General features: G+C 54.7%; 65 protein-coding genes and 1 riboswitch (1 of these 66 running past the window's edge). Of the genes, 38 read left to right on the forward strand and 27 right to left on the reverse strand.

The window, feature by feature from the left end; all coding sequences use genetic code 11:
* From JIN85_RS05600 to JIN85_RS05615, 4 genes are all read left to right on the forward strand, one after another.
* On the forward strand, positions 1 to 2,874 hold the 3' portion of the coding sequence (locus JIN85_RS05600; RefSeq protein ID WP_200268471.1) for an ankyrin repeat domain-containing protein. Its footprint begins 225 nt before the window's first position; only the last 2,874 of its 3,099 coding nucleotides appear in the window; its start codon lies off the left edge, out of view; it ends in the stop codon at positions 2,872 to 2,874.
* A gap of 17 nt (positions 2,875 to 2,891) precedes the next feature.
* A complete protein-coding gene (locus JIN85_RS05605) occupies positions 2,892 to 4,481 on the forward strand; it encodes a sensor histidine kinase (protein WP_200268473.1) in 1,590 nt (529 codons plus the stop codon).
* A complete protein-coding gene (locus tag JIN85_RS05610) occupies positions 4,478 to 5,155 on the forward strand; it encodes a response regulator transcription factor (RefSeq protein ID WP_234047256.1) in 678 nt (225 codons plus the stop codon). Before JIN85_RS05605 ends, JIN85_RS05610 begins: the two co-directional genes overlap by 4 nt.
* 188 nt (positions 5,156 to 5,343) lie before the next feature.
* A complete protein-coding gene (locus JIN85_RS05615; RefSeq protein WP_200268475.1) occupies positions 5,344 to 6,534 on the forward strand; it encodes a hypothetical protein in 1,191 nt (396 codons plus the stop codon).
* An 18-nt stretch (positions 6,535 to 6,552) separates the two neighbouring features.
* Here the strand turns inward: JIN85_RS05615 and JIN85_RS05620 are convergent, their stop codons facing one another.
* The 4 genes from JIN85_RS05620 to JIN85_RS05635 all read right to left on the reverse strand — a co-directional run bounded on the left by JIN85_RS05620 (position 6,553) and on the right by JIN85_RS05635 (position 10,443).
* On the reverse strand, positions 6,553 to 7,944 hold the full coding sequence (locus tag JIN85_RS05620) for an alkaline phosphatase (RefSeq protein WP_200268477.1): 1,392 nt from the start codon (positions 7,942 to 7,944) through the stop codon (positions 6,553 to 6,555).
* A gap of 138 nt (positions 7,945 to 8,082) precedes the next feature.
* Positions 8,083 to 8,679: a redoxin domain-containing protein gene (locus JIN85_RS05625; RefSeq protein WP_200268479.1), complete on the reverse strand. Its 597-nt coding sequence runs from the start codon at positions 8,677 to 8,679 to the stop codon at positions 8,083 to 8,085.
* An 84-nt stretch (positions 8,680 to 8,763) separates the two neighbouring features.
* Positions 8,764 to 9,564 carry a protein-disulfide reductase DsbD domain-containing protein gene (locus JIN85_RS05630; RefSeq protein ID WP_200268481.1) on the reverse strand — a complete coding sequence of 267 codons (801 nt, stop codon included), beginning with the start codon at positions 9,562 to 9,564 and terminating at the stop codon, positions 8,764 to 8,766.
* A 93-nt stretch (positions 9,565 to 9,657) separates the two neighbouring features.
* A complete protein-coding gene (locus tag JIN85_RS05635) occupies positions 9,658 to 10,443 on the reverse strand; it encodes a DUF1287 domain-containing protein (RefSeq protein ID WP_200268483.1) in 786 nt (261 codons plus the stop codon).
* 113 nt (positions 10,444 to 10,556) lie between these two features.
* Between JIN85_RS05635 and JIN85_RS05640 the strand changes: the two genes are divergently transcribed.
* Positions 10,557 to 11,177: a DOMON domain-containing protein gene (locus JIN85_RS05640; RefSeq protein ID WP_200268485.1), complete on the forward strand. Its 621-nt coding sequence runs from the start codon at positions 10,557 to 10,559 to the stop codon at positions 11,175 to 11,177.
* Between the two features lie 6 nt (positions 11,178 to 11,183).
* Here the strand turns inward: JIN85_RS05640 and JIN85_RS21900 are convergent, their stop codons facing one another.
* Together JIN85_RS21900 and rsgA are read right to left on the reverse strand one after the other, a co-directional pair.
* Entirely contained in the window at positions 11,184 to 13,559 is a 2,376-nt protein-coding gene (locus tag JIN85_RS21900; RefSeq protein ID WP_200268488.1) for a mechanosensitive ion channel domain-containing protein, read from the reverse strand.
* Between the two features lie 27 nt (positions 13,560 to 13,586).
* Positions 13,587 to 14,714, reverse strand: coding sequence for a ribosome small subunit-dependent GTPase A (gene rsgA, locus JIN85_RS05650; protein ID WP_325108439.1), 1,128 nt, complete (start codon positions 14,712 to 14,714; stop codon positions 13,587 to 13,589).
* A 135-nt stretch (positions 14,715 to 14,849) separates the two neighbouring features.
* Between rsgA and JIN85_RS05655 the strand changes: the two genes are divergently transcribed.
* Together JIN85_RS05655 and JIN85_RS05660 are read left to right on the forward strand one after the other, a co-directional pair.
* The gene (locus tag JIN85_RS05655; RefSeq protein WP_200268490.1) at positions 14,850 to 15,347 is read left to right on the forward strand and encodes a Fur family transcriptional regulator; all 498 of its coding nucleotides are present in this window, start codon (positions 14,850 to 14,852) and stop codon (positions 15,345 to 15,347) included.
* Between the two features lie 548 nt (positions 15,348 to 15,895).
* Complete coding sequence (locus JIN85_RS05660) at positions 15,896 to 18,163, forward strand: SulP family inorganic anion transporter (RefSeq protein WP_200268492.1); 2,268 nt, start codon at positions 15,896 to 15,898, stop codon at positions 18,161 to 18,163.
* 117 nt (positions 18,164 to 18,280) lie between these two features.
* Here the strand turns inward: JIN85_RS05660 and mutS are convergent, their stop codons facing one another.
* Positions 18,281 to 20,764 carry a DNA mismatch repair protein MutS gene (gene mutS, locus JIN85_RS05665; RefSeq protein WP_234047257.1) on the reverse strand — a complete coding sequence of 828 codons (2,484 nt, stop codon included), beginning with the start codon at positions 20,762 to 20,764 and terminating at the stop codon, positions 18,281 to 18,283.
* Between the two features lie 339 nt (positions 20,765 to 21,103).
* Here mutS and JIN85_RS05670 point away from each other — a divergent pair, with 339 nt between their 5' ends.
* Both JIN85_RS05670 and JIN85_RS05675 read left to right on the forward strand, forming a co-directional pair.
* Entirely contained in the window at positions 21,104 to 23,152 is a 2,049-nt protein-coding gene (locus JIN85_RS05670; protein WP_200268494.1) for an autotransporter-associated beta strand repeat-containing protein, read from the forward strand.
* Between the two features lie 31 nt (positions 23,153 to 23,183).
* On the forward strand, positions 23,184 to 24,284 hold the full coding sequence (locus tag JIN85_RS05675; protein WP_200268496.1) for a glycoside hydrolase family 43 protein: 1,101 nt from the start codon (positions 23,184 to 23,186) through the stop codon (positions 24,282 to 24,284).
* Positions 24,285 to 24,350: 66 nt separating this feature from the next.
* Here the strand turns inward: JIN85_RS05675 and JIN85_RS05680 are convergent, their stop codons facing one another.
* The 6 genes from JIN85_RS05680 to JIN85_RS05705 form a co-directional block, all read right to left on the reverse strand.
* On the reverse strand, positions 24,351 to 25,916 hold the full coding sequence (locus JIN85_RS05680; protein WP_200268498.1) for a glycine--tRNA ligase: 1,566 nt from the start codon (positions 25,914 to 25,916) through the stop codon (positions 24,351 to 24,353).
* 235 nt (positions 25,917 to 26,151) lie between these two features.
* A complete protein-coding gene (locus tag JIN85_RS05685; protein WP_200268500.1) occupies positions 26,152 to 27,678 on the reverse strand; it encodes a PhoH family protein in 1,527 nt (508 codons plus the stop codon).
* Between the two features lie 283 nt (positions 27,679 to 27,961).
* Positions 27,962 to 29,074: an AMP-binding protein gene (locus JIN85_RS05690; RefSeq protein WP_200268502.1), complete on the reverse strand. Its 1,113-nt coding sequence runs from the start codon at positions 29,072 to 29,074 to the stop codon at positions 27,962 to 27,964.
* A complete protein-coding gene (locus JIN85_RS05695; RefSeq protein ID WP_200268504.1) occupies positions 29,056 to 30,027 on the reverse strand; it encodes an enolase C-terminal domain-like protein in 972 nt (323 codons plus the stop codon). Before JIN85_RS05695 ends, JIN85_RS05690 begins: the two co-directional genes overlap by 19 nt.
* Positions 30,028 to 30,066: 39 nt before the next feature.
* Positions 30,067 to 31,113, reverse strand: a complete 1,047-nt coding sequence (gene ribD / locus JIN85_RS05700) for a bifunctional diaminohydroxyphosphoribosylaminopyrimidine deaminase/5-amino-6-(5-phosphoribosylamino)uracil reductase RibD (RefSeq protein WP_200268506.1) — start codon at positions 31,111 to 31,113, stop codon at positions 30,067 to 30,069.
* 57 nt (positions 31,114 to 31,170) lie between these two features.
* Positions 31,171 to 32,649, reverse strand: a complete 1,479-nt coding sequence (locus tag JIN85_RS05705; RefSeq protein WP_200268508.1) for a rhamnulokinase — start codon at positions 32,647 to 32,649, stop codon at positions 31,171 to 31,173.
* A 110-nt stretch (positions 32,650 to 32,759) separates the two neighbouring features.
* Between JIN85_RS05705 and JIN85_RS05710 the strand changes: the two genes are divergently transcribed.
* Positions 32,760 to 33,182 carry a hypothetical protein gene (locus tag JIN85_RS05710; RefSeq protein WP_200268510.1) on the forward strand — a complete coding sequence of 141 codons (423 nt, stop codon included), beginning with the start codon at positions 32,760 to 32,762 and terminating at the stop codon, positions 33,180 to 33,182.
* Between the two features lie 4 nt (positions 33,183 to 33,186).
* Here the strand turns inward: JIN85_RS05710 and JIN85_RS05715 are convergent, their stop codons facing one another.
* Positions 33,187 to 33,951 carry a DeoR/GlpR family DNA-binding transcription regulator gene (locus JIN85_RS05715; RefSeq protein ID WP_200268512.1) on the reverse strand — a complete coding sequence of 255 codons (765 nt, stop codon included), beginning with the start codon at positions 33,949 to 33,951 and terminating at the stop codon, positions 33,187 to 33,189.
* Between the two features lie 244 nt (positions 33,952 to 34,195).
* On the opposite strand from JIN85_RS05715, the gene mqo reads away from it, so the two are divergent.
* The 3 genes from mqo to JIN85_RS05730 all read left to right on the forward strand — a co-directional run bounded on the left by mqo (position 34,196) and on the right by JIN85_RS05730 (position 38,218).
* Positions 34,196 to 35,644 (forward strand): malate dehydrogenase (quinone), encoded by a 1,449-nt coding sequence (gene mqo / locus JIN85_RS05720; protein WP_200268609.1) that lies wholly within the window; start codon positions 34,196 to 34,198, stop codon positions 35,642 to 35,644.
* A gap of 376 nt (positions 35,645 to 36,020) precedes the next feature.
* Complete coding sequence (locus JIN85_RS05725) at positions 36,021 to 37,160, forward strand: PcfJ domain-containing protein (RefSeq protein ID WP_200268514.1); 1,140 nt, start codon at positions 36,021 to 36,023, stop codon at positions 37,158 to 37,160.
* 44 nt (positions 37,161 to 37,204) lie between these two features.
* Positions 37,205 to 38,218 carry a glycoside hydrolase family 43 protein gene (locus JIN85_RS05730; RefSeq protein WP_200268516.1) on the forward strand — a complete coding sequence of 338 codons (1,014 nt, stop codon included), beginning with the start codon at positions 37,205 to 37,207 and terminating at the stop codon, positions 38,216 to 38,218.
* A gap of 4 nt (positions 38,219 to 38,222) precedes the next feature.
* On the opposite strand, the gene JIN85_RS05735 is transcribed toward JIN85_RS05730, so the two are convergent.
* A complete protein-coding gene (locus JIN85_RS05735; protein ID WP_200268517.1) occupies positions 38,223 to 38,627 on the reverse strand; it encodes a hypothetical protein in 405 nt (134 codons plus the stop codon).
* A gap of 120 nt (positions 38,628 to 38,747) precedes the next feature.
* Positions 38,748 to 40,319, reverse strand: coding sequence for a SulP family inorganic anion transporter (locus tag JIN85_RS05740; protein ID WP_200268519.1), 1,572 nt, complete (start codon positions 40,317 to 40,319; stop codon positions 38,748 to 38,750).
* A 296-nt stretch (positions 40,320 to 40,615) separates the two neighbouring features.
* Here JIN85_RS05740 and JIN85_RS05745 point away from each other — a divergent pair, with 296 nt between their 5' ends.
* From JIN85_RS05745 to JIN85_RS05755, 3 genes are all read left to right on the forward strand, one after another.
* A complete protein-coding gene (locus tag JIN85_RS05745; RefSeq protein WP_200268521.1) occupies positions 40,616 to 42,634 on the forward strand; it encodes a hypothetical protein in 2,019 nt (672 codons plus the stop codon).
* Positions 42,635 to 42,725: 91 nt separating this feature from the next.
* On the forward strand, positions 42,726 to 44,009 hold the full coding sequence (locus JIN85_RS05750; protein ID WP_200268523.1) for an MFS transporter: 1,284 nt from the start codon (positions 42,726 to 42,728) through the stop codon (positions 44,007 to 44,009).
* 182 nt (positions 44,010 to 44,191) lie between these two features.
* The gene (locus JIN85_RS05755; RefSeq protein ID WP_200268524.1) at positions 44,192 to 44,797 is read left to right on the forward strand and encodes a hypothetical protein; all 606 of its coding nucleotides are present in this window, start codon (positions 44,192 to 44,194) and stop codon (positions 44,795 to 44,797) included.
* A 123-nt stretch (positions 44,798 to 44,920) separates the two neighbouring features.
* Here the strand turns inward: JIN85_RS05755 and JIN85_RS05760 are convergent, their stop codons facing one another.
* Together JIN85_RS05760 and lepA are read right to left on the reverse strand one after the other, a co-directional pair.
* Entirely contained in the window at positions 44,921 to 45,532 is a 612-nt protein-coding gene (locus JIN85_RS05760) for a 3-keto-disaccharide hydrolase (protein WP_200268525.1), read from the reverse strand.
* 55 nt (positions 45,533 to 45,587) lie between these two features.
* Positions 45,588 to 47,387: a translation elongation factor 4 gene (gene lepA, locus JIN85_RS05765; RefSeq protein WP_200268610.1), complete on the reverse strand. Its 1,800-nt coding sequence runs from the start codon at positions 47,385 to 47,387 to the stop codon at positions 45,588 to 45,590.
* A 173-nt stretch (positions 47,388 to 47,560) separates the two neighbouring features.
* Between lepA and JIN85_RS21635 the strand changes: the two genes are divergently transcribed.
* From JIN85_RS21635 to JIN85_RS21905, 11 genes are all read left to right on the forward strand, one after another.
* A complete protein-coding gene (locus tag JIN85_RS21635) occupies positions 47,561 to 48,511 on the forward strand; it encodes a glycosyltransferase family 9 protein (protein ID WP_200268526.1) in 951 nt (316 codons plus the stop codon).
* A 190-nt stretch (positions 48,512 to 48,701) separates the two neighbouring features.
* The gene (locus JIN85_RS05775; RefSeq protein WP_200268528.1) at positions 48,702 to 51,164 is read left to right on the forward strand and encodes an MFS transporter; all 2,463 of its coding nucleotides are present in this window, start codon (positions 48,702 to 48,704) and stop codon (positions 51,162 to 51,164) included.
* Between the two features lie 89 nt (positions 51,165 to 51,253).
* Positions 51,254 to 51,964 (forward strand): YebC/PmpR family DNA-binding transcriptional regulator, encoded by a 711-nt coding sequence (locus JIN85_RS05780; RefSeq protein WP_200268530.1) that lies wholly within the window; start codon positions 51,254 to 51,256, stop codon positions 51,962 to 51,964.
* 94 nt (positions 51,965 to 52,058) lie between these two features.
* Positions 52,059 to 52,796: a zinc metallopeptidase gene (locus JIN85_RS05785; RefSeq protein ID WP_200268532.1), complete on the forward strand. Its 738-nt coding sequence runs from the start codon at positions 52,059 to 52,061 to the stop codon at positions 52,794 to 52,796.
* A gap of 240 nt (positions 52,797 to 53,036) precedes the next feature.
* Positions 53,037 to 54,542, forward strand: a complete 1,506-nt coding sequence (locus JIN85_RS05790; protein ID WP_200268534.1) for a cellulose synthase family protein — start codon at positions 53,037 to 53,039, stop codon at positions 54,540 to 54,542.
* Between the two features lie 16 nt (positions 54,543 to 54,558).
* Complete coding sequence (locus JIN85_RS05795; RefSeq protein WP_234047258.1) at positions 54,559 to 55,188, forward strand: L,D-transpeptidase; 630 nt, start codon at positions 54,559 to 54,561, stop codon at positions 55,186 to 55,188.
* 88 nt (positions 55,189 to 55,276) lie between these two features.
* On the forward strand, positions 55,277 to 55,540 hold the full coding sequence (rpsT, locus tag JIN85_RS05800) for a 30S ribosomal protein S20 (protein ID WP_200268536.1): 264 nt from the start codon (positions 55,277 to 55,279) through the stop codon (positions 55,538 to 55,540).
* Between the two features lie 70 nt (positions 55,541 to 55,610).
* The gene (locus JIN85_RS05805; RefSeq protein ID WP_200268538.1) at positions 55,611 to 55,844 is read left to right on the forward strand and encodes a hypothetical protein; all 234 of its coding nucleotides are present in this window, start codon (positions 55,611 to 55,613) and stop codon (positions 55,842 to 55,844) included.
* A 3-nt stretch (positions 55,845 to 55,847) separates the two neighbouring features.
* The gene (locus JIN85_RS05810; RefSeq protein WP_200268540.1) at positions 55,848 to 56,408 is read left to right on the forward strand and encodes a DUF1802 family protein; all 561 of its coding nucleotides are present in this window, start codon (positions 55,848 to 55,850) and stop codon (positions 56,406 to 56,408) included.
* A 43-nt stretch (positions 56,409 to 56,451) separates the two neighbouring features.
* Positions 56,452 to 57,564 (forward strand): AAA family ATPase, encoded by a 1,113-nt coding sequence (locus JIN85_RS05815; protein ID WP_200268542.1) that lies wholly within the window; start codon positions 56,452 to 56,454, stop codon positions 57,562 to 57,564.
* Positions 57,565 to 57,618: 54 nt separating this feature from the next.
* Positions 57,619 to 58,224, forward strand: a complete 606-nt coding sequence (locus tag JIN85_RS21905) for a trimeric intracellular cation channel family protein (protein WP_200268544.1) — start codon at positions 57,619 to 57,621, stop codon at positions 58,222 to 58,224.
* Positions 58,225 to 58,296: 72 nt separating this feature from the next.
* Here JIN85_RS21905 and JIN85_RS05825 read toward each other — a convergent pair whose 3' ends face one another.
* Positions 58,297 to 60,021 (reverse strand): DUF885 family protein, encoded by a 1,725-nt coding sequence (locus JIN85_RS05825; protein WP_200268546.1) that lies wholly within the window; start codon positions 60,019 to 60,021, stop codon positions 58,297 to 58,299.
* A 294-nt stretch (positions 60,022 to 60,315) separates the two neighbouring features.
* Between JIN85_RS05825 and JIN85_RS05830 the strand changes: the two genes are divergently transcribed.
* On the forward strand, positions 60,316 to 60,570 hold the full coding sequence (locus JIN85_RS05830) for a type II toxin-antitoxin system Phd/YefM family antitoxin (RefSeq protein WP_200268548.1): 255 nt from the start codon (positions 60,316 to 60,318) through the stop codon (positions 60,568 to 60,570).
* A gap of 3 nt (positions 60,571 to 60,573) precedes the next feature.
* On the forward strand, positions 60,574 to 60,984 hold the full coding sequence (locus tag JIN85_RS05835) for a type II toxin-antitoxin system VapC family toxin (RefSeq protein ID WP_200268550.1): 411 nt from the start codon (positions 60,574 to 60,576) through the stop codon (positions 60,982 to 60,984).
* A 2-nt stretch (positions 60,985 to 60,986) separates the two neighbouring features.
* Here JIN85_RS05835 and JIN85_RS05840 read toward each other — a convergent pair whose 3' ends face one another.
* On the reverse strand, positions 60,987 to 63,665 hold the full coding sequence (locus JIN85_RS05840) for a PVC-type heme-binding CxxCH protein (protein WP_200268552.1): 2,679 nt from the start codon (positions 63,663 to 63,665) through the stop codon (positions 60,987 to 60,989).
* Between the two features lie 102 nt (positions 63,666 to 63,767).
* On the opposite strand from JIN85_RS05840, the gene asnS reads away from it, so the two are divergent.
* The 5 genes from asnS to JIN85_RS05865 all read left to right on the forward strand — a co-directional run bounded on the left by asnS (position 63,768) and on the right by JIN85_RS05865 (position 68,995).
* Positions 63,768 to 65,129, forward strand: a complete 1,362-nt coding sequence (asnS, locus tag JIN85_RS05845; protein ID WP_200268554.1) for an asparagine--tRNA ligase — start codon at positions 63,768 to 63,770, stop codon at positions 65,127 to 65,129.
* 17 nt (positions 65,130 to 65,146) lie between these two features.
* Positions 65,147 to 65,479 (forward strand): hypothetical protein, encoded by a 333-nt coding sequence (locus JIN85_RS05850; protein WP_200268557.1) that lies wholly within the window; start codon positions 65,147 to 65,149, stop codon positions 65,477 to 65,479.
* A gap of 144 nt (positions 65,480 to 65,623) precedes the next feature.
* On the forward strand, positions 65,624 to 66,790 hold the full coding sequence (locus tag JIN85_RS05855) for a hypothetical protein (RefSeq protein WP_200268559.1): 1,167 nt from the start codon (positions 65,624 to 65,626) through the stop codon (positions 66,788 to 66,790).
* A 127-nt stretch (positions 66,791 to 66,917) separates the two neighbouring features.
* The gene (locus JIN85_RS05860) at positions 66,918 to 67,661 is read left to right on the forward strand and encodes an RNA polymerase sigma factor (protein WP_200268561.1); all 744 of its coding nucleotides are present in this window, start codon (positions 66,918 to 66,920) and stop codon (positions 67,659 to 67,661) included.
* A complete protein-coding gene (locus JIN85_RS05865; RefSeq protein ID WP_200268563.1) occupies positions 67,658 to 68,995 on the forward strand; it encodes a serine/threonine-protein kinase in 1,338 nt (445 codons plus the stop codon). Before JIN85_RS05860 ends, JIN85_RS05865 begins: the two co-directional genes overlap by 4 nt.
* Positions 68,996 to 68,997: 2 nt before the next feature.
* Here the strand turns inward: JIN85_RS05865 and JIN85_RS05870 are convergent, their stop codons facing one another.
* Entirely contained in the window at positions 68,998 to 69,303 is a 306-nt protein-coding gene (locus tag JIN85_RS05870; RefSeq protein WP_200268565.1) for a hypothetical protein, read from the reverse strand.
* A gap of 230 nt (positions 69,304 to 69,533) precedes the next feature.
* Between JIN85_RS05870 and JIN85_RS05875 the strand changes: the two genes are divergently transcribed.
* The gene (locus JIN85_RS05875) at positions 69,534 to 71,570 is read left to right on the forward strand and encodes a M13 family metallopeptidase (RefSeq protein WP_200268566.1); all 2,037 of its coding nucleotides are present in this window, start codon (positions 69,534 to 69,536) and stop codon (positions 71,568 to 71,570) included.
* Positions 71,571 to 71,630: 60 nt separating this feature from the next.
* Here JIN85_RS05875 and JIN85_RS05880 read toward each other — a convergent pair whose 3' ends face one another.
* Complete coding sequence (locus JIN85_RS05880) at positions 71,631 to 72,743, reverse strand: L-dopachrome tautomerase-related protein (RefSeq protein ID WP_200268568.1); 1,113 nt, start codon at positions 72,741 to 72,743, stop codon at positions 71,631 to 71,633.
* Between the two features lie 185 nt (positions 72,744 to 72,928).
* Here JIN85_RS05880 and JIN85_RS05885 point away from each other — a divergent pair, with 185 nt between their 5' ends.
* A complete protein-coding gene (locus tag JIN85_RS05885) occupies positions 72,929 to 74,266 on the forward strand; it encodes a CPBP family intramembrane glutamic endopeptidase (RefSeq protein WP_200268570.1) in 1,338 nt (445 codons plus the stop codon).
* 84 nt (positions 74,267 to 74,350) lie between these two features.
* Positions 74,351 to 76,243 carry an alpha/beta hydrolase fold domain-containing protein gene (locus JIN85_RS05890; RefSeq protein WP_200268572.1) on the forward strand — a complete coding sequence of 631 codons (1,893 nt, stop codon included), beginning with the start codon at positions 74,351 to 74,353 and terminating at the stop codon, positions 76,241 to 76,243.
* Positions 76,244 to 76,255: 12 nt separating this feature from the next.
* Here JIN85_RS05890 and JIN85_RS05895 read toward each other — a convergent pair whose 3' ends face one another.
* The 3 genes from JIN85_RS05895 to JIN85_RS05905 all read right to left on the reverse strand — a co-directional run bounded on the left by JIN85_RS05895 (position 76,256) and on the right by JIN85_RS05905 (position 78,706).
* Positions 76,256 to 76,906 carry a DUF4230 domain-containing protein gene (locus JIN85_RS05895; RefSeq protein ID WP_200268574.1) on the reverse strand — a complete coding sequence of 217 codons (651 nt, stop codon included), beginning with the start codon at positions 76,904 to 76,906 and terminating at the stop codon, positions 76,256 to 76,258.
* A 244-nt stretch (positions 76,907 to 77,150) separates the two neighbouring features.
* Positions 77,151 to 77,717, reverse strand: coding sequence for a ribonuclease H-like domain-containing protein (locus JIN85_RS05900; protein ID WP_200268576.1), 567 nt, complete (start codon positions 77,715 to 77,717; stop codon positions 77,151 to 77,153).
* 50 nt (positions 77,718 to 77,767) lie between these two features.
* The gene (locus tag JIN85_RS05905) at positions 77,768 to 78,706 is read right to left on the reverse strand and encodes a hypothetical protein (protein ID WP_200268578.1); all 939 of its coding nucleotides are present in this window, start codon (positions 78,704 to 78,706) and stop codon (positions 77,768 to 77,770) included.
* A 171-nt stretch (positions 78,707 to 78,877) separates the two neighbouring features.
* A riboswitch (cobalamin riboswitch) is annotated at positions 78,878 to 78,995 on the reverse strand.
* Between the two features lie 124 nt (positions 78,996 to 79,119).
* Here JIN85_RS05905 and JIN85_RS05910 point away from each other — a divergent pair.
* Positions 79,120 to 79,497, forward strand: a complete 378-nt coding sequence (locus JIN85_RS05910; protein ID WP_200268580.1) for an RNA-binding S4 domain-containing protein — start codon at positions 79,120 to 79,122, stop codon at positions 79,495 to 79,497.
* A 9-nt stretch (positions 79,498 to 79,506) separates the two neighbouring features.
* Here the strand turns inward: JIN85_RS05910 and JIN85_RS05915 are convergent, their stop codons facing one another.
* Positions 79,507 to 80,595, reverse strand: coding sequence for an efflux RND transporter periplasmic adaptor subunit (locus JIN85_RS05915; protein ID WP_200268582.1), 1,089 nt, complete (start codon positions 80,593 to 80,595; stop codon positions 79,507 to 79,509).
* Positions 80,585 to 83,764, reverse strand: a complete 3,180-nt coding sequence (locus tag JIN85_RS05920; protein WP_200268584.1) for an efflux RND transporter permease subunit — start codon at positions 83,762 to 83,764, stop codon at positions 80,585 to 80,587. The genes JIN85_RS05915 and JIN85_RS05920 overlap by 11 nt, the downstream gene beginning before the upstream one ends.
* Positions 83,765 to 84,073 lie beyond the last annotated feature (309 nt).

Below are 84,073 nucleotides of genomic sequence, written 5' to 3' on the forward strand. Positions count from 1 at the left end.
CGCAAGCAGGATCGCAAGGACGAGGCGATGGCGCTCTATCAGAAGTTGCTGAGGGAATTTCCGGGGGCGGAAATGGAAAGCAAGCTGGCCCGTGAAAATCTGCTCGCCTTGGGTGGAAAGTTGCCGGAGATCACCGCGCCCGGTGCTGATGAAGAATTGCAGGAACTTGCCCGGCTCGAAGCTCTCAAGAAAACCGCACCGGATATCCTGTTGGATCCTGAAACTTTGAATACAGCGGCAGCGAATAATTGGTTGCGGGTAGTGAATTATCTCATCAAGGAAGGAAATCGTCCAGAGGCTGGGAACGCGTTGGTCTCTGCAGTTCAGAAGGGATATCTCGAAATCGTAAAGCGGCTACTGTCAGATGATCCAAAGTATCCGGAAGAAACTCGCGCAATGGCGATGCAGTCGGCAATCGCTGATGATCGTTCTGCCGTTTTTCGGGAATTGTTAGACCACGGCTTTGGCTCAGTCAGTTTGTCGATGGATAATTATAAAACACCAGTGCTGACGTATGCACTACTGAATGGAAAAAAGCAGGTTGCGGAGTTCTTGATCGAATCAGGGGTGGATTTGAACGAACAATGCATAAAACTAAATAGGGAAAACGACTCACGAATAACTGGTGGGCCTCTTCATCAAATGATTTCAAATGGCAAGTTTTCAGACGCAATCTGGTTACTGGAAAAAGGAGCGGATCCCAATCTGCAAGATTCTGAATATGGCCAGACTCCGCTACAGCTGGCCGCGAGGTCAAAAATGGCCGGAGCCGTCGATGTAATGGCTCGCTTGATCGGAGCTGGCGCGGATGTGAATTACGTGAGCGAGATCGTAGATGCAAAATCTGACGAACCGAATAAGTCTCCACTGGTGATGGCGATTCATTCCAAATATGATGTGGTTCGGAAAGTCCGTCTTCTCATCGATAAAGGTGCGGATCTGAATCATCAGCAGGAAGCAATCGAAGCTGCGGTGCAATGGCTGGATGATGAAAGGGTAATTCTTGAGCTCCTTGGCATTTTCGACGGCTTGAAATTTCGCAACGTCCTTAGTCAAGCGGTCACGGATGGTCATGCTGAAGTGATCAAAATTTTACTGAAGCGCAATGCAAACGAGCCTGGGGCAGTTGGCTTTCAGCAGGGCCTGCTTAGTGGTGCATGCCAAACATCGAACGTATCTTCCGTTCGCGCGCTACTCGAGTCTGGAGTCAATCCTAACGGGTCCAACTATCTTCAGCGCTTGGTGGAAGATAGTTATAGTAGAAACTCCAATTCGGCCAAAGCGTTTGAGTGCGTCAGGATTCTTGCCGAATATGGTGCCGAACCATCGGATGAATGGATCAACAAGGGGTTTGAGGCGCCGAGTGTTTCGGTAGATGGATTGAAGTTGAGGTCGTTCTTGTTAGATCAATTCGTGATCCCCAGATCGACATCATCGAATGAGATACGTCTTGTCGTCGAAACGATGGAAAAATTGGAAATTATTAATTTGGGGGAGCAAAATTTTCAAGGCTCTCAAGTCAACCTAATGAGATGGTTGGTGAGGCATCCGAATCATCAGTATCTCTATCATGGCGGCAACGATTTTGCGGGGCCAACCTGGGAAATCTGGAGTCGTGATGATCAGGGGAGTTTGAGCAAGCGGGGGTTGGATCTAACGAAGCTGGATAAGGATTTGAATCTAAGAACTGGTGAAGTGCTCGTCGCTCGATCTTTCACTTCTGAACCGACAACTCGAAGTTATGACCACAAATATTTACCCATTGATCAATCCATCCTGCAAAACTTTGAAAGTCAAATTCAGTTTCCGATCACGGTGGAGATGAATGGTGATTCAAAGCAAATGGTCGTCAGTGGAACCCGGATCGTCTTTGATCCGACCAAAAATGAACTGCCCCTTATGCCGGTTGGAAAATTGATGGATTTGCTGATTCAACCTGCCGGATTAAATCCATCAGGCGGCAGCAATGTAACGATTTCGAGAAACGGTGTGCCGGATGTTCAACTGAGTTACCCATCTGAAGCGGCATCCGGATTCAATCTTGAGCCGGGTGATCGGGTGAAGCTTGAACGCTCGGCTGAAAATCTCGAGGCGTTCAAAAAAGTGATCGACATGAGTTTGACGTTGGAGGTCGAAGGTTATCCGTATCGACGAGAATTCGAGGTCAGCCCGAGTTCCAAATCGCCGACCTTGATCCAGGCACTGATCGACACCCAAGTGCCGAATTCCCTCGGTTGGCTTGAGTTGAAATCGATCAAGGAGCTGACGGTCGAGAATCGAGCTCTTCTCCGATCCAAACTCACCGGTTCGACATTGTTGCCGCATCCGGATTTATCGAACATTCGGATATTGCGGAAAAAAGAAGACGGTAGCCGGGAGACACTTCACATCGATCTCACCCAGGCAGTCGCGGCTTCAGGTGACGGCACATCGAGCGACGAAGCGCGCAAGTTTGACGTGCCGCTTTTACCAACCGATACGATCGTGCTGCAGCTGAAGAAAGATGATTTGGACAAACCGTGGACTGGTTTTTCAAAGGAAGAAGAGCGATTTTTCGCACAAGCCCTTGCTGGGTCGGTGAAAGTTACTCGTCCCAGTGGTGTGATGGACACCGTCGTGCTTGATTACCATCAGCCCAGATATGTCGAATCGGAGGGCGAAATGCTGCCGCTTCCTCCAGAGCAAGGGACGGCTTCGATGCGCGCCTCATTGTTGATTGATGAAGGGGTTATGGAGTTGATCATCAGCGGTCAAAGGTCGAAACCCAATGATACACATCTAACGAGCGGAGACGAAGTGAACACTGTGGATTCCTATCATGGGGACCGACGCCAACCTCGTCCTCGTCCAGTTCTTCCTCCCCCCTCCAACTGATCTTGGTAAAAATGTTCATGCTCTCCAGCCGTTCATCGACATTCCTGTCTGCGGTCGTGCTGATTCCGCTGCTGGTGCTTGGCGTGTTGGCATGGCTGGGGACGCGGGCGCAGGTGCGTGCAGCGTGGTCGGCGGCGCGGGACGAGGCGAAACTTTCTGGTGCGGTGGTGGCGAATCTGATCAACCGAGAACTGGCGACAAGTGTTGAAGAGGTGCCGTTGTTCCCGGATCCGCCGGTTCCTGGGACGGGAACCGAAGTGGATAGCGATGACCTGGATGAGTTGCGAAGATTGCGCGACGATTCAGATGCCGGGATTTCGCCATCCGGTTTGCCGCGTCGGGTGCTGGCCGCGTTTCGGGTGTTCGAGATGACGCAAAGCGATGCGGATCGAGATCGCTTGCTGATCGTCGCCACCCAAGAGTCGCCATCGATTTTGACGCCGGTGGTTTTGGAGAAAACAGCGGCCTCGCAGGAACTGCAGCAACGATGGCAGCAAGGCGAGCACGCTCGTGCCGTGTTTCATCGACATCCGGAATTGCCTGCCGAGGGCGCATGGATTTTCGATCAGGGAGAGATATGGTGGTTAAGGAAAAGCGACGATGGGCTGAGCATGATCCATCCCGCACGCATTCAGCAGATCATCCGCGAAGCAAAGCGACGTTTGCCGACATGGGCAGAGTTGCGGATTCCTGGTGTTGCGAAGAGCGGTAAGGGTGAAGTGATGGAGCGTGCGGCGTTGGATTTTCCGGGCGAACGAGTGATGGAAATTGTCGCAGTTCGGCCGGAACTTTTTCAGGCAGCTGCACGCGAGCAGGCGCGGTGGACGATGGGGTTGTTAGGTTTTGCCGTGCTGATTTCAGCCGGTGGATTGTGGCTGATCCAGCGGACGATGGAACGCGAGCGTCGCTTGAACGCGATGAAAAGCGATTTCGTAGCGAGCGTTTCGCATGAGCTGCGGGCGCCGGTTGCCTCGATCCGGCTGATGGCGGATACATTGAAAGCGGGAAAAATCGAGTCACAGACGGTGCGGGAATTCCATGAGTTGATCTCGCGCGAAGGTGCCCGGCTTTCGGCATTGATCGAAAACGTGTTGGATTTCGCACGGATCGAACAGGGTCGCAAAGAGTGGGATTTCGAGCCGACGGATCTGGTCGGTTTGGTCGATGAAACGGTGGATTTGATGGTGCCTTTGGGAGAGGAAAAGCAGGTGAGTTTGGTATTTCAAAAACCTGCCAAAGCGTTGATGGCGCATGTCGATTCCGGGGCGATTCGCCAGGTGTTGGTGAATTTGTTAGACAATGCGATTAAGTTTTCACCGCAGGCGGGCGAGGTGCGAGTTTCGTTGGATCAAATGGATAGCGAATGGCGCATCGCGGTGGCGGATGATGGGCCGGGAATTGCGGCGGCGGATCATGCCCGGATTTTCGAACGCTTTCAGAGGCTGGGGGGCGAGCTGCGGAGGGAAACCCAGGGCACAGGCATCGGTCTGAGTTTGGTAAAAGCAATCGTCGAGGCGCACGGCGGTCGGGTGTCGCTGCGGAGCGAGCCGGGCAGGGGAAGCACGTTCACGTTGGACGTGCCTAGAGAAATGTTTTCAAAATCATGAGACTGTTGGTCATCGAGGACGAATTGCCGATGCGGACCGCGCTGGTTCGCACGTTGGAGGCGGAGGGGTATCGGGTGCGCGATGCTGCGGACGGGATCGCCGGGCTGGAGCTCGCCTGCACGGAGAGCTTTGATCTGATTTTGTTAGATGTGATGATGCCCGGCCTCGATGGCTTCGCTGTTTGCAAGGCGATGCGCGATCGCGGGCGCGAGATGCCGGTGTTGATGCTCACGGCAAAGGGGCTGATCGATGATCGGGTGGCGGGTCTTGATAGCGGAGCGGACGACTATTTAATGAAGCCGTTCAGCTTACGCGAGCTGCTGGCCCGGGTGCGGGCTTTGCTGCGGCGCGGCGAAAAAGAGAAGCAGGTGCCGGATTTGCTCTGGCTCGGGGCTGCGGAAATCGATTTCCACCGGGGCGTTGTCCAGCGGGCTGGGAACGAGGTGTCGCTCTCGGAAAAGGAAATCGGCATGCTGCGGCTGCTCGTGGCACATGCGGGAAAACCGGTGGCACGGGAGAAATTTCTCGATGTCGTTTGGGGCTACAACGCGTTTCCAAGCACTCGGACGATCGATAATTTCGTAGCGGCATTGCGCGCGAAACTGGAGGCCGATCCGTCTGCACCCCAGCATTTGCTGACGGTTCGCGGCGTGGGATACCGCTTGGATGTGTAGGCGATGGCGGCGTTTCAGGCATAGCCGAATAAAATGGATTTTGCTGTCTGATGGCAAAATCAAGAGGGCGGCTCAGACTGCTGTATGCGGGGGGAATCGATCTGGATGAATCCATCTCAGTTTCACGGGATGGATCGAATCACCTAATCGGGTTGACTAAGGGCCGTGACTTGCGGAGGTTGCTGGCGATGAAAATCACAATTCTGGCGTTGTGTGGCTTGTTGGCGGGAATGGCGCATGGGCGTGAGTGGATGAGCAGTGACCGGAAATTCATCGAGGCCGAATACGTGAAATTGGACGGTGATGTGGTGGTCCTGAAGATGGGCAAAAAGGAAGTGCGGCTGCCGATGGAGCGACTTTCAGAGGTCGATCAGCAATGGGTGCTGGAGCAGGATGGAAATCAAAATGCGAAGCCAAAGATCAAGAAGCAGGTGCAAGCCAGTTTGCCGACCACAGCGGACTTTGATGCACCGGTGCCACGCCAGGTTGGCCCGCCGGCGGATGTAACGATCGAGACAGTCAAGGAAGATGCCGATGCAAACGAGTATGTCTATGAGTCGAACCGGTTCGAGTTCCACTGCAACCGCAGGCTGACGTCCCGTTTGATTGAAGGATTTGCGAAGCTTTATGAAGCCACCTACGACGCAGTGCAGGCGATGCCTTGGGGGGCGACCCTGGACCCGCGGAATCCGAGTGGCAAATTTGTCGTGAAACTGTTTACGGAAGAAGCGGATTTCCTGGCAGCGGGAGGCATTAAAGGTTCGGCGGGAACCGCCACTGGGGCAGTTTCACTGGCGCAGCTTCGCTTTCTCGGCGTCAAGGACACCGGCAGCCGGCTGATTTTGGAAGACATCAGTGACAACGCAACAGTGGTCCACGAACTCACCCACTCGCTGAGAAATGAAGCGGATCATGGGCTGCCAACCTGGGCGGTGGAGGGATTTGCCGAATACATTGCTTCGGCGCCCTACCAACGCAGCGGTCGGTTTGATTTCGATCACCGTCTGAAGGTGGCGGCTCAGTATTCCAACGGCAAAAACGGAGCCAGTGGAGGGGTCTTCAAGCTGCCGATGCGATTGGAAAAATTTTTGGGAGCTAGCCGATCCGAATTTTACAAAGACGAAAACGGAGGACTGGGCAAAGGGGCAGGGATCAATTACGCGATGAGCGTCCTGCTAATGACTTATTTTTGGCACGCGGACAAAGGAAAGGATCAGTTTCCATCGGTCGGAGGACCGGTTCGTGCTTGGCTGCAGGCGATTAAAAACGGAAAATCCGAAAGAGAGGCCCGCCCGCTTTTGTTGGACGGACGGACCTACGAAGAAGTCGAGAAATCCTTTGTTGAGGCTTATCGCGGCGACATCAAACTGGAGTTCTGATGCTGCAGCGGGAGGGGCTCACGCCAGCTCCATGGCTTTGAGGAGGAAGTGGTGAACCTCGAAGTTGTGAATGAAGGCCGGGAAATGATGGCTTCCCGGGCCATACGCGCAGAATTCGATCATGTCGCCGGTGTGATCGCCGCTGGTCCATTGAATCCCGTGGTGTGCTCCAAATAGCGGGGCGACATCACCACTTTTCAGCCCTTGCGCGCGCTTGATTTCGTCCTTGGTCAAATCCAGGCCAGTCTCTTTCAACAGGAAATCGTGCAAGGGCGGCCCGCTCAGGCCCGCGCCCTTGCCGCGCATCCACTCCAGCGAGTGCTTGAATTGCTCGACCCGTTCAAAGCAGGCGGTAGTGCCACTGTAAATGCCGGGTGCCATTTTCTGATCCGGACTGGAATTCATTCCGTTGAGCTGGATTCCGCCCGTTCCGTGGTCAGTGGTGATGATGAGCAGGGTGTCGTCGTGCTTCGAAACATAGTCGAGCATCGCTCCGATGGCATGGTCGAAGTCGATCTGTTCGTGAATGCTGCCGACGGCATCGTTACCGTGGCCGCAATGATCGATTCGGGCACCTTCGACCATCAGGAACCAGCGGTCTTTTGAAATCGCATCCAGCTTTTTCACTGCAAACTCGGCCATTTCCTTCAGCGTCGGGCGTTTTTGGGTTTCGGTTTCGCTGGCTTCGCGATCGATCGCATAAGGCATGTATCCATCGGCAAAGGTGCCGAGCACCGGTGCCTTCGATGATGCATTGGCCTGCATCAGATCGTCCCGGTACTTGAATTGCTCGTAGCCGGCGGCCGCGTATTTTGCGCGCAGATCGTCGGGGAAAAATTTGCGGCCACCGCCGAGCAATACCGCCACTTCGCGATCGAGATATTGGCGGGCGATTTCCGCTTCGTTGCTGCGGTCGGCTACGTTCGCGGCGAAGCCCGCTGGCGTGGCGTGGGTGATGGTGGCGGTGCTGACAAGCCCGGTCGGGATGTTCTTTTCCTTAAAAATCGCCTGCAGAGGCTTGTTGAGATTGCCCTCAGGAGAGACGTTGATTGAGCCGTTGTTGACCCGGACACCGCCGCCCCATGCGCTGGCAGCGGCAGCGGAATCTGTCACCAGGCTGTTTGCCGAAAAAGTTTCCACCAGACCACGAACGACTGGCAGATCACGATACATGCTCATCCAATGGGTCCGGCTGTCCTTGAAATGGGAAAGGTAGTGCTGCGCCAGTGAGAGCGCGCCGTGATTCATGCCGTCGCTGACCATGAAAATCACTTTTTTCGGAGCGCCGACGTTATCGACAGAGCGACGTGTCTCCTGGGCGTGGAGCGCGGACTCGGCTCCGAACAATGCGGTCGTAAGAGAAGCCGCCTTCAGGAAATTGCGGCGCGAGGTGGTGGTGGATTGGTTCATGGCTTTCTAGTGAACGGGACCTTGCTTCACGAGATTTCTCGATCTGGTTGTCCCAATCAAGGGTCTAAACGAATGGTTACAAAAAACCCTTTCGCCCGCAGGGAGAGAAAGGGGTGGAACCTTCGGGAGCGAAAGCCTTCAATATTTCACGCCGCAGCCGTAGGGCTTGTTTGTGGCATTTTCGACGCTTTTGCCGCTGAGCACGGCATCCATGGCATTCGCGAACCATTTGTCTGCCTTGTCGATGTCCTCGGTGTCCGTGGTCGGCATGGAATCGACCGCGCCGTTGTAAACCAATGTGCCTTCCTTATTGATGATGAACAAGTGAGGTGTTGTTTTGGCGTTGTAGGCTTTGCCGACTTCACCGGATTCATCGACGATCAATTGACTGGATTTCAGGCCCTTGTCGGTCGCGACTTCGCTGAACTTTGAACCTTCCAAATAGCCGCCGTTGCCTTTGGCCGCAGAATTGATGGTCATCCATACCACATCCTTGCCGGTGTAGGTGGATTGCAGCTTCTGCATGTTGCCGCTGTCATAGTGCTTCTTCACAAACGGGCAGTCAGGATTGAACCATTCGAGAACGACGATTTTTCCTTTGCAGTCAGCGAGGGAAACTTCCTCACCTTTGGCATTTTTGGCGGTGAAAGCGGGGGCTGGTTTGCCGACTTCAGCGGCATGAAGGGTAGAGAGAGCGAGAGCTCCAAGCAGGCTTGCGAGTTTCAGTAGTTTCATGGATTTGTGATTCGGGATGAAAGAGCACATGAAGTGCAAGGGAACGGAGGGATGTCCGGGAAAATTATTCCAATTATTTGAAAACTAGTTGGCGGACCAGGAGACTTCGATCGGTTTCGGGGTGCCTTTGCCCGCGAGAACCAGGGTCAGTTCCTTCACCGGACCGTCCAAATAGTCGCTTTTGGTCGCGGTCGCCGCCCATTCAGCACCGTCTTTTTCAAAACGGATCGGATTTTGATCCTTCACGGTGGAGGCGGACGCCGGAAATACCTCGCAGGCACTTGGGTCGATCTTGGAATCTGCAGGAATTTTGAGGGTCAGCTTCAGCGCTGAATCCACTTCGGACACGCTCAAGGTAACGCCATCCATGGTTTTGGGGACCTCGGCGATGGCTTTGGAAATGATCTCGGCACTGTCACTCGGGCTTGGCGTTCCGGGAGCGAGCTTGAGAGTGAGTTCCGCATCGCCGGGGACGCAGGCGTTGTCATTGCAGGTGAGCCAGGAAATTTTTAAGCCGACCTGTGATGGGTTGCTCGCGGAATCCGGTGGGGTGAGCGTGATCGGGAAGGTGGCCTCGTTGATGTAGCCGAATCCGGCCAAGCCGCCGGTGTTGAAAGAAATCGGGACCGGATAAGAAACATCGCTCGCTTTCCAGCCGTCTGGGAGGTCCCATTTCAGGGAGAGCTTCATGCCTGCTTCGCCGGGATTGAGCCAGTAGCTGTGCCAGCCCGGCTCCATGCGGAGCTGCACTGCGGTTTGGATCGGCTTGCCAGGCTCGAAGGTTTCGGACTCCGTCAGCCAGCTGGCTGCGGCGTGACCGGAGTGCACCTCTTGGGCAAACAAACTGCCGGAGGCAGCTAGGAATAGGGCGGTCTTGAAAAGCATGGAGGTATACCATGCTTTGATTTCTTATCGACGCAAGTGGAAGATCTCACAAGCGTTTGAAGAGGGGTGAAGCTGGCGCAGCGGGCTGCGCGCTTATTTGGCATTCGCCTGCACCGTTGCCGCGGGGTAGCGGTAGTGGCCGGTGATTTGGTAATCGAACAGAACGTTCTCCCACTTCACGCCGGAATCGAGATGATGAACGATCCAAGGATGATTGCCGCGATCCAACGGTGATGGAACGACGATGCCAATGTGCGCGTCTCCATTTGGAAGTGTCCAAGTGACGATGTCTCCTGGATGGTAATCTTTTGCCTCCCGGCTTGGGCGGTTGTTCTCGTCAAGAATTTCATCGCCGTTGCGGCTGAAGAACCGCTGCAGGTTGGCAGCGCGGCGGTGGTCGATATTGGTATCGGGCCCGGTTGCTTGCCAGAGCTGTGGATAAAGACGGAAATTTTCCTCCATGTCATCATGCACCAGCTGTTGCAGGTCGATGCCGATCTGGCGGTAGCAGCGAATGATCACATCCTCCGCCTTGCCACGATTCAGCGGGATGTCGCCATTTGGATAATCAATGGTTCGGTAGGTATCGTCGTAAGTGACCGGGGCACTGCTGTAAGCGACGAGAGCGGCTGCGGCCAGCCGATCTCCCATGTTGTGTGAACTTTCCAAATTGGAAATCACCATGTTCGCCTCTTCGGCGGAAGTACCGGCCTGAGCGGCTTTCAAAAATGGAATGAACGGCCTGCCAATCATGAAGCCTATGCCAGCCGCAATTACCAGAATCACCCAACCGCCAAAAAAATTCGGACGCTTTGGTTTTTCCGGGCGAGGACCAATGTATTCGATGGTGTCGTAGAAGGCGGAGCGTTGGCGAGCCATGGTTATGTGAAAAAAAAGTCTTTCAAGGCGAGACAAGCAGACAGAACGCCGAAGAGCGATGAATTTTATCGGTCATCTCACGATTTTTCGCGTAGGTCGGTTCTGGACATCTGATGGAACGTCGGACAAACGGAGGAATGACGATTTTTGAAAGCCCGACACCCCTGCAATGGGGGGCGCTTGATGTGCCGTTGTTCGGCTTGGCGAAGGATTGGAACGGAAAAACGCTGGATGCTCCGGCGGCTTTTTCCCTGGCGAAAGATGCCGAACGGCTGTGGTTCGTCGCCAGCCACCAGAGGGCGGCGATGATTCATCCGAAAGCTCGCCCGGGCCGATTCTGCACGGAACTGTGGAAGTATGATGTCGCCGAATTGTGGTTGGGTCACCCGGGGAGTGGGCGGTATTTCGAGTTCAATCTGGCACCAAACGGGGCGTGGTGGACTTGTGAATTCACCGCGCCGCGCGTGCGAGAAGAGGAAGTGGAAATCGCCATGCCGGAGGTTGCGACCTTTTCGGAACTCGCGGCAGACGGCTCGTGGGTAGCGGCGATGGCAGTGCCATTGAGCTTGCTCCAAGCCCGACTCGATTTCGGCCCGGACACAGTGGCCAACGTATCGTTCGTGCTGGAGTCTCCCAATCAACGGCTGCTGACGGCGACGGATCTCGGCGGCGGCGAACCCGATTTCCATCGACCAGATCGCTTCGGCAAAGTGGCTTTCACGCCGATCGTTTGAGGACGCTCAGGGCAGATTGGCCTTGGGCGGCGGCTCCTGTTTCGGGGGTTGCGCCTTGGCCCACTCGAATTGCAACGGTTCTGCCGCGCTGAGGTGAAGGTCGCGTTGCGGAAACGGAATGCTGATCCCCAAATCTGAGAAGCGCTTCCAGATCATGAAACGCAAGTCGCTCGCGACAATGTTGAGATCGGTTTTGTCGTTGAACTCAATCCAGTAGTAGACCGTGAAGATCAGCGCGCTGTCGGCAAAATCATCGAAAATGACTTGAGGAGGAGGATCTTTTAGAACCAGGCCATGGCGATCGAAGCATTCCTTCAGGGTTTCGCTGACCACCTGCGGTGCGGATTCATAAGAGACGCCGATTTTCATCACCCGCCGCGACAAGCGATTGGAAAGCGTGAGGTTGGAAATTTGGTTTTCCAGGAAGAGCGAGTTCGGCACGATGGTCTCGACACCATCCGCGCTGCGAAGGACGGAGGATCGTGTGTTTACCTCAAGAATTTTCCCGGTGATAGAATTGACGCTGACGATGTCATCGACGCGGATTTTTCTCTCAAACAGCACGATGATGCCGCTGATGAAATTTTTAATCAGAGTCTGGGTGCCGAAACCCAAACCGATGGCAAGTGCACCGCCGAAGAACGCAAACACGGTGAGCGGGATGCGCAGCAGGTGCAAAGTCGTCAGGGCCAATACCGCGCCCACCAAAATCATCAGCCAGTTGCGCAACGTGTTGGCCTGCGCTTCAGCAATGCGGCCTCGACCGACCATGACGCGCTGCAATCTGCGGCTGAAGCGGGAGGAAAGCATGTAGGCGATGATGAAGAAAATCGCCGCGCTCAGGATCAAACCGAGTTCGATGCCTTGAGAGGTGGTGGTTTTCAAGCCATCCGGCCCGATTTCGGTGGTCGGAATCTCAAACAGCTTATGGGTCCAGACTCTACGAACTGCCCGGGTGAATTTTTCCCAGCTGAAAGAAATCCACGAAGTCCAGGTCGTGGGGCGCGCCGCGTCTTCGAAATCGTCGATCCAGCGACTCAGGTTTTTGCGGTAGTATGAGGTGGTCTGGATCAAGCGCTGGAGTAGCAGCTGCTTTTCGAAAAGTGTCTCGCGCGTGGCCGTCGCCAGCTTTTGACGCTCGCTGCCGGAGTTTTCCTTGGCACTGATGGAATCTTGATTGGCCAAGTCCGCGTTGACGGCGGAAAGGTCGTTGGTCGATACCATTTCCCAAGCGCTGAGTCGATCGCGTGCGTTGCGGAGGTCCTGGAGAATGGCTTCACGCTTGGTTTTGTTCTGCTCTTCCAGGTAGGCCTTCCGCTTGACGTAAATCTCCGGCATGAACGACTCCACGCTGGCCAGAGACTCCAGATTGTCCGCGATGAATTGCAGGGCATCGGTCCGGGTTTCAGCGGAACTCACCTTGGCTTGGGCGAGGTCCAGATCTTCCTGGGCCGCAGGTGGATCGTTTTTGGCTTTGAGAAGATCGAGCGCGCTCTGAGCTTTCGCGCGTTCCGCGGTAACGGATTTGATGCGAGGGCGGATGGCGGCCGCTTCTTTTTTCAGTGCTTCGGCGCGCTCCTGGGCGGATGAGCGAAGTTTCTCAATGTCTTCATCACTGAGAGTTGCCTTCTTTTTGGCCGCTGTTGCTTGGCGATCCAGCAATCCGGTTTCGGATTTGGCGGTCTCAACCTGCACTTCAAGCAGCTCGATATTGACCCGCAAAGATTCGGTTCTGACAGCGATGAGCTTGGTGGATTCCGCGGCAAACTCCAATCGCCAGGCATTCGCTGCATTGTCCGGATTGGCGGCGTTTTCCTTGACCAGTTTCTGCGTCTGGTCCTGCAGATCGGAGCTTTCTTTTTGCAGTGATTCCAGACTGCGCTGAAGCAGGGAAATGGAGGATTGGTAAGTGGATGCTTTTTTTGCGGACCCATCCCGGCGATTGATCAGATCGTCCACCATGAGCCAGGAATAAGGCGGTGGGTCGGTGAAGCCGGACCAGCTGGATGCGGCTTCGCGAGCGGTCTCAAGCGCCTTTTTCTCGTTCGGGATCGCATCGAAATACGTCAACGCACGGCTCACACCGCGGATGATCTGGTCCAGCGTTTGGCGCCGCGCCGCCAAGTCATCGGCGCTGATTCCCGCAGGCAAAGTCGGCGCCCCCTCGGAGTCGTCGAGTTTGGCCAGCTCACTGCGCGCGTCCGCCTGGATGCTTTTGAGTTTGTCGGCTCGCTGGGTGAGGGTCAGAGGCTTTGCCGAGGCGGCTGACTCTGATTTCGGCAAAAGGTTGGATAATTGTGCCGTTGCACGAGGCAGCAGAATCCCCAGCAGGGCCATGAACCAGACCAGCCGGAACGCCCGTTCACCAAGACGTGTGATCACTTTGTTTTTCAAAACCACCTGCACGCTTCAGATCTCGCCTCGCTCGTCCTTCTCAAGTTGGATGCGATCGGCAAGGTTTCTTGCCTTCACGCGATGATTGCGCTTTGCCCAGCGCTCTACCGCCATTTGCCGTTTTTCCGCACGCTTCAGCAACGCACTGATCTCGTTTTCCAAGTTGAGAAAGTTTTCGTATCTGCCCATGTCGAGTTTCCCACTATCCACCGCTGCACGGATCGCGCAACCCGCATCATTCCGGTGGCGGCAATCGCGAAACTTGCATTCGGCGGCGAGCGCTTCGACATCGGCAAAACTGTCCCGCAGGGTGGTTTCGTCAGTCCACATCTGAATTTCCCGCATCCCCGGGTTATCGATCAACATGCCGCCGTTATCGAGTGGGACCAGCTCGCGTGAGGTGGTGGTGTGACGCCCTTTTCCGGTGACCTCGTTCACCTCGCTGGTCCACTGCCATTCGTCACCATACAGCTGGTTGACCAAGGTGGATTTACCAACGCCGGACGAGCCAACAATGCACATGGTGACTCCGCGTTTGAGGTATTTTTTCAGAACCTTCAAGCCATCGCCTTTGATGGCACTCGTGATGTGCACGTCGGCTTCGCTCCACAGAGCGGCAATCTCCGCCGCTGCGTTTTTACAAACCTCAGTGGGAAACGCATCCGACTTGTTGACCAGAACGACGGCCTTCGCGCCGCTCCTCCCGATTAGCATGAAATACCGCTCCATCCGGCGGATGTTGAAATCCGATCCGGGATCGGTCACCACGGCAACAATATCGACATTCGCGCCGATGACTTGCTCTTCCGAGCTTTTACCCGGCATTTTGCGTGAAAAACAAGTGCGCCGGGGCAGCGTCGCGCGGATCACATTGTCTTCATTTTCACCGCCGACCTCGACGGCGACCCAGTCTCCCACCGCTGGCAAATCCGCATCGCGTGTCGCGGCGTGCCAGACACGCCCGCACAGGATGACATCAATCTCCTCGCCGTCTCCCAGAAATGCCCCGAAATTGATCGGAGACTCGCGAATCAAGCGCGCGGGTTCCCAGCCTTTCGCCCGGTAGGGAGCGAAGGCCTTTTCCAAATCGTCGTTCCAGCCGAGGTCCTTCAAGGTCATCCGCCCTGACGCTAGCGCATCCACAGCCGGTGTCGATTCCCGGGTTTTGCAGTCGTTGCAAAAAATGGCTCACGCTTCCTTCAGAACAACTTGCGGAATTCTCGACTGCCCGATGTTTGATCTTTCCGCTTCCGATAAAGACGGCGTAGAATTTTTTTCGTGGACCCCGAAATTCAGCAAAGACTCGACGATTTTATCCGCCGCAAAGGCCTGCGGAGAACTTCCCAGCGAGACAGCATCGTGCGCTCGGTCTTCTCGAAAGACGAGCACTTCACGGCTGAGGAGATTTTTGAGCGCGTCCGCAAAACCGATGCTGATACGTCGCGCGCGACGGTGTATCGGACCCTCGGTTTGCTGGTTGAAGCCGATTTGCTGCGTGAAATCGACCTCGGGGATAACCAAACCACCTACGACCCGAATTTCCACGGCAAGCCTACGCACAATCACCTCGTTTGCATCGATTGCGGAAAAGTTCTCGAGTTCGAGGATGTGCACCTGGACGTGCTCAACGAATGCGTGACCCGGAGACTCGGCTTCAAGCCGATCCGTCAATCGATCAAAATCGAGGCAAATTGTGAGCAATTGCGGACCAAGGGACGTTGCCCTTCTCTGATTGCTACCCGTCTCAGTGGCAAGCGACTGCGCAAAAAGCGCTAGCATTTTTCCGTGGCCTCATCAGCGCTCGCGATTTCAGTTTAAAAAACTTCGTTTTTTCTGAAAGTTTTCGATGCGAATTCTGGTTTTAGGCTGAGATTGCACGTGCCCCGGCGGGCGCGTTCCGTTTCGGCCGGGTAGGGTTGAATGATTCGGTTTCCGAACCACACAATGCCTACCTTGCCGGAATGGAACTTGCCTGCTGATGATCATGATGAAGGTGCAATGAATCCCTTTTTTTGATTCAAGTTCATCCAATGATGGTGCGATCATGATTCGGTCGATCCGGTGGTTCATCCGGCACGGTTTGATTTCAGTTGTTAGAAATTGTTAGATTTGCCGCTCTGTTGATTTCCAGGTGGGTCCCCTAGTGTGATTTGGAGTGATATTTTTTAAATCAGGTAAGTGGTTTAAAAGTAAGGCTATAGCATTGGGTGGGAAAATTTGTGGTGTGAACTTTGGAATAATTCCCCTTTGAGCGATTCCTAGGAGGCGATTCATCTCAATCAACTTTCCCTACACGAATCTAACGATCCCCCAGAGCAGACTTTATGCACGACACGCCTTTTCGTACTACGATTGCCCGAGATGCACTTGCCGGTTTGGTTGTATCCCTGGTTGCCTTGCCACTATGTTTGGGGATTGCCCAGGCATCCGGTGTTCCTCCCATGTCAGGACTAATCGCCGGTGTGATTGGCGGCATTGTCGTGGGTTTTCTCAGCGGATCCCATATCAGTGTTTCCGGTCCATCAGCGGGCTATACCGCGATTGTTCTCGCACAGATTGCAGCGGTCGGCGGCAATCTTCAGGCATTGTTCCTCATGGTTTTTTTAAGTGGTTTGATCCAGCTTGGATTCAGTGCGCTGAAAGCTGGGTTTTTCTCCAACTACATTCCTAACAATGTCATCAAAGGTCTTCTGGCGGCGATTGGATTGATTCTGATTCTTAAGCAAATCCCGCATTTGATAGGTTATGATTTCGAGCCTGAGGGTGCGATGTCATTTAAGGAAAATGCAGGTGCGAATACCTTCACTTCGTTGCTGAACATGAACCTCAATTGGGGCGCTTGTATCATCGGCCTGGTTTGTCTTGCTTTCCTTTTCCTATGGGACTTGTCGCCGCTTAAAAAACTCCTGGTTCCGTCTGCATTGTTGGCGGTTCTGCTCGCCATTGGCATCAATGCGATTTTCCTCGCGACCGGATCATCACTTGCCGTGGATTCGAATCATTTGATCAATCTTCCGCTGATTCGGGAAATGGAGAATCCGCTGCATGTTCTCATGTTTCCGGATTTTAGCTATCTAACCAATCCGGTGATTTACACCGGAGCGCTCGCCATCGCGATTGTTACTTCCCTGGAGGCATTGTTAAGCATTGAAGCCGCTGATAAAATTGATCCCTATCAGCGTGCGACTCCACCGAACCGCGAGCTGTTCGCCCAGGGTGTCGGTAACTCGCTGTGCGGATTGTTAGGAGCGATTCCAGTGACCTCGGTGGTCGTCCGCAGTTCGGTCAATGCGAGCTCGGGTTCCCGGACACGCGCTGCCACGGTGATCCATGGTGTGATCCTTCTTGCCGCGATCATTGCGATTCCTTCGCTGCTGAACATGATACCACTTGCAGTGCTTGCTGCGATTCTCATCTCGACTGGCTTCAAATTGGCAAGCCCCGCCTTGTTCAAGCGCATGTATCGCGAAGGATGGAAACAGTTCCTGCCATTTGTAGCGACAGTTTCGGCAATCATTCTAACAGATTTGCTCACTGGTATCATCATCGGTCTGGTCGTCAGCACCGCATTCATCCTTCGCAGCAATCTTCGCAAAGGGGTCCGGATCATTCGTGAAAAGCATGTCGCTGGTGATCTCGTCCGCATTCAACTCGCAAGCCAAGTTAGCTTCCTGAATCGCGCAGCACTTACCACGACACTGGAAGAACTTCCATCGGGCAGCCAGGTGGTGATCGATGCCAGAACCACAGATTATATTGATCCAGACATCCATGCCTTGATTCTAAAATTCCGGAATGAACAAGCCCCTGCCCGGGAAATCGGAGTGAGCCTGGTTGGCTTCATGCCACACTACAAGTGGGACGACGAAGTGCAATATGTTGACGTCAGCACCAAGGAAGCACAGACGAAACTGACACCTCAGGATGTGCTCCAGTTGTTAAAGGAAGGAAACCGCAGATTTGTGAACGGAGACCGGCTTTATCGTGATTTGGCTCGTCAGGTAAATGTTACCGCTGGCGGCCAGCATCCCATGGCGGTGGTTCTCGGTTGCATGGATTCACGTGCCTCTACGGAGTTGTTATTTGATCTCGGTTTGGGTGATATTTTCACGGTGCGTCAGGCTGGTGCCATTGGCGGGCGGAAAGCACTTGGAAGCATCGAGTATGGCTGCAAGGCAGCGGGATCGAAACTGATTGTTGTGCTTGGTCACACAGGTTGCGGAGCGGTGACTGCGGCATGCCAAGTCGGGCATCAAAAAGCGGACCCGGTAGCCGCCACAGGCCTTAATAACATTGGCTATGTGACGGAGGTGATCCACGAAGCTTACGAAGAAGAAATCAAATGCTGTGGCGAACCTAAAGAAGTCTCGGCTGATTTCGTCGACCGTGTTGCCCGGCGCAACGTGCTCCGGACCATGAAATACATTCGTGAAAATAGCGATGTCTTACGCGAGATGATCGAGACCAATCAGATCGCGGTCGTCGGTGCGATGTATGACATCCGGTCCGGTCAGGTGGACTTTTTTGAAGCCGACCCGGCATCAGCGCTCAAAGGCCTGCCGACCGAAGAGCCGATTGCCATCCCGGCCTGATCCCTTTGTTTGGAAGTCGATAAGCTCGTCTCCTTCTCATTCGAGGGAGGCGGGCTTTGATGTTCTTAGACGAATGCTTTGAAAACGAAATCCGCGAGGATGGCTTCGTGGGAATCGTTAGAAATCCGCAAACAGGTCCATCTGCGGTGAGTTTGCCTTTGGCAGCTGGTGATCCTGAACGGTGTCTTTGGCCTTCGGGCCTCGGGTTTTGGCTTCAGGCTTCACCGAGTGGAGCTCAAGGTGCGAAAGGATGGCCTTTGCACGTTCGACCACGGGTTTTGGCAGACCCGCAAGACGGGCAACCTGGATGCCATAGGATTTGTCTGCGGCGCCAGGCAGGATCTTGTGCAGGAAAATGATCTCATCATTCCATTCTCGCACCGCAACGTTGTAGTTGGCTACGGCAACCTTCGTATTCGCAAGGTCGGTCAGCTCGTGATAATGGGTGGCGAACAAAGTGCGGCAACCGATGACATCGTGCAAATGTTCGGCGACGGACCAGGCAATCGATAAGCCATCAAAGGTCGCGGTGCCACGGCCGATTTCATCCAGAATGACCAGTGATCGATCGGTCGCGTGATTGAGAATCAGCGCGGTTTCGCTCATTTCGACCATGAAAGTGGATTGGCCGCGCGAGAGATCATCCGAGGCGCCGACACGGCAGAAAATCCGATCCACTAGACCGATCGTAGCTTCTTCCGCAGGGACAAATGCGCCGATCTGCGCCATCACGGCAATGAGGGCAATCTGGCGGATGTAGGTGGATTTTCCCGCCATGTTGGGACCTGTTAGAATCTGCAGCCGTGCATCCTCGGGATCGAGTTCTGTATCGTTCGGAACAAACTTGGTATCGGTCAGGGTTTGTTCCAACACCGGATGGCGGCCATCTTTGATGAAGAAGTCCTTGCCTTCGTGCAAATTCGGTCGGCAGTGTCGGTGGAGTTGTGCCGTTTCCGCCAATGCGCACAGCACGTCAATTTCTGCGACTGCTGCTGCGGTTTCCTGCAAACGTGAAAGGTGTGTGACCACCTGCGACCGGAGTTGGAGGAATAATTCATTCTCCAATTGCTTTGAACGTTCTTCCGAGCCCAGCACCTTGTTCTCCATTTCCTTCAGGCCGGGCGTGATGTAGCGCTCGGCGTTGGCCATGGTTTGCTTCCGGGTGTAGTCGTCTGGAACTTTGGAAAGATTGGAAGTGGTAACCTCGATGAAGTAGCCGAAGACGTTGTTGAATTTGATCTTCAGCGAATCAATTCCAGTGCGCTGCCGCTCATCTTCCTGCAATCGGGCGATCCAGTCTTTTCCGCCACGTGCTGCGGATCGGAGTTCATCCAATTCCTGGGACCAGCCGTCGCGGATGATCCCGCCATCCCGCAGATTGGCCGGAGGCTCATCGGCGAGTGCAGCGGCAAGTAAATCGGTTAGATCCGTAAAATCATGGAGTGCGTTTACCAATGCGGAGTCTTCGGAAATGAGTGAGCTCAGGTCATCCTTGAGCTCAGGGATATGGGTGAGGGAAATCCCCAATGACTGAAGATCACGAGCATTGCCGGAGCCTTGGGAAAGCCGGGAAGTGGTGCGCTCAATGTCACGGATGCCTTTCAGCGAGTCACGGCATTTGGAAAGCAGGAACGGCTCTGCTAGAAAAGCGGCGATGATATCCTGGCGAGCTGTTAGAGTGGAGAGATCACGCAACGGATGGAGAATCCAGTCGCGCAGAAGTCGGGCTCCCATCGGCGTGGCGGTTCGGTCGAGCACGCCTAACAATGTGTGCGCCTTGCCTGAGCGTGAGTCGACCAGATCGAGATTGCGTTGGGACGAGGCGTCGATCAGGACGTGGCTTTCGCTTTCGCGGACGCGCGGTGGGCGAAGATGTCCGCAAGGACGCCGCAGTTGGTGCAGCAGGTAATGCAGGATCGCCCCGGCGCATCCGCTTGCCGCGTGGAGTTCGGAGCAGCCGAAGCCATCGAGTGAATGAACGTTGAAATGATCCTTCAGGAGTTGCGTGGCATGCTCCGGGAGGAACGAGTAACCATCGTAGACCATGCAATTCACCAACGCACCGAATTCGTCCGTTTGGTGATCCGGGATCAGGAGTTCGGAGGGCGAAAGGCGAGCGATTTCATCGGTCAGCTGACCGTCATCGGCGAATTCGGCGATGGTGAATTCACCAGTGGTGTGATCGACGCAGGCCAAGCCGAGCTTTTTACCATGACGGAACACGGCAGCCAGGTAGTTGGGGCGTTGGTCGTCCAGCAAGGTGAGATCATCAATGGAGCCGGCGGTTAGAATCCGGGCAATTTCGCGTTCGACGAGTTTTCCCGGTTTCGGCTCTGAGGTCTGTTCGGCTATCGCGACTCGTTTGCCGGCTTTCAACAGGCGGGCAATGTAGCCCTGGGCTGCATGGTATGGGACCCCGCACATTGGGTAGCCGCCGCGTTTTGTTAGAGCAACATTGAGAATGGGCGCGGCAGTCTTCGCGTCCTCGTAGAACATCTCGTAAAAGTCACCAAGACGGTAAAACAGGATGATGTCTGCGGGCAAAGATTTCCGCATGGCCAGGTATTGGGCCATCATCGGAGTCGGGGTGGACGCGGACATGCCCACAGCCTGAGGGTTGGGAAAAAAAGATTCCAGATTGAAGACGAAGAAATCATCGGAAAGTGGAATCACAACTTCATCTGCAATCGGTTGCAGATGGATTTTCCGTATTTGATGGAATTTCTGATCGGACGAAATCCAGTATTTTCAAACGATTGCAGACTTTTGGGCACCCGCTGAAATATGGATCTGTGATAGCTGTTGTTGGATTTTGCGGGGCTATTTTCAGTTGAGATATCAGGGTGGTCCTTTAGCTACAGGAGTATGCCGGAACCAATGTGGACAAAAACTGAGCAGCGGTGGTTCGCCACGATGGCGTTAGTGTGGGCGGTTTCAGCCATGCCAGCTGGAGCGGTGGACCAAGTTTGGACGGGGGCAACTGCAAGTTTTGCGGATGCTTCGCTTTGGACTGGAGATGGCCAGATTCCCGGCAGTGGCGACAATGCTTTTGTCAACAATGGTGGCACGGTGCAGATCGGTGCCTCAGATCCAGCTTGGTCACTAACAGACCTTCGTGCGGGTGAATCGCTCGATAGCTCGGGAACCTATATGCAAAGCGGCGGCACGGTGACCGCCGTAGGGTGGCTGCGGCTCGGATTTGGCAATGGCGCGACCGGCTCGTATACGCTGAGCGGCGGAACTCTGAACTTGGCGAATCGGGCCTATCTGGGGGCGAAAGACGGAAGCCAATCCGCAGGCGGAAATGGGATTTTAACCATCACCGGTGGTGTTCTGAATCATACAGCATCCGGTCAATACATCACGGTCGGTAGCAGAAATACCGGAGATTACGGCCACTTGGCGACAACTGGAAAGATTTTGCAATCTGGCGGCACGTTGAACGTTTCAGGACAGCTTTTCATCGGAAATGGTAGCGCGGGTTCAGACACCCTGGCTGGAACTTATGAATTGAGTGGCAACGGTGCGCTGAACATCTCGAACTGGTTTGTGCTCGGCCGCGGCGGGTCGATGGGGCAGATGGAGATGTCCGGCGGAACGGTTGTAAAAACCGGCACATCGACCAGTGTGATCCTGGGGATCAGCTCAACAGGTCGCGGCACCCTCAATCAAACCGGCGGAGTTTTTACCAATACGGAAAGCCCGACCTGGTTTGGTGAATCGGGGGGCAGCGGATATTGGAATCTGAGCGGCGACGCGGAGGCGGTTCTCGGAAACGTTTATCTGGCTCAGAGCGCGACTTCTACCGGTGAGTTCAACCTGAATGGCGGAACTCTCAGTTTGATCCATTTCGATCCTGCTGTCTCCGATCCAGCAGGCACGACTTACTCGAAAGTTCTTTTCAACGGCGGGACCTTGAAAGCCAGAGCGGACGATGGGAATTTTTTGCCAATCAGCGTGACCACCGCAGAAATCGCATCGGGCGGCGCAGTGGTCGATAGTGATGGTTTTGATATCACCTTTGACCAAGCGCTTACCAGTACAGGGGGCGACGGTGGCTTGATCAAAAAAGGCGCGGGCACTTTGCTTCTGAATGGGGAAAATGCCTATTCGGGCATGACCTCTGCCACCCAGGGGGAATTGATTTTGAATGGCTCGATCGATGCTCCCGCTCCGCCGTCAGATTATCATGGAACAATCGGTGAGTTCTCCTGTGCTTCGCTCACCTTTTCCGCTGCAGCTCGGATGCTCGTAGAAATCGATAGCTCCGGCGTGCTGGCCGATCATGTTTCGGTTGCTGGCAATGTCGAATTGGGTAACGCCGAGCTGGTTGTTAGCGATGTTGCCAACGAAGTGTTGCCGCCTGGGACTCGTCTGGAATTGATCAAGTACGAGGGTAACCTTACAGGCGCGTTTTCCAATGCGGCTGATGGTGCGGATCTAACCATTGGATCTAACACTTTTAAAGTGAACTACCATGATACATCCGCCGTGACCCTTACGATTCCGGGAGAAGTTGGAATCTCACTGGAAGACTGGCTTTCTGAAAAAATAGCCGACGAATCGCAGCGCGATCTCATGGCAGATCCCGATCGGGACGGGCGTGAGAATCTGCTGGAATTTGCTCTGGATGGCGACCCGATGTCCGCGACGGATGATGGGAAAATGACGATGTCGGTGGCATCTCCAGAAAGTTCTGCAAATGCGGTGATGTTAACCTTGCCGGTGCGCACAGGAGCACAGTTTTCCGGAACCGGTCCCATGACTTCGCTGCCTGTCGATGGGCTTTCTTACATCATCGAAGCCTCAACCGATCTCGTCGATTTTACCTCGTTGGGGATTCACGAGGTCGGGGTGCTTTCCACGGATGGAATGCCGGATCTGTCCGCGGGATGGAATTATCGGCGGTTTGTCGTCTCATCCTCACCCGACACACCAAGCCCGCGGCAATTCATGCGAGTGCGGGTGATCCGTGCCAATGCCCAATAATTCGAGTCTCTAACATCTACTTCCGCTTTTTATGAAATTGAATCTTTTAACCTGTGCTGGTGTCGGACTGCTGAGTTTGTGGGGCATTCCATGTTCAGCTCAAACCGGTGGCGACGTGCAAGTCTCCGAAGGGGCTACATTGGGTGGCAATGGCGCTGTTGGTGGTGCCGTGACGGTGAATGGAGATTTCGCCCCAGGCCCCAGTGAGGCATCACTTTTTGCCGGAAATCCGGTGATCCCGGGTTGGACGGCTGACCCCGAAGGAACCATTTTTGGCAATCGCTACTGGATCTATCCGACTTATTCAGCGCCTTACGATCAGCAGGTTCATTTCAACGCTTATTCGTCCACAGATCTGGTCAAATGGCAGGTTCATCCCCGGGTTCTGGAAACGAAAAATATCAGTTGGGCGACCCGTGCGTTGTGGGCACCATCCATTATCGAAAAAGACGGGAAGTATTATATCTTTTTCAGCGCGAATGATATTCAAAGCGATTCGGAAACCGGTGGCATCGGGGTTGCCGTGGCGGATCAGCCTGAAGGCCCGTTTATGGATTTGTTAGGTGCACCATTGGTCGGGAAATATTACAACGGAGCCCAGCCCATCGATGCGTTTGTCTATCATGACGATGATGGCAGTTATTACCTCTTCTACGGTGGTCATAGTCATTGCAATATAGCCAAGCTGAAGGATGATTTCAGCGGTTTTCAATTGATGACCGGCAGGCGCAGCCTGTTTGTTGAAATCACTCCAACTGACTACGTGGAAGGACCTTTCGTGTTCAAGCGGAATGGGAAATACTACTTCATGTGGTCTGAAGGCGGTTGGACTGGGCCGGACTATCGCGTTGCTTACGCCATGTCTGATTCGATCCAGGGGCCTTGGACACGGATCGCCACGATTCTCCAGCAGGATGCCGAAATCGCGACCGGAGCCGGTCATCACTCGGTGATTCACAATTCGAACACGGATCAATATTACATGGTCTATCACCGCCGCCCACTTGGTGAAACGGATGGCAACCATCGTGTCACCTGCATCGATGAAATGCATTTCGATGAGAACGGCCTGATCGTGCCCATGACGATGACGTTCAAAGGGGTGAAGGCCGATCCTTTGCCGCAGGATTAAAGCAAAAACGCGCCGGGTCGATCTAACCCGGCGCGTATTAAGTTGGATCTAACCAATGGTGGATTCTTAGCGGATCCGCTCAAGCAACCATGGTAGCAGCGCGTCGATGGCGATACGCTCCTGCTCCATCGAATCACGATGGCGAACGGTGACGGTGCCCTTCAGCTCATCACCGCTTTCACCGAGCGTTTCGAAATCGATCGTCACGCAGAACGGAGTGCCGACCTCGTCCTGGCGGCGATAGCGGCGGCCGACGGCACCACCATCATCGTAAGAAACGGTCATCCACTTCTGGAGTTGTTTCTGGATGTCGCGGGCAATCTTGACCTGCTCTTCGTTCTTTTTGAGGAGTGGGAAAATGCCAACTTTCACAGGAGCCATGGACGGTTTGAACCGCAGTACGGTGCGGACGTCCTGCTTACCCTTTTCATCAGTAAGCGTCTCTTCATCGAAGGCTTCGCAAATGAGCGCGAGGATCGTGCGATCGCAACCCGCAGATGGTTCGACCACGTGCGGCAGGAACTTCTCCTTGGTTTCCTCGTCGAAGTAGATCAACGATTTACCAGCACCCTTTTCGTGCACGCCCAGGTCGTAGTCGGTGCGGTAGGCGACACCCTCAAGCTCTTGAACGCCGAATGGGAATTCGTATTCAATGTCGTAGGTTTTCTTCGAATAGAACGCGCGCTCGCCGTCCGGGATGTCCAGAACATGCAGCTTTTCCCGCGGAATACCGATTTCATCGTAGAAGCACAGGCGTGTCTCCAGCCATTCGTCGGTAAGGCGCATGCCGTCGTTCGGGTGGCAGAAATATTCGATCTCCATTTGCTCGAACTCACGCGAGCGGAAGGTGTAATTCCGTGGGTTGATTTCGTTGCGGAAGGATTTGCCGATCTGGGCGATACCGAACGGAAGCTTGATGCGGTTGGAATCGAGCACGTTCTTGTATTGCACGAAAATCGACTGGGCCGTTTCCGGGCGCAGATAGGCAATTTGATCGCCCGTAGCACCGAAATTGGTCTGCAGCATCAGGTTGAACTGTCGCGGCTCGGTGAGTAGCGATCCATTCTCAGGGTTGAAGCGGGTGGTGCCGGTGACTTCCTCGCGACGCTCTTCGACCAGCTCGATTTCCTTTGGGGAAATCTGTTTGTTGGAAAGGAATTCAGCGTAATATTTCCGGGCGGTTTTGTGAGCGCTGCCGATTTCCGCACCAGGTGCCACGAGCACTGCAAATTCGCGCTGGACGCTCCAACCCGACGCCGGGTGGCTCGCAGCGGAGAACCAGACTGCGGTTCCATCCTGTTCCGGAATTTGGTCCGCGCGCAGGCGTGCCTTGGTGAGCAAGCAGTCGCTCATCGGGTCGCTGAATCCACCAACGTGGCCGGACGAAACGAGGACTTGTTCCATGGTCAAAATGGATCCATCCATGCCGACGACGTCGTCACGTTCCTGAACCGTTTTCCGCCACCAGTATTCCTTGAGGTTGCGCTTCAGCTCGGCACCCAATGGGCCGTAGTCCCAGACGCCGTTGAGGCCGCCGTATAATTCTCCCGCCTGGAAAATGAATCCGCGACGCTTGCACAGCGACACGATTTTTTCCATGCGGGCGGGATCGGTGACATCTTTATTGGCCATTGTTTGAACGGGTTGGGGCGCGGATAGAATCAGGCCCAGGGGGTTGAGGCAAGACAGGATTGGTGGCCAAATCGCTGCTTGGATGCGCGTCCCTTGATTGCTCAAAGCGTGAATTTCCGGGAATTCCGCCGAGATTTTCATCAAAAATGACACCGGCTCGCACTGGCCGGTGATGATTGGCCATCCACCTCCGATCGCGTTTTCGGGGTCGATCGGAGGTGGGGAAAATGCCGAATTACATCAGCTGTGCGCCGGCTTCGGCGAGTTCGGAGCGTTCACCGCGATTTAAGGCGACGTGTGCGACGAATGACTGACCTTTCAGGCGGTTGCGGGTGTAGACGAGGCCGTTGCTGCGGCTGTCGACGTATGGATTGTCGATCTGGGCCGGGTCGCCGACCAAAACCAATTTGGAATCACGGGACATCCGGGTGACGACCGTTTTCGCTTCCTGCGGGGTGAGCTGCTGAGCTTCATCCAGTACGAAAAAGCGGTTCGGGATCGAGCGTCCGCGGATGTAGCAGAGCGCCTCGATTTCGAGGATGCCTTGCTCCATGAGCAGCTCGTAAGGCTTCTTGACCGGAGCGGCGCCTGGCATCGGCTTCTGCTGCTTGCGCTTTGGTCCAAGTGGGGTGTTAGGGCGCATCAGCAGGTCCAGGGCATCGTGGATGGGCTGCAACCATGGACGCATTTTTTCATCCAGAGAGCCTGGTAAAAATCCGAGCTGGTCACCCATCGATACCACCGGGCGGCTCACGGTGATGCCGTTGTATTTGCGATTGAACATTTCGTGCAACCCGGCGGCGACAGCGACCAGGGTCTTGCCGGTGCCGGCGTGGCCGTAGCAGGTGACCAACGAGATTTCCGGATTGAGCAATGCATCAATCAGGCAGCGTTGGCCAAGGTTGAGCGGTTTGAGCGACTGGCCATCCGGAATTTTCAAGGCATCCGGAATGTTGAGTCGGACAAAGGCACCGTCCATGGTGAGCCGGGCGGGGATGGTCTGTTTTTCACCTGCTCCTAACAAAACATACTGGTTGGTGACGACGCCGATTCGGCGTTCTTCGTCCAGATCCAGATGTCCGGCGCTGGCAAATCGTTGCAGCTCAGACGGGTCCACTTCAATACGACGGACGTCGTAGTTTGAAACTTCCCGTGCGTCGACCTTGTCATTGAGGTAGTCTTGGCATTCGATGCCGGTGGCCCGCGCCTTCAGCTGCATGTTGATATCCTTGGTGACAAGGACCACTGGCGCTTTGTTATACTGCATCAGTAGTAAACAAGCGGCGAGAATACGGTGATCAACGCGCTCGCGGTCAGGGAAGACCCGGTGGAATCGATTGAGCTGTTCGGAATTTTTCGGGCAGCTTGCCGGATCGTAAATTACTAGACGGATCGTACCTCCTTCGGGAGTTACGACGCCACGCGTGACTTTTTCAGAGCAGGAAAACATTTCGGTGAGCCTGCGGTGTACACGACGGGCATTGGCACCGCGCTCGCTTTGTTCGGATTTGAACTTGTCGAGTTCTGCAAGCACGTCGACCAGGATGCACAAGTGATTCTCTTTAAAGCGCTCAAGAGCTGCCGGATCGTGCAGTAGAACGTTGGTATCCAATACGTAGTTTTTGACTTGCTGGGACGGAGCGGTCAGGCCGAAGTCGGCGGGTTTCGGGCGGCTTCCGGTGGTCCGGCGCCGGACTCGATGATCAACTTGGGTGACTTCTTCAAACAATCCGGCTTGAGACTCCTCAGTCTGGTTAATCATGGTTGGGGTTGTTGGGTGGTGCGAAAAGGCGGGTAACGGAGGAGCGATTGGCCGGCCCGCCGCCGACAATCGCAAATGCCACAAATGGTGGCCAAGTAGTACCACTTCTAATCAAAGTACTATCATCTTCTCCATGTTGCGGAGAGATTCAATCAGAAATGAAGTGTTTGCCTATAATTCGCAAAAACTCTCATTGGCCGGGATGAAATCACGACCTGATGTTGGAATGACTTGATCCAAGCCGGTCCATCATGTTAGGGCGCACAAGACTGATGAATCGAACTCAAATGATTTGAGTGACGATTTCGCCGCGGCGGATTTTACCCAGTTCGCTAAGTGGCAGTTTTTCTAAAAATACTGTCTGCTCAAGACGGCGAAAGCCGGGGGCGGACTTGTTGTAATTTTGTAAAACTTCGTGGGTCGCTGCACAATCATGGGATTTTGCAAAAACAACAACCAGCCGATGTTCATTGCGCGCGGATGGCAATGCAACGACGGCAAATGTTCCGGTCGCGATTTCGCCGCCGGAGAGTGTGACGATTTCGTGCTCAATCGCCAGCGGATCAACCAGCTCACCCATGATTTTGACCATCAAGTCCCCGCGACCCAGCGGAGTTAAGGTTTCCTGATCTAACAAAACCCGATCCGCGGTTTGATGCCATGGCGATTGACGTGCGGAGAAAACCCAGTTGCCGTTGCTGAACTCCAGAATTCCGGTGAAAAGTGCGGGGCCTGAAATGCTCAAGCGATTCTCGTCATCGGTCCGGGTTTTCCAGATGGGCAGGATCGGGATATTGCCCGTCTGATACGGCTTATCTAGTAGATCTAACGATTGGGTTGCGATCTGCGAGCAGGCCTCGGTCATGCCATAGCTGGCAAGCACCGGCCAGCCGAGATCTCGCGCGGCCTGGCCGGTGGCAACATCGAGCTTGCCGCCGCCGACCACGATGGCTTCTAGCGATTTCGGCGCTGTTTGGCGGGTGCTGACCAAGTCATGGACTTGCGTGGGGACGAGCGAAAGATGGCTGATTTTTTCGCGTTCAAGCCACTGCGTGAATGCGACGGGTTGCCATTTTGATTCGAACCGGCTCCAGTTGCAGGCGGCTTCAAAGGTGCGGGCCATGACCCCGAAGCCACCGACGTGGTGCAAGGGGAGAGACAGGCCCCAGCGCGAGGTTTCATCGACCTTCAGGTGTCGGTTGACGGCAGCTGCGGATAGCAAAAGTGCTTCTTTGGAGAGCACGATCCATTTGGGTTTGCCAGAGCTTCCGGAAGTTTCGAATAGCAACTGCCCGCCGATGTCCGGATGATCCGTCAAGGTGCCTGGGAATCCCGCCGGGGCGAACCATTCGCGTGTCATCCAGAATCCTGGATCCATCAATAAAGTCGGGTCCATGGCAGTGCATCAAGGTAATCATCGAACCCAAGACCGGTGCCGTCTGGAATGGTGAATTCCGGTTTCCAGGCACCCAGCTGTTCACTAGCTTCATCCGGTTCGAAGAGATGGTGGGTTTGTAATCCGCAAACTCCGACAAGGCCGGGGAGTTGCAGTTCCAATCTGGCCGCTTCCCAGGCTGCGAACGCCTGGCCTAACGGGTGATCCATATAACTTGTTAGAATGGCTCGCTGCGAGTTTTGCAGCGCGGCTTCACCTAACAGATAGGGTTCATCCACTGCTGGCTTGATCACCATGACCTGAGCCGATTTGCTTTGGGGAGCGGACTCACGATCGACCGCCAGGTTGACGCGCGTTTGGCGGTTAAGATTTTTCCAAACCTCATCCGAGTATGGGCATGGATCTTCAAGGAAATCGATCGCGCGCCGCACCTTCTCGGGCAAACCTAGTAGAAACTTTCGAACTGCTTCAGCATCGGCTGATTCATTGAAATCGATGCGCCACTTGAGCTGCGGATATTCCTGCGACATCAATTCCAGGAAGTCCGCTTCTTTTTCAAGATCATGGCCGGCCTTGAGTTTGATCATGTCGAAGCCTGCATCCACCGCTTGATTCACGTTCGCGGCGTCACTGCTGGTGAGTGTCGCATGGCTGCGCGGCACTTCCATTTCTTCAAACAGGGACTCACTGGCCTGGCGGGCGACCTGATCGTATTCCGCACAGCGCAAGGCACGACGGACGATGGGATAGCGCTGGGGGCCCTGAAGGTCCTCAAGGCATTTTTCCAGGCTTGGATCGCCCAATTCCGGCCACGGGTGGATGCAGCCAAAACCATCGCCAACCCGGATGAGCGCTCCCTCAAATTCACGGCGACGTGAGATCGCGTTGAGAAATCCCCGGCTGCGCATGCGGTAGCGGGCAACCAGTGGTTTTTGATGGGTCGGCAAAATCATGGACATCTGCCCCGTCGATACGGCTGCGCGGCGTCAGAGTCAAACTTCGCGAACACGGCGGATTCTGCCGCGCCATTTGATGTCATTTCCAAATTGCTCGAAGGTGAGCCCGTCCAGATGCAGAGCGGGATCCATCCCGGAACCGCCGAGCGCGGGCAGCGGGCCGCCGCACAGCATTGGAGCCATGTAGGCGACGACCTCATCGATCAGCCCGGCTTCCATCATGGCCGCTGAAAATCTTCCGCCCGCTTCGACCAAAACCGTGAGAATACCTTGGTCCCGAACCAGTTCACGCAGTGTTTGTTCCAAATGATCCCGTTCGCGAAGCAAGGTCCGGTCCTTCCATTCATCGACCAATAATGGAGCGTCGCTCGGTAAGGAATCGGGCTGCGCGGTGGCGATGACACGCCATGGCTGGGAGCGGCCCGCGAGGAGCTCGGGGTCGCGAATGGTTAAGGCTGGATGGTCACGACGGACCGTTTCTCCACTGGTCAGGATGGCATCGACCGTGGAGCGAAGCCGTTGCACGTCCTGCCTCGATTCCGGGTTGGTCAGCCATTGGCCTTCACCAGGTGGCCGGGTGATCCGGCCATCCAGACTCATGCCGGTTTTCCAAATGACCCACGGGAGGCCGCTGCGCTTGACCTTGAAAAATGGGCGCAAAATCTCCACCGCAGCTTTTGATTGCACGCCCGATACCACCTCGATCCCGGCGGCTTTCAGGATCGCGTCCGCGCGTCCGGCATGGTCCGGGTTTTCGTCGGTGCAGGCGTAAACGACACGACGGATGCCGGCCTCAATGATACCGGCGGTGCATGGTGGCGTCCGGCCGTGGGTCGAGCATGGCTCGAGCGTGACATAAATGCAGGATCCGCGGATTTCCTCGTCGCCCACCGACTTTCTGGCATCTGCCAGGGCTTCCCGTTCAGCGTGCGGATGCCCGGCCATGCGGTGCCAACCCTTGCCCAGGACCTGACCGTTTTTGACAATCACTGCACCCACCGGTGGATTTGGCGCAGTCCGGCCGATGCCTTTGCGCGCTTCTTCCAATGCCAGGTTCATCCATTGGTCGTCATCGGTCGGCATGAGTTTGGCTAAGCTAGCAGGCAGGGTTGGGCAAGTGGTCCGTGTTATGGCTGGAGTTCAAAGCCCGATCGTTTGCCGAAAGTTCGCGTAAGCGGCGTCCCAGTCGTCAGTGTCCTGTGGCTTGAAAACTTTGAAATCGAACGAGCGGCGGACCAGATCGCGCCCGGCGGTGAAATCTTTGAGATATCCTCCGCCGACCATTTGGGTGACGACGTTGCCGCACGAGGTTGCTTCGACGGGGCCGGCAATGACCTCAATACCAAGCGCATCGGCAGTGGCTTGGCAGAGAAGTTCGTTTTGAATCCCGCCGCCGCCGGCGTTGAGACGCGGATAGGATCGGCCAGTCAGGGCGCAGATGCGCTCGTAGACGACGCGGTATTTCAGAGCCAGCGAATCGGTGGCGATGCGCAAGATCGTGCCTTTGTCGGCAGGGACTGATTGGCCGGACTGTTCGCACCAGACGCGGATTTTCTCCGGCATATTTCCTGGAGTTGCGAAGACTGGATCGTCGGGATCGATGAAGGCCGAAAAAGGCTTTGCGGCACGAGCGAGCTCCGCCATTTCCGCGAAGCTGATCGTTTCGCCATCCAGGACCCATTGGCGGCGGCATTCCTGAAGTAGCCAAAGCCCCGCGATATTTTTCAGAAATCGGACGCTGTCTTGCACTCCAAGTTCATTGCAAAACCCGTGGCTCAAGGCTTCAGCGGTGGTGACCGGGGTGCTTGTTTCGATTCCCATGATCGACCAGGTGCCGGAGGAGAGCCAGAGGTTGTCCGAGTCGCTGATCGGGATTCCGGCGACGGCGGCAGCGGTGTCGTGGCTGGCGGTCGCGATCACAGGGATGCCATCCATGCCAATGGCATCCGCGACTTCCTTGCGGATTGGGCCAAGAACCGTGCCGGGGGGCACGATTTTGCCAAAGATTTTACGCGGCAGTCCCAAGGCCTGAATCACTTCGTCCGACCAGTCGCCCGTATGCGGGTCCAGCAATTGCGAAGTGGAGGCAATGGTGCGCTCGATCGCCGGTTCACCAGTGAGCCAGAATGCGAGCAGATCGGGGATGAAAAGCAGGTTTTCGGCATGCAGCAGGCCGGGGCTTTTGCGTTGAGCCTCGGCGAGTAGCTGGAGCGAGGTGTTGTAAAAATTCGTCTTCAGGCCGGTTTTTTCGAAAATCTCTGCCTCAGGCATCAGGGCGTGCATGAGATCCGCCATGCCCTCAAAGCGCGAATCGCGATATTGATGTGGCATGCCGAGAAGCGATCCGCGGTGATCTAACAGGCCGAAATCCACCGCCCAGGTATCGATGCCGATGGAGACGATTTTCTCGCCGTAGCGCTGCACCGCGAGCCTCAGGCCTTCGAGAATTTCCCGATAAAGGCCAATCAGGTTCCAGTAGGAGCCATCGGGTAGTTCCGTGCCGGGGTTGTCGAACCGATGCACATCTTCCAGCGTAACGGTGGAAAAATCGGTCCGCGCTGCGAGGACGCGCCCGCTACCGGCTCCCAGGTCAACGGCGATGAAAACTTTCTCTGTCATGGGTTTCGCTGTCAGCCTTTCGAAAGGTGGCGAGGGTTGCAATCCGGAATGCGGAGAACTCGATGAAGCTGTGGCTTGCCACCGTGCGACAAATCCGATCAGAATTTGTCATGAGTTCGAAGGAAGCCGGCGAGAGGGCTGGCTACCGCATTGCTGCTGGAATCTGCCTGTTGATCGGTGCTTGCATGCTGGTCATCCTCGCTTGGTTTCGCGAGACTCCGGCGTTCTGGACGAATGCCGGTGGGTATCCGCTTTGGCTCCGGGATTTGGTGCAGATGGGCTTTTATCCGCTGCTGTCTTTAGTGGTGTTCACTCTGATTTACCACAGCTGCGTGCTTTTTTCTCACTGGCGTGGCTCTGCGCAACTGTGGCTGATCCAGGCTTCACTCATCGCCGGAGCATGGATCATTGTCGCCTCAGCCGCGAGTCTGGCATTTGCCAACAACATCGTGAACCTCATCGAGCATCGTGATCTCCACAGTCACCCGCGGAAATCGTTCCAACCGGACGATCTCATGAAGCCGCGTGACTGATGGATCAAGGCGCGAGGTGCAGCTCGAACGGCACGTTTTTGAAATGAGTCCGGGTAAAGCTTTTCGCTTTTTTATCGGAAACAAAGGCGTCCAGCTCCTCAGGTTTTGCAAAAAAGTGATCCGTCATGGCCCCAAGTTTGGTGTGATCCATCAGCACGCACTTCCAGAGTGAATGCTCCAGCATCATCCGTTTCAGTCGGGCCTGATCAGGGTTGGGTTCGCCGATGCCAAGTGTCGGGTTGAAGCCGCCACCGGAGAAGAAGAACCGGTCAATTCTCAGCATACGCAGCGAGGTTTCGGTTAGAAATCCGTGATAGCGCCGACCACGTCGATCGAATGATCCGCCAAGCTGCACCAGCTCGATTTCATCGCGGATCGCAAGGCGATCGACCACCGCTTGCGAGTAAGTCACCACGCGCAGGCTCAGATCGGTCGGCAATTGTGAGGCGAACTCCAGAGCGGTGGAACTGGCGTCGAGCAACAAGGTTTCACCTGCTTGGACCAGCTGGGTTGCTTCGCGGGCAATCGCGATTTTTTCCTCCAGTTGTCGTCCTTCCCGTTCCGATTGGGGCGGTTCGTTCAAGGAAAAGGAAACATCCATTGCGCCACCGTGGGTGCGCCGCAGGTGTCCCATTCGCGCGAAGTAATCCAGATCTCTCCGGATGGTTTCTTCGGTCACGTTGTATTCCTGTGCGAGCTGGGTGGTTCGCACGGTGCCCTCCCGGCGGGCTTGATCGAGGATTCTACGTTGGCGCTCCGCGGCGATCATGTGGGTATTTGTGGGATTTTCCTTGATTTGGTTTGCTTGCTATTACACTTCCTCACTCATCAAACCGCATCGTTAACCGGGGTCAAAGCCCAAAAATCAACCGGTTGTCGATCTGGCGATTCGAATTCACCGGCCAGCATCTCAGTTTCTGGGGTGTTGAACATTCCTTTGTTAGAAAAACCCACCCGTGCAAGCTCCCGTTCAGCTCAGTAATCCAGACGTTGTCCTCATCGGCAGCGGCATCATGTCGTCGAATCTTGCTGCCCTGCTCAAGCGGTTGCAGCCGGATCTCACGCTACAGATTTACGAGGTGACGGACGAACTGGCGCAGGAAAGTTCCCACGGCTGGAACAACGCCGGCACAGGCCATGCCGGCTTGTGCGAACTGAGCTACACGCCCAAACGCGAGGCAGATGGCTCGGTCAACGTTGCGAAAGTCATCGAGATTTTTGAGCAATTCGAGCAAAGCAAACTCTTCTGGAGCTATGCTGTCCGCAGCGGAATGGTGGCGGAACCAAAGGAGTTCATCAACCCCGTGCAACACCTGAGTTTCGTGCATGGTCAGGAACAGGTGGATTTCCTCAAGGCGCGTCACGCCGGGATGAGCGCTCACCATTTTTTCTCGGAAATGGAATATAGCACGGACCGCGAAACCATCGGTTCGTGGGCACCGCTGTTGATGGAAGAGCGGCCAGCTGGCCCAGTCGCCGCGACCCGTGTGGCGGGAGGAACGGACGTCAATTTTGGCGCCATCTCGCGCAAGCTGCTTCATTGGATTTCACAACAGGACGGATGCGCCATCGCGACCGGTCATCGCGTCACCGATTTGCGCCAATTGGCCGACGGGTGGGAAGTTACCGTGGAAAATCTTGCGACCCGCGCGATCACGAAAACCCACACGAAGTTTGTTTTCGTCGGTGCTGGCGGCGGCAGTTTGCCCTTGTTGCAGAAGTCCGGAATCAAGGAGGCGAAAGGGCTCGGCGGATTTCCCATCGGCGGCCAGTGGTTGGTTTGCGACAATCCTGAAATCGTCGCCAAGCATCAAGCGAAGGTTTATGGACAGGCGCTCGACGCCGCTCCGACCATGGCGGTGCCGCATCTCGATACGCGGATTTTAGATGGCAAGAAGACCTTGTTGTTCGGCCCGTTTGCAGCCTGGACCACCAAGTTTTTGCACAAGAAAGGAAGCGCGCTGGATTTGCCGCGCTCGGTGAAACCGGACAACATCGCGACCTTGATCAAAATCGGAATTCATAACCTGGATCTCGTGAAGTATCTGGTCCAGCAAGGCACCCAAAGCATGGCGGATCGGATGGAAGTCCTGCATGTGTTCTATCCCGGAGCGGAGGAAAAAGATTGGAAACTCATCGACGGCGGCATCCGCGTGCAGGCGATCAAAAAGACGGATGGCGAAGCGGGAATCGTTCACTACGGAACCGAAGTGATTACGGATTCCACCCGCACCATTTCCGCTTTGCTGGGAGCTTCACCGGGGGCGTCGGTCAGTGTTCATATCGTATTGGAGGTGATCAAAAATTGTTTCCCGCATTTGATCAAGTCCGAGGAAGGTAAAGCCCGGATGAAAGAGATGATTCCAACTTGGGATGTTGATATCAAATTGCCTGCAAATGCGGAATTTTATCGAGAACATAGTCAACGCGCGAATGAAGCGTTGAATTTGATATCATTGTGATATTTGAGTTGAATGATGGGTGACGGTGCGAAACAGTGGCTTCGAAATGTTCACCAACTTTCATTCCTGATCCGGTTGCCCACGCTTGCTTGGCAAGTGTGACGAGTAACCGCACGCACGCCGATGGCGGTGCGTTTATGGTCTGCGCCGCAATGGTTTAACGCGGCGTGACTTCAATCAATTAGATCAGGATAGAATCATGTACTCATTTCACGATTCGGAAGAATCGTGCCCGCTCACTCGTGTCGCGATAACCATTATCGATGGCAGACCGTGGAACGCGCGCCTCCTCCGAAACAATCATTTCCGGCAACATTGCCACCAGTTAGGAAGAACCTTCCGACAGTCCCACCCCGTTACCGATCCACTCAAACCCATGATCCGGCGGCTTGTCGGAGTGATGTTGGCTCGCTCCCGATTGATGACTGACACGCATCCTTCGGAATTTCCACTCGTTCCGGTTCTCGTCCGCATTGCGGCATATTCCAGTAATTGGATTCGCCAGCCAGAGGCTTGGAATCCAATTGAAGGGTTGTCTGCGAAAGAAACCCTATCGAGTTTGTTAGATCATCTTTTCGTTAGATGGCCGGTGCCGGGCTTTTTTAAATCGGCTTGGCTTGAAAAAGGAGATCTCAAGTATTTGGAGCGTGACTGGTTTTGTCACCTCGCGAGCGGTGGAAGCTTGCGGGATGTGGCAGGCATGCCACCGAGTCTTTCCGCGCGGGCATTGCATCTGGCGATGCAGGCACCAGAAGGGTATTCCATCCGTCAGGCACTGCGCTGGGGGCAGGTGAAATCACTCCAGGGCAGCGATCAACTTCTTTCCCATGTTCTCTCAAGTCGCATGGTGAGGGACTTGTCCAATGATGCGATCTGGTCCCGCCTGTTAGAGAAAGTGATTCGCGCCCGGAGATTTGATCCAAAGTGTTTTGGACTGATTGCGGATGCGTTAAGTGATCCTCTTGGTAAAGGGAATTTCCCGCGTGCTCAATCTTTAGTGTCACTTCCGCTTCCGGAGTTGATTCGGAACAGTCGTGCCTTCTGGCGAAGGCTGCTGGAACTTGGCATCGAGAATGGCATCCATTTCAGAAAGCCGGATATCGACTCGCCGCACATTCGGGCAGAGTTGTTAAAACTCAATTCCAGTGCGTGGCTTCCGTTCATCAATGGCCCGACATTTGAACGAGATTACTCGAACTCGGAGAGACACCAGAAGCTGGTCGCAAAAATCCAGGAGCTGACCGACTATCAATCGCTGATCGCTGAAGGCATGCACATGAGGCACTGTGTTTCCAGCTATTGGAGAAAGTGTCGTGCTGGCAAAAGTGCGGTTTTCAGTTTGCAGATTCACGCCGACTGCCAGGGGGAAGTCACGGTGGATCGGCTGCTGACCCTGGAAGTGGATTGTGCTCGCAGGCGGGTCATCCAGGTTCGTGGCCCGCGGAATCGATGGATCCATGATCGGCAGATACCGGCGGTTCGCGAATGGGCGGATCAAAATCGGCTAGCCTTGTAGGACGGTCATCGAAATACTCCCGGCATCTTCTACGTTTTGTTGACATGCCACATCCCTTCTTCAAAGCAGCCAGGACTTTGATCCTGGCTGCCGCTTTCCTGAATGCCTGTTTCGTTACTGCCGCTGAGAAGCCCGGAACATTTCATAATCCGGTCAACCCATCTGCGGATCCATGGATGACTTGGTATGATGGATATTACTATCTTTCCACCACTCAGGGGAACTGTGTGAGGTTGTGGAAAGCGAAGTCGATCGTGGACCTCAAGGACGCTGAGCCAGTCACGGTTTGGGAAGGCGGAAAGGGCGTTTGGGCGGCGGAGTTTCATCAGCTTGAATCCGAAGGGAAAAAGCGCTGGTTCTGCTATTTCACCAAAACAGACGGCCCGGATGAAGGGCACCGGATGTTTGTGATGCAGAGCAAAACATCGAAGATCACCGGACCTTATGACAAGCCGGTGAAGATCAACACCGATCCCAAGGATGAGTTTTATGCCATCGATGGAACGGTGATGACCATGCCCGATGGGACTTCCTATTTCCTGTGGGCAGCGCACCCCGGGCACATCATCCGGATTGCAGAGATGGAGAACCCGTGGACGCTGAAAGGCGATAGTGTTTACCTGCCGGCATCAGGGTTTGGCTGCCCTGAAGTTCGCGAGGGTCCATTCGCCATCCACCACGGAGATCGCATGTTTCTTACCTATTCTGCCTGTGATACGGGTAAGCCGGACTATGCCGTCGGTGTGCTATGGATGAAGGATGATGAGAATCCACTCCTGCCTGATTCCTGGCACCAGGTGAAAAAGCCGCTGCTGCGCCGGGAGGATAAAAATGAGGTGTTCGGCCCAGGGCATCATTCCTTCTTCAAATCCCCGGATGGGAAAGAGGACTGGATCGCATATCATGCGAAGACGACATCGGAGTACACTTATTCCGGAAGAAGCACCCGCATCCAGCAATTGCTGTGGGATCGCAAAGGCATGCCGATCCCCGTCGTGCCGGAATCACTTGATACCGCGATCAAATTGCCTTCGGGCGATCCACGCGCCAGAAGATGAAAAGCTAGGTTCTCTCTTCAGCGGAGTCGAAAACATCCGGCTCCAGATTGATGTGAAGAAACCCGCAGGCGGCATCCCATGTGGAGAAAATGCCGATCTTGAATGTCGAACTCCCCGCCGCCCGGAAAAGATAAGTCAGGGCGGTGGAGATCGGTTCGGATAGAATGATGGCGATTCGTCCGGTGCTGGTTTCCGGGCGTTTATAAAACTCTAACAGACTGGCGACATCCTTGACGTGGGCTCTGGCAGAAATGTCAGTTAGATCAACGATGAGGTTGTGAGATGGCTCGTATGCCGGGTCTGCCCAAAGGATTTCACTGCTACGACATACATCGGAGAGCGAAAGTTCTCCGGCATATTGAAGTGAAATCAGCCGCTGCTCGGGGATGATCACATGCTTGAAAATCATGGTAGGGGAGGCTGCAAGGGGATGGGATAGAACAACGATTGCACGGGACCTGCTCAGAGCCCCGATGCAACCTCAACAAGAGAGCAGACAGCTCTACCCAAGTCAGCCTCTTTTTGTTGCCTATTTGGTTCCAACCGAACCGTGAGGAATTCGGGCTACTAGATAAACCGGATCGTCATCCGCGATTGAAAATTCAACCAAGCCACTGGCGCGATCCAGCATTCTCCGGCAATCCGGGGATAGATGGCGAAGTTCAAGTGATTTACCGAGTTTGGAATACCGCTCACCCAAGGCCTTGATGGCTTCCAGGCCGGACATGTCACAAACCCGTGCATCGTGGAAATCCAGCACCACGCGCTGCGGATCTGCCGACGGCAGAAATTTCTCGGCGAACTCTTTGACCGAGCCGAAATAGAGCAGTCCTTCCAGTCGATAAATCCGTTCGTCTTCCTTGTCGCCGACGACTGACAGCTGGACGTGCTTGGCGCTTTTCCAGGCGAAGACCAACGCGGACAGCACGACGCCGGACAGCACCGCAATTGCCAAATCTTCCCAAACGGTGATGGCGGTGACGGCGATGATGACGAGCACGTCGGTGAATGGAACTTTGCCGATGGTTTTAAAGCTGGTCCACTCGAAGGTCGCGATCACCACGACAAACATCACTCCTGTTAGAGCGGCGATGGGAATCCGGTCGATCAATGGTGCGCCGACTAGGATGAAGGTGAGCAGTGCGCTGGCTGCGATCACTCCCGACATGCGACCGCGTCCGCCAGAGCCAATGTTGATCAAGCTTTCACCCACCAAGGCGCAACCGCCCATGCCTTTGAAAATTCCGGCGACGATGTTTGCCGCGCCGAGTGCGACGCATTCGCGATTGCCTTTTCCACGGCTTTCCGTGAGTTCATCGATCAATTGCAAGGTCATCAACGTTTCGACCAAACCAACCATCGCGAGGATGATGGCATAGGGAATGACAAACTGGAAGGTTTCCCAGTTCAACGGAACGCCCGGCAGATGTGGCATCGGAAGTTTTCCCTGAACGCTGGATAAATCGCCAACGGTTTGGGTCGAGATGCCGAATGCCGCCACCAAACTGACCACCACGATCGCTACCAACGAAGACGGGATTTTTTTCGTGAAACGAGGCAGGATGTAAACGATCGCCATCGTCAGTGCGACCAAACCGCACATTGTCCACAGCGCGGAACCATGCAGCCAGTCTCCGACCACTGCACCTTCACGCTCCCGGAACATTTTCAGTTGCGAGAGGAAAACGACGATCGCGAGGCCATTCACGAATCCCATCATCACCGGATGCGGAACGAGCCGGATCAATCGCCCGAGCCGCAACACGCCGACCAGAATCTGGATCGCGCCCATGAGAATGACTGCGAGCAACAGGTATTCAAAGCCAGCGCCAGGACCGCCACGCTTGTTTCCTTCGGCGACGAGCGCGACCATCACGACCGCGACCGACCCCGCAGCGGAGGAAATCATTCCCGGTCTGCCGCCGAAGGCAGCGGTGATCATGCACACGAAGAATCCCGCGTAGAGCCCGGCGATGGGTGGAACTCCAGCGACAAAGGCGAAGGCGATGGAACCTGGAACAAGGGCAAGTGCGGTGGTTAGACCCGCGAGCGCGTCGTCTTTCCAGTTACCGCGCTTTTTCTGAAATAAATTGGCAAACATGAGAGAAATCGAAAAAAGGTGTGAGCAAGTGACGGACCATCAGTCCGCATGAATCGGAAAACGAGCCAACCCACATGGATGGCTTCGGAATGAAAAACAAAAGTGCGTGCCGGAATCGGCCCCGTTTGGCTTCAAGGGGGACCTACCGCGACGCCTCCGGCGCGGTGCAACGCAAGTTGATTCAACTGCAGATCCATAAGTCGCCCGGCACGTAGCAGCACCCGGCAATCCCGGTCAAGCCCGGAGCGGTAGCGCTGATAACCAGACGGATTGACGTTGCTGATAGAAAAGTCGGAGTGAATGAACATCCTTCCAAACTTATTTCCACAGCCATTGGCCAATTTGGAGGCGATGTTGAGGCTGAGATGGCGGCAACCGCGCTGCTGACTAAAACCTCTCAACAGCCTTATCCGCATGCAGATGGCGAAGATCGTCTGATCTCACGCTGGCAACGGCAGGATCAGAAAAAGTATCCCGGACTTTGGAAGACAGTTCTCTACGCGATCGCCAGTCTCCTGTTTCTGGCAATCGCGTTGGATCAAGGAATAACCGTTTCCAAGTGGTATGGTGAACTCCAGCGATATTTCGATTACTCCATAAGTGGGTTGCCTTCTGATCCGCCAAACTTTGACCTATTGGATTTTAGTAGTCTCGATTCGAAGCAGCGCTTGATCGTCGGAGACCCAAACAGTTCTCCTTTGGAAAATGCCGAGCGACGCTGGCGAAGTGAGCCTGACAATCGGGTGTTCTTTGCGTCTTACTTGAGAGAATATTTCGGGAAATACAAACGACTTCCTGAGCAATTCGAGATTGAAGTGGAACGAATTGATCCGAAAAATTCGATGTATACCTACTTGGTTGCCGGTATGGTGGCGAAGGGATCTGTGGACAGGGATAGGTTGGGTAGCCATGCCGATACGGTGTGGAAAGTACTCGATCAGGGGAAAGTAACTCAAGCGGCGGAGCTATTTCATCAGGCGGCTCAGCTACCTGAGTATCAGACCTATCAATCGGAAATGTCGGCGATGATTCAACCGCTTTTACCGGATGGGACACTTTTGGAGCGGCAGCTGAGTTTCGAGTATCTTTTTTCAAGAAGCTTCTTTCTTAAAGAGCAGATCGACCTTTCCAGGGTAATCGCTGTACGCGCTTCCCAGCTCGCGGATGCTGGTGACCGCGAGGGGGTGCAACAGTTGATTGATGATTTTGATGCTTATAGCATGAAATTGGTCGATGACCCTGAGCGTAATCTTCTCACCCAGCTTGTCATTTCTATTTGTATCAAGGACGGGGTTGATTCCTTGGAAGCGGCAGCCAGGCAGCTTGGCTTGGAGGATGCAAATCGGTTAGAGCGTTCAAAGGTTCTATTGGCCCAATTGAGTGAGGCCAGGACGCGTCGGGGCATGCCAAGCTCCTCTACCCAATGGAAAGCATCGCTCTCGTTTGAGAATGTAGGCCCTTGGCTTTTGAGTTATCCCTCACCCCATTCTCTAGAATTCACCGATCAACTTCTCGAACCTGATAGAATGCAGGAACATTGGTTGGCTTGGGAAATTGCCAGTTTGGCTGGCGCCATGCTGATGGGTGGAATCATCGGACTTCTCCTACTGTTCCGGTTTCGCATATCGCGGACCGTTTTGAAGATCGCAGTCCGAGTCGATCGATTGCTCACTGCGGTGGATTGGTGTTGGATTCTTGTGGGAGGTGTGCTGGTTCCATTTCTGGTTGTGCAGGGAATCTCTAACTTTTCTCCGTTCGCGGGTCTGGAATGGGGGCTGAGAGGGACCTATTTCCTGCCCGCAGGGCAATTTTTGGCACTTTTGCTCATGATCCTTTGCGTTCCGGTGTTGATCGCAAGATGGCGGATTACGAAGAGAGCTGGTCGAATGGGAATTGGAAGCAAGCGGTCAATTTTGGGCTGGCTGGCGGTTGTTGGATTGCTGGCGTTTCTTCCCGTGATGGGCTGGCTTTCACCACGTGAGCATCAATTGCTCGATTATTTGCCCATCGCCTATGTTTTGGGTGGCGGAATCGTGCTATGGCTAGTGGTTACGTCATTCCGCTCGATTTTTGGAAATGCCAAGGATCTTGTGTTGCGACAAACAATAGTGAGGGCGTTGGTCCCAGCATATGCGCTCGGGGTTATTTTGCTGCTCGCTTCGGTCCCGGTTTTCCACTCGGCTGCGCTGCGGTGGTTCCGCAAGGATGAACTCAGCCGCCCCTATCGCGGATCGACTTGGTACGAATATCAAATCTCGAATGCCTTTCTTGAGGATCTGCGTGATGCACTGGCACCACTGCGCGCACGGGACTGAAACTTCCATCGGATGATTTCCCGCCTTGCCACCGGGTTTTATTTCGTTTGGTCTTTGCCAATCGAATTTTGCTAAACCCGTTACACAACCCATGACCGCTTCAAGTCCGCCCAATGCAAGGCTCCGCCTCTCCGTGATGATGTTCCTCCAGTTTTTTGTCTGGGGGTGCTTTTTCGTTCCTTTGAGCGGCTACTTAGGGGAAATTTTTGCAGATCGTGTTGGGTTGAACACCATTATAGGCAATAGCTACGCTACCCAAACTTGGGGTGGATTGATCGCGCCTCTTTTCGTGGGCTTGATCGCTGATCGTTTTATGAATGCAGAGCGAGTGAATGGAATTTTGCACATCATCGGTGCAGGAATTCTTTTTTATTGCTCCACTATCACGGAGCCGGGGAAATTGTTCTGGGGCTTGCTTGCGTATTTCCTCTGCTACATGCCGACCTTGGCTCTGGTGAATACGATCACCTTCAACAACATCGAAAATAGCGACCAGGATTTCCCCAAAATTCGCCTTTGGGGAACCGTCGGTTGGATCATCGCAGGCATCGTGATTGCCGAGTCGATCTTCGGTCTCGTTGGTTTTCCAGTGCTTCCTGGAATTTCGGATGCGGGAAATACTTCATTTCCGATGAAACTTTCGGCTGTGGTCAGCCTGATCTACGGGGTTTACAGTTTCACTCTGCCAGCCACTCCTCCAAGTGCGAAAGGAACCCCCATCAGCATCACCAAAATGCTTGGGTTTGATGCATTCAGCCTTTTCAAAGATCCGGGATTTGCAGTTTTCGGAATTTGCTCCTTTTTGATCTGTATCCCGCTCGCATTCTACTATGCGATGACTTATTCGTTCATGGGTAAAATCGCCTTCGGCGATAAGACCGCAAGCGTAATGGCCCTTGGGCAAGTCAGCGAAGTGGTTTTCATGGCCCTAGTTCCGCTGTTTTTCCGGAAACTTGGTGTTAAATGGATGCTTCTGGTCGGTATGCTTTCGTGGACGTTGCGCTATGCGATCTTCGGTCTCGCGTTTTCAACCCCAGCACTTCTGGTATTGGGCATTATGCTTCACGGTATTTGTTATGACTTCTTCTTCGTTACCGGCCAACTTTATACCGATCGGAAAGCTCCTCGCGAAATTCGTGCAAGTGCCCAAGGCTTAATTGCATTGATCACTTACGGAGCAGGAATGCTTGTAGGAAATAAAGTTCTTGGTTGGTGGGGAGATCGCATTGGCCTCGATTCTTCGACTGCCGAAGGCTGGAACAATAGCGCGAAACTGTTTTGGTTGATGCCTGCGGGAATTGCCTTCGCAGTTGCGATTCTCTTTGCTATCGCATTTTGGGACAAATCTGCTGACAAAGGGGAGATGAAGCACTGAGGGCTCCACCTGATTTCTTCAAAAAGACCGGTCGATTCGACCGGTCTTTTTTTGTGCATGGATCTAGGGCGCAAAGGGCTCCAAACGCTCTTTGTTCAGTATCAATGGTTGCTTGCTTTCTGGCGAATTTTCTGAGATGTGATGTTGATCAGTTTACTCTCTAATAATTCGATTTTTCTGCCATGAAGAAAAAACTGCTTCTATCGCTTCTGATCCTGATAGTCCTTACGGCTGTATGCTTTGAAGGCGTTTGGATTTCCGATAGCTCGACAGAAAACGAGGTCGCGTTACCGAAGATGGAGCAAATGAGATCAAGTGAAGCTCATTCCGGCCAAAGGTCTCATTATCACTCTGTGAGAGAAGCAACCTTACCCCATATCGAACTCGATACGGCCCATCCTAAAGAGAACTCAACGGTAGAATTGAAAAATGGACGAGTCGCCGATTTTCAACGCGCCCATGCAGGGAATGCGCTCATGGACCTTTCTTCACCGATCTATGTGTTTTATAGTAGCAGGATAATGTCTGATGGCGAAAGCCCAGATCAGGAGTTGCTGAAGCAATCGATATCAGATGTTGTTAGCCAGCAAATGAAGTATGGAGTCGTCATCGATTGCGATGCGCTGACGACATCGGATTTTACATTCGTCGTTTATTCCAAGCCGAAATTTGATCTTACCAATTTGATACGGGATCGATACTCAACCTTGGTTGAAATGGGTCCATACCCGGTAGAAAACCGTCCAACTCAAGGCAGCCTGACGGCTCGTGATGCGGAGCGACGTTGATCTTCGTAAGGCAAATGGCGAGCCACTCAATTCCCAAGAGTCGGCTCCAATGTGACCCAAACTAAAAGGCCGATCGTGATGATCGGCCTTTAGATTGTTAGATCGGTTTGGGAGATCCGGTGATCAGTCCTTTAGCGGTTTGATGCGGATGTTTTTGTAAAGAACAGTGCTGCCTGGATCATGCGCTTGCAGTGCGATTAGGCCGCCGTCTTTGAGGAGTTTTTGTTTTCCTTCTTCCTCGGTGTAGTCGACGAGTTCTTTGCCGTTTACCTCCACTTTGATGTGGTGATCTTTCACGGTGATCTCGTATTTCATCCATTCATCATCTTTGAACGGTTCTTTGTTGGAGACGGTGCTGTAGAGGCTGCCTGATTTCTGCCAGTCGGATTGGGTGTTGTTGACCTGAACCTCGTAACCGGTGCTGGTCGGCCAGCCTTCATTGATGAACTTGGAATGGAAATAAACACCTCCGTTGGCGCCTTTCCGGGTCATGACGTCCAGGCGGAGCACAAAGTTTTTGTAAACTCCTTCTTTGTCACCACCGACGTAGTAGCAATGGGCGCGTTCGCCATTGGCTTGGATGGCACCATCTTGAATGGTGAAGGATTCCTGGTGCTCGTTGACTTTCCAGCCATCAAGAGTCTTGCCGTCGAACAGGGAGATGAATCCTTTCTCAGGAGCGGCAGAAGCCATCAGCGGCAGGCACGCCAGGAAAGTAAGTGCGAGTTTCTTCATACGTGACCTAAGACGTCACAATCGGTGTTTTTGTTCAAAGCGAATCTTCGATTCCTCAGTCGCCGCTCTTGAGCACTTTGATGAAAGCGTCCTGCGGGATGTTCACCTTGCCGAACATTTTCATCTTTTTCTTACCTTCCTTCTGCTTTTCGAGGAGCTTGCGCTTTCGTGAAATGTCACCGCCGTAGCACTTCGCCGTTACGTTTTTGCGCATGGCGGAAATCGATTCACGGGCGATGATTTTTCCACCGACAGCCGCCTGGATGGCGACGACGAACAAGTGGCTTGGAATGACTTCCTTGAGCTTCCCGGCGAGCATCCGGCCGTAGCCCTCAGCCTTATCACGATGCACGATGGTGGAGAATGCCTCGACCGGATCACCGGCGATGAGCATGTCCATCTTCACCATTTTGGCAGGACGGTAGCCCGCGTGTTCGTAGTCCATGGAGCCGTAGCCGCGGGTCATGGATTTGAGCTTGTCGTTGAAATCAACCAGGATTTCGGAAAGCGGGAGGATGCAGGAAAGCATGACGCGCATGTCATCAATCGTCTCCGTGTTGGTAACCTCACCGCGTTTTTCGAGGACCAGCTGCATCATGTCACCGATGTAGTCACCTGGGACCATGATGTAGACATTCACGATCGGTTCGCGGATTTCCTGAATCGTCTGGGTATCCGGGAACAGGCTTGGGTTATCGACAACGACTTCCGAGCCATCCGTTAGAGTCACCTGATAGATCACCGATGGATAGGTGGAAATCACATCCATGTTGAACTCGCGGCGGAGTCGTTCCTGGATAATTTCCATGTGCAGCAGTCCGAGGAATCCGCATCGGAAACCGAAACCAAGAGCGGTGGAGCTTTCCGAGCCATAGGTAAACGCTGCGTCGTTGATCTGCAGCTTGGCCATCGCCGCCTTGAGCGCTTCGTAATCCGATGCGTCGACCGGATAAATGCCGGAGAAAACCATCGGCTGGATTTCCTTATATCCGGGCAGCGGCTCAGGGCATGGATGCGTGTTATCGGTCAAGGTATCGCCGATTTTGGCTTCGTCGGCCGATTTCATGTTGGCGATGACGTAGCCGACGTCGCCAGCGCTCAGCGTGGCGCGGGCGGTCATCTTCGGGGTGAAAACGCCGACTTCCTTGACCTCGTAGGTTTTGTTGGTGGCGAACAGTTTTACCCGTTGGCCTTTTTTGACCGATCCGGAAAAGACGCGGACGTAGGAAACCACACCGCGATAGGTATCGTAAATGGAGTCGAAGACCGAGGCGCGGAGCAGTTTGTCTGGATTCTCGATCGGCGCTGGCACGCGCTTGACGATGGCTTCGAGAATTTCCTCGATGCCGATGCCGGCCTTCGCGGATGCGGGAATGGCGTCCTCGCCAGGGATTGCGAGAATGTCTTCGAGCTGCTTCACGCATTTCGGGACATCGGCCGCTGGGAGATCGATTTTGTTGAGAACCGGAATGATGACTAGGTCCTGAGCGTGGGCCAGGTGGAGGTTGGCGACAGTCTGGGCCTCAACGCCTTGCGCGGCGTCCACCATCAGGATGGCGCCTTCACACGCGGCCAGGGATCGAGCGACTTCGTAGGAGAAATCAACGTGGCCCGGCGTATCCAGCAGGTTGAGCTTATACGTTTTCCCGTCCTTGGCCTGATATTCCATCGCGACCGGGTGGGATTTGATGGTGATGCCCTTTTCCCGCTCCAGGTCCATCGCATCGAGCAATTGAGCTTTCTCGTCGCGTTCCGCCACGGTTTTCGTGGCACCCATCAGGCGATCGGAAAGGGTGGTTTTTCCGTGGTCGATGTGGGCGATGATGGAGAAATTTCGAGTCAGCTCGGTGGACATGGGCGTGAAATCAGCGTGGGCGCGGCGATGGAAAGCAGGTAATACACGACAAGGCACGAAAAATAAAGCATTGCGCGCACGGGAAACCGGCGGAATTACCAGATCGCCTGACAATTCGCCATCTTCGGCAAATTCAGGTTTTCCCTTCTGCATACGCTGCTTATGGTGGGGGCGTGAGTAATGTTGCCTCCGGCGAAATGTTGATTGCAGCCCCGGCGCGCTGGGAAGAAGCGTGTTTTTCGATTCCGGCGATCCGTGCGATTTCGGCTTCAGGCCTGAAAGTTGGGGTCCTTTGCCCCGAGGCACAGCGCGGGCTTTGGGATACCGTGCCGGAATTTGCGATCGTAGGCTACGCACCAAAATCGAAACCTCGGGGGATCGCTGCGCAAATCGCCGGAAACTGGCAGGCATCGATCGCCTGGGCACCTGGGATCGAGGCAGAAGCCTTTGAAAAAGCGAAAATTTTACGCCGGATCGGACCTGATGTCGCAGCTCTCAAAAAGCTTCTGACGCATTCCGTGGCCATCGAGGCTCCCAGTGGAGCCCCGCCGCACCGGGTGCAATTTTACCTCGGCATCGCGGAAAAACTCGGCGTTGTCACCGCCAAACCCGAGTATTTCGCATCGGTCCAGCTGGCGGTAACGACTGATGAGCGGGCGGTGATGCTTTCGCCGGATTCCGATTTCGGGGCAAATTATGAATGGCCACTGGAGCGCTGGATCGAGGTCGCGAAAGAACTGGTCAGCAATGAACTGAAAATCACCGTTGCGGGGATTCCCGGAGGCCGAAATGTGGGCAAAGCACTTGCTGCTGCGATGGAAAAGCCGCTGACTTTTGTGGAAGTTTACCCACTGCCGGCGCATCTCGAACTTTTCGCTGCGCAATCCGCCGTGATTGCTGCAGATAGCTCGCTCCCGCATCTGGCCGCGCACGCGGGGGCGACGTGCCTGACTTTATTTGGCCCGAACGATCCGAATTGGAAGCGTCCGCTCGGGCGGCAGCATCAAGTCATTCGACGCCATGTTGAATGCGCCCCATGTTTGCTGGAAAAATGCCCGCTGGATCTACGCTGCCAAAAGGATCTTTCGGTCGAGAAAGTCCTGTCCATCTTGTTCGAGAAATAACCGGGATGAACATCGGAGATTCACCTAGGTGGCAATCCGTCAGGTTTGGGGCGTCGGCCCGTGAAGTGAATTGAAACTCGGCTTTCACAGGTCTTGCCGGAGAGCCAGTGGCCACCTAGGTTCCGCGCCAATGAACGACGGGAGCACTGGCAAATCACCGACACGACATCAGTGGGTTGGGTTTTGGTGCATGATTGTTCAGCAAACGCAGAACGCGTTTAACGACAAGATCGCTCAGTTCATTCTGATCCCGCTGGGAGCCGCGATTGGTATTGCGGTGGAGTCTTGGGCCGGGTTGATGATCGCCCTGCCATTCATCCTTTTTGCGCCGCTGGCCGGTTGGATGAGCGATCGCTTTTCGAAGCGAAATGTGATGCTTGGCGCGGCGATCGCGCAGGTCCTGGTGCTTTGCTGGATTTGCGTGGCGGTGATGTTTCATCACCTGAGTTGGGCTCTGGTTGGCTTTTTCTCGCTGGCAGTGCAGTCGGCCTTTTTCGGACCCGCGAAAATGGGCATCAATAAGGAGCTGGTGGGCTCGAAACACCTGGGATTTGCCTCGGGAATCCAGCAGATGACGGCAATGATGGCGATGCTTGTCGGGCAGATTGCCGCCGGGTGGATTTTTGACGCCCGCTATCAAAGTCTGAGTGAGGTTCCGGCGCTTGCTTGGAAAGCCGCGCTGGGGCCGTTGTTGGTGGTGACGGCACTCTCGGCGCCAGCGTTGGTGATGGCTTGGGCGATTCCGAAGGTTCCAGCGCAGGGAAGTGCGCCGCTGCGTGCTGGGACGATGGTTGAGCATTTCAAAAACCTGAAAGGGCTGTGGATGCATCTGGGCTTGCGTCGCGCCTCGCTGGGGGTGGCTTTTTTCTGGGGATTCGCCGCGTTCATCAATCTCTGGTCGATCAAATTGGCGAAAATACTGACGGAAGGGCAGGGGGGATTTGGCACGCTTTCCTCGGTTTTCATGGCCGCTGCCTCGTTGGGCATGGCGCTCGGTTTCGGTGCTTCATCAATGCTGCTGCGGCGGAAAATCGAATTGGGCTGGGTGCCGGTTGCGGGAATTCTGATGACGATTTTCGGGTTGCTGCTGGCATTTGCGACGCCTGACAGTTGGTGGTTCCTCACGCTGCTGGCGATGCTCGCATTCGTATCCGCGCTTTTCCTTGCTCCACTCAATGCCTGGGTGCAGGACCAGTATCCGGCGGATAAACGGGGCGAAATGCAGGCGGCGGTGAATTTGCAAGACTGCTTCGCCGGCATCATCGCGGTGATTTTGGTGGAAGGGCTTTCCTTGGTTTTCCGATGGGTCGGGGTGGGTGAAGCCATGGGGCTGCGCCTGCAGATTGCGATCGCTGCCCTTTGCTGCGGCGGGATCACCTGGTTCATCATTCGTCTGATTCCAGGCGATTTCATCCGGGTCGTCGGCATGGCGTTGATGAAGGTGATCTATCGGGTCAAGGTGGTGAACGTCGGCAACTTGCCTGCGGAAGGCGGGGTGATGCTGTTGCCCAACCACGTCAGCTTTGCGGACGCTTTTTTCATCTCCGCCGCCTGCCCGCGCCCGGTGCGATTTGTGATGGACGAGGCCTTCATGGCGAAGCGCTCGATCCGCGTGTTTGTGAGTATTTTCAACACGGTGACGATCCGCCGTGACCAGCCGCGGGAGGCAATCCGCACCGCGATCGATGCGCTGAAGCAAGGCGATGTCGTTTGTTTGTTTCCGGAAGGCCAACTGACGCGGACCGGCACCTTGTCCGAGCTGCAGCGGGGATTTGAATTGATCACGCGCAAGTCGGGCTTTCCCTCGCTGCCGCTGTGGTGCGATGGAGCGTGGGGATCGATCGCTTCATTTGAGCGCGGCCGATTCTTTCGCAAATTTCCCTACAAGCTGCCGCACGAACTGACCTTGGTTTATGGCAGACTTCTGGAGCCAACCCGGGCGGATCGGCACACCGTGCGCCAGGAAATCATGCGTGCCTCGGCAGAAGCGGTGGAATTTCGCTTTCAGGGGCCAGGGTGGGGCATGAAGAAATCCCGATCGATGCGCGTCGGGCGCAGCGTCGATCTGCGGAAAGCGTGGGCGAATGGCTATCAGATCGGGCAAATCAGTGCGTTGCAGCGCCGTGGAACCTTCCGGATGCTACGCGGTGGGGGCATTTCCTTGCCCGGACTGAGCGCGACTTTTCCCGAACTTTTCGGCGCTACTCTGAAATTGCAGATGGAATTTGAGGGCAACCTTGGCGATGCCGAGCCGTGCCCATGGATTGGCGGCGAGGAGTTGCGTTCGAGAATTGAAGATTACGGGCCATGCAAGGGCGTGATCTTTTATGATTTCAGCCCACAGGCATTGACGCCACTCGGGTTGCCGGGCGTGGCGCATTTTCCATGCCTTGCTCTCGATGGGATGGTGGTGGCCATGTCGATGGCGGATCCGACGATGCCGCACAACACGAGTGAGCCGCAGCTTGGGAAAAAACTATCCAGCTGGGGCAAGTTGTTGCCGGGCTGGTTCGTGGTGACCGAAGGGGCGGAGTCCAGGGTCTTTGGTCCGGCTGCTCCAGCGGAGGGACTGCAGCTCCCAGCGGGCACGATCTTGGATGAAGATGGCTTTTTGGTTGTGGCCTGTCCTCCCGAGCCCGCTCAAACCGTGTAAAAATGCAACCGACTATTGAGCTTTTCCGGAAGCCTGCTTGGATGTGCTGACCGGCAGACACGCCGGGCGAAAACGAACCAAACCAACTCATGGGAAGAGCATTTGAATGCCGCCGCCGGGCAAAGGAATCGCGTTGGGCAACGATGTCCAAGGTGTTTCCGAAGCTGGCGAAATCGATCACGATGGCCGCTAAAAACGGCGGGCCTGACCCGGAAAGCAACGCCCCGCTGCGGGTGGCGATCAACAACGCCAAGGCGCAAAATCTTTCGAAGGAAAACATCGAAAATGCGATCAAACGTGCTGCTGGCAAAGACGCAGCCGATATTTCCGAGGTCAATTACGAAGGCAAGGGGCCACACGGCTCGCTGTTTTACATCGAGTGCGCCACGGACAATTCCAATCGTTCGGTTGGCAATCTGAAGATCATCTTCAATAAAAACGGTGGCCAGCTGGTGAATTCCGGACAGCTCGATTTCATGTTCAACCGCAAGTCGGTGGTCGAATTCCCCGTCCCGGAAGATAAGAATCTTGAGGAAATCGAGTTCGAGCTGATCGATGCCGGGCTGGAGGAAATGTCGGTGGACGATGGAATTGTTTCCGTGATCGGTGACTACACCAGTTTTGCCAGCTTGACCCAAGCGGTTGAGTCTTTGGGGATCGTGCCGACAAAATCGAGTCTGCAACGCCTGCCGACGCAGCCGATCGAGCTGACCGAAGAGCAGATGGTCGATGTGGAAGCAATCCTCGACAAAATCGAAGACGACGACGACGTCCAGGCGGTCTTCACCAATCTGGCCTGATTTTTAGCAGCTTCATTTTCTCGGGTGGAAAATTGGCAAGATTTTCCACCCCGCTTCGGGTTGATCGGCGTCTAGGTGACGCTACTATATTGTAATGACATCTGAAATCTTTCTCCTCGCAGTTCAGCAGGCCAGTCCCTTGATGGGGATATCCTGGATTTACTGGGTGATTATTGGCGGCTCGTTGCTCGCCAGTATGCTGATTAGCAGCACATTGAAAAGCCGCTTTCAGGAATACTCACAGATTCCACTTCGAGTTACCGGTGCGCAGGTTGCGGAGGCAATGCTCCGTCAAAATGGCATCACGGATGTAAGAGTGGTGAGTATCCCTGGTCAGTTGACCGATCACTACGATCCCACCAAAAAAACGGTCAATTTGAGTGAAGGCGTGTATGGATCGAATTCGGTCGCAGCAGCTGCGGTGGCTGCTCATGAATGCGGCCACGCGGTCCAGCATCAGCAGGCCTACGTTTGGCTGGGGATGCGTTCCAAAATGGTTCCCGCCGTTCAGTTCTCCTCAAGCATTCTGAATTATCTGATGATTTTCAGTTTGATCGGCGCGGTAACCCTTGGCCCAGCCACGATCTGGATCTGGGTGACGCTATTTGTCGTCACCACCGCCTTTTCCATCGTCACTTTACCGGTTGAATTTGATGCCAGTAAAAGAGCGTTGGTCTGGCTCGAAAGCAGCGGGTTGGCCGCAAGCATGGAGCACGACAAAGCGAAAAATGCCCTGTTTTGGGCGGCCATGACGTATGTCGCGGCTGCGGTCGGTTCCATCGCCCAGCTTGCCTACTTTCTGATGATGGCGCTCGGTGGTCGTCGCGACTAAGTGGTGCCTCCAATCCTACTTTCACCGGTAGTTGGCGGGATTCTGCGGAGGAATTTCGCCAGCGGTGGTAGCTGTTGCGAAAGGCTCGGGGCTTGACGGTTCCGAGTCTTTCTGCTTGCCTCCTGCTGTCGAAGTCTGATTCTTAGACGTTTGCCCATTACAGCCAATGGGTTAGATGGCTCCGACAAATTGTCCCTCCCTCTCTACGAAACCAGCCATTTTTGCCTCAACTTCAATCACATGGACCCCTTTTCACCCATTTGGTATGTTTGCTACATCGTTGTTCTTCTGGGGCTTGCGGGCTATGGATCACACCGGCTCACCATCATTTTCCTCTATCTGAAGCATTCCCGCAAGCGGCCTGAACCGCTCGAAATGTTCAAGGACCTTCCGTTGGTCACCGTGCAGCTGCCGGTTTTCAACGAAATGCACGTGGTGGATCGCCTGCTTGATTCAGTCGCTGCCCTCGATTACCCGCAGGACAAGCTGCAAATCCAACTCTTGGACGACTCCACGGACGAAACGGTGGATATCTGCCGCCAAGGGATTGAGCGCCTCAAAGCAAAAGGCTTTGATGCTGAACACATTCACCGCACCGACCGCACCGGATTCAAGGCTGGCGCACTCGAAAACGGCACCCGCTTTGCCAGAGGCGAGTATTTGTTCATTCTCGATGCCGACTTCGTTCCGAAGCCGGATGTGCTGCAAAAGACGATCCACTATTTCTCCGATCCCAAAATCGGCATGCTGCAGACGCGTTGGGGCCACCTCAACCGCACCTTCAACCTCCTCACCCGCATCCAGGCGATGTTCCTGGATGGTCACTTGGAATTGGAGCAAACAGCCCGGAACCGTTCCGGTCGTTTCTTTACCTTCAACGGAACCGGCGGAATTTGGCGCAAATCTTGCATCGCGGACGCTGGCGGCTGGGAACATGACACCCTCACCGAGGACATGGACCTCAGTTACCGGGCCCAACTCAAAGGCTGGCGCTTCATTTTCCTCAACGATGTCGAAACTCCTGCAGAACTCCCGGTTGATATGGATGGCTTCAAAAGCCAGCAACATCGCTGGACCAAAGGTTCGATCCAGGTTTGCAAGAAGGTCCTTCCTGCCATCTGGAGAAGCAAGGTGCCGCTTTTCATCAAAATGGAAGCCACGGCGCACCTCACTTCGAACTTCGCCTACCTGCTACTCATTTGCCTTTGCTTCCTCATCTACCCAAGCCAGCACCAGCCGGACTTTGGTAAGTTCACCTACTACATCATCAACGGCCCGATCTTCTTCTTTGCGTCCGTTTCTGTTGTTCTTTTCTACCTCACCTCACAAAAGGCGCTCCGCCCTCACACTTGGTGGAAAGAAATTCCTTATCTTCCTCTGCTGCTTGCCCTCGGCATCGGCATGTCCATCAATAATGCCAAAGCGGTGATGGAAGCTCTCTTCAATCATCAGACTGGATTTGTCCGCACGCCGAAATACGGCATCGGTCAATCAAGCCGCTCGGATTGGAAAAAGAGCAGCTACAAGGCGATGAAGACGCTCACTCCATTCGTGGAGCTGCTGTTCGGATTCTTCTTCCTGTTTGTCATTATTGAAGCCGCCATGGAAGGCCGCTGGTCCTCGACCATTTTGCTCCTTCCATTCCCGGTCGGCTTTTTCTACACCTCTCTCTCATCACTCACCCGTATGCTTCCCTCCGGCCCTTCTGCGGAAGCGAGTCCCGTAATCGACCCTAAAGATAACTGAATCCCCGGAACCATCCATGACTTGGAGCATTTTTCGCAAACTCGTCCCGGCCGCTCTCGGCTTGGTCTTTGCCTTCTCCTTCACCAGCTGCGCCCCGATCAAAGATGATCATAACAAAATGATCATCAGCGTGAGTGACCAGAAATTGCTGCTCGTTCACGACGGCAAACCGGTGAAGGTCTATAATGTCTCCACTTCAAAATTTGGTATCGGTGACCAGCCTGGCAGCAACCGCACGCCTTTAGGTCACTTGCAGGTCGCAAAAAAAATCGGCGACAATGCGCCAGCCGGCATGGTTTTCAAAGGCCGTCGGCCAACAGGAGAAATTATTCAACCGAATGCTCCTGGCCGTGACCCGATCGTCAGCCGCATCCTCTGGCTCAACGGGACTGAAAGTCACAACCGAAATGCGTTCAACCGCTACATCTACATCCATGGAACTCCGGAGGAAAGCCGACTCGGAACTCCTGCTTCCTACGGATGCATCCGCATGGGCTGCAACGATGTCGTCGATCTCTACAACCGGGTTGGTGCCGGAGCCGATGTCGTCGTTATTCGTGGCTCGATGAAAAAGCCGCGCACCGAGGCAGGGGATGCACCTACCTATACGGCCAATGCGATCACCCCAAACCGGACTTCTACTTAAAATACCCCAAACCAGAGCTTGACACTGCGGCTGGAATTTCTATTTTCCCCGGCCCCGTCAGGAAACCGACAATTTTTTCCAAACCATCATGGCCAATCACAAATCTTCCATCAAGCGCGCCCGCCAAACCATCGTTCGCACTGAGCGCAACCGTGCGGAAAAAAGCCGCTTCAAGACGCTTCGCAAGAACGTTCTCGCTGCTGTTGCTGCTGGTGACAAGGATGCCGCCATCAAAGCAAGCTCCGCTTTCTCTTCGGTGATCGACAAGGCTGCCAAACGCAACCTCGTTCATCCGAACAAAGCCGCGAACCTGAAAAGCAAAACCGCTAAGGCAATCGCTGGCATCGCCTGAGTCCAATCCTGTCGGGATTCGGAAAAAATCAAGCGGGCCGGCCTTCCGGTGCCGCTTTTTTTATACCATCATGCCAAATCCATCGTCCACCGACGCTCGCGCCAAGACGGCTGCAAAGATTGCGGCCAATCCATCCGCTTACAAAGTTTGTGAGGGATGTGATTCCATCGTCGGCGCAGGAACCGCACTTTGCCCGAACTGCCATAGCTTCCGGTTCGATTCGGAAGCCGCTCAGGTTGTCAAGCAGGCAAAGCTTCTCGGATCCCGTGAGCAGAAATCGGTGACGGCAGAAGATTTGGGTTAAAAAATGGCCAATCCGGACGGATTTAAAGAGTGGCAAGTGGTCTGCGACGCCCTTGCCCGTGGGCGGCAATCGATTTTGCTGCGTAAAGGGGGCATCCATGAAGGACGCGCAGGCTTTTCCTTCGCCCATGAGTCGTTTTTCCTATTTCCCACCCGCTTTCATGCACTGGGTGATCAGGTGCGCGAAGGAGTGGTGGAGGTGATGCCGGAATGGCAGGCAGGTGACATCATTCGCATTACCCATCATGCCAAGGCAGTCTCGGCGGTAACGTTGACCGATTGGGCGCAAGTCCAGGCTCTGGAGCCGTTCCATATCTACTCTGAGAAGACCGTGAAAGATCGGTTCGATTGGGAAGGCAAAGGGATGACTGCAGGTAGCATCCACGTCGCATTGGTGCGTGTGGTGAAGCTAGCTGAAGCGTGGGAGTTCGCTTACGAGCCGAAGTATGGTGGATGCCGGAGTTGGCTCAAAATGCCGGAACCACCGGCCGATTGGGAAGCATCTGCTGAGCCGGTATTGTTGGATGCGGCGTTCGGGGAACTTTGCGCACAGCTGAAACTCTGATCGGATTCCTTGCGCTAAGCGGCACCATTTGATGGTGTGTCGCATGCTGGAAAGCATCCATATTCGGGGTTTTCGATCACTTCGCGAGTTCCGCCTGCGTCTCCGCAGAGTCACGGTGGTGACTGGGAAAAATGAGGTGGGAAAGTCGAATTTGTATCGCTCTCTCGCGCTCCTGCAAAAAATGGCTGAGGGCAAATTTGCCGAGTCAATTGCAGCAGAGGGAGCGATGCAGAAATTGCTATGGGCTGGAAAACGTCGCAAAGATGAAGCGTTACGCCTGTCGTGGGAGGTAAAGCATGCGGATTTCGAGTTTTCGATCGATTGTGGCTTAGCCGCAGCGTCACGGGACCCGTCGAATCCATCCCTATTTATGACCGATCCCGAGATCAAACTGGAGACCCTCCATTACAGTCGGAGCTCCCGATTGATGGCGAAGCGCAAAGGCCCTTCGATTGAATTGCGGAATCCAGCGGGAAAAATGGAGGTGTCGCCACTTCCTTTTCACGTTCCGGAATCGATGGTTTCCGAAATTCGCGATGCAGGCCGCTCTCCCACACTAGTCGCGGTGAGGGAGACCTTGTTGAACTGGCGATTTTATCATCAGTTTCGCACCGATCCCGACTCCCCGATGCGCCGTCCGCAGGTTGGTTGCAGATCGCCCATTCTCGCCCATGACGGCTCCAATCTTGCAGCGGCTCTGCAAACGATTCGTGAGTCAGGGAAGCAAGACACGCTAAACGAGATCATCGCCTCAGCATTACCGGGCCTGGAGTGGCATTCCGTTGATGAAATGGGAGGTTTCCAGCTGCAGATCGCCAAGCCGGATATCGATCGAACCTTTGACGCCGCGGAGTTGTCCGATGGGACTCTTCGCTTTTTCTGTCTGAGCGCCGCTCTGTGCACCGAAAAACTGCCGCCGTTTCTGGTTCTGAACGAGCCTGAAACCAGTTTGCATCCGGAGTTGATCCCGGCACTTGCGGAATTGATCGCACAGGTTCCTGAGACCACTCAGTTACTTATTGTCACGCATTCTTCGGAGCTGACACATCATATTGTTGAGCGGTGCGAAGCAAAGGTGATCGAGCTGGTAAATTACAAAGATGAGACTCGTTCGGCTGAGGAGGCGTCGTCGAAGCGAGTTTGGACTTTTGAATGACTCATGGGCGGGTTGCGCTCGAATTTTCAGGAGCACTAGGCATGATCCACGGCCGTGATCTACGCGCTCGATCTCATTGCCGTCGCCGTTTTTGCCGCCAGTGGAACTTTGGCTGCGATGGCTGCCAACATGGATCCTGTGGGAATCTTTGTCTTGGCCTCGGTGACGGCAATCGGCGGTGGGACGATTCGTGACCTGTTGCTGGGTCGGCATCCGATTTTCTGGATCAAGGATCCTGCACCGCTTTTTGTGATCATTGGTTCAGCGATTTTTACGGTGGCATGGACGCAGCTTTTGCCTGTTCCACAGCACGCACTGTTGACTGCGGATGCTCTGGGGCTGGCGCTTTTCGCGATCACGGGCGCTCAAATTGCCGAGGTGAAAGGGTGCTCGCCATTGGTTGTCATCCTCATGGGAACTCTAACAGGATCAGGCGGAGGGGTGATCCGCGATGTTCTAACAGCTCGGGTGCCGCTGCTGCTGCGCGCTGATATTTACGCATCTGCGGCAGTCGCGGGGATTGTGGTTTATCTGGTTTTGCGAGCGATCCCCAAGTTAAGCCAAGCGGCGATGGTGAGCGGCATTGCGGTCGTTGCCATCACCCGTCTGTTGGCAGTTGCCTTCGATCTAAGCTTGCCAGCGCTTGGCATGCCGAAATGAGGCACGGTTTTAGGAGCAAATCAGAGGCGAGCAAGATATCCCCAATTCGGACTTTGCTGAAATGTCTCCCCATTAGCCCGCAAATTTCCAATTCGGTTGCCAGTCTTTGGGGAGGGACTCGCCTTTTAAGGCCGCGCGGATCATTTCAATCGGGATCGGGCCTTGATGCAAAATCTGGTCGTGAAATTCACGCAGGCTGAGTTTGCCTTTGGCGTCTTCATTGCCCGCTGAGGGCGCGGTGAGCTCCTTCTGCATCGCGTGAATTTGCAGCCCGCCGATCATGTAAGCCGCTTGATAGAGCGGTCCATAGCTCGGGCCGATGTAGCGGCGAACTTCAGCTGTGGCACCTGCTCGCTCGTGGCCAACCCGATCGACCAGGAAATCGATCATCTCATTTGGCGTCATTTCTCCGAGGTGGAATTTGAGACTGACAATGATCCGCGCGCAGCGGTGCATGCGCCAGAAAAGCGCGCCGACTTTTTCCTCCGGGGTGCCGATGTAACCTTGATCCCACAGTTCCATTTCCCAATGCAGGGCCCATCCTTCGATCAAAAATGGGGTGCGGAACATGGATCGATAGGCGGCGTATCGGCGGGCCATGAAGCCTTGCAAATGGTGGCCGGGAATCAGCTCGTGAGGGGTGACGATATGCATGAACCCGTAAGCATTGCCACGCATCGCCTGCAGCTTTTGCTCGTAATCCATATCTTCATGGCCATAGGCGACCATGATGTGTGGTTGGCCGTAGACCGCGTATGGCAGCGTTTTCTGTTGCTCAGGGCCGAGCATGTCGATGCCCCAGGTTTCCTCGGCTAACGGGGGAATGGTGACGAGGTCTTTTTCCTTGAGGAAGGCGATCGCTTTTTCTGCTTCAGAGATGGCGACTCCAGCTTGGCCACCGGGTGGCACGAGATGGGATTTTACTTTTTCCAGCGCTTCCTGAGTGGTGGAACAACCCATCTCGGCAGCGGCTTTTTTCATTTCCGCTTCGCACCAACTGAACTGTCGGTTGGCGATGTTGATCAGCTCATCAGCAGAATAGGGAATCATTTCCGCACGCAGCGAGTTGCGGATGGCGTCCGCTCCGATTGGATTTCCGACAAGCGGGTCATTGGCCTCTCCCTTTTGCCCGGCGATGTCCTTGCGCAGAAAGTCGCTGTATTCGCCAAGTGCCTTGGTCAGTTGCTCGTAGGATTCGCGATTCCACCAGGTGAATTCGGGTTGGAAGCCATCGTAGAGTGAATACCAATCGCGCAGTCGATTTTTTAGCTCGTTGATTTCACCCGCAGCGCGGAGCGCGGGAACCTGGCTGACTTTGAGCGCATTTTCCGGGGCATCTTTCGCTCGGCCTTCATTCAGCTTTTGACGCAATTCCTTCAAATCCGCGATCGCTTGGGAAAGGGTGGCTGCGGATGATTGAGGATCGGCCAATTTTCGTTCGGCGAGCTCTTGGGTAAGGCCCAGAAGTGGGTCGGCGAATGCCAGCAAGGGACGGGTTTCCTGGAGTTGCGTTTGCTCCAGATCCAACTCGTCGAGATTTTCCTGAATGGATGTATTGAGCAAATGCCAATCGATGCGCGCGGTGGGATCGAGCTTTTCGTAATCCAATCCATCCAGGCGTTTTTGCCAGTCGGTGAGCAGCTGTTTTTCCCGTGCCTGTTGGGTGGAACTCCATGAAACTGCTGCTGAACTCGCAAGGTCCCGGCGGTCAGCCTGGAATTCCCCGATCAGTGAGTCCAGTCCCGCTGCATGAGCGGTCACGGAAAGTAAAGCAACGAGCAGAAGGGACGAACGCATGACTGGTTATGTCGAATTTACGGCGAGGGTAACCAGTGGAAAATCGACGAAGAATGTGTGACATCCCAGAAGTTCGAAATCCAATCGGGAAAGGATATTCAAGGGGTAGCGACTCTTGGCGGTCTCCTCGTGGTCGTGGGGGCACTCACTTAAGCGGTGGAAAGCATGGATCACGGGGATTGGTATCGGCTTGCTCGGTTTCTTTTTGATATCAATTGCAGCGCAGGCATCCGCCTCGGTCTAGGATGCTGAAATCTGGCTAGACTAGCCGAAATTTAGGCTTATTCTCCACTTGTGAAAGGAAGAACGTGGCAGCTTCAGGAAGCAAAAAACCACTTCAGCGAGGTGGTTGAGCAGGCGGTGAAATGTGGCGCCCAAACGGTGACCAAACACGGCAAGCCTACGGTGATGATTGTTTCTGTGGCGGACTTTGAAAAATCGATGGCTCCGAAAAAGTCACTTTTCGCCGCAATCCGTGAATGCCCGGCAAGTTTATCTCAGCTGATCGGGGACCGGTCTGCCGACCAAGCTCGCGACCTGCGATTTTGAATCGTGGCTTACTTACTGGACACAAATGTCATTTGTGAAGCGACGGCGAAGCAGCCCGACCTGAAGGTTCTTGCTTGGTTGGAGATGCATTCGGCTGATTCCTATCTATCAGCACTAACGCTTGGTGAGATTTGGAAAGGAATTCGGCTTATGCCTGCGGGCAAGCGCAAGAATGCAATGGCCGCTTGGGCAGAAGGAATCGAACGCGATTTTACCGAGGTCATCTTAAACTTCGATGTCGGTTTGATGAAAACCTGGGCTGGTTTTTATGCAGAACATGAGTCGAAAGGACGAAATCTTGGGCTGATGGACAGTCTGATTGCTTCAACCGCCTTGCACCATGATCTGATTTTGGTAACCCGGAATGTCCGCGATTTTCCCGCAGACATCCGGGTGATCAATCCGTGGGATTGAACTCAATATCCCTTCAGCCACTCGATGATATCAGCGAGGTCCTGCGCGCTGAGTCCGAGTTGATCGGCGTTGAGCATGAGAGAGCGGTCCATGGGTTTGCGTCCGGCGATTTGGTCGGCGTTCACTTTCTGGGTCAATCCACCTTGCGTGCGAATCGTCAGCGGGTCGCCCTCGGCAATGATCAGACCGTCAATCCAGCGACCGTCCTTGAGTTGAATCGCGGTGCCATCAAAGCCGTGTGAAATGTCTGCCGATGGCGTGATCACCGCTTTTGCAATCACGCTGGGTGGTTGGCGACTGCCGAAGCCTTTCAAATCCGGTCCAAAGTCCGGACCGTTGCCATCGATCTTGTGGCACATCACGCAGCGAGCGGCGGCGATCTTACCTTTTGCGGCATCGCCTTTCAAAGCGACGACTTCTTCGGCGGTGAACTTAGTGGATTCCGGTTTGGCAGGGACGATGACCTCAACCAATGGCTCCTGTTTTTTGATCAAGCCTCGCTCTTCCATTTTTGGTTTGAGGTGAAATGAGGCCCACTCGCCGTCATTGCGGTTTTCCAACCACCACATCGCTTGATCATGAACTGGAGTATCTTTCTTCGCGAGGTCCATCATCGCATCCGCAGCGGCAGGAACCTTGATGAACGCGATCGAATCGACAGCCAGCTTGCGTTGCTCATCGGTTAGATTCGTATTCGTCGCACGAGTTTTGAGCGCTGGAAGTGCAGCCTCCGGCATCAGGCGCCACGTCAGGCGGGCGAAGGCATCCGACCATGGAGTCGACGCGTTTTTCTGCAGTGCGGCCCAGAGGTCGGCGGTGTTTTTTCCTGCGCCAAGGCCGAGTGATTCCAGATAAGCGCGATCCTTGCCGTCGTAGCGATTCGCAACATCAACCAGCACTTCTTTTGCTTCCGAAAATGGCCGATAGCGCATAGCAAGTGCGGCTTCCGCACGGACGATCGGTGACGGATCTTGCGCGAGCTTTTTCGCGAACGGCAGCGCATCGACTTTGCCATCGGTGCGGCGGATTGCGCGAAATGCGGTCAGCCGCACATTTTCGTCATCGGAAGCGAGCAGCGTGTTCAGTTTCGCGATGCCTTTCTCGCCGAGATAGGGCAGCAACCAGATCGCGCGTGCCGAAAGGTAGGGATTTGGATCGTTCAGCACCGAAACGACTGCATCGAATGCGGCTGGGCCAGATTTTTTCAAAGTTTGGAAGCCGAGCCAGCGTGTGTTCACGGCAGGCGAGCGCAGTGCCTGGACCGCACCAGCGAGGGTGGACGGATCGATTTTCGGCACGACGGATTTGAAGTTTTTCGGCGCGACCCGATAGATGATCCCGAATGCATTTTCATCCTGCGTGTCGTGACCGCCGACGCGTGGATCGGTCCAGTCGCTGATGTAAATGGCACCATCGGGTCCGACTGCGACATCGGATGGACGGAACAGGAAATGTTTCACCTCGTCCACCGGGCGGCCTTGTTGCTTTTGCACGCCGCCGACGAAGTCAGAGCCATCGAAAACACGAGCCGGGTTGGTGGTTAGAAAATCGGTTCGATTCAAAACTGCATCCGCGCCATCGCGGGTCGGCTGATAGGAGAAAATCGTGTTTCGTCCGGGTTCACCGCAAAGCAGCGTGCCGATGAATTTGTCGCCCATCGCACCGTTTTCGTAGAACGCAACTCCGGTTGGCGATCCGCCGCCGTAAACGTCACCGGCAGGCATCACTCCCGGATCTTCCTGCCGCCACTCAGCCGTGGGGGTGTCCTGACCGGGGCGTCGATCGGCATTCCAGTAGCGTGAGCCATCGCGCGAGAAAAATCCGGCGCTGCCGTGCTCGATCACGCGGGTCACCCGGCATGCTGGCGGGTCGTCGTTGTCACTTTGATAAACATCGCCGATCGAGGTGACCGTCTGTTCGTAGGAATTCCGATAATCGTGGCCGATGATTTCCGCGTCGGTTGCATCCGGATTCATTCGCACGGTGAATCCACCGACGTAGACAAATCCGTCATCCGATGGCTTGCCGACGAACTGGGTGACGTCCGAAACGTATTTCGAGTAGGGTTCGTGAATGTAGCAGGAACCGATGCCGAATGTTTTGCCGGAGGCGTCGGTGAATTTGCCGCCGGTGTTGCCTTGGCTGAAATACCATTTGCCGTCTGGCCCGGCGGTGAGCGAATGCAGCGAGTGGTCGTGATTGCGGCCGTTGAAGCCGGTCAGCATCACTTCGCGGGTGTCGCCTTGGTCCGGTTCGAATTTGCCGTCGCGGTTGACGTCGGTCAGTTTCAGCAAGTTCGGTGGTTGGGAAACGATGACCACGTTGTCAAAAACCGCGATGCCCAGAGGCGCGAGCAACTCCGGGTCTTGCCAGAAAACAGAGGACTTGTCCGCTTTGCCATCGCCATCGGTATCTTCCAAAATCACGATCCGATCTCCTTTCGGCTGGCGGTCGGCTTTGCCACGGTAGTCCACCCCTTCCGTCACCCACATGCGGCCGCGGTGGTCGATGTCGAAATTTGTCGGATTGTAGAGCAGGGGTGATGCCGCCCAGGCGGTCACTTGGAAATCCTCTGAGCAGACGAATGCATCCAATTGAGTATCAGGGACAGTCGTCGGGTGTTCCCAGGCATAAGCATTGGGCAGGATGGCGAGGGTGGCGAGCCAGTGAAAATATCTCATGAGTTTGGAAAGATTACGCCGTGAAATGGCATTTCTTGCTTTCGTAGTGTCCGCGAACGGCTCGCTTTGACAAAAAAGGTTGGGCGAAATAAATCCATAGCCATGCGTTCTCTCATCAAACACGTCCTCCACCGCGAGGAGCCCACGGATGAACTCCACGTCGCCGGCTGGGTCCGCACGCGCCGGGATTCAAAGGCATTTTCGTTTCTTGAACTGAACGATGGCACTTGCCTGGGCAACCTGCAGATCATCGCCGATGCAGGCATTCCCGGCTACGAATCGATCGCAAAAATGACCACTGGCGCCTCGGTGGAAGTGCATGGAAAATTGATCCCATCGCCCGCAGCCGGTCAGAAATGGGAAGTGCAGGCGACCTCGGTGAAGCTGTTAGGCACGGCACCCGATGATTATCCGTTGCAGAAAAAAGGTCACTCGCCCGAGTTCCTGCGCTCGATCGCCCACTTGCGCCCGCGCACGAATCTTTACGGTGCGGTGTTCCGCATGCGTAGCCGCATGGCCTACGCGGTGCACAAATTTTTCCAGGAGCAGGATTTCATTTACGTCCACACGCCCATCATCACCGCCAGCGATTGCGAAGGTGCGGGCGAAATGTTCCGCGTGACGACCCTGCCGGACGACAAAATCTCCAAGGACGCCGAGGATTTCTTCCACAAACGCGCCTACCTCACCGTCAGCGGTCAGCTGGAAGGCGAGACGTTTGCCTGCGCGCTTTCCAACATCTACACCTTCGGCCCGACCTTCCGCGCGGAGAATTCCAACACCTCACGCCACGCCGCCGAGTTCTGGATGATTGAGCCGGAAGTCGCGTTCTGCGATCTGGAAGGCGACATGGATCTGGCCGAGGCCTTGGTGAAATACCTGGTCAAAGAGGCGCTCGAAAATAGCGAAGGCGATCTCACCATTTTCGAAAAATTCGTCGATAAGGGGCTGCGCGAGCGGCTCGAGTTCGTCGCAAGCCGTCCGTTCGAACGAATCAGCTACACCGAGGCGGTCGAGCTTTTGAAGGCAAGCGGCAAGAAATTTGCCTATCCGGTCGAATACGGCCTCAACCTGCAATCCGAGCACGAGCGCTGGTTGACCGAAGAACATTTCAAAAAGCCGGTCACCGTTTTCAATTATCCAAAAGAGATCAAACCGTTCTACATGCGTCTCAATGACGATGGCAAAACGGTGACCGCCATGGACGTCTTGGTTCCCGGCATCGGTGAAATCGTCGGTGGCTCGCAACGCGAAGAACGGCTTGATGTGTTGTTAGAGAATTTCAAGAAGCACGATCTCGATCCCGAAGCCTACGGCTGGTATGCGGATCTGCGGAAATATGGCAGCGTTCCGCACGCGGGCTTCGGCCTTGGCTTTGAGCGGCTGCTCATGTTCGTTACCGGCATGTCCAACATCCGTGACGTCATCCCATTTGCCCGGACACCGGGAACTTGTGAGTTTTAATGTGTGAAGCCCGATCCATGACCACGGAAGAAATCCAACAATACGTCGATGCCGCAGTGCGTGGCAAGTTTCCTGACGTCACGACTGAGTCTGGCGAAATGATGACCAGTGAAGGCGGCGATGGCCGATTTTTGGGAAAAGTGATCGCAACCCGGTATTCGGATTTTCCGGACGGGCGCGACCTTTACCTCGCAATCGGCGAAACCAAGCACCAACGGCAGATCATCAAATTCGGAGATTCCGAATGCCTCGCGCCCGGCGAGAATGAATTGGATCTGCTGTTGCTCAAGGAACTGGGAATCGGTGATCCAGAGCAGATTGTATCGAGCGGGGAGGACGACGGGGAATAGAAAACCTCTCGCGCAATTGGCTCGATAGGTTGCAAATTATAAGAAATTTTGCAACAAGATTGGGTGATTCTTTAACTAGGTAATTGAACGGTTGATGCTCATTTCACGAGCATCAGCCGCTATCGAACCAAGAAAGATGAACCCATGAAATCCATATCCATCAGATTATGGCTTATCGCTTCGGCGATGGCGATGCCCTTGCTTCATGCCCAGGAAGGGCAAACGAAGGTCGGCAAAATCGAACAAAAGGTATTGCGAAATCAATACCGGCAAGCTGTCCAGGCGTTGGTTGATGCTGGTCAGAAATCCAGTTCGAACGATGTGCCGGTAAGCCCGGGAGTAATCAGTAAACAATTGCGTTGGCTTTCCATTTTGTCCGCCCAGCTGGTGGCCGATCAGAAGGCTGATGTGATCAACTCTGAGGAAATGAAGTCCCATGCTGAAGATATTAATGGCCTCGCATGGAGCATGGTGAGGGCAAGGGAGTCGGCGAAGCGGCAACCGGCAATTGCGCTCAAGCTGATCAACATTGCGCTCGAAATGGGTGGGGAAGATGGACAGCTGAAGCCGATGATGCAGGACACGAAAGCACGTGCGCTATTTCTTTTGGGCAATCATGAAGAGGCGATCGCCTTGCAAGAGTCAGCTGTCGCAGCAGCTACTAATGCAGCCATGAAAACCGAGATGTTGGCGACGCTCAATTCTTTCAAGAAAGGTGAACTGCCGGAGGTGCCTACCAATGAATCGGGATCTCTTAAAATAGCGAAGAAACTCAGTGCGATCATTATACCAAAAGTTGATTTTGACGACACTCCAATCGAGGAGGCTGTAAGGTTTTTACAGGATCAATGCGCGAAACTAGATACCACAGAGCCGGATCCAAAGTTGAAAGGGGTGAAAATCTTGCTGGAACTTCCTAAAGATCCTCTAGGAAGATCATTGAAAACAAAAGTTCATATTCTGCGATTGACCAACGTTCCTGCTTCTACAGTTCTAAAGTATATCTGCGAAAGCACCAAAATGCGTTATAGTGTGGATGATAATGCTGTCACGATCGTGTCGCCGGGTTATCCCTATCTTTTAACTCTCAGGTACTTGATTCCGAAGGAGATGGGGGATTCTCTCGTGGAAATTATGAAATATCTGGATGCGAAAGGTATCAAATTTGGGGCGGGTGCATCAGCTTCATTTGTGCCTTCAACTCACATTTTGACGGTAAATAATTCGCAGGAGGAGTTGGATAAAGTTGGTCAACTCATGGGATCTTTTAATCCAGCGAATTCTGATGCCACAAAGCCGGAGAAACGTTGAATCGATTCCTCATGTTCATCAGCGCCGGTTGGAAATATCCAGCCGGTGCTTTGTGATTTGCGGAACTCTATCGCTTCTGTTAGGAGGGATGCACGAAATACGGATTATGTCTCATCGATACTGAAATATGCCGAATGCTTTCCAAACCCATCTCGGTGAATTTCATACGACTCGCTGGTCGATCGTGATAGGCGCGCGTGGTCAGTCGTCGGCAGATGTGAATGCCTCGGTTGATTCGCTTTATCGGCAGTATCTTTCGCCACTGTATGCCTACGTACGCAGGCGTGGTTACTCATCTCATGATGCACAGGATCTGACGCATGAGTTTTTTTCAAGAATGCTGGAGAAGGGTTGGTTGACATCGGCTCAGCCAGAGCGCGGACGATTGCGCACATTTTTGTTAGTGACACTGAAAAGGTTCCTGGCAAATGAGTGGCACCGCATCAGCGCCGAAAAACGTGGCGGATCTTCACGTTTGGTGAGCCTCCAATCGGAAGAGGGCGAACGACTCTTTTTAGCGGATGCCAGTGCGAGTTCGGCCTTGCCGGATGAGCTACTGTTTGATCGGAATTGGGCGATGGTGTTGATGCAGTCGACTTTGGATCATCTTCGCCACGAATATGCACGCAGCTCTCGGCCGAACGATTTTGAGGTGCTGAAATCCTGCCTCACTGCAGAACGTGGTAGTATTGATTACGCCATGATTGCCCGTGAGCTCGAGCTTCTGCCGGTGTCCGCGCGCAGCGTGGTGCATCGCTTTCGGAAACGTTTCCGGGAAATCTTCCGGGAGGAAGTGGCGGGGACAGTTGCGGCGCCTGATGAAGTCGATGCAGAAATGCAGGCATTGATTTTGACCTTAGGACAGCGATGATGGATACCGAGCGGACGGCATGTCCACGTTGTGGAGATCGATTAACAGACAATCTGTTAGATGGTCTTTGTGCCCGCTGCCTGGGTGCTTTGAATTTCGATACACTTACCCAAGTGACCCGGGTGGAAGGAACCGCCGGGCGCGATCATCAGGTGCCGACCGTTGAGGAACTGGCGGATTTCTTTCCACAACTTGAGATACTGTCCTTGATCGGGCGCGGCGGCATGGGCGTGGTCTACAAGGCACGGCAAAAATCGTTGCATCGCTTTGTCGCATTGAAACTGCTCGCGCCAGAGCGAGCCGGCGATCCAAGTTTTGCGCGGCGATTTGCGAGCGAGGCGAGATCGCTAGCAGCGCTCAACCATCCTCATATCGTTGCCGTTCATGATTTCGGTGAAGCAGGCGGTTACTTCTATCTGTTGATGGAATTTGTCGATGGTGTGAATTTACGACAGCTTATGCAAAGCCGGAGGTTCAGTTCCGATGAGGCATTGGGAATCATCAGCCCGGTTTGCGATGCGCTCCAGGCGGCGCATGAATGCGGGATTATCCACCGCGATGTAAAACCGGAGAATCTTCTGATTGATCGGAATGGCATGGTGAAAATCGCAGATTTCGGGATTTCACGAATGATACACGATACCGTCGAAAGCCCGGTATTCGGTCGAGCTGATGCTGACGTAGCATCACAGACTTTAGCAGCGGGCACGCCAGATTATGCAGCGCCGGAACAGGGTGCTTCGGGTGCCTCTGACCATCGAGTTGATATTTATTCACTGGGAGTCGTGTTGTATGAAATGATTACCGGTGAACGACCTGATCGAGAATTGATCATTCCTCCGTCCAGGCGGACATCAATTGATATGCGGATCGATGATGTCGTTCTGAAGGCCTTGCAAAAGGAACCGGACCTACGCTTTCGGACCATGGATGAGTTTCGCAGAACTCTCGATGAAGCGAGCGGAACCAAACTCGCACCGGATGTGCTGCCTGTGCGGAAACGGCGTGCGACAGCACTGATCCTATCAGTCGCAGTTATGATTTTAGCGTTAGCCGCATGGCTATTTTGGGGAAATTACGCTGGCTCTGAGAATTCATATCAGCCTCAAATCACAAAAGAGCCGGAATTGAAATTCCAGTCGCTCGAAGATGCTTATCAAGCTTTCGAAGAAAACTTCACCGAGCTCCAAGAAGCCCGGAAAGTTAGGGTCGTTGGTAAAGCTGATGGCAGCGCTCCGCCAGCGGACCTGCAGAAAAAAATCGAAAAACTGGAAGCGCGCGACCATCAGCTGCGGGCGGCGATTGCCAAAATGGCAGATCGCACAGGGAAGTGATTTCAGTTCCCATCAGTTGGCGAATTCAATTGCTCCACCACCCGCAGGCGGCGGACGACCAGTTCGTCAATTTCGAGCCGGCGAATTCTTGCGCGCCCCACCACAAGTCGGCCGATGGCAAATGCTCCCACGGCTAGTGCACCGACAGAGATTGCGGAAATGGCGATCGCGCCGATCGCTCCCGCGCCTAGTGCGGCTGCTCCAACGGCACCGGCACCGGATTTGAAGGCGGAACATGGGCTTGGCTGGATTGGATCGATAGCTCCGCAGGATAGGCCGGGTTGAGTTTTGGATTTGCAGGTGAACATCGGAGGGACTTGTTAGATTGGATCGTTGCCGTTTTTGCCCAGAGCCAGTATTTTACGGTTATCTATCTTCAATTGTCTGGATTTTTGTTTCATTCGCTTGATCGGGCAAGTGTGGTTTTCGCGGCCCTTGGATTTCTTTTCAAAAACGAAACCGCCGGTCGGTGACGGTTGATCTGCGGGCTTTTTCTAGCCACGCTGCGCTCGAAAAATGTCCTATTCCTCATAATACCATGAATCCTTTGCTCGCTCCCGTCAGCCTATTGGGTGCCTTGGCGCTTTACGCCATCGCCAATGATCCGAAATCGACCGATGACCTCACCACCAGCCCACGCTTCGGTGAGTGGGGGTTCGACATGAGCGGGAAGGATGAGTCGGTGAAACCTGGCGATGACTTTTTCGCCTACGCGAACGGGACTTATCTCAAGCGCACGGAAATCCCATCGGATCGGTCACGGTTCGGAAATTTTGATGCGCTGGCGATTTTGTCCGAGGCCCGCGTTCATGAAATCCTCGAAGACGCTGCGAAGAATCCGACCGATGCGACGCGCAAGATCGGCATGTTTTACCAATCCTACATGGATGAGGACACGGTCGAAAAACTCGGCACTGCGCCGATCCAGCCTGAGCTTGAAAAAATCAAATCGGCCAGCAGCCGCGATGACTTGATCACGCTTATGGCGGATCCTGGGTTTCTCGGCAGCGGCCTGTTCGGCGTTGGCATCAATGCGGATGCGAAGGATGCGACAAAATACGCAATTTACATGGGGAGCGGCGGTCTTGGACTTCCCGACAAGGACTACTACCTCAAGGAGTCGTTCGCGGAGATTCGTGAGAAATACAAGGCGTATTTGACCACGCTGATGACCTTGATCGGTTGGCCGGAACCCGCTGCAACGGCGAAGCAAATCATTGCTTACGAAACCCAACTTGCCGAGGCGAGCTGGGATCGCGCGGACCTTCGGGATCGTGACAAAACCTACCACCTGATGACACCTGCACAGTTGGTCGACTACGCTCCGGGCTTTGATTTTGTCCGTTTGTTCAAGGCTTCCGGGCTGCCGGAATCGCGCGAGGTGATTGTTCGCGACAACACGGCATTTCCGCTCAAGGCGAAGGTTTTTGCGGAGACTCCGCTGGAAGTTCTGAAGGCCTGGACTGCCTGCGGCTTGGCCGATGGCGCGGCGCCTTTCCTTTCCAAGGCATTTGTCGATGCGAGTTTTGATTTCAACAGCAAGACCCTGTCCGGTCAGCCGGAGCAAATGGCGCGCTGGAAGCGGGCGGTTTCGATGACGAACGGCGTGCTCGGTGAGGAAGTCGGCAAGGTATACGTGGCGAAGTATTTCCCGGAAGAGTCCAAGCGTCAGATGCTTGAGTTGGTGAATAATGTGAAAGCGGCTCTTTCGACACGGCTTGATCGGCTCGATTGGATGGGTGATGAAACCCGCAAGGCCGCTCATGAAAAGCTGGCGAAATTCACGGTAAAAATCGGCTACCCGGATCAGTGGCGCGATTATTCCGCTTTGGAGATCAAGGCGGATGACCTCTATGGAAACATCGTGCGGAATTCGATTTTCTCGTGGCACCACGATGTCGAGCGCCTCGACAAGCCGGTGGATCGCAGCGAGTGGGGCATGCCGCCTCAAATGGTGAACGCCTACTACAATCCATCGATGAACGAGATTGTCTTCCCGGCTGCGATTTTACAGCCGCCGTTCTTTGACCCAAAAGCAGACCCGGCCATCAATTACGGCGGTATCGGCGGGGTGATCGGACACGAAATCAGCCACGGATTCGACGACCAAGGCCGGAAATCGAACGGCGATGGCGTGTTGCAGGATTGGTGGACGGATGAGGATAAGAAGCAGTTCAACGAGCGCGCCGAGCGCCTTGGCAAACAATACGAGGGAATCGAAGTGATGCCCGGCGAACACATCGACGGTCAGCTGACGATGGGCGAAAACATCGGCGACATGGGCGGCGTGAATCTCGCCCTTGAAGCTTATCAGGCCTATCTGAATGGCAAGCCAGCGCCGGTGATTGACGGCACCACCGGTGTGCAACGGGTGTTCCTCAGCTGGGCTCAGCTATGGCGCCAAAAGGTTCGCGATGAGGCACTTGTCCGGCAAATTCACACGGACCCGCACGCTCCAGCAGTTGCCCGGGTGAACGGCGTGGTGCGCAACATTGATGCCTGGTACAAGGCGTTCGATGTGAAACCTGGCGACAAACTCTACGTCAAGCCAGAGGACCGGGTGAAGATTTGGTAAACCTTTGAATCCGCAAAGCACCGGTTGCCATGGCAGCATCAACTGCCTGGTGCCGGTGCTTTATTGCGTCGGCGAGGAAGGCAATTTTACCTTGTAGACGCGGAATGGGTAGGAGACGCGATCCGTGCCGCCATTCCAAGATGGGAGGCGGTTCAACTGGGAGGCCGAGAGGTAAAGAAATCCATCGCTGCCAATGCCCAGAGAATCTGGCCAAGAGAGGCGTTCATCGGTCACCAGAGTTTTGAGTTCGCCGCTCGGCGTCAGGTAATCGATCGCGTGGTCTGGGGAATTGGTGAGATAAATGTTCCCGGCCGCATCGGCGATCATGCCGTGGCATGGGCCGGTCTGGGCAACATGCTCGACTTTTTCCGAAAGCACTTCCGGACGAATTTCTGGATCAGCGAGGTAGCGGGTTTCGATGCGGAACAGGTCCTTGCGATTGATGGCGTGGAAGTAGAAGAACCGATCATCCTGAGTCAAAGCGATGCCGTTGACATTGGATGTGAATGGATGACCGGATGCGTTTCGCATTTCACGATCCTCGATTTTCAGGATAAATCCGGGCTCGGCAACGGTCGATGGGTCATTTTTCAGAACCACGCGTGATTTTCCCGTTTTGAGATCAAGCACGACAATGGCCTTCATCGCGGGATCCGAAAGATAGGCGAGTTGGTGCGTGTGATCGATGCGGACATCGTTCAAGCCGGACTGGGCTTTTGGCAGATCATCGAATTGATAGATATCGGCGACTTGGTTTTTGGTTAGATCAATGCGTATGAGTTTGAACTGGCCTTCTTTCGCCTTGCTCCCACCGAAGATGGATGCGTTGCCCGCTGGTGCGGAATCGAGCACCCACAAGTTGTTTTCGCGATCGGCGTAAAGATCCTGAACGTTGACGAAGTGCTCTTTTGGATCATCCCGATCGAACTGGTTCCAGCTTTCATCAGGAAATGGAACGCGCTTGCCATCAATAATTTCGGTCAGTCCGTAAAGAAACGGTTCGCGATGGGGAAAGGAGACAAACACCCGGTTCGATTGCGGAGAAACGGTCAGGCCGATCGGCTGATTTTTTCCAAATGAGGCGACTTCGATGAGTTCGGATTTCGCCATCGATACCTGATGAATGGTCAGAAAGGTGGTGAGGATGACGAAGCTGCGGGGGATCAAATTCATGGCTGGATTGGTCTTTTCCCCGAACCATGGCCGGGAAAATCAGGATCGCAACGAACGATCGCCCGCAGAGGCTTGTGAGCCGGCAGAATTCATGAATTCTAACACTCATCGAAACTCCAATTTTCCCCCAATCTCCTCCAATCCGGAAACGACGGAATTTTTATCGGCAAAGATCCCGATTCAAAATGCCGTGGGTAGTGGTTTGGATTTTATTCAGCATTTGGGCATTCGGTATTTTGAAAGGATACTTCGGAGAATATGCGGATGATTTGCCGCCGGATGCGATGGAGCTGTCGCTGATCAATTTCGATCGCTCGAAACGTGTTGAAGACTCAGTGGCAAATGATCCGCAGATCCTGAGATGGTTGTTGGGATCCAGTGACGATCAGGAAGAGTCCGAGCAATGGATTCTGGATGGCTTGGAATATCTGGATGAACAGAATCTGCTGGATCCTGAAGGGCGATCGCTACTCGGATTGATTCGATCTGACCTGGGAGAAACAGTGGATCTGGATGCGATCCCGATCCCGATTTACCGGGATGTGCTTTCGGATGTTACTCCGCAGACGCGCGACGTTGAGAAGTTGGCGAAAAAGTTGAGCTCGCATCAGGGAAAGTGGTGGGATGCGGAAATTGCCCGAAAAATTGTCTCGAAGGGTGATCCATCCGGGAAATTGCAAGCGGCGCTGACGATTCAAGATCAGCTGGATCAAACTCTCAAATGGCGGGCCATGGTTGTAAATGGCACCTTTTGGCTGATTTACCTGATGGGGGCATGCTTCGTTCCTTATGCCTATAGAAAGCTAAAAACGGGATGGATGGCCGCTCGCCACTTCAGGCCCATTCGTTATCATTCCCGCTGGGAGCCTTCCCTGATACTCGCCGTTTTTCTGGGGTGTGATATTGTGGCGGACAAAGCGATCGATGGCCTCTACTCCGTCGCAGGCACTTTTGATACTGGATATTACTTCGATGCAGGCGCTGATTTGATTTGGCGCATGATTCCTCCACTTTTGGCGGCTGGAATTCTTTTTGCGCGTCCGCGCCACGTGTTGCGGGCGTTTGGCATGAACCGATGGCCAGACTGGAGGATTGTTTTGGTAGCATTCGCCTTGTTGGCTGGCATTGGATTTGTCCAATCCGAGCTCATGGGGTCATACGGCTCGTTTGATCCGACGGGAAATCTCGATTCCATGGAGATTGGCTGGCGTGGCCTGATCTATGGCTTGCTCTCGTCTGCTGTTGCCGCACCCATCGCTGAAGAAATGTTTTTTCGCGGGCTGTTGGCGCGAGGTCTTGAAAAGCGATATGGCTTTCCGGTCGCGGCGATCTGCGTGACGGGTTTATTCGCCCTTGTCCATTTTTACGACTGGTATGGGTTTGTTAGCGTGGCGGTTTTTGGGTTCACCGCGTTGGTGATCTATCGCGCTACGGGATCGCTCATCAACTCAATCGCGCTTCACGCGCTCTACAATTTCAGCATCATCCTGCCAGCTTGGGTGATCTACTATTCCCATCTCTAACCGCTCAAATTTCGTTCCTGGGTGGACGCGCGGCCAAAAATATCGTTTCTAAGGGGTGTGGGAAAAATTGGCATATTCCGTGTTTTGGTTGCTTTTGGGGCTTTAGTGGTCGGCTTGAAGGCGGCAGAACCTTGGCGAATCCCGGTTTGGCCCGGAAAACTAGCTCCCAATGGTGACGGAAATACCTCCCCGGCAACGACGTCCCTCACGATCTATCAGCCGGAGCACCCGAATGGAGCGGCTGCGGTGATTTGCCCGGGTGGCGGCTATAGCACTCTTGTCACGGAACCAGAGGGGCATGGCATTGCCAGATGGCTGAACTCTCACGGAATCACAGGCATGGTGCTCGAATATCGATTGCCGCATGGGCGCCCGATGGTTCCGCTGCTTGATTTGCAAAGGGCGATCCGGCTTGCGCGATCGAATGCGGGCGCGTGGGGGATTGATCCGCATCGTTTGGGCGTGATCGGATTTTCCGCCGGCGGTCATTTGGTCGCAACGGCGGCAACGCATTTTGACTCTGGAGCGAATGAGCAGGAGGGGATCGATCCGGTTCAGCGATTTAGTTCGCGGCCGGATTTTGCCGTATTGATCTATCCGGTGATCACCATGGGGGAAGGAACTCATGCGGGTTCTCGTGACAATTTGTTAGGTCAGAATCCCAACCCGGAATTGCTGGATGAATTCTCCGCAGAAAAGCAGGTGAGCGATGAATCGCCACCGGCATTTTTGGCACATGCCAAGGATGACACCTTGGTGCCGATCCGGAACAGCGAGCTTTTTGCGGATGCGATGCGCAAGCACCATGTCGAGGTCGAGCTTTTGAAACTGCCAAGCGGTGGCCACGGGTTGAATGGTTATCATGGTGATTCATGGGATGCGTGGCAGGCGGCTTGCCTGAAATGGATGGATGCCCAAGGAATTTCCCAAGCGAAACCTAGCTCCGCGCAGAAAACCGGAAAAACCATTGCGGTAACCGACGAGGCGGTTCTCGCGGGAATTTCGCCGCTGAACTGGATTCGCTCCGAGCATGCGATTCACTCGGCAGGAGGTGGCGCATCATTTCGTCTGGCATTCATGCATACCGACCGTGTGCTTCTGAATGTTGATACCTCCGCCAATCAATATCCGTATGCATCGCGATTCCCGATCGTCGGTTGGACCGTCAATCAAGGACCGGTGCAAACCCATCAGCTCAAGCAAGGGGAAACATCCTTCGTGCTTTCGGCTGGCGTCGCCAACCCCATCATTGAGTTTTACATCAAGGGCATGTCGCCCTTTGAAGATCGCTATCGCGGGGATGTGCCGCCGAATTCGGTGACGATTACGGGATTTACCGTAGATCGGGCTTGCTCCATCAAGGCTCCACCTGCCAAACCGTTATGGGTTAACATTGGCGATTCGATTTTGTCCGGCGATGGCGCTGCCTATGCCGACCAGCAAGGTCGGCCAGCGGATGATCGCTGGGCGGGTTCCGATGATGCTTGGGCGAGCTATGGCTATCTTTTGGCACAACATTACGGCTATCAGGAGTCACGGCTCGCTTTTGGCGGCTACGCCTGGACCGGTGGATTGGGGAACCTGCCGCCGCTCGCGGAGCTGGTGGATCATCTCACCAGCACGACTTCCCGATTAACTCAGGAAAAATGGGTTCCAGCGCCGGGTGTCGTGCTGATCAATCTCGGCGAAAATGGGGCGCCGCCCGAAGATGCGGTCGTGGCAGCACTGCAAAGGCTTCGCCAGCGTTGTGGGGCTGAAACAAAAATCATCGTGATGATTCCCGTTTCCGGGCGAGCTAGGGCTGAGATCACAAATGGGCTCAGCCGATATCGGGAGTTGAAACAGGACAGCCGAATTTATCTCGCGGATCTGGGATTGATGGAGTTTCCCACCATTGATGGTCAGCATCCAACGACGGCTGGACATCAGATGATCTATCAAGCGGCATTGCAGGTTTTGGATCAGATTCTGAAATGAATCGACTCAGGGCTAAGGAGTTTCCTGCTCAATCGTTACCGAATCGACGCCGAGCAGATCCTTGAGGCGGGTTTCAAGGGTAGCTTCGACGGTTTTGAGCATGCCGCTTTGCGAAGCCTCGATCTTCATTTGCTGGCGCAGTTCGCGCAAGATCTGCGCCCGATCTTCTGGTTCGATTTTGTTGAACCAGCCATCTTCTTCACTGAGGACTTCGAAATCCAGGAGCTCCACCGAGAGGATTTTAGCCCGCGGGAATTTGGCAATGGCTTTGCCATTTTCGATTCTCAGTGAAATGCCGGGCTTCAGTTGATAGCCGCCTTGCACTTTGTAGTAACCGCGGACGATCAATTTTTTGGTGCCAAGGGGCAGGGCCAGGAAATGGTCGCCACGCTCAAACGTGCGGGTGGCATTCATCCGCATTTCCAGAAGCGAAAGTTCCGAAATTTCGGTGGATTTGGTGATTTCAGCCCGACCTTCCAACACTCGGCTGCTGGAATGGGTGATGGCGCTCAGCACTTTGTCCAGGCTGCGATTGACCTGAGTATTCGCCTTACCAAGGGTCCGTTCGATCGGAATAACCACAAGCATCCACAATCCGCCGATGATGGCAGCTGCGGTGATGAGTCGGCGGATGGTCCGCCACATTTCTTCCTGGTGAGGCATCGGGTGAGGCTACATCAGAATCCGAAAAGCACAAAACGGGATTTTTAAACAAAAATAAATCCGCCGTCTGTCGGGCGATCCGTGCATTTGCCCTTGGCGGACGGGGCCGCAGTGCTTAAGAACCCGCCGATATGACACGCAATTCCATTCAGGTCGCGATCTACATTTTCCTCATTCTTCTTATCTGCACCTTCATCTACACGGTGGGTCAGGTGCTGATCGAAGTGGGAATTCTCTAACTGGTTCAGGTCCAGTTGACTTCGACCTCGGCGATGCCGCCGTTGCGGTCGTCGTATTTCAGCAGACCATGCTCCAGCGCGTATTCGTGGACGCATTTGGTCACTTTCACGTCGTAGGCACAGTATTCGGCGATTTTGCGCAAGGGTGCGAAGTCGCCGGTTTTTTTGTGCTCCTGCCACCATCTCAGGGCGTCCAATCCGTCCGCCGTCTTGCCGGTTCCGAGAGAAGCGGAGGCGACGGAATCGAGCTTGAGGCGGAAGCCGAGCTTGGTTTCTAGGTCGAGCATCATGTCCAGATTGATGGTCTGGTCAGCCAATGTGTGGAAAATGTAGGGCTGCAGTACCGGGTAATCGAACTGGATGTGGTTCCAGCCAACGACGAGATCGGCGCGGACCAATTCTTCGCCCAGGCGGTCCATTTCGTTTTCCGGGTAGATTTCGTAAGTGCCGCGCGCAGTGCTGTAAGTCACGGCCACCGAAATGCCCATTTTGTCCTTATTGGCGAATCCTCCGACGTCGCCGAAGCTGCGTTGCGTTTCTAAATCGAAATAGACGATGTTTTTTCCGGCCACGGCAGTTTGGTAAAGGCCATGGCCGGATCGATCAAGCTCTGGCTCGGAAATCAACGGCGGCGCTTGATGCAGGCGAAGCCCGCGAAAACTGCGGAAAGCAGCACGGTGCCAAGCTCCGGAACGGAATGAATGACGCCGATGGCTCCAGTAGGCAGGCCGACGTAATCGAATCCGCCGCTGCCGGAAGTGACCCAGTTATCGAGGATTGGATTTCCCAACGAATCCTTCGCGATGCCGGGAATTTCTGCTCCCTCACCATCGGTGATCGAGCCGCTGCCGACGACATCGACCAAACGGACATAGTTGATCGCGGAAAGGTCGACGATGCCATCGATGACCAGATTTTGAGTCGCCAACTCGGATAAATCGAATGGCGTGCCCCAATTGGCGGCGCTTTTCCCGGCCAGATTGTAGACGTTGGTCATGTCGTATCCGGCGAATGCCCCGGAGCCGGCACTGGTCGAGGTGTTCAGGGATATCGATTCAAAACGGACGAAGTTGATGCCATCGCTGGAGACTTCCACGTAGGCGAGCTCTGCGAACAGACTGCCTGCCGGTCCATAGGTGAATCCGTTTTCAAAAACGGCGAAGTCCGCCCCGTCACCATCGGTGATGGGATTGGCAAATGAGAGAGTGATCGATCCCGGAGCATCAATCCCGATGAGGCCGATGGTTGGGCTCGATGAAGTCGTGAGTGGATTGGACAGGTCGCCCAGAGAGGCGAGGCCGGTTTCCGGATTGCTGAAACTGCTGCTGACCCCGGGAGCGGGATCATAGGAAACAACGCCGGTTTCCCAAACGGAAATGGCGGATCGGGCAATCGGATTGTCAGGCGCTCCCTCGGTGTAACCGGTGGGGGCGGCGTAGATTCCCGCTTTCACCACCGATGGCAGCATCAGGGCGGCAGCGGCGGCTTGCGGGGTCAAATTCGGGCGGAAGGGCGATCGGGATGATGCCGCTTTGGTGGTCTTGTTGGTCGTTGGTTTCATAGGTTCGATCCCTGCGATGAGAATCAAGGGATCGCTCCAGCCGCGCGGACGCAAAGCGGCCACGACGACGGGCCACAAGCCCCCATCCTTCATTTCGGCGATGAAGTTTGAGCGGGCGTGGTTTTGCAGGATTGCATGACACGACCGCCGAATGAGAACCGCATGAGCGAAGTATTCTGACTCCTGGCTTCAGACCTCGGCTCCGCCTTCACCCGTTTCCGGATTGGCTTTGTGGAGCGTTGTAGCCAGTTACAGCAGCGCGAACTGTTCCGGGTTTTCACCGGATTCCATGCACTCTTTGGTTTCAGCGGCAGTTTGTTAGATGGGGCTGATTTGGGTCAAATCAAAACGCTCGTATGAGCGTGGGAAGGTGCCACTTGGCGAAGCGGCGGAATTCGCCTAAGCTTCCGCCGATGGCAGATTCCCGGGCGGACAAATGGCTATGGGCGACGCGGTTTTTCAAAACCCGGGCGCAGGCGGCAAAGGCTTGCACGGCGGGCAAAGTAAAACGCGCGGGTCACCCGGTGAAGCCAGCCGCGGACCTCAAAATCGATGACGTGTTGGAGATCCCATTTCCAGAAGGGCCGGGAGTCAGGACGATTCGGGTCAAAACCACGATTTCGCTCAGGGTCGGGGCACCATTGGCCAGGGAGTGTTATGAGGATCTGACTCCGCCGGAAGTGTATGCACACCTCAAGCAGGTCATGGCCGAGCGGCGGCAAGCCGGACTCGGAAGGCCGACGAAACGTGAACGCCGCCAGATCGGCCGGGTGCGTGGATTCTGGGATTGATTTCCCGGTTCAACCGCCAGTGACTTTGGCCGGTGTCGCCAATGGATTCGCAGCCACGGCATCTCCGCTTTGCAGCAGTGAATTGGGACTTACGATCACGTCATCGCTTGGCGTCAGGCCGCTGAAGATTTCCACCTGATTTCCGAGTGTTCGGCCGAGAGCCACGCTGACAAAGCTGACTTTTCCGGATTTGGCGACTGCCACCTGGGAGACCCCGTCGCGAGTGGCAATGGCATTCGATGGCACCATCAAAACGGCGGATGCGCTGTCATTTTTAATCCGAGCATCGCCGGAAAGACCGGCAGGGAGCGCCAGATCAGGATTCGGCAGTGCGAGCTCGACCTGCATGGTGCCCGAGGCGGAATCGATCAGTGAATTCGTGCGCGCCACCGTGGCATTGAAGATTTTCCCCGGAATATCGGCGAATTCCACCTCGGCAGTCTGGCCTTTTTTGACGTGGAGCGCGCCTGGTGGCGGAACGGAAAGGATCATGCGCAGCTCGTCGATGCGGGCGATTTGAAAGAGCCAGGCGTCAAGCGAGGATGGATCACCGTTCACGTGATCGCCGCGATCGATTTGGCGAGCGGTGATGATTCCGTCAAACGGTGCCCGGATGGTGAGAAACCGTTGTTGTTCTTGCAGAGTCGCCAATGCCGCTTCTGCCGCGAGTTTGTCGGCCTCGGCTGTTTTGGTCGTCGCGAGTCGCTCATCGATCGTCTCCTGCGAAACCGCGCTGTTTTTGGCAAGGGACTCGCTGCGTTTCAGCAGGGCGTCTGCCAGTTCGGCACGGGCCTTGGTTTGCTGGACCTGAGCTTCGGCGGCGGCGATCTGGTGAGCGATTTCCGGCGCATCGATGACGGCGAGTACCTGACCGGCTTTCACGCGATCTCCAATATCGACGGGCCTTTCGGAAATGATCCCCGTGGCTCGTGAAAACAGCCGGGCTTGTTCAGCGGGGGCGGTGCGGCCGATGGCACGAATCGCGGTGAGTGAATCAGCAGGGGCGGGGTGGGTGACACGGACCGGTGTCGGAGCCGCAGGCTCTGCAACGGCGAGTGGAGTCAGGAGTGCGAAAAGCAGCAGGGTCTTAGCTTTCATGGGCCAGGTGAGTTGTGGTGGAGGATTCTGGTTCTACATCGGGTGCGGGTGCGTTCCGCTTCATCCAGGCAAAAATGGTGGGAATGATGAACAGGGAGGCCATCGTGCCAAATAGCAGTCCGCCGATGACAGCACGGCCCAGTGGAGCATTTTGTTCGCCACCTTCTCCGTGGCCGATCGCCATCGGTATGACTCCCAGAATCATCGCGGATGCGGTCATCAAGACCGGGCGCAATCGAGTGGTGGCAGCCTCAAGTGCGGCTTGGGCACCCCGGATGCCACTGGCGAATTGATCCCGCGCGAAGCTGGTAATGAGCACGCTGTTTGCGGTGGAAACACCCACCACCATGACGATTCCCATCAACGCGGGAACGCTGAGCGGTGTGTGAGTGACAAAAAGCCCGAAAAGAGCACCGGAAACCGCGATCGGCAGTCCGCTGATGGCGATGAATGGCATGCTCCAGGACTGGAAATTGACCACCATCACCAGAAACACCAGTAATGCGGCGAGAAGCAGTCCGCCGAGTAGCTCGGAGTAGGCGGATTTCATCAAGGCAGCCTGGCCGGCGAGCTCGATGCGGTTGGCAGGTTTGAGTTTCGGCCGCAGATCATCGAGAATGCGGTTCAAATCGTCGGTCACGGCTCCAAGATCGCGACCCTGAACATTGCCGATCACGGTCAAGGTGGGTAGCAGGGTGGTCCGGGAGACGCTCGCCGGACTTTTTCTTTCACCCAGGGTGGCGAATGCACCGAGCAGGACGGTTTTGCCATTGCTGGAAGAGGAAATGGGCAAATCCAGAAGTTGCTGAGGAGATTGGATCACTTTTGGCGGGGCCAGGATCTGGACATCATAGGAAGTGCCAACCGCGGGGTCCGCCCAGAAACTGGATGAGACACTGCCGCCAGAACCGAGAAAGGTGAGCAGCGAGGAAACCGCGTCTTGTTGGGTGATGCCAAGCTGGGCCGCCTTGGTGCGATCGATCTGGAGGTCATACTCCGGCAAGTCCAGTAGCTCGCGCAGATTCACATCGACTGCTCCCGGGACTTTCGAAAAGCGCTCGATCAGTTCGTGGGCGAGTTGCAGGTTGCCTTTGAAATTGCGGCCAATGAACCGGACTTCAAAGGTAGTCGGTGAGCCGGATGAAAGCGTCTGGCTGGTGGCATCCGCCGGGCGGAAGAATGCCTGCGTTTTTGGGAATTTTTCCTTCAGCATGGACCTCACCGCAGCGATGTAACCGGCGATCGGGGCGTGTTCCGCAGCGAGCTGGACTTGGATTTGCCCATCATAGGAACCAGCGGCGGTGGTCGGAATCCACGCTTGGTTCACCGATGATGGAGTGCCGAGGTTTTCCGCCACAAACAGCAATTCGTCCTGCGGAATGATTTTGCGGATTTCCCGATGAATGTCGGCGAAGATGCGGCCGGTTTCTTCCAATCGCGTGCCTGCGGGCACACGAATGGCCAGACTCATGAGGCCGGCGTCCGTGGTCGGGAAAAACTCGCGTCCCAGTTCCAGAAACGAGCCCACACCGATGGTCAGGGCGAGCAAAAAGATGGCGATCACCACCACGGAGTGGCCCAGCAGGAAGCCGAGAATTTTGCTTTGAAATGCGGCCAATTTCTCGACCAGGTGTTCGATCCGATGGTTGAGTCTCCTCAGGGGGCCGGGCTTTTTCTGCTCCGCCTTGGTTTCCGCCGGGAGCATCAGGTATGCCAGCGTTGGCACCAGGGTGCGGGACAGCAAATAACTGGCAATCATCGCGAAGATCACCGCCAGCGCGAGTGGCTTGAACACATACGCAGCCGTGCCGCTGAGCAGAAAGATCGGCATGAACACAATGCAGATGCCGGTGGTGGAGACGAATTCCGGAAATGCAACCTGGCGTGCCCCATCAATGATCGCGTCTCGCACCGATTTTCCGAGCGAGATCTGCCGCTTGATGTTCTCGATTTCCACCAGGGCGTTATCAACCAGAATGCCGATGACCAAGGACAAGCCGCCAAGAGTCATTAGGTTGAACGTTGCTCCGACCAGGTTCAGTCCCATGATGGAGCAAAGCAGCGCAAGCGGGATGGAAGTCAGGACGATCAAGGTGGAACGCCATGAGCCAAGGAACAACAGGACCACGAGTGCGACCAGCGAGCCGACCAGGACAATTTCATGCAACACCGTGCGGACCGCTGATTTTACAAAGACCGACTGGTCAAAAATCGGCTCAATGCGGAGGCCTTCCGGAGCTGCGGCTCGGATTTCCGGAAGCCGATCCATGATTTGATCGACAATGTCGATGGTTGATGAACTCCCGAGCTTCAGAATGGAAATCATCACCGCATTTTGACCGTTAAGCCGGGCAACGTTGGTGGAAATCGCTTCGCCATCCCGCACATTGGCCACATCCTTCAGAAAAATGACGCGGCCATCGACTTCACGGATCGGGAGGTTGAGAAATGCTTCCACCGATTCCGGGCTGGCATTGATCGCGACGGGAAGTTCCTGATCGTTTTGGCGTAGAGTGCCAGACGGCAGGGTAAGGTTTTGATTGCCAACGGCCCGGTTGATATCGGCAGGAGAAAGACCGAATGCGTTGAGTGCAGCCGGATTCAAATCGATGGTGATCTGGCGCGCCGCACCGCCATAAGGCAGCGAGATGCGCATCCCCGGGATGCTTTGAATTTGGGATCGCAGCGTGATCCGGGCATAGTCGAACAGCTGACCGTCCGTCATCGTGTCGGAGGAAATCACCAATTGGAGAATCGGGACACTGGATGGGCTGCTTTGGATGATGAGTGGCGGGTTCGTGCCCGATGGCATACGGCGCAGAATGGTTTGCGAAACGGATGTGGCTTGGGCCATTGCTAGCTCGATATTCACATACGGCTGGAACTTCAATTTCACCAAACCGATGCCATTGGTCGTTTCGGAACGGACCTCCAATAGGTCGTCGATGTTGTTCATGGCCGCGATTTCCGAAAACGAGGTGATTTTCGAAGCCATTTCTGAGGCATTGAGACCGCTGTAAGTCCAGACCAGCGTCAGTTCCGGGCTTTTTACCGTCGGCAAAATATCGGTCGACATTCGTTTCACCGAGAGAATGCCGAAAAGGAGAATCAGGATTGCGAAAACACCGACGGTGTAACGGTAGCGGAGGGCAAAGATAACAATCCACATGGGCGGGGTAATCTGTAGGAGAAATGCCGGGCAGCGCTTGGAAGACCGCAAACTCAGCCCGGAATCTAACAGAATTGAGGGCGCAACCTTTCACTTATTCCGGAAAAAGCCATTCCCCCGCGAGATTTTCAGAATCGCTCCCAGATTTTGGATCAGTGGAGGCAGGCGCTAAGATTTTCGACTCGCTGAAAGCCTGATAGTTACTGGGTAAACCGAAAATTTTTCAAAAAACATGAAGAAACGGATTGACGATGGGGGCGGGTTTGGTCTAGGGTCCGCCCGTCGCCACGACGGAGGGCGACGCGAGAG

The organism is Luteolibacter pohnpeiensis (assembly GCF_016595435.1).
GTDB lineage: Bacteria > Verrucomicrobiota > Verrucomicrobiia > Verrucomicrobiales > Akkermansiaceae > Luteolibacter > Luteolibacter pohnpeiensis.

What these genes read in the sequence shown, in the direction of transcription:
- JIN85_RS05605 (WP_200268473.1), top strand. Translation starts at nt 2,892, where the DNA reads ATGCTCTCCAGCCGTTCATCGACATTCCTGTCTGCGGTCGTGCTGATT.
- JIN85_RS05610 (WP_234047256.1), top strand. Translation starts at nt 4,478, where the DNA reads ATGAGACTGTTGGTCATCGAGGACGAATTGCCGATGCGGACCGCGCTG.
- JIN85_RS05615 (WP_200268475.1), top strand. Translation starts at nt 5,344, where the DNA reads ATGAAAATCACAATTCTGGCGTTGTGTGGCTTGTTGGCGGGAATGGCG.
- JIN85_RS05620 (WP_200268477.1), bottom strand. Translation starts at nt 7,944, where the DNA reads ATGAACCAATCCACCACCACCTCGCGCCGCAATTTCCTGAAGGCGGCT.
- JIN85_RS05625 (WP_200268479.1), bottom strand. Translation starts at nt 8,679, where the DNA reads ATGAAACTACTGAAACTCGCAAGCCTGCTTGGAGCTCTCGCTCTCTCT.
- JIN85_RS05630 (WP_200268481.1), bottom strand. Translation starts at nt 9,564, where the DNA reads ATGCTTTTCAAGACCGCCCTATTCCTAGCTGCCTCCGGCAGTTTGTTT.
- JIN85_RS05635 (WP_200268483.1), bottom strand. Translation starts at nt 10,443, where the DNA reads ATGGCTCGCCAACGCTCCGCCTTCTACGACACCATCGAATACATTGGT.
- JIN85_RS05640 (WP_200268485.1), top strand. Translation starts at nt 10,557, where the DNA reads ATGGAACGTCGGACAAACGGAGGAATGACGATTTTTGAAAGCCCGACA.
- JIN85_RS05660 (WP_200268492.1), top strand. Translation starts at nt 15,896, where the DNA reads ATGCACGACACGCCTTTTCGTACTACGATTGCCCGAGATGCACTTGCC.
- mutS (WP_234047257.1), bottom strand. Translation starts at nt 20,764, where the DNA reads ATGTCCGCGTCCACCCCGACTCCGATGATGGCCCAATACCTGGCCATG.
- JIN85_RS05670 (WP_200268494.1), top strand. Translation starts at nt 21,104, where the DNA reads ATGCCAGCTGGAGCGGTGGACCAAGTTTGGACGGGGGCAACTGCAAGT.
- JIN85_RS05675 (WP_200268496.1), top strand. Translation starts at nt 23,184, where the DNA reads ATGAAATTGAATCTTTTAACCTGTGCTGGTGTCGGACTGCTGAGTTTG.
- JIN85_RS05680 (WP_200268498.1), bottom strand. Translation starts at nt 25,916, where the DNA reads ATGGCCAATAAAGATGTCACCGATCCCGCCCGCATGGAAAAAATCGTG.
- JIN85_RS05685 (WP_200268500.1), bottom strand. Translation starts at nt 27,678, where the DNA reads ATGATTAACCAGACTGAGGAGTCTCAAGCCGGATTGTTTGAAGAAGTC.
- JIN85_RS05690 (WP_200268502.1), bottom strand. Translation starts at nt 29,074, where the DNA reads ATGGACCCGACTTTATTGATGGATCCAGGATTCTGGATGACACGCGAA.
- JIN85_RS05695 (WP_200268504.1), bottom strand. Translation starts at nt 30,027, where the DNA reads ATGATTTTGCCGACCCATCAAAAACCACTGGTTGCCCGCTACCGCATG.
- ribD (WP_200268506.1), bottom strand. Translation starts at nt 31,113, where the DNA reads ATGCCGACCGATGACGACCAATGGATGAACCTGGCATTGGAAGAAGCG.
- JIN85_RS05705 (WP_200268508.1), bottom strand. Translation starts at nt 32,649, where the DNA reads ATGACAGAGAAAGTTTTCATCGCCGTTGACCTGGGAGCCGGTAGCGGG.
- JIN85_RS05710 (WP_200268510.1), top strand. Translation starts at nt 32,760, where the DNA reads ATGAGTTCGAAGGAAGCCGGCGAGAGGGCTGGCTACCGCATTGCTGCT.
- JIN85_RS05715 (WP_200268512.1), bottom strand. Translation starts at nt 33,951, where the DNA reads ATGATCGCCGCGGAGCGCCAACGTAGAATCCTCGATCAAGCCCGCCGG.
- mqo (WP_200268609.1), top strand. Translation starts at nt 34,196, where the DNA reads ATGTCGTCGAATCTTGCTGCCCTGCTCAAGCGGTTGCAGCCGGATCTC.
- JIN85_RS05725 (WP_200268514.1), top strand. Translation starts at nt 36,021, where the DNA reads ATGATCCGGCGGCTTGTCGGAGTGATGTTGGCTCGCTCCCGATTGATG.
- JIN85_RS05730 (WP_200268516.1), top strand. Translation starts at nt 37,205, where the DNA reads ATGCCACATCCCTTCTTCAAAGCAGCCAGGACTTTGATCCTGGCTGCC.
- JIN85_RS05735 (WP_200268517.1), bottom strand. Translation starts at nt 38,627, where the DNA reads ATGATTTTCAAGCATGTGATCATCCCCGAGCAGCGGCTGATTTCACTT.
- JIN85_RS05740 (WP_200268519.1), bottom strand. Translation starts at nt 40,319, where the DNA reads ATGTTTGCCAATTTATTTCAGAAAAAGCGCGGTAACTGGAAAGACGAC.
- JIN85_RS05750 (WP_200268523.1), top strand. Translation starts at nt 42,726, where the DNA reads ATGACCGCTTCAAGTCCGCCCAATGCAAGGCTCCGCCTCTCCGTGATG.
- JIN85_RS05755 (WP_200268524.1), top strand. Translation starts at nt 44,192, where the DNA reads ATGAAGAAAAAACTGCTTCTATCGCTTCTGATCCTGATAGTCCTTACG.
- JIN85_RS05760 (WP_200268525.1), bottom strand. Translation starts at nt 45,532, where the DNA reads ATGAAGAAACTCGCACTTACTTTCCTGGCGTGCCTGCCGCTGATGGCT.
- lepA (WP_200268610.1), bottom strand. Translation starts at nt 47,387, where the DNA reads ATGTCCACCGAGCTGACTCGAAATTTCTCCATCATCGCCCACATCGAC.
- JIN85_RS05775 (WP_200268528.1), top strand. Translation starts at nt 48,702, where the DNA reads ATGATTGTTCAGCAAACGCAGAACGCGTTTAACGACAAGATCGCTCAG.
- JIN85_RS05780 (WP_200268530.1), top strand. Translation starts at nt 51,254, where the DNA reads ATGGGAAGAGCATTTGAATGCCGCCGCCGGGCAAAGGAATCGCGTTGG.
- JIN85_RS05785 (WP_200268532.1), top strand. Translation starts at nt 52,059, where the DNA reads ATGACATCTGAAATCTTTCTCCTCGCAGTTCAGCAGGCCAGTCCCTTG.
- JIN85_RS05790 (WP_200268534.1), top strand. Translation starts at nt 53,037, where the DNA reads ATGGACCCCTTTTCACCCATTTGGTATGTTTGCTACATCGTTGTTCTT.
- JIN85_RS05795 (WP_234047258.1), top strand. Translation starts at nt 54,559, where the DNA reads ATGACTTGGAGCATTTTTCGCAAACTCGTCCCGGCCGCTCTCGGCTTG.
- rpsT (WP_200268536.1), top strand. Translation starts at nt 55,277, where the DNA reads ATGGCCAATCACAAATCTTCCATCAAGCGCGCCCGCCAAACCATCGTT.
- JIN85_RS05805 (WP_200268538.1), top strand. Translation starts at nt 55,611, where the DNA reads ATGCCAAATCCATCGTCCACCGACGCTCGCGCCAAGACGGCTGCAAAG.
- JIN85_RS05810 (WP_200268540.1), top strand. Translation starts at nt 55,848, where the DNA reads ATGGCCAATCCGGACGGATTTAAAGAGTGGCAAGTGGTCTGCGACGCC.
- JIN85_RS05815 (WP_200268542.1), top strand. Translation starts at nt 56,452, where the DNA reads ATGCTGGAAAGCATCCATATTCGGGGTTTTCGATCACTTCGCGAGTTC.
- JIN85_RS05825 (WP_200268546.1), bottom strand. Translation starts at nt 60,021, where the DNA reads ATGCGTTCGTCCCTTCTGCTCGTTGCTTTACTTTCCGTGACCGCTCAT.
- JIN85_RS05840 (WP_200268552.1), bottom strand. Translation starts at nt 63,665, where the DNA reads ATGAGATATTTTCACTGGCTCGCCACCCTCGCCATCCTGCCCAATGCT.
- asnS (WP_200268554.1), top strand. Translation starts at nt 63,768, where the DNA reads ATGCGTTCTCTCATCAAACACGTCCTCCACCGCGAGGAGCCCACGGAT.
- JIN85_RS05850 (WP_200268557.1), top strand. Translation starts at nt 65,147, where the DNA reads ATGACCACGGAAGAAATCCAACAATACGTCGATGCCGCAGTGCGTGGC.
- JIN85_RS05855 (WP_200268559.1), top strand. Translation starts at nt 65,624, where the DNA reads ATGAAATCCATATCCATCAGATTATGGCTTATCGCTTCGGCGATGGCG.
- JIN85_RS05860 (WP_200268561.1), top strand. Translation starts at nt 66,918, where the DNA reads ATGCCGAATGCTTTCCAAACCCATCTCGGTGAATTTCATACGACTCGC.
- JIN85_RS05865 (WP_200268563.1), top strand. Translation starts at nt 67,658, where the DNA reads ATGATGGATACCGAGCGGACGGCATGTCCACGTTGTGGAGATCGATTA.
- JIN85_RS05870 (WP_200268565.1), bottom strand. Translation starts at nt 69,303, where the DNA reads ATGTTCACCTGCAAATCCAAAACTCAACCCGGCCTATCCTGCGGAGCT.
- JIN85_RS05875 (WP_200268566.1), top strand. Translation starts at nt 69,534, where the DNA reads ATGAATCCTTTGCTCGCTCCCGTCAGCCTATTGGGTGCCTTGGCGCTT.
- JIN85_RS05880 (WP_200268568.1), bottom strand. Translation starts at nt 72,743, where the DNA reads ATGAATTTGATCCCCCGCAGCTTCGTCATCCTCACCACCTTTCTGACC.
- JIN85_RS05885 (WP_200268570.1), top strand. Translation starts at nt 72,929, where the DNA reads ATGCCGTGGGTAGTGGTTTGGATTTTATTCAGCATTTGGGCATTCGGT.
- JIN85_RS05895 (WP_200268574.1), bottom strand. Translation starts at nt 76,906, where the DNA reads ATGCCTCACCAGGAAGAAATGTGGCGGACCATCCGCCGACTCATCACC.
- JIN85_RS05905 (WP_200268578.1), bottom strand. Translation starts at nt 78,706, where the DNA reads ATGAAACCAACGACCAACAAGACCACCAAAGCGGCATCATCCCGATCG.
- JIN85_RS05910 (WP_200268580.1), top strand. Translation starts at nt 79,120, where the DNA reads ATGGCAGATTCCCGGGCGGACAAATGGCTATGGGCGACGCGGTTTTTC.
- JIN85_RS05915 (WP_200268582.1), bottom strand. Translation starts at nt 80,595, where the DNA reads ATGAAAGCTAAGACCCTGCTGCTTTTCGCACTCCTGACTCCACTCGCC.
- JIN85_RS05920 (WP_200268584.1), bottom strand. Translation starts at nt 83,764, where the DNA reads ATGTGGATTGTTATCTTTGCCCTCCGCTACCGTTACACCGTCGGTGTT.